Here is a 109,612-nt window from a genome sequence, read left to right as displayed (position 1 = left end):
TTCTTGGCGCGGCCGAGCATGGCGAGCGTGACGTTCTCGAGCTTGATGCCGAGATCTTCCGAGATCGCCTGGCCGCCGGTCAGGATCGCGATGTCCTGCAGCATGGCCTTGCGGCGATCGCCGAAGCCCGGTGCCTTGACGGCAGCGACCTTGAGGCCGCCACGCAGGCGGTTGACGACGAGGGTGGCGAGAGCTTCGCCTTCGACGTCTTCTGCGACGATGACGAGCGGCTTGCCGGTCTGCACGACGGCTTCGAGCAGCGGCAGCATCTCGTTCAGCGAGGAGAGCTTCTTCTCGTTGATCAGGATGTAGGCGTCGTCGAATTCAACGCGCATCTTGTCGGCGTTGGTGACGAAGTAGGGCGAGATGTAGCCGCGGTCGAACTGCATGCCTTCGACGACGTCGAGTTCGGTTTCGAGCGACTTGGCTTCTTCAACCGTGATGACGCCCTCGTTGCCGACCTTCTTCATCGCGTCTGCGAGGAACTTGCCGATTTCCGCGTCGCCGTTCGCCGAGATCGTGCCGACCTGGGCGATTTCGTCGTTCGAGGTGACCTTCTTGGAGTTCTTGACGAGGTCAGCAACCACGGCTTCCACAGCCAGGTCGATGCCGCGCTTCAGATCCATCGGGTTCATGCCGGCAGCAACCGACTTGGCGCCTTCACGGACGATCGCCTGAGCGAGCACGGTGGCGGTGGTGGTGCCGTCGCCGGCCGCGTCGGCCGACTTCGAGGCCACTTCGCGCACCATCTGGGCGCCCATGTTCTCGAACTTGTCGTCGAGCTCGATTTCCTTGGCGACGGTGACGCCGTCCTTGGTGATGCGGGGCGCGCCGAACGACTTGTCGATGACGACGTTGCGGCCCTTCGGACCGAGCGTCACCTTCACGGCGTTGGCGAGAATGTCGACGCCGCGCAGCATCTTGTCGCGGGCATCAACGCCGAATTTCACTTCTTTAGCTGACATGTTTTGCTTCCTTGAAAATCAGGATGGGTGGGAAAGGCGCTTAAGCGGCCTTCTTCTTGGCGGGAGCGGCACCTTCGAGGACGCCCATGATGTCGCTTTCCTTCATGATCAGCAGGTCCTGACCATCGATCTTGACCTCGGTGCCCGACCACTTGCCGAACAGCACGCGCTCGCCGACCTTCAGATCGATCGGGATCAGCTTGCCGGCTTCGTCGCGGCCGCCCGGGCCGACGGAGACGATCTCGCCCTGGGAGGGCTTCTCTTTGGCGCTATCCGGAATGATGATGCCGCCAGCGGACTTCTCTTCGGCGTCGATACGCTTGACCACAACGCGATCGTGAAGCGGACGGAATTTCATGCAGTCCTCCTAAGTTTCTGTAGATGCTTGAGAAATTTAAATTGGCAGTCTGAGCCAACAAGTGCCAGCGCAGCTGGTCCGGACATAGGCCGAACGTTCCCCACCGGCAAGGGTCTTTACCAAATATTTTGGCACTCAAATATGACGGGTGCCAGAATGGTTAAGACCCTCCGATACCGGTTCTCGAATCCGTTAGCATCCACGGTAAGTGGCTGCTAACATTCGGCTTTCAACCCATTATTAAACTTTTAAGCTTGTGATGAGGACGTTGCTTGCGTCACATTTCATGCATCGTGTTGTCATGGGCGAAGTGGAAGCCGGTTCGCTGCAGTCAGCACGGTCACAGGAGAGCAGAGCGAAGTTCGACGTCAACCGGAATCCACTTAGCCGAATGCGCTCTGTCCATGGAGGTTGAACATGGTCTCGAGAAATGCAGTTTCTGACGATTTCAGGAAGCAGGTGCTTGGCTACGGACTGACGACGGCGCAGATCCTCTACCGCATGCCCGATCACCCCTCGCTGCTGCAGACCTATGTCTGGCAGAACTATGATTTGTTTCCGAAGTTTCCCGCGCTGAAGGATTTCCTGGATTTCTGGCAAGAGAAGCTCGATGGCCCGCTCTTTGCGGTAACCGTCGCGCATTCGAAACTGATCAAGCCGGCCGAGCTTCGTGCCGTGGATGGCGTCTTCCGGTTGCACTAGTCCGCGCCTCTCAACGCGCCGGATGAATTGCCGCTGTGCTGAACTACAGCTAGGTTCCCGGACGCGCTGGCCGTTTGTTCGGCATTGCGCCGGGTGGGAAACACGACATGGCGAAGCTGAAGCGAACTTCAAAGAGCGCAGCGAAAGCGGCTGCGACGAAGAAGCCTGCGACACAGGCGGTAGCGAAAGCAGCAAAGAAGCTCTCTGTTGGCAAGCCAGCCAAGGCGAGTGCAAAAGCTGTCGCGAAACCCGGCCCGCGCCGCAAGCAGCGCGTCGCGATCAGTCATTATCAGGAAGAAGCATTTCTCGGCGACGGCCTGCGTGCCTACGCGAAGTATCGCGATCTCGGCGTTGCCGCTGCGACCGGCGGTTTGGCGCACGCGCATGTCATCCGGCTGATCGGACCTTGCGATCCGAAAGAGGTCTCCAAGCTTCACTATCACGATGCCGAGTTTCAGCTGGTCTATGTGCTGAACGGCTGGGTGAAGGCCTATATGGAAGGCGAGGGCGAGATGACCATGCGTCAGGGGTCATGCTGGACCCAGCCGCCGCGCATCAGGCACCTCATCCGCGATTACTCCGACAATTGCGAACTGCTGGAAGTGATCCTTCCGGCGGAATTCAAGACGGTGGAAGTCCGGTAGTTCGCGTGCGGAAATGCGACGCGTGCCTTGTTCGCGCGTCGCAGTGGCGTTGAATCAGCTATGCTGAGCCCGTCGCTGCCCTGACCCTCAACGAGTATCTCATGACTGCATCCGTTCCGGTTTTCGACGGTCACAACGATGTGCTGCTGCGGCTGTACAAATCGCAATCGCACGATCCGGTATCCGACTTCCTGACCGGGGAAGTCGCCGGTCACATCGACCTGCCGAAGGCGAAGGCCGGTGCGTTCGTCGGCGGGCTGTTCGCGCTGTATTCGCCGGCGGCTCAGGCGTCATCGGGATTCATGGCGCAGATGACGGGCGGACGCTACGCCGTGCCGCTTTCCGAGCCGCTGACGATGGACGAGGCGCGCAATTCCGTCGTCGCCGAACTGGCCATCCTGCTGCAGCTCGAACGCGCTTCCGCAGGCGCGGTGGCGATCTGCACCACCACCGCCGAAATCCGGTCCGCCATTGAGCGCAAGGCGCTGGCCGTGGTGGTCCATCTGGAAGGCGCGGAGGCCATCGACGCCGAGCTCAGATTCCTCGACGTTCTCTATGCGGCGGGGTTGCGGTCGATCGGGCCGGTGTGGAGCCGGACCAACATCTTCGGCCATGGCGTGCCGTTTCACTTCCCGTCCGGGCCCGATCTCGGCGACGGTCTCACCGCGGCCGGCGAGCGGTTGATCGGCGCCTGCAATGACCTGAAGATTCTGGTCGACCTGTCGCACATCACCGAGAAGGGTTTTTGGGATGTGGCGCGGCTGTCGAAGGCGCCGCTGGTGGCGACCCATTCCAATGCCCACGCGCTGTGCCCGTCGCCGCGCAATCTCACCGACAAGCAGCTCGCCGCGATCCGCGACACCGGCGGCATGGTCGGCCTGAATTTCGCGACCTGCTTCCTGCGCCCCGACGGCAGCATGCGGCCCGACACCGGCATCGAGCTGATGGTGCAGCAGATCGACTATCTGCTGGAGAAGCTGGGCGAGGATCACGTCGGGCTGGGATCGGATTTCGACGGCGCAGTGGTGCCCGAGGCCATCGAATCCGCCGCGGGCCTGCAGGCGCTGTTCGTGGCCTTGCGCGACAAGGGCTATTCCGAGACGCTGCTCGGCAAGCTCGGCGCGCGCAACTGGTTCGATCTGCTGCAGCGGACGATCGGCTGACCGGCGCTGGCGGCGTGTCTCAGGTGAGCATGCCGACGATCGCGCCCATCAGGCAGGTCGTCAGCGTCCCCGAGACGATCGACTTCACACCGAGCGCGTTGATTTCGTTACGACGTTCCGGCGCCATGGTGCCCAGGCCTCCGATCATAATTCCGAGGCTGGCAAAATTTGCAAATCCGCACAGCGCATAAAGCATGATGAGGCGCGAGCGTGCATCCAGCGCATCGGGACCGAGCTTCGCCAATTGAACATAGGCGATCAACTCGTTGAGGATCGTCTTGACGCCCATCAGCGAGCCCGCGGTCAGTGCCTGGTCCCACGGCAGGCCCATCAGCCAGCACACCGGTGCCATCACGTAACCCAGTAGGCGCTGCACGGACAGCGTGTTGCCTCCCACGGTCGGCATCATCATGAGGATCGCGTTCATGAGATACATCAGCGCCACGAAGACCAGCAGCAGGGCGATGATGTTGACGAGCAGTTCGATGCCTGCACTCGTGCCCTTGACGATCGCATCTATCGTGCTCGTGGCCGATGCGTCCGGATTGGCCAGCAATCCACCGGTGCGACGATCCTCCGTCTCAGGCACCATGATCAGGCTGACAAGGATCGCAGCTGGCGCCGAAAGCACGGAAGCAATCACGAAATGCGCCGATGCATCGGGGATCAGCGGCGCCATGAAAGTGGCGTAGAGCACCAGCACGGTACCGGCGATCCCCGCCATGCCGCCCGTCATCACCAGAAACAGTTCGCTGCGCGTGAGCTGCGCGAGGTAAGGGCGAATAAACAACGGGGCTTCGACCATGCCCAGAAAGATGTTCGCGGCCGTTGACAGCCCGACCGCGCCGCCGATGCCGAGTGTGCGTTCAAGCAGCCACGCCATGCCGCGCACGATCGGCGGCAGGATACGCCAGTAGAAGAGCAGGCTGGTCAGCACGCTGATGACCAGCACCACGGGGAGTGCCTGCAGTGCGAGCACGAAATCCGCGCCGGGATTCTTGAGATCGAACGGTAGTGCGCCGCCGCCGAGATAACCGAACACGAAGGAGGTGCCGGCGCGCGACGCTGCGGCGATGGTGCTGACAGCATCGTTGATGCTGCTGAAGGCGCGCGTCACGACGGGAAGCTTCAGCAGGATCACGGCAGCGACGATCGTCAATGCGAGACCGATCGCGGCCTGTCTCAGCGACACCTTGCTGCGGTTTTCACCGAGCGCCCAGGCGATCCCCAAAAGTGCGATGACGCCGAACGCCGATTGTAGCTGAAGCATAAATCCCCCGAAACCGCGGCGATGATGCCGCGGCTTCCCATGTCATGCAATCGCAATGCCGCTGAGGCGGATTACGTTTTAGCCGCGTCCGACGAACGGCATCTTCGTCGCCATGACCGTCATGGTCAGCACATTGGCGTCGAGCGGCAGGCCGGCCATATAGGCGACGGCGTCGCCGACGGCTTTGGCGTCCATGCGTGGCTCCTGCTTCGAGGTGCCGTCGGGCTGCAGCACGCCAGGGCCGTTGACCATGCGGTCGGTCATCGGGGTGGCGGCGTTGCCGATATCGACCTGGCCGACGGCGATGTCATAGGCGCGGCCGTCGAGATTGCTGGCCTTGGTCAAGCCGGTGATGGCGTGTTTGGTCGACGTGTAGGCGGCGGAGAACGGGCGCGGCGCATGCGCTGAGATCGAGCCGTTATTGATGATGCGGCCGCCGCGGGGCGTCTGATCCTTCATGATGCGGAAGGCGTGCTGCGTGCACAGGAACGGTGCGGTGAGATTGGTGTTCACCACAGCCTGCCACTGTTCGAGGCCGAGGTCTTCGAACGGAATCGCGGGCGCGCCCATGCCGGCATTGTTGAACAGCACGTCGAGCCGGCCGAATTCCTGCATGATCCTGGCGAACAGCGCGGCGATGGAGGCGGGGTCGGCCATGTCGGCGCTCACAGGGAGGCTCTTGCCGCCATTGGCCGCGCCGAGCTTCTGGGTCTCTTGCAGTAGTTCGAGCCGGCGACCGGCGAGCACGACGGTGAAACCGGCATTCATCAGCGCAAGCGATGCGGCACGGCCGACGCCGGTGCCAGCTCCGGTCACAAGTGCGATCTTGTTGGTCATCTGTTTCGTCCCTGTTTTCTTTTTACGAGAGGTCTTTTTGAGTGAGGTCCCGGACCATGAAACGTGCGTTGTCGCCGTAGCTTTGCAGTTTCTGATCCAATTCGGAATCGCGCATGATGGTGAAATCGTGCCGCTGCCAAAAATGAACTGAATTGTTGACGGCAACAAGCGTCATGTTGGGCAGTTGCATGAGCCTGGCGCGTGCCGCCATCATATCGACGGCCACGGTCGCCGCGCCGGATCTGCGGGTTTCGGGCAGCAATGCGAGATCGTGAATGTAGAAGGTCGAGGGCGCTGCGGGCATTGTCAGCAGGCTGTTCAGTGACGGCGGCTCCCTGAATTGCCAGGGATGGCTGACGAGATAACCCTTGATCCCGTCCTGGGCCTCGAGCACGGCGCAACCGTTTGGATCGAGCGCCAGGCGGTTCGCGAACACGACCTCATCTTCGGGAAAATCGGGATGAACGGCATCGGCGATGGCGAGGACGGACGGCAGGTCTGCCTCCGTCATGATGCGCCATTTCATCGGAACTGCGGTCATTGCGGCCGCGCTCAATTGTCTTTCTTGTAGGGCGGGCGCGGAATGTTTTGATGGGCCGCGCGCAGTGCTGCCGACCAGCGCGAGCGCAGGTCGTGGAAATAGGGCTCGCCGGCTTCGATACGGTGATTGAGATCGGCGTCGCAGACATCGGTGCGCACCACCAGCACATCGATCGGCAGGCCGACGCCGATATTCGAGCGCATGGTCGAGTCCATCGAGATCAGGCCGGTCTTGAGCGCCTCATAGAGTTCGACGTCGTAATGCATCGCGCGGTCGAGCACCGGCTTGCCGTATTTGTGCTCTCCGATCTGCAGATAGGGCGTGTCCACCGTGCATTCGATGAAGTTGCCGGCCGGGTAGATCATGAACAGCCGCATCTTGGCGCCCTTGATCTGGCCGCCGAACAGGAACGAGACGTCGAAATTGATATCCTCGGCCTCCAGCGCCTTGCCCTCGGTGGCGTTGACGTGCCGGATGGCGCGGCCGATGCGCTGCGCAGCCTGAAACATCGTGGGCGCGTTCAGCAGGGTCTCCAGCTCGCCGGTAGTCGGGTTCTCCAGCCCCTCGCTCAGGGTGGAGAGCACCGATTGGCTGATCGCCAGATTGCCGGCGGAGGCCACCGCCATGATGCGGTCGCCGGGCTGGTTGAAGATGTGCAGCTTGCGGAAGGTCGAGATGTTGTCGAGCCCGGCATTGGTGCGCGTGTCCGCGATCATCACCAGGCCGTCCTTGACGAGAATTCCGCAGCAATAGGTCATCGTCGGTCCCTTGGTCAGGGAAGCGTCTTACGCGGTGGGTATCGACCGGGCAACCTCGGAAAACCAGTTTGAGGTTGTTCAGGACTGGCTCTGCGATTGGGACTGACCGCGGCCGTTGGCCTGATCGACCTTGACGGCGACGGTCAGGGTTTCCGTGCCGCCGCCATAGCGGGTGCCGCGGACGGGGGCTGCGCCGAGGTAATCCAGGCCGATGGCAACGCGGGCATGGGCGTCGGTGGTGCAGATGGCATTGGCGGGGTCGAAGCCGACCCAGCCGAGATCCGGCACATAGGCCTCGGCCCAGGCATGGCCAGCCTGCTGGTTGGTCTCGCCATCGGCACGCCAGAAATGGCCGGAGACGAAGCGGGCAGGGACGCCGGCCGAGCGGGCACAGGCGATGAAGATATGCGCGTAATCCTGGCAGACGCCACGCCTGCCGATGAAGGCCTCGCTCGCCGAAGTACCGGTGCTGGTTGGATCGACGTCGAAGGTCATGTGCTCGTTGATGGCCATCATCAACGCGTGCAGGAAGCCAAGTACGTCGGTCTCCGCGCTTGGTGACAGATCCTTGGCAAAGGTCTGCATCGCTGCGCTGAGGTCGGTGAGATCGGTCTGACGTAGGAAGAAGCTCGGCGGAAAGCGCTCGTCGGTGCCCTTGAGCACGCCACCGGTATCCTGGGTGTCGATCAGGCCTTCGACGGTCACGGTGAGGTCGGCGATCGGCCCATGGGTCAGCACATGGGTGACGTTGCCGAACGCGTCCTCATGCAAATCCAGGCGCGAATCCGTGGAGACATCGATCTGCCACTCGGCGACATACTGGCCGTCATGGCTGCCCGGCGTCATCCGCAAAATCTGGATCACGCCCGAAGCCGGCGGCTCGTAGCGATAGGTGGTCGAATGGGCGATACGCAGGCGCATGGCAACGTGTCCGAATCTGCAGATGAGCCGGGACGCTAGCTCAAATCAGGTATTGTTTGGCAATGATGTCGCCCAGACGGCTGTTATCTGCAATGAATTCCTGGATGAATTCATGCAACCCATGCTGGAAAATATCCTGCATGTTGCTGTGTTCTAGGCGGTTTCGGACGCCGCGGGCGTGGCGCTGCGCGGCGCCCTGACGGCCATAGGACACGCCGATCTGGTCGAGGTTGCGCACCAGATTGCCGTAGCAGCTCGCCAGCGAGCGCGGCAGCGTGTCGTTGAGGATCAAAAGGTCGGCGATCAGCCAGGGCTTCAGTGTCTCGCGATAGACCCAGTGATAGGCCGTCAGCGCCGAAACCGAACGCAGGATCGAGGTCCATTGATAGTAGTCGAGCGGGCCGCCGACATGTTCGTCTTCGGGCAGCAGCAGATGATATTTGACGTCGAGAATGCGCGCGGTGTTGTCGGCGCGTTCCAGATGCAGGCCGAGCCGCGAGAACCAATAGGCATCGTTGCGCAGCATGGTGCGGTAGGCCGAGCCATCGAAGCGCAGCGATGTCTCCTGCACGAAGCGCAAGAAATTCGCCAGTTGCTCGCGTGTCTTGGCGCCGCCGCTCCAGGCGGATTGCAGTTCCAGCCAAGCGCTGTTGATCGTGTCCCACATCTCGCCAGTCAGCGCGGTGCGGACCGAGCGCGAGTTCAGCCGCGCCGCCTCGATGCAGTTGCGGATCGAGGAGGGATTGGCCGTCGAGAACGAGAGATATTCGACGACATTGGTCTCGTTGGCTTCCTCGTAGATCTCGTAGAAGGCTGCGCTGACGCCTGCGGTCAGGAGCGCCGAATCCCATTCGTTGGTCTGGCCGATATAGGTATTCGGCAGCGCGGTGACGCGCAGTGTCGCCTCGATCGTGCGCGCGAGATACTCGGCGCGTTCGACATAGCGGGCTAGCCAGTAAAGGTTCTCGGCGGTGCGCGACAGCATGCTCAGCTCTTCTCCCTCCCCCCTTGCGGGGGAGGGTTGGGGAGGGGGGTAACAACACGGGACGACGTCAATTGTGGACCCCCACCCCCGACCCCTCCCCGCAAGGGGGAGGGGAGCGCACCGGCGGCGGTGGTCAGTAATGCTATCAAACCTAAATTACTCATCCAGTATCCACGTATCCTTGGTGCCGCCGCCCTGGCTGGAATTCACCACCAGCGAGCCTTCCTTCAGCGCGACGCGGGTCAGACCGCCTGCGACGATGGAGACGTTCTTGCTGCCGGTGAGCACGAAGGGGCGAAGATCGACATGCCGCGGCGCGAGGCCTGACTCGGTGCAGGTCGGGCAAGTCGACAGCGCCAGCGTCGGCTGCGCGATGAAGCCTTCCGGCTCGCGCTTCAGCTTGTCGCGGAACGCCTCGATGGTCGCCTTGGTCGCGGCAGGGCCGATCAGCATGCCGTAACCGCCGGAGCCGTGGACTTCCTTGACGACGAGTTCGCCGAGGTGATCGAGCACGTAAGCGAGATCGCCAGGTTCGCGGCAGCGCCAAGTCGGCACATTCTTCAGGATCGGCTCTTCGCCGAGATAGAACTTCACCACTTCCGGCATGTAGCTGTAGATCGCCTTGTCGTCGGCGATGCCGGTGCCGACTGCATTGGCCAGCGTGACATTGCCGGCCATATAGGCGGACATCAGGCCGGGGACGCCGAGCGCTGAATCCGGGCGGAAGGTGAGGGGATCGAGGAAATCGTCATCGACGCGGCGATAGATCACGTCGACGCGTTTGAGGCCTTCGGTGGTGCGCATGAAGACTTCATCGTTCTTGACGATGAGGTCGCGGCCCTCGACCAGTTCGACGCCGAGCTTGTCGGCCAGGAACGAGTGTTCGTAATAGGCCGAGTTGTAGACGCCGGGTGTCATCAGTGCGACGGTGGGCTCCGTCGAGGCCGAGCGCGGTGCGACGGAGCGTAGGCAGGACAGCAGCTCGTCTGGATATTTCTCGACCGGCGCGACGCGATGTCGCGCGAACAGGTCGGGGAAAAGCCGCATCATGATCTCGCGGTTCTCCAGCATGTAGGAGACGCCTGAGGGCGTGCGGGCATTGTCTTCGAGAACGAAGAATTCGTCCGGATTGGTGCGGACAATGTCGATGCCGGCGATGTGCACATAGACATCGTGCGGGACGTCCTGGCCGTTCATCTCCGGGCGGAACACCGGGTTCTGGAAGATCAGGTCATCGGGGATCAGGCCGGCGCGGAGAATTTCGCGGCCGTGATAGATGTCCTTGAGGAACATGTTGATGGCGCGGGTGCGCTGCTTCAGGCCCTTTTCCAGCAGGGTCCATTCCTTGCCGGAAATGATCCGCGGAATGACGTCAAAGGGGATCAGCCGTTCGGTGGATTCGGAGTCGCCGTAAACCGCGAAGGTGATGCCGATCCGGCGGAACAGCAGCTCCGCTTCCTGGCGGCGATGCTCCAAAGCGTCCGGAGGCGTCTCCTTGAGCCAGCGGGAGAGTTCTTCATAGGCCGGGCGGAGTTCGCCTTGGGGCCCGTTCATTTCGTCGAACGCGACTGCCATGTACCCTGACTGTTGTTTCGAGGCCGTACGGAGATTGCACGACTGAAAGGGATGGTAGCAAGGGGCGGGCCAGCACGATATGCATTCAACAAGAGCAATTCGTATGAGATGCGTGTAGAGCTGCCTGAAAAAACGGCTGGACGCTGCTCGTTTCGGCAGCAAAACCCCGTGACATCAGGACTTTGCCTGCGCATGGTCCCGGGAATGGTGAGGAACGACAAATGACCGAGATTGTGACCGCGGGCATCCTGGTGATTGGCGACGAGATTCTGTCAGGTCGGACCAAGGACAAGAACATTGGATTCATCGCCGAGTACCTCACCAATATCGGCATCGATCTCAAGGAAGTCCGTGTCGTCTCCGATGATGAGCCGGATATCATCGCGGCCCTCGATGCGCTGCGCAAACGCTACACCTACGTTTTTACCACTGGCGGCATCGGCCCCACTCACGATGACATTACAGCGGATGCGGTCGCCAAGGCGTTCGGCGTCAAGATCGATCACCATCCCGAGGTGGTCGCGCGCTTCCAGGAGCGCTTCGGCGCCGACCTGAACGAAGCCCGGCTGCGGATGGCCCGTATTCCCGACGGCGCCGACCTGATCCAGAGCGCGACCATCCTGGCGCCCGGCTTCAAGATCGATAATGTGATCGTGATGGCCGGCGTGCCGACGATCATGCAGGCGATGATGGACATCGTGTCGCCGAAGCTGAAATCTGGTTTGCGGATGCTATCCGATACGGTGAAGGCCAATGCGCGTGAAGGTGATGTCGGCGGTCCGCTACGCGATATCGCGAAGGCGCATCCCGACACGATCATCGGCAGCTATCCGTTCATGGACGAACAGGGCAAGCCGAACACCAATCTGGTGGTGCGTTCGCGCGATCAGGATAAGCTCAATGCGGCAATGGAGGCCGTCAAGGCGATGTTGGCGACAATCAACGCGCCCAAGTGAAATTAAGAGTGAACTAACGAGTGGATCAACATAAGTCCGGCCGCCTGAGGGCGACCGATGTGAGGAGACGAACATGGCCGATCATCCGGAATTGAGTGCTGAGGAGCGCGCCGGCAAGGCATTCCCGGTGTCCTGGGATCAGTTCCATCGCGATTGCCGCGCGCTGACCTGGCGGCTGAACAGCGCTGGTCCATTTCACGCGATCATCGCCATCACCCGCGGCGGGCTTGTGCCGGCAGCGATCGTGGCGCGCGAGCTCGGCGTCCGCGTCATCGATACGGTGTGCATCGCCAGCTATGAGCACAACAAGCGCGGCGAGTTGCAGGTACTGAAGGGGCTGTCGGCCGATGCGTTGAAACTCGGTGGCGGCGACGGCAAGGGCCTCTTGATCATTGACGACCTCGTCGATACCGGCAAGACGGCGCGTATCGTCCGCGACATGCTGCCCAAAGCGCACTTTGCGACTGTCTATGCCAAGCCCATGGGCCGGCCGCTGGTGGATACGTACATCACCGAAGTGTCGCAGGACACATGGATCTTTTTTCCGTGGGATCTCGGCCTGTCGTTCCAGCCGCCGATGCGCGAAGGCGCAGGCTAGGGCACCAGCTCTTCAGCCGTCATTGCGAGGAGCACTTGCGACGAAGCAATCCAGTCTTCGCTTGTTGCTTCTGGATTGCTTCGCCGCGCTCGCAATGACGTGGAGAGGACAGGGATATGCCGCTGCAAAATCGTGTCACGCCGGCAGGCGATATTGTAGCGACACCGGAACGCGGAACGTTCACCGGCAATCGTGGCATCATCCATGATCCTTCGACCAAAACGCTCCTGAACAGGCGCTGGTCGAATCCGGCCTGGATCACTTGCGTCTGCGAGTTTCGCGGGCGTCGCCGCGATGTCATGGCGACACGCAGCTGGACCGAGCTGTTCTTCCTCGACGAGGCCACATCCTTCGCCGCCGGTCACCGCCCATGCTTCTATTGCCGCCGCGACGATGCCAACCGCTTCCGCGCGGCGTGGGAGGAGGGCAACGGCGTCACGTGTGTGCGGGCAACGGAGATCGATGGGGTGCTGCATCGTGAGCGGCTGGATAACAGGAAGAAGCGATTGCATCCGGTGGATGGGCCTATCGAGGCATTGCCGGATGGGACGATGGTGCAGGCGGCTGGTGAGAGCTTTCTGATCGCGCAGGGGCGGGCGTTGCGGTGGTCGTTTGCGGGCTATCGCGCGGCGGATGTCGAGCTCGTCGACCCGCAGCTGCTGACGCCACCATCGACGCTGAATGCATTTCGCGCCGGTTATCGTCCGGTGCTGCATGTGAGTGCTGCCGCGGGAAACTAGAATTCGTCATGGTCGGGCTTGTGCCGGCCATCCACGTCTTTCCTTGCTTGGTGCTAAGACGTGGATGCCCGGCACAAGGCCGGGCATGACGGCGTTTGTTGCGGGGAACGTCTTATCCCAGCTTCTGCCTTGCGAGCTTCGCACCCGCACCCAGTGCGCGCAGCTTTGCTTCCGCGATATCCCGCTGCATCGGAGCCATGCCGCAATTGGTCGTCGGCACGATCTTGTCCTTCGGCACGTGTTTCATCACGGCCTCGATGGTGGCGACCACATCTTCCGGCGTTTCGACAGTGTCGCTGGCGACGTCGATCACACCGGCCTGCACGATCTTGTTCTTCAGCAGTCCCAGCAATTCCAGCGGTACGCGCGAATTGCGGCATTCGATGGCGACCTGCTGGATCGGGCTGGCGTCGATGGCCGGGAAGATCTCTTCATATTGCCGCCACTCGCTGCCGAGGGTTTCCTTCCAGTCGGTATTGGCCTTGATGCCGTAGCCATAGCAGATGTGAACGGCTGTCGCGCAAGTGAGTCCCTGTGCGGCGCGCTCCAGCGCCTTGACGCCCCAGTCGGCGGCTTCGTCCATGAAGACGTTGAAGGCCGGCTCGTCGAACTGGATCATGTCGACACCGTCGGCCTGTAGTGCGAGCGCTTCCTGGTTCAGCAATTCGGCGAAAGCAAAGGCCATCTTGACGCGGTCGCCGTAATAGCTGTCCGACAGGGTATCGATAATGGTCATCGGGCCGGGCAGCGTGAACTTGAACTTGTTCGTCGTATGCGCGCGGGCAGCCTGCGCTTCGAAGGCGTGCACGCGGCCCCTGAGCTGCAGCGGCGCGGTCACCTGCGGCACCATCGCTTTGTAGCGATCCTTGCGGATGCCCATCTCGACCTTGTGGGCGAAGTCGATGCCGTCGACCTTTTCCAGAAAGCCATGGACGAAGTGCTGCCGCGCCTGTTCGCCTTCGGTGACGATGTCGACGCCGGCATCTTCCTGAACCTTCACCGCCAGCAGCGTCGCATCGCGCTTGGCGCGCGCGAGTTCGTCGCCGGACGAGCGCCAGGTCGGCCACAGCTTGTTCGGCTCGGCGAGCCATTCGGGCTTCGGCAGCGAGCCGGCGATGGTGGTTGGAAACAGCATTTGTTCGCTCCCCGGAAATTGTGTTTTGCGGAGGCCTATCTGCCACGTTCCTGACCCTCCGTATATGGGATTGGCGCATCCATAAGGGAGGGCTAGGATCGGCCAAAACGTATCGAGGACGCCGGGAAAATTACATGATCGACCTGCACTATGCGCCGACGCCGAACGGCTGGAAAATCTCGATCATGCTGGAAGAATGCGGGCTGCCCTATACGGTCGTCCCGATGCAGCTCGGTCGCGGCGACCAGCACCAGCCAGAATTTTTGAAACTCAGCCCCAACGGCCGCATGCCGGCCATTGTCGATCATGCGCCCGCTGATGGCGGCGCACCGGTCTCGATTTTCGAGAGCGGCGCAATCCTGATCTATCTCGCGGAGAAGTCCGGCCGTTTCATGCCGGCCGAGATGCGAAAGCGTTTCGACGTCGTGCAATGGCTGATGTGGCAGATGGGCGGCCTCGGCCCGATGCTCGGCCAGAACGGACATTTCCTGCTCTATGCGCCCGAGAAGATTCCCTATGCGATGGATCGCTATACCCGCGAAGCCAAGCGCCTGTACGGCGTACTCGATGCGCATCTCGGGGAAGGCCGCGATTACATCGCCGGCGACTACTCCATCGCCGATATGGCGTGCTTTCCGTGGATCATGACCCATAAGGCGCAGGGCCTGACGCTGGATGATTTCCCGAACGTGAAGCGCTGGTTTGCGCTGGTCCGCGCACGGTCGCAGGTACAGGCGGGGCTTGCCGTCGGTAAGCAGGAGAAGAAGCCGATGGATGAGCAGGCGAGGAAGATCATGTTCGGTGTCGATGCGCCGGCGCATGCGCAGGCGCAGCAATAGAGCTCGTCATTTCGGAACGCGCGCATGACGAAGAAAATAATAACAAAACGAGGAAACACCCATGATCGAATTCTTCTTCGACTGTTCCAGCCCCTGGACCTATCTCGCCTTCCACAACATCCAGCCACTGGCGAAGGAGTTTGGCGAAGAGATCTCATGGCGACCCATTCTGGTGGGCGGCATCTTCAATTCGATCAATCCCAGCGTCTATGCTTCGCGCGAAACCCCGGTGCCGGCGAAGGCTCGCTACATGAAGAAGGACCTTGGCGACTGGGCGCGCTCGGCAGGCCTCGCCATCAAGATGCCGCCGACGGTGTTTCCGGTGAACAGCGTCAAGGCGATGCGCGGCTGCATCTGGCTTGGAAGCGATGCGATGGTGCCGTTCGCGCGCGCGGTGTTCGAAGCCTATTGGGGCGACGACAAGGATATCTCGAAAGATGATGTTCTCACCGAGATCTGTACGCGCACCGGCATCGATCCCGCGAAATTCTTCGCGGGCATCGGCGATCAGGCGATCAAGGACCAGCTCAAGGTCAATACGGATGACGTGATCGCACGGGGCGGCTTCGGCTCGCCGACCATCTATCTCGACAAGACCGACATGTATTTCGGCAATGATCGCCTGCCACTGATCCGCGAGGCGCTGCAGCGTCGCCGCGTTGGCGCTGGAAGCGCCGAGAGCGCCGCCTGATGCCGAAAGCAATCGTTTGCCGCGAGCTCGGGTCACCTGAAAGCCTGCGCCTCGAACAATTTGCATCAGTGCCGCTAAAACCCGGGCAGGTCCGCGTTGCCGTGCGCGCCGCCGGAATCAATTTTCCGGACATCCTAATGGCGGCCGGTGAGTATCAACTCAAGCCCGAACTGCCGTTCACGCCGGGTATGGAAGCGGCGGGCGACGTCAGCGAAATCGCCAGCGATGTGCCCGGCATCGCGGTCTGGGATCGCGTCATCGTCAAGCTGCGTCATGGCGGCTATGCGGACGAAGTCGTGGTGACGCCGACACAACTTACTCCACTGCCGTCGACATTCGACTACGCGGAGGGCGCGACGTTTCTCGCCGCCCACGGCACCGCGCATCATGCGCTGGTCGATCGCGGGCAGATCGGGGCGGGCGAAGTGCTGCTGGTGCATGGCGCCGGCGGCGGCGTGGGGTTGGCAGCGGTGGAGATCGGCAAGCTGCTTGGGGCTACCGTGATTGCGGCGGCGTCATCTGAAGACAAGCTCGGCGTCGCGCGTGCGCGCGGCGCGGATCATGGCGTGCTGTATGGCGCGGAGCCGTTCCGCGATGCCGTGAAACGCATCACCGATGGCAAGGGCGCCGATGTGGTGTTCGACCCGGTCGGCGGCGATATCTTCGAGCAGAGCCTGCGTTGCATCAACTGGGGCGCAAGGCTGCTGGTGATCGGCTTCACCGGTGGTATCGGCGTGGCGAAAACCAATCTCGTGCTCATCAAAGGCGCTAGCGTGCTCGGCGTGCGTGCCGGCGAGGCTGCGCGGCGAGATCCAAAGATCGGCGAAGCCCGCATCGCTCAGCTCCTCGCATGGGCAGAAGCGGGAAAGATTAGGCCAAATGTTTCGCATCGCCTGCCGCTGGCGGATGTCGCGGCTGCCATGCGGCTGCTGACAGAGCGCAAGGCGATCGGGCGTGTGGCGCTGACCATGGGCTGAGCGCTCAGCGCCGAAACTGGCCGTTCTTCAGGAAGGCGATGGTGTGCATGATTGCTTCCCGATTCCGGATCATCATCGCATGTGACGCGTGGATGACGAGGTGGTCGGTCATGCCTTCAAGTTTTGTGCGCGCGACGGTGACACGACCATCATTCGGGCCACGCAACATCAAGCGCGAAGCGATCGGATCGAGCGTACGATCGCCGGCGATGATGCCGACCGGATAGTCAACTGGGGGAAGCATCGCCTCAGTTAGGTCATCCCGCATCGTAACGAGTTGTTGCCCCGCCGGGCCGAAATACTGGCGATAGGGCAGCCAGTTCTTGAACAGATCGGCGATTTCGCTGCCGCCATTCGGCGTACCCAGCATCACCACGCGGCCCAGACGTGATGGACGGTGGCGCGCCAGATAGACACGCGCCAGCAGGCCCCCCATCGAATGGCAGACGAAATGCGTGCAGCCTTCGTTGGCTTCGGCAAACGGCGCGATGGCGGGATGGATGTCATCGGCCAGTGCAGACAGCGTCTTGCGCCGGCTGGGATAGCCAATGTTCCGCGTGGCGAATCCTGCAGCTTCGACCGCCTGCTGCATCTTGATGAAAGATCGGAACGACCGGCTGATGCCGTGCAGGAAAATGACGCCCTCGCGTGGACGACAGGAGGGCGTCGAATTCATTCGTGATCCTACTTGTAGCCGCGCTCGTCCCACCACGGGAAATAGCTCGGCATATCCGTGCTGACCTTGTTCTTGAACTCGGCCGGGCGCTTTTCGAGAAAGGCCACGACGCCTTCCTTGACGTCCTCGGAGCGACCGCGCGCATAGATGCCGCGGCTGTCGATCTTGTGCGCTTCCATCGGATCGTCCGCGCCCATCATGCGCCACATCATCTGGCGGATCAGCGCGACGGAGACCGGCGCCGTCTTGTCGATGAAGGTCCTGGCCAGCGCGCGTGCGGTTGGCAGCAGATCGTCGGGCGGCACGACCTTGCTGACGAGGCGGCCGGCGAGGGCCTCCTGTGCCGGGAACACGCGACCGGAGTAGCACCATTCCAGCGCCTGCGAGATGCCGACGAGGCGCGGCAGGAACCAGCTCGACGCGGCTTCCGGCACGATGCCGCGTTGGGAGAACACGAAGCCGAAGCGTGCGGCTTCCGACGCGATGCGGATGTCCATCGCGAGCTGCATGGTGGCACCGATGCCAACGGCCGGGCCGTTCACCGCGGCGATGACCGGCTTGAGGCATTTGAAGATGCGCAGTGTCACCTGACCGCCGCCGTCGCGCACCATAGGATCGCTGTAATCGACATCGCCGCTGGCGAGACGCCTCACCGGGCCGCGCCGCGCGTCGCGATCGAAGGTGTCGGCGCCCGAGGAGAGATCCGCACCCGCGCAGAAGCCACGTCCGGCACCGGTCACGATGATCGCGCGCACATTGTCGTCCGCATCGGCTTTGTCGAAGGCGTCGATCAGCTCGGCCTGCATGGTGGCGTTATAGGCGTTGAGCTTTTCAGGGCGGTTCAGCGTGATGGTGAGAATCTGCTCGTCGACGCTGTAGAGGATGGTCTCATAGGCCATGATGGTTTCTTCCCTGTTTTTATTTTGGTTCACTGGTCATTCCGGGGTGCGCCACTTGGCGCGAACCCGGAATCCCGACGTGTTTTCATTACTACTGGATTCCGGGTTCGCGCGCGAAGACGCGCGCGCCCCGGAATGACGTGCTAGGTGCAGGATTGTAGGATGGGTAGGGCCCTTGCGAAACCCATCCTTCGCACACAAGCGTGACGGGTTTCGCTGCTCTCAACCCATCCTGCGGAATTATGCCGACAGCGTTGGCTGCCGCTTCTTACGCCGGCAGCCGGGTTTCGACGATGCGGGCGAACATGCTGGCGCCGATGGGCAGGATCTTGTCGTCGAGATAGTAGCCGGGATTGTGCACCGGCACCGAGCCTTCTTGGCCGACCCAGAAATAGGCGCCGGGCACGGCATGCAGCATGTCGGCGAAATCTTCGGAGCCCATTTTCGGCTTCGCGCGGGTGATCACATTGGCGTCGCCGACGATCGTGCGTGCAACGTCCTCGACGGCCTTGGAATGCTCTTCCTGATTGACCAGCACGCTGAAGCCGTCGCGGATATCGACCTTGATCTCGCAATCGAATGCCGTCGCCATGCCGGCAGCGAGCGCATGCATCCGCTCGCGGATCTGCATCCGGACCTTCTCGGAGAAACAGCGCACGGTGCCGCAGAGCTTCGCATCATCCGGGATGACGTTATAGGCCGAGCCGGAATGGATCTGGGTGATCGACAGCACCGCGGATTCGAACGGATTGACGTTGCGGCTGACGATCGACTGCATCGCCTGACCGAGCGACATCGCGATCACGACAGGATCCTTGGAGCGCTCCGGCATCGCGCCATGCGCGCCGTAGCCCCGGATGGTGATGTCGAAGAAATCAGCGGCGGCCATTGCAGGGCCCGGGAAGATGCCGACTTCGCCGTGATTCATGTCCGGTGCATTGTGCAGACCATAGATTTCATCGCAGGGAAACTGCTTGAACAGACCGTCCTTGATCATCGCGCGCGCACCGCCGAGGCCTTCTTCGGCGGGCTGGAAGATGAAATGCACGGTGCCGTCGAAATTGCGGGTCTCGGCGAGATAGCGAGCGGTGCCGAGCAGCATGGTGGTGTGGCCATCATGACCGCAGCCGTGAAAACGGCCCGGAATGGTGGAGCGCCAGGCGAGATTGGTGTTTTCTTCCATCGGCAGCGCGTCCATGTCGGCGCGCAGGCCGATGCGCTTGGTGCCCGAGCCTTTGCCCTTCAGCACGCCGACGACGCCGGTACCCCCTAAGCCGCGATGCACTTCGACACCCCAGGAGGTCAGCTTGTCGGCGACGATGCCGGAGGTGCGGACTTCCTCGAAGCCGATTTCCGGATGCGCGTGCAGGTCGCGGCGGATGGCGGTGAGTTCGTCGGCGAAGGCGTCGATACGTTCGAGTGTGGGCATGGGTCTATCCGTTCACGGCACGAGGGCAGGTGATGAGGTCTGGGGCGTAAATGGTTCGCCATTCGGCTTCAGCCGGATGCCCGGGCGCAAATGCTTCCAGGGCAGCACGGACGTATCCGCCGGCATCGCGCCGGGCGCGGCGCAGATCAGCAGCTTGCCGGCGATCGGCTCGAAGTCGGCGCGGAAATGCACCGAGCTCTTGTTGACGAGAATGTTCTGCTCAGTCGGCTCGATACCGACATAGCGATACATCGACTGGTCGGCGAGCTGGGCCTTGTGCGAGGAGATGACGACGCGGACGTCGTCGATACGCAGACAGGCCGAGAGGCCCATATCCATGTCGCGACCGCCATAATAGGGGCCGTTGGCGACGAACTTGCCGTCCGACAGTTTCTCGACCACGAACGTGTTCTCGTAAGGCGCATCGCCGGGGATGCCCGACTTGCCGCCGATGGAGAGTTTGACCGTAGCGCCTTCGCCGGCCTGATGGGCAGCCTTCGCTGCAGCGGGATCGTAGATCACGCCATGGGCGGCCTTGATCGCCTTGTTCTTCACCAGCGCGCGCAGCATGCCGGTGGTGTCGCTGTCGCCGCCGGCGCCGGGATTGTCCTGGGTGTCGGCGATAACGACCGGCTTGGTGAGGGTCTTCGCCAGCTCCATGGCATGCAGCACGCCTTCGTCCGGCCTGTAGATCTTGCCGTCGAAATCATCCTCGTGGCCCATCACCAGCTTGACGATGGTGTCCGCTGCAGCGTCGGCATCAGCCTGCGTCACGCCATAGGCGAACACGCTCGGGCAGCAATGCGGGAAATCGGCGGCAGGAAAGCCCGGGCAGAACGACAGCGTCGGCACCTGGTCATGTTCCAGCGCGGCCAGCTTCAGATAGATGCTCTTGGTCGGCTCGTCATTGGTGCATTGCCAGCTGATCGGAATCAGGAACGGCAATTGCCGGAATGCCTTGGCGAAGCGGTTGCCGGCGAGCAGCAAGTCCATGTGGCGTGCACAGGCGCGGCCGGTGTCGGCCATGTCCACATGGGGATAGGTGCGATAGGCGATCAGCGCGTCGGTGTATTCGACCGTCTCCGGCGAGATGTTGCCATGCAGGTCGAGGCTGACCACGAACGGAATGTCCGGCCCGATCACCTCGCGCACGCGCCGCGCGATTTCGCCTTCGCCGTCGTCGAGATGTTCGGTGACCATGGCGCCATGCAGATCGAGATAGATCGCATCGAGGGGCAGCGCTGCCCTGATGCCGTCAATCATCTCGCCGACGATGCGCTCGAACGCGTCCCTGGTGACATGGGCCGAAGGGCTTGCGCCGCAGGCGATGGTCGGGATCAGCTCCCAGCCGCGTGTCTCGGCTTCCTCGATAAAGCCGGCGAGGCCGACATTGATGCCACGCATCACCTTGAGGACGTCGGCTCCATGCGTCATCGACGGCCAGCCGCCGCCATGTACAAAGGCCTCATAGGTCGCCTTGGTCGGCGCAAACGTGTTCGTCTCGTGCAGAAAGCCGCCGACAGCGATACGGGTCATTCAGAATCCAGGGTCAGTTTCGGTATGGGCTCAGGCCGCCGGCACGGTGGTGCTGCCATCGACCGCGCGGAAGTTGGCGAAATCCCATCCTCGTCCGGGCGCCGCGTCAAGCAGCTGGCGCGTATAGGGCTGTTGCGGATTTGCGAGGACTTCCGCTGCCGGGCCCTGCTCCACCACCCGGCCATGCTGCATTACGGCAACGTCGTCGCAAATCTGGGCGGCGACGCGCAGATCGTGGGTGATGAACAGGATGGCGATGCCGAGCCGGGTCTGGATGTCGTCGAGCAGCCGCAGCACCTGGGCCTGCACCGAGACGTCGAGGGCCGAGACGGCCTCGTCGGCCACCAGAACTTCCGGATCGAGGGCAAGCGCGCGCGCAATGGCGATGCGCTGGCGCTGGCCGCCGGAGAACTGGTGCGGATAGCGCGAGACTGCGTCAGGTGGAAGACCGACCAGTTCGAGCAGTTCACGCGCCCTGGCCATTGCCACCGAATGCTTGGTGCCGAAATTGATCGGACCTTCACAAATGGACTCGCCGATGGTGATGCGCGGATTGAGCGAACGATAGGGGTCCTGGAAGACGATCTGTATCTTCTTGCGGTGCGGCTGCAACGCGTGACGTGACAGGTCGGAGATTTCGCGTCCGGCGAGACGGATGCCGCCCGAGGTGGGATCGATCAGTCGGACGATACAGCGCGCCACGGTCGATTTGCCGGAGCCGCTTTCGCCGACGATGCCGAGCGTGCGGCCCTTGCGCAGTGTCAGCGTGACGTCCTGGGCTGCGTGGACTTCGCGTGGTTTCCCGAACATGGAACGTTCGCGATAGACCTTGCCGAGCTCATTGGCCTCGAGCACGACTGGATTGAAGCCTGCTTCCTCGCGGGCCGCGCGGGGAATGAGGCTCGGCACCGACGACAGCAGGTTACGAGTATAGTCCTGCGTGGGCGCGCTCAGAATATCCTTCAATGCTCCGGTTTCCACCAGGCGTCCATTACGCATCACGGCGACGCGGTCGGCGATGTCGGCCACCACGCCCATGTCGTGAGTGATGAACAGCACGGCGGTGCCGTGATCCTTCTGAAGGTCGCGCATCAGCTTGAGGATCTGCGCCTGGGTGGTGACGTCGAGCGCTGTCGTTGGCTCATCGGCGATCAGCAGTTTCGGCTCCAGCACGAGCGCCATGGCGATCATGATGCGCTGGCGCTGGCCGCCCGACAGGCGGTGCGGATAGGACGCGAAGATGCGCTTCACATCGGGAAGCCGCACTTGCTCCATCATGTCGAGAATGCGCGCACGGCGGGCGCTGGCGCCGAGACTGGTGTGGGTGCGTAGTACTTCGTCGATCTGCTTGCCAACGGGGACGACTGGATTGAGCGCCGTCATCGGTTCCTGGAAGATCATCGCCATGGTGGTGGCGCGGAGCTCGCGCAGCCGCCGGTCGCTGGCTTGCAGCACATCTTCGCCGACCAACTTAATGCTGCCGCCGATGGCTTTGAGTGAATCTCGCGGCAGCAGGCCCATGGTGGAGAGCGAGGTAACCGACTTGCCGGAACCACTTTCGCCGACCACACAGAGCGTTTCGCCCTGGCGCACCTGGAGAGAAATGCCGTCGATGATCTTCTTGCCGGTGCCGCTCTTGCCGACGCCGACGACGAGGTTTTCAATTTCCAGTGCGATGGGGCGGGTATTCACGGTGGGGTTCACGAGTTCACTCACTTGCCGGCCTCACGCTGTTTCATGCGGGGATCGAGCGCATCGCGGGCAGCGTCGCCGATCAGATTGACGGAGAGGATGGCAATCGAGAGCAGTAATCCCGGCCAGAAGATCAGCGATGGCTTGACCTGGAAGAAGGCGCGACCCTCGGCCATGATATTCCCCCAGGTGGGGGTTTCCGGGCTGATGCCGGCGCCGAGGAACGACAGGATCGCCTCGGTGAGAATGGCGGATGCGGCGATGAAGGTGCCCTGGACGATCAGCGGCGCCACCGTGTTGGGCATCAGATGCTTCAACATGATCTTCGGCATGCTGGAGCCGAGCGAGATCGCCGCCTCCACATAGGGCTCCTCACGTGCCGACAGCACCACGGAACGCACCAGTCGCGCGACACGGGGGATTTCCGGAATAGTGATCGCAATCAGCACCGTCGTCAGGGTGGCGCCTGACAGCGACACGACGGCGATGGCCAGCAGCACGCCGGGCATTGCCATCAGGCCGTCCATGACACGCATCATCACAGCGTCGGCCAATTTGAAAAAGCCCGAGAACAGGCCGATGAAGAGGCCGATGACAATACTGGTGACGGCGGCGCCGAGGCCGATCAGGAGCGAGATGCGACCGCCATAGAGGATGCGCGCCAGCACGTCGCGGCCGTAAGCGTCGGTGCCGAGCAGATATTCCGAACTGGCCGGCTTCAGCCGCAAGGCGGGTGCCAGCAATTGCGGATCGTGCGACGTCAGCCACGGTGCGAAAATCGCCGACAGGATCACCAGCGTCAGGCAAATCGTCGCCAAGGCGATAATCGGCGTCGCGGTGAGAAAGCCGAGCGACGGACCGCTGCGGGAGGGGAGGGCCGGGTTGGGAAGGGATTCGATCGCCATCAGATACAGATTCCTAGTAACGAATTCTGGGATCGAGCAGTGCGTAGGCAAGGTCGATAAGCAAATTGACCCCGACATAAACGCCCGAGGTCAAAAGGATCATGGCCTGGATCACGGGAAAATCCCGCGCCAGCACGGCGTCGACCGTCAAGCGACCGATGCCGGGCAGGTTGAACACGCTTTCGGTGACGACGACGCCGGAGATCAGCAGTGCGAAGCCGGTACCGATCACCGTGATGACCGGCACGGCGGCGTTACGCAGCGCGTGGCGGAACAGCACACCGCTCTCGTTGATGCCCTTGGCGCGCGCGGTGCGGACATAGTCTTCGCCGAGCACTCCGAGCATTGCCGCGCGGGTCATGCGCGCGATTAGCGCGACATAGACAAAGGACAGCGCGATGGTCGGCAGCGTGATGCGCTCAAAGAACGGCCCGAAGCCACGCGAGATGCTGCGGAAACCCTGCACCGGAAACCAGCGCAGTTCGATCGCGAACACCTGGACCAGCACGTAACCGATCACGAACACCGGCACGGAGAAGCCGATCACCGACAGCGCCATCACGAAACGATCGATCCATGTGCCGTGTTTCCATGCGGCGATGACGCCGAGCGGGATCGCAACAAGGATCGAAACCAGCATCACGCTTAATGCAATGCTCAAAGAGGGCTCGATGCGCTGGTTGACCATCTGCAGCACAGGCACGTTGGAGATCAGCGAGGTGCCGAAGTCACCGTGCAGCAGCCGCCAGACCCAGCTGAAAAACTGCGTGTAGAGCGGTTCGTTGAGGCCGAGCTGCGTCCGGATGCGGTCGAGCTGCTCGGCCGTCGCGTTATCGCCGGCGATGATCGCGGCAGGATCGCCGGGCGTCAGCCGAAGCAGCAGGAAGACAAACAGGGCCACCACGCCCATAACGGGTATGGCCGCTAGAATTCGGCGAATGAGGTATCCGAGCATGGCGCTTTCCTATTGGTGGTGTTGATCGAACGTAACTGGACCGCGTCGGTCAACCGGAAACGTCACGGGCTCGCTGCTCTTGGTCGTCATTGTCCGCGAGAAACACAGATTTTTCGAGAAACGCTGATTCACCGTCGCAACTTGCCTCAACCCGAAGTTCGCTAAACTTAAACGTAAAGGTAGCAAGTCCTGTGCCACCGCCCGATTTGCGCCATGCGATGCATGTGCAAACCGGGCGACGTTGCATCAATCGAGGGTTGCCAGCAATCCCGCCATCAGGCGGCCACGATCAACAAGGCTCTGCGCGACGATATATTCGTTGAGCGTGTGCATATCGGCGCCATGAACGCCGAGCCCGTCGAGGGTCGGGATGCCCATCGCGCCGGTAAAATTACCATCCGAACCGCCACCCTTGCTGCCATGGGTCAGTTCGGGCAGGCCGAGGCGACCATTGATGGCCTTGGCTTTCTCGAACAGCGCCATGGTCGCCGCGTTCGGTTCCCACACCGGGCGGGTGACGCCGCGGGTGACGTTGAAGGTCACGTCATTCTCGGTACCTGAGAGAGCGAGCATGCGCTGGACGCCGGCATCGAGATCTTCCTGACGCTTGGCCATGCTCAGCGCTTCGCCGGTGCATGACGAGGCAACGCAGTTGACCCATTGTCCGCCATGCACGATGCCGACGCTGAACGTGCAGTCCGGTCCGGTCATCTCGTCGATCTGCACGATCTTCTTCGCCATTTCGCGAATCGCGGAGCGGCCGTTCGACAGCGTCGCGCCCGAATGGCTGGGCCGGCCGATGGTTTCGAGATTGAAGCGGGCGATCGCATAGCGGCCAGTGGTGACACCGTTGCCCGCACTACCGGGCTCCGGCACCAGCACGTATTTGTTCCGCGCGGCTTCAGCTTCGATGATGTCGCGGGTCGATGGCGTGCCGACTTCCTCGTCGGGCGTGAACAGCACGGTGATCGGTAGCGGCGTCGTATAGGAGATACGTGCGAGCTGGCGGATGGCTTCCAGCGACAGATAATTGCCGCCCTTCATGTCGCAGATCGCCGGGCCGTAGCAGCGCTCGCCATCGCGGCGCCACTTCAGCTTTTCGATGGTGCCAACCGGGTGAACGGTATCCATGTGGCCCGCGATCAGGATGCCGGGTTCGCCGAATTTCGGATGTGGAAAACGGGCGCGGATGCAGCCGCCGAATCCCTGACGTCCCGCGATGCGCTCGATGGTCGCACCCATGATTGCCATGTCGCGTGCAGCGAGGTCGAGCATGCCGTTGACCGCATTTGCGTCCCATGTGGGGCTCTCGCATTCGACCCAGATGCGCAGGCCCTGCAACATGTTCTCGAGATCAAACGGGAGTTCGGCGGGGTTCATCAAGTCATTCCTCTTGGATGAGAATTTCGTCACGGATGATCAAGGCGCTCCGTGCCTGCGCACATTGCGAGAGTTTGTCGGCGAGAGTTCGCGCATGACTTAGCAGCAGCGCAATCGCCTTTGCAAATCGACAATGTGCATTGCAATGCATTCTACACCGTGTGGATGTATCGCGTGGAAAACGCGATTGACGCGCATCACGCTTGATGCCAAGTCCTTGAAGCCTAAATGATAAAGGCAATACGCGAAGGCGCCTAAAATTCTATCGCGTTGCATAATCGATCATCGATCGATGGTCAGATTCCAGTCAGGAGAGATTGAGTGTCCTACATGTCACGTTGGCAGCATTCTGCGGCCTTCACGAAATTTGCGCTGCCCGGTCTGGCGGTCGTCGTTGCGCTCGCGCTGCCGGTGCTGTCGTCGCCCGCGCATGCTGCAGGTAAGACCATCACTGCAGTGATGCATTCCGATCTGCGTGTGATCGATCCCGGTATCACCACCGGTTATATCGTCCGCGACCACGGCTACATGGTTTACGACACGCTGCTCGGCATGAACTCGAAATACGAGATCAAGCCGCAGATGGCCGACTGGAAGGTCTCCGACGACAAGCTTGTCTATACATTTACCCTGCGCGACGGCCTGCTGTGGCATGACGGCAAGCCGGTCACCGCCGAAGACTGCGCCGCGTCGCTGCAGCGCTGGGGCCGCAATGACGGCATGGGCCAGAAGCTCATGGATTTCACCAAGAGCATCGAGGCGCCCGACGCCAAGACCATCGTGCTGACGCTAAAGGAGCCCTACGGCCTCGTTCTGGATTCGATCGCCAAGCCATCGTCGCTGGTGCCGTTCATGATGCCAAAGCGTCTGGCTGAGACGCCCGCCGGCAAGGCGATCGCCGAGCAGGTCGGTTCGGGTCCGTTCAAATTCGTGCAGTCGGAATTCCAGCCCGGCGTGAAGGCCGTCTACGAGAAGTTCAAGGAGTACAAGCCGCGCTCCGAGCCGACCGACTGGCAGGCCGGCGGCAAGGTGGTAAAGGTCGATCGCGTCGAATGGATCACCATGCCCGATGCACAGACCGCGGTGAATGCGCTGCAGTCGGGTGACATCGACTTCATGGAAAATGGTCCCTACGACCTGCTGCCGGTCCTGGCGAAGGATCCGGAGCTTAAGATCGAAGTGCTCAACCCTCTGGGCTTCCAGACCTTCGGCCGCATGAACTTCCTTAACCCGCCCTTCGACAATCCGAAGATTCGCCGTGCCGCGTTTTTGGCAATGAGCCAGAAGCCGGTGCTGGATGCGCTGGTCGGCGATCCCAAATATTACAAGGTCTGCGGCGCGGTGTTCGGTTGCGACACGCCGAATGCGACGGATGTCGGTTCGGAAAGCCTTGTGAAGGGCAATGGCGTCGAGGAGGCCAAGAAGCTGCTCGCCGAGGCCGGTTATGACGGCACGCCGGTGGTGATCATGGCGCCAACCGACGTGACCACGTTGAAGGCGCAGCCGATCGTTGCGGCGCAACTGCTCCGCAATGCCGGCTTCAAGGTCGAAGTGCAGGCCACCGATTGGCAGACGGTGCTCAGCCGTCGTCCGAGCCAGAAGCCCATCAAGGAAGGCGGCTGGAACATGTTCTTTTCGAACTGGGTCGGTGCCGACATTCTCAATCCCATCAGCAATGTCGCGACCTCCGGCCGCGGCAAGAGCAATGGCGGCTGGTTCGGCTGGAGCGAAGATGCCGAGCTGGAAATGCTGCGCGACAAATATGCGCGTGCGACCACGCCGGAAGAGCAGAAGAAGCTCGCCGCCGAGATCCAGCAGGAGATCTATGACAAGGTCATCTACATCCCGCTCGGCGAATACAAGGTGCCGAGCATCTGGCGCACCTCGCTGACCGGCGTCACCCAGGGCGCTGCCATTCCGATGTTCTGGAACATCGACAAGAAGGACTAACCGGCGCCGCTGTCGCGGTTCGTGTGAAGTAGCAGAACGCCGGCCTGAGTGATCAGGCCGGCGTTCTTGTTTTTGCGAATGACCTCTCCACGAGCGATGCGTTCGATGGTCGCACCCATGATTGCCATGTCGCGTGCAGCGGGGTCGAGCATGCCGTTGACTGCGTGCGTGACTTGGCAGCAGCAGGCAATCTCCTTTGCAAATTGACGATGTGCATTGGAATGCATTCTGCAGCATGTGGATGTAGCGCGTGGAAAACGCGATTGACGCGCATCACGCTTGATGCAAGTCTTTGATGTCTAAAAGATAAAGGCAACGCGTGGTCGCGCCTAAATTTCTATCGCGTTGCACAAGCAATCATCGACCGATGGTCAGTTTCAAGTCAGGAGAGATCGAATGTCCTACATGTCACGTTGGCAGCGTTCTGCGGCCTTCACGAAATTGACGCTACCAGGTCTGGCGGTAGCCGTTGCGCTCGCGCTGCCGGTGCTGTCGTCGCCCGCGCATGCTGCCGGCAAGACCATCACCGCAGTGATGCACTCGGATCTGCGCGTGCTCGATCCGGGTATTACCACGGCCTATATCGTGCGCGATCACGGTTACATGGTTTACGACACGTTGCTGGCGATGGACGCAAACTTCAAAGTCCAGCCGCAGATGGCGGAATACAAAGTCTCCGATGACAAGATGGTCTATACTTTCACGCTGCGCGACGGCCTGAAGTGGCACGACGGCAAGCCTGTCACTGCGGAAGATTGCGCTGCTTCGTTGCAGCGCTGGGGCCGCAATGACGGCATGGGCCAGAAGCTCATGGACTTCACCAAGAGCATCGAAGCCCCCGACGCCAAGACCATCGTGCTGACGCTCAAGGAGCCCTATGGCCTCGTGCTCGACTCGATTGCCAAGCCGTCCTCGCTGGTGCCGTTCATGATGCCGAAGCGTCTCGCCGAGACGCCCGCCGGCAAGGCTATTCCAGAGCAGATCGGTTCGGGTCCGTTCAAGTTCGTGCAGGCTGAATTCCAGCCGGGCGTGAAGGCGGTCTATGAGAAGAACAAGGACTACGTGCCGCGCTCCGAGCCTGCGAGCTGGGCGGCCGGTGGCAAGGTCGTCAAGGTCGACCGCGTCGAATGGGTCACGATGCCCGATGCGCAGACGGCGGTGAACGCGCTGCAGTCCGGCGACATCGATTTCATGGAGAACGGTCCCTACGACCTGCTGCCGATTCTCGTCAAGGACAAGGACCTCAAGATCGAGGTTCTGAACGAGCTCGGTTACCAGACGTTGGGGCGTATGAACTTCCTGTTGCCTCCCTTCGACAACGTCAAGGTGCGCCGCGCGGCATTCCTCGCGATGAACCAGAAGCCGGTGCTCGATGCGCTGGTCGGTAATCCCGACTACATGAAGATCTGCGGTGCCATGTTCGGCTGCGGCACGCCGAATGACACCGATGTCGGTTCGGAAACCATGGTCAAGGGCAGCGGCATGGCGGAAGCCAAGAAGGCGCTGGCCGATTCCGGTTACGATGGCACGCCCGTGGTCATCATGGCGCCGACCGACGTGTCGTCGCTAAAGGCGCAGCCGATCGTTGCAGCGCAGCTTCTGCGCGATGCCGGCTTCAAGGTCGAAGTGCAAGCCACCGACTGGCAAACCGTGGTGACGCGCCGCGCCAGCCAGAAGCCCGTCAAGGAGGGTGGCTGGAACATGTTCTTCACCAATTGGGTCGCTGCTGACATTCTCAACCCGGTTTCCAACGTCTCGACGTCGGGCCGCGGCAAGAATGGCGGCTGGTTCGGATGGTTCGAGGACGCCAAGATCGAAGAACTGCGCGACAAGTATGCGCGCGCAGCGACGCCTGCGGAACAGAAGGCTGCCGCTGCGGAAGTCCAGGCCCGTGCGCTCGAGCAGGTCGCGTATCTGCCGCTTGGCGAATACCGGATCCCCAGCATATGGCGGAAGTCGCTGACCGGCGTGCTGCCGGGCGCCGCCACTCCGGTGTTCTGGAACATCGACAAGAAGGAGTAACCGGCGCCGCTGCGGCGGGCAGGTTTGAATAAGAGAGCGCCGGCCCGAGTGATCAGGCCGGCGCTTTTGTTTTGAGGCAGGCTTTGCCCGTCCTGCGGTGTTGGTATAAACAGATTTAAAGTTGCTCTCGCCCACGCCCAATCTGTTCGACATGCCTGTGGGAACGAAGCGCAAAGCCCAGCCAGCAGCCGCTAGCAAGAAGAGATGGCCACATGACGTATGACGAGCGCGTTGAGCAGGCGATCATGGCCCATGACGTCGATGCGTTGATTGAATTTGCTTATGGTTATCCCTGCAAATGCACCACGCGCAGGGGCGAGCCGATGTGCGTCTGCAAAATGCAGGCACAGGCCTTGCGCAAGAAGGTCGCGCCGCGCGCGCTTTTCAGCGGAAGAATTGAACGCGTCTAGGAAACTCAGCGCTAGGGCGAGGCGGCGGACACGACCAGCAGCACGTCGGCCTTGGGCTTGCCGATGCTGCGCACCCAGTGCGGGGTCTCGCCGGAAAAGTACAGGCAGTCGCCTTTCTTCAGGACGATCTCTTCGTCCTCGATCTTGATCGCCATCTTGCCTGATATGACGAACAGGAATTCCTCGCCCGCGTGCGATGCGCGCGGCGCGAATTTCAGCGGCGGCCGGATCAGGAACGGCTCCATCATCTTGCGTGTGCGTCCCGCAGCCAGCGCCAGCAGATCGACGCCGTCGTCCTGCATGGGCGTTTGCTGTTCGTCCTGCCGGAACAGCGTGTAGCGCGGGGCCGGCGTTGGGTTGGGGTCGAACAGATAGGTGACGTTGACATCGAGCGCTGCGGCGAGGCGCAGCAGCGCATTGACCGACGGCGTTTTCAGGCCGCGCTCGACGAGGGAGATATAGCCGCGCGTCAGTTCGCTCTGGGTGGCGAGCTGATCCAGCGTCAGTCCCTTGGTGGTGCGTAGCTGGCGCAGGTTGAAGCCAACCGCATTCTTGCTGACGTCGAGCAACGTCGATCTCCTGATGAGGTGCTTATTCTTTTAGAGTGCGCGCGGCGATGGTGGAAGGGCCGTCTCGCTGATCTCTTTGAAAGAGCTCCAGAGCGATGCCGGAGTGTTTCTACAGGAAAACATTGCTGCAGATATTTCCAGCACGGGCAAGGATAATTTAGGCAAAAGTGTCGGGAAATGGCGATTTTACGCCTGTGTTATGTGCATCTGCTGCCTTTTGCCGATTTAGGCATCAGATGCCGATTTTCATGACGTTGATTTCTGTCAGTAAACCTGTTGGATTTTGATGACGGGAATATGTCCTCAGAAAACGACACGAAGGCAGATAGATGATCAAGCGTTTGAAGCCCGGCAAGCGGCTCAGCATGGCCACGGTGCATGGTGGTCTCGTTTATCTCGCAGGGCAAGTGCCGGACGATCTGTCTGTCGGTGTCGAAGCGCAGGCCGCCGAAGTGCTCGCCAAGATCGATGCACTGCTCGGCGAAGCCGGCACCGACAAGTCATCGATCCTGAGCGCGACGGTGTGGTTGCCCAACATCGCGGATTTCGCGGCTTTCAATACGGTCTGGGATGAGTGGGTGCCGGCAGGCGCATCGCCTGCACGCGCCTGTGTCGAAGCGCGGCTCGCCAATCCCTCGATCAGAGTCGAGATCGCAGCCATTGCTGCGATTCTCTAGGGAATCGCTGCCATTCCTTAGGCATCACCACCGCCTGCGCTGGGGCGACTGAAGCAACAGCGAAAGTTCACGAGAAGACCCGGACTGCGCCGCGAGATGTCGCGGCACAGAACGAGCCCGCGCGCCTGAAACTGAACATGTCTTTTGAAGGAGTGAACATGACCGTCGCAGAAGAATTCAATACAGTCACCGCCACGGCGGAGAATCCCGACGATGCGGCCATGCGCAAGATCGTCTGGTCCAGTGTGATCGGCACCGCCGTCGAGTGGTATGACTTCCTGATCTACGGCGCGGCAACCGCGCTGGTGTTCAACAAGGTGTTCTTCGCTGCCGGCGATCCGGCACTCGCAACTATCGCAGCCTTCGGTACCTATGCGGTCGGCTTCCTTGCGCGTCCGCTCGGTGCGGCGATCTTCGGTCACTATGGCGACCGCGTCGGCCGCAAGGCGATGCTGGCGATTACAATCATGGTGATGGGTCTCGGCACATTCGCCATCGGTCTGCTGCCGACCTATGCACAAATTGGAATCGCGGCACCGATCCTACTCATCGCGCTGCGCTTCCTGCAGGGCATCGGCCTTGGCGGCGAATGGGGTGGCGCGGTTCTGATGGTGGTCGAGAATTGTCCCACGCATAAACGCGGCTTCCTGGGCAGCATGGTGCAGGTCGGCAATCCCGTCGGCAATCTCGCGGCCATCGGCATGTTCGCGCTGGTCTCGCAACTGCCCGAAGAAGACTTCATGAGCTATGGCTGGCGCATTCCGTTCCTGATCTCGATCCTTCTGGTTGGCGTTGGCCTCTGGATCCGCATGAGCATGGAAGAGACCCCCGCGTTCCGCGCGCTGAAGGCCAAGAATGAAGTTGCCAAGATGCCGATCGTTGAAATCTTCAAGTATCACCGCCGTCCGTTCTTCACGGCCGTCGGTCTGAAGATCTCGGAGATCGCTTATGCCTCGATCGCCGGCGTGTTCATCATGTCCTATGCGACGTCGAAGCTCGGCCTGTCGCGCGGGCTGGTGCTGAACGGCGCCTTCATCGCATCCTTCGTTGCACTGTTCTCGATCCCGTTCTTCGGCTGGCTGTCGGACAAGGTCGGGCGCAAGGCGATGTTCTATGCGAGCTGCCTCTTTTGCGCGGCTTTCGCATTCCCGATGTTCTGGCTGCTGGATACGCGCGATCCGACCATCGTGATCCTCACCATCGTTGTCGCGATCTCGTTCGGCCAGATGGTGATGTTCGGCATCGGCGCGCCCTGGTACTCGGAGCTGTTCACCGCGAAGCTGCGCTATAGCGGTGCGTCGCTCGGCTTCCAGGTCGGTGCGGCCATCTCGGGCGGTCTCAGCCCACTCATCGCGGCGTCGCTCATGACGTGGGCCGGTGCGACCTGGCCGGTGTCGGTGTTCCTGATCTTCTGCGCCTGCATCACCGCCATCGCGACGTCCTTTGCGCCGGAAATGGCGAACAAGGAACTGACCTGACGGCAACGGGGCGGCAGTACGGCTGCCGCCCCATATGCCTGCCTATCAATGACTGCGATGATGATTTCCGCAGAAGGGATATGAGCGATGCTCGATACGTTGACTGCCAAACCTGCACCCGGCTCCGTGGTCCCGTCATGGACCGGCGTGGTGCGCTATCTCCACATCACGCCGCGCGCATTCCTGCCGATGCGCGAAATGCCTGAGCTCACGCTGGTCGCCGGCAAGGGCATCGAGGGCGATCGCTACATGATCGGCCGCGAGGGGGGCTTCTATTCGCACAAGCCTGAAGAAGGGCGCCAGGTCACGCTGTTCGAATATGAGACGCTGGTAGCGCTCAAGCGCGATCACAATATCGATCTGGGTCCCGAGGAACATCGGCGCAATGTCACCGTATCCGGCGTGCCGCTGACGCATCTGGTCGGTCGCCAGTTCTGGCTCGGCGAAACGCTGCTGGAATCGACGCGTTTGTCGATCCCGTGCCGGCATATCGAGGAGATCACCGGCAAGGCGATCTTCGATCCGCTGATCAACCGCTCTGGCCTCAACTGCAAGATCCTGCAGGGTGGCACCGTGCGCGTCGGCGATGCCGTGCGGAATGTGCAATGACCGCGGTGCCGATCACCAAAGTCAGGACGATCGTCGAGCAGATCGAGGACGGGGGCCCGGGCATCAAACTGTTCTCGCTGGTCGATCCCGATCACTGGGAGCTGCCGCCATTTCGGCCGGGTGCGCATATCGATCTGCATCTGCCCGGTGGATTGGTGCGGACTTATTCGCTCTGCAACGATCCCGCCGACGACAAGCGCTATGTCGTGGCAGTGAAGCGCGAGGCCGAAGGGCGGGGCGGTTCGATCGTGCTGCATGACGCGGTCAAGGTCGGCGACACCATCGGCGTGACGCTGCCGCGCGGCGGGCTCGATCTATCTGCGGATGTGACGCGCTTCACCTTCATCGGTGGCGGCATAGGCGTGACGCCGTTCTTGTCGGCGGCGGCCTGGCTCAAGCGCATGGGCCGTTCGAAATTCATGCTGCACATGATTGCGCGCGGTGAGCCGCCACTCGCCGATCTGCTCGCGCCGCTGCGCAAGTCCGGTCATGTGGTGATTCACGACACGTCGAGCGGGCAACGCCCGGATATCGCGGCACTGGTCGGCCGGCCGCTGTCGGATGTCGCGCTTGCCTGCTGCGGCCCCGACGGCATGATCGACGACTTCGAACAGGCATCACGCGACTGGCCCGCCGATCGCGTTCATATCGAGCGCTTCGTGCCGCCGCCGCTGCCGGTCGATCCCGACGCCAAGCCCTATGTGCTCGCGCTCGCAAAATCGAACCGGGAAATCACCGTGGCTGCAGGACAGACCATGCTGTCGGCGCTGACAGATATCGGCATCGACGTGCCGGCATCCTGCTGCGGCGGCATCTGCGGCTCCTGCAAGGTGGACTGGCTGGAAGGGCAGCCGGTGCATCGCGACCGCGTGCTGTCGCCGGCGGAACGCGAACGCAGCCTGCTGGTCTGCGTGGCGGGTTCCGCTGGGGATCGTCTGGTTCTCGATCTCTGACGTCCGATCTGACGGCCAAACAGGCGGCAACGGATGCACCGTTGCCGCCTGTTTGCGTTTCATGCAGCACATCGCAACGCCCGACGTTCCGGTCAGCGAACCGCCCGCTTTGGATGGCCTACAAACATACCTTGACCGCTTAACTAATTTTTAGAAATTGCGCAAAGTGCGCAAAAAGTGTTTGATGTCTGCGTAATTTGCGCATATCGGGCGGTGTGCGCAGGGGCTCCTGAGGAAAATTGCGCAGAATAATCAGTGATGCGCACGGCGCGGGAAGGAAATAGACCATGCAGATTCCAATTAAGCGGGCGATTGAGAAGGTGCCGGGCGGCATGATGACCGTGCCGCTGCTGATCGGCGCGCTGTTCGCGACCTTTGCCCCCAACACCCCGAAATTCTTCGGCTCCTTCACCGGCGCGCTGTTCTCCGGCGGCGCTCTCAGCATTCTCGCCGTGTTCTATGTGTGCATGGGTGCGAGCATCGACTTCAAGGCGACCCCCTATATCGTCAAGAAGGGCGGCGCCCTGATGATCGTGAAGGTTGGCACCGCCATCATCCTCGGCCTGATCTTCGGCCGCTTCCTCGGTGAAGCGCCGGTCACCGCCGGCATCTTCGCAGGCGTGTCGACGCTGGCGATCGTCGCCGCCATGAACGACACCAATGGCGGTCTCTACATGGCGCTGATGGGCCAGTATGGCCGTCCGCGCGACGTCGGTGCCTACAGCATCATGACGCTGGAAAGCGGTCCGTTCCTCACCATGGTGACGCTTGGCGTTGCCGGTCTGTCGTCGTTCCAGTGGCCCGCGCTCGTCGGCGCGATCCTGCCGCTGGTGGCCGGCATGATCCTTGGTAATCTCGATCGCGAGCTGCGCGACTTCCTCAGCAAGGCCGTGCCTGTGATGATCCCGTTCTTCGCCTTCGCGCTCGGCACCGGCCTGAACCTGACGCAGGTCTGGCAGGCGGGTCTGCTTGGCGTCGGCATGGGCGTTGCCGTCGTGATCGTGACCGGCATCCCGCTGTTCTTCGTTGACCGTCTCACCGGCGGCAACGGCGTTGCGGGTGTCGCAGCGGCATCGACCGCCGGCAATGCGGCGGCCGTGCCTGCGATCGTCGCTGCGGCCAATCCGGCCTATGCGGCTGCTGCCGGCCCGGCGACCATCCTCATCGCGGCCTGCGTGGTCGTGACGGCGATCCTGACGCCGATCCTGACCTCGTGGGTTGCCGGCATCGTCGGCCGTGATGTCGAGCCGGAAGCGGAGGCGACGACGCCTGCCGCGCCGAGCGTCGCATCACCCGCACCAGTGGCTGGGCGCTAAGATGGCGGGTCGCTGGCTGATCCTCGCCGATGATCTCACCGGTGCAGCGGACTGCGCCATCGCCTTCGGTCGCCGGGGCCTTGCGGCTGCCGTGACTTGGGGCGACGTCGCAAGCGCCGGGGATCGCCAGCATCCGGTTATCTCCTATGATGCAGCGAGCCGCGGCCTCACGGCCGAGGCCGCTGCGCGTCGGCACGCCGACGTGTTGCAACAGTTGATGGAGCCGGATCGGCTCCTGTTCAAGAAGATCGACTCCACGCTGCGCGGTCAGCCAGCTTCCGAGACGGCGGCTGCGCTGGCGCATCTCAAAGCGCAGTCGGGTTCGGCCTTCGGCATCTTCGCGCCGGCCTTTCCCGCGACGAACCGCACCACGATCAATGGCCGCGTCGTCGTCAATGGTCGTCCGCTTGAGGAAGCCGAGGTCTGGAAGCGCGATCACACCTACGATAATGCCGACATCGCTGATGTATTGGCATCGGCTGGTATTCGCAGCGAGAAGGTGTTGCTCGAAATCATCCGCGGTGGGCATCTCGAGACTCACCTTGCGCGTATCGCGTCCGGCGACAGCGTCGTTGCGATCTGCGATGCGGAGACCGAGCACGATCTGCATCTGATCGCCGAAGCCAGCCTGAAGATTTCACCGGCGACAGTGTTCATCGGCAGCGCGGGCCTTGCGCACGCGCTGGCTGCGCTTGATGACACCAGTGCTGCCGAGAAGCTGGAAATTCCACCCAGCACATATGGCACATTGATCGTTGTCGGCTCGCTCGCCGGTGCGTCGCGCTCCGCAGCGCGCAAGCTGGTCGCCAGCGGCACCGTCACGCATCTGCCTGTCACACCTGAAGTCTTGCTTGGCGACAAGGCAGGGCAGGCGGCGTTGGCCGCGCGCGTGACCGAAGGCTTGATCGCAGGCGGCGATGTCCTGGTCGAGATCGTGATGGATGACAATCCGAAAATGTCGCTCGGCCCGCAGCTCGCGCAGAATCTTGCCGATGCGCTGATGCCCGTGGCGTCCAGCATCGGCGCCTTTGCGGCCACCGGTGGCGAGACTGCCGCGGCGCTGCTGTCGCGGTTCGGTGTCAACGGAATCCGTCTGGCCGACGAGATCGAGCCCGGCGTTTCGCTCGGGCTTACGCTCGGCGCATTGTCCGTGCCGATCGCCACCAAGGCCGGCGCCTTTGGCGACGAGAACAGCCTGATCAAAATTCGCGAACGTCTTCACACCGTCCGAACTCAAGGAAGCTTCACATGACCCGTCCGACCATTGCGATCACCATGGGCGATCCCGCAGGCATCGGCCCCGAAGTGATCATGAAAGCCTTCGCGCATCCGGAAATGCTCGCGATGTGCAATCCGCTAGTGATCGGCGATGCCAATCGCCTGCGCAAGGCCGGCGAGATCGTCGGCGCCAGGATCGGCGTCGACTCGCTCAGCGATGCAAAGGCTGCGAATTTCGCCTCCGGCGCGGTGCAGTGCGTGGATTTGAAGATCGTGCCCGAAGACCTGCCGTTCGGGCAGAACTCCCCGATCGCAGGCGAGGCGGCCTACCGCTTCATCGAGAAGGCCGTCGAGATCGTTCAGGCCGGCATCGCCCAAGGTATCTGCACCGCACCGCTCTCCAAGGAAGCGCTGCATGCGGCTGGCCACAAATATCCTGGACATACCGAACTGCTCGCGCATCTGACGGGCACGCCTGAAGTGTCGATGATGCTGGTGTCGCCAAAGCTGCGCGTGATTCATGTCACGACGCATATCGGCCTGATCGATGCCATCAAGAAGATCGAGCCCGGCCTGGTCGAGCGCGTCATCACGCGTGGCCATGAAGTGCTGGTCAAGGCCGGCATCAAGAATCCGAAGATCGGCGTTTGCGCGATCAATCCGCATGCCGGCGAGAACGGCCTGTTTGGCTACGGCGAGGAAGCCGAGAAGATCACGCCGGCCGTCGAAGTCTGCCAGAAGAAGGGCTGGGACGTGCGCGGTCCGCTGCCGGCCGACACGCTGTTCTTCCTCGCAGGGCGCGGCGACTACGACATGGTGGTCGCGATGTATCACGATCAGGGCCATGGCCCGATCAAGGTGCTGGGCCTGGAATCCGGCGTGAACATCACGGTCGGCCTTCCTGTCATCCGTACCTCGGTCGATCACGGCACCGCCTTCGACATCGCCGGCAAGGGTATCGCCGACGAGCGCAGCCTTCTCGAGGCCTTGCGGCAGGCGGTGGATCTCGCACCGGGATCCAGGGCGGCCTGACAATCTCCGTCATGCCCGGCCTTGTGCCGGGCATCCACGTCTTGTTACTTCGAAGACGTGGACGGCCGGGACGTCAAGCGAAGCTCGCTTCGCGCTGCCCGGCCATGACGAAACGCTGGTAAATACCAGCTTGATTGGCTGAGGTTCGATGTCGATGCGCAATAAGGAACGTCGCTCACGCCTGTTGGACGCCCTGAACGCCGGCGAGATCGATGTCGACGATCTCGCACGGCGCTTTGGTGTGTCCGGGTCCACCGTGCGGCGCGACCTGCAGCATCTCTCGAAGAACAACGCGGTGCGCCGCACTTACGGTGGCGCGATTCTCACCGGCCATGTCGCAGAGACCACACTCGACCAGCGCTTCTCGGTCCAGGGCAAGGAGAAGCAGGCCATCGCGCGGGCCGCGATCGACCTGATCGAGGACGGCGACACGCTGATCCTCGATGCGGGATCGACGGTCGCCGCTTTCGGCAAGCTGCTGCTGCAGCGCCGCCTGCGCATCATCACCAACAATATCGCGCTGCTGCCGTTTCTCGCCAAGGCGCCTTCCATCGAACTCGTGGTGCTGGGCGGCGCGCTGCGCTCGACCAGCATGAGCACCATGGGACCTCTGGCCAGTGAGGGACTGCGGCGTCTCACCGCCGACCGCGCCATCATGAGCGCCGACGGTGTCGTGAGCGGTCGCGGGTTGTGCGAGGCCGACCTCGATCAGGTCGCCTTGAAGTCCCTGATGATGCAGCAGGCCAAGGAGGTCATCGTGCTCGCCGACGCCGGCAAGCTCGGCCGCGCCGAACAGGACGCCTGGGCGCCGTTCCCGCCGCGCTGGACGCTGGTGACGGGCGCTGGCGCCTCGGCGGAGCAGCGCAAGCTGATGGAGCATGCAGGGGCGCATATCGTCGTGGCGGGGGCGTAGCGGGACTTTATGCGTGTTCTGGCGCCAGGCGGATATGGGATCGACTTGCGGCGAAAACCGGCTAAGTAGGTGCCAGCGCGGACGTGGCGGAACTGGTAGACGCAAGGGACTTAAAATCCCTCGATGGCAACGTCGTGCGGGTTCGATTCCCGCCGTCCGCACCAGCCTTCAGGGGAACTTCAGCCTCAATCCGGCCACCGGCGGCTGCTTTACGCAACGTCAATCCTGCCCGGCTAGAAAGTCCCGATGATCGTTTGTCCTTCCCGTTCCCGCCTGCCGATGCGCGCTGCTGCGATGGCGTCATTGCTCGTTCTGGCCGGCTATCTCGGCGGCTGCGCCAGCATGGGCGATGGCATGGTGTCGGGCGCTTTCGTCGATCCTGCGAAATATGACCTTTATGATTGCCCGCAGCTTGAGACCGAGCGCAAGACGCTTGCGACGCGGACGGCCGAATTGCAGGGGCTGATCGACAAGGCGCAGACCGGCACGGGTGGAGCGGTGGTCAGCGAACTCGCTTATCGCAACGATTACATCTCCACGCGGGCGCAGGCCAAGCTGGCGGAAGAGAACTGGCAGAAGAGCAAGTGTGTGGCCAGTCCGCCGAAAGCGCCGGCAGCGTCAGAACCCATTACGCCGCGCAAGCGCGCTGGCGCCCGCTCCTGAGCCTGTCAGGATCAGAGTTTCCAGTCATAGATCCAATCCTGCCGCGCCTGTAGACGCTCTGCACCGAGCGCGCGCATGGCGAGGTCGCGCGCCAGCGCCATGGGGCCACGCAGATGATAAATCTGGCCGGATTGCCGGGCGGTGCGCTGTATCAGGCCGACGCGTGGCTGGCGTAGCGCGGCGTAGCGCGCCAATGCGGGCGCGATCGCTGCGGCATCGTGGCCAGCGGCGGCAAGGCACTCCGCCAGCACCGCCGCATCCTCGATGGCCATGCCCGCGCCTTGCGCGGCGAAAGGCAGCATCGCATGGGCGGCATCGCCGAGCAGCGCCACGGATCCCTCGTGCCACATGCCGCCGTCCGGCATCGTGAACAGCGGCCAGCGCCGCCAGTTATCGACGCTCTCGATCATGGCGCGTGCATTGGCGGGCCAGCGCGACGCTGCAAAATGTTGGCGGATCTCGCTGGCGTCGCCGATGTCGCTGCTGCCCAGCTGCATCGCGGCGCCGGGCATGATGGCGACCATGTTGATCCGCTCGCCCGATGACACCGGATAGACAACGAGATGGCCTTTCGGCCCCATCCAGAGCTGGACGCCATGGGGGACCAGGTCGCTTTTCAGCCGGCTCGTTTCCAGCGTCCCACGCCAGGCGATGAGACCGGAGAAGTGCGGCTGCGTTTCGGGAAACAGTTGCCGTCGCACGAAAGACCACGCGCCATCGGCGCCGATCAAGGCCAGCACCGACTCGCCGTTGACGATGATACCGGCGGGCGTGGCGCGGAGGTTGTCCACGGGACAACTGAGGCGCAGTTCAATGTCGGGATGCGCGATGACCGCGCCGAGCAATGCCGATTGCAGATCGGCGCGATGCACCAGCCAGTAGGGTGCGTCATCGCGGGCGCTGCCGAGTGGCAGGCGGATCACTTCGCCGCCGCTGCGCGCGGTCATGATGCTCACACTGGCCGGCGTCGTGACATGGGGCGCAAGGCGTGGTTGCAGGCCAAGGCCGATTAGTATGCGGGTCGCATTGGGCGAGAGCTGCAGCCCGGCGCCGGCTTCTTCAAGCCGTCCGGTCTTCTCAAGGATGAGGACACGAAACCCTTTAGTGGCCAGCGCCAGCGCGGCCATCAGTCCGCCGATGCCCGCACCAGCGATGACGATGGTGCGCGGCGCCGTCACGGCCGGAAATCAGGCAACCTTGTCTTTCACCACGCATTCCGGCGGACGTGACTGGCCGGCGCCGAGATCGGCGGCAAAGCGATACAGGGTCGAGCAATACGGGCAGATGATCTCGTTGTCGTTGCCGAGGTCGAGGAAGACATGCGGATGATCGAACGGCGGATTTGCACCCACGCACATGAATTCCTGCGAGCCGATCTCGATGATCGGAACGCCGGCGTCATTGTGAAAGTGCGGAACCACGTGGTCGGACATCTTCTCTACCTTTGCTCGCAACAGCCGCGGGCGTATGAACCGGCGCGCCATTCAGTGCGTCGCACCATACTGGTCCGGAACCATGATTCCTAGACCGCGCAGGGGTCATTCATTCGTACAAATTCGACACAATTCGGGTGTCTCCGAATAGCCCTTCTTTCGTCGGGGCAGTTGTGTCCACGGTGTGACGCACCATTTCTAAAGAGGTGCAAGGATAGGGTTTCCCGCCATGTGGTTCCGGCTCGACACAGCTTTGACGGGGGTAGCGGTCTGCGCGACCGCCGGCCTGCTGTTGCTGCCGCATGCGCGCGACGCCGGTGCCGTGCTCGCCGCGCAGGACGACCCCGTCGCTCTGGCCGATGCGCAACTCAGCTCTGCATTGCGGAATGATCCCGCGGTGCTCGCCCGCAATATCGAAGACGCGCTCGCGGCCAGGGATGCGGACCTCGCCAAGAGTTTTGCCGACGTTGCGGCTGCCAGAAATGTTCAACTGCCGGACGATCTTTCCAAGCGTGTGACGGATGCGGTTGCGGACGAGAATTCCGCCTCCCATTTCGCCAGCCGCTTTGCGACTGGCTTTGTCACCGGCACTGCCGACGATGTCGGCAGCCTGTCGGGTACCGTTGCCGGCGATCTCTTTGTGTTCGGCGATATTCGCGACGTGGTGCGCGAGGGCAAGCACATGGCGATGGGTGAGGACACCGATCACCTTATTCTCGGCCTTGCTGCCGCAGGCCTCGCTGTTACCGCCGCGACCTATGTCAGCGTTGGCGGTGTGGCTCCCGTGCGTGCCGGCCTCACGCTGGTGAAGGATGCGCGTAAGGTCGGGCGGATCGGCGAGGGACTCACCACCTGGGCGGCGCGCTCGGCGCGCGGCGTGGTGGATGGGCCAATGCTGCGCGCTGCCGTGGCCGATGCCTCGCTGCTGCGCCCGGGCCAGACCATCACTGCGGTGAAGGCGGCGTTCCGCACCGAGAAGGCCGGCGGCATCGTGCGTCTCGCCGGAGATGTCGGCCGTGTCGGCGAGAAGGCCGGCACGCGGGGCGCGCTCGATACGCTGCGTATCGCCCAGAGCCCGAAAGATGTCACGCGCGCGGCGCGTCTGGCCACGGCCAAGGGCGGCCAGACCCGCGCGATCATGAAGATGTTCGGCCGCGGCGCGCTGCTGCTGGCGGCTGGCGCGTTCAATCTTTCGATGTGGGTGTTCTGGGCATTGTTCGCGCTGCTTGGATTTGTCGTGTCGATCAAGGCAACCACCGAGCGCATCACCTGGTCGTGGCTGCAGCGCTCCAAGGCGAGGCGCGCGCGCCGCGACCTGGCGGTACGACAGGATGCTCTGCTGCAGGACATCTCACGCAAGGACGCATTACTCAGGGACATGGCTCTCCGCCATCCCGCGCCGGCTCACTCACTGGCGCCGGTGCTCGTCCACGGGTAAACTGCGCGCTTCCCACCACCATCATTCTCTCAATCACCCATCTCTCAATCGTAACGGAATTCTGGATGCCGAGCTTTCACAACGGCGCTGTCGAAATTGCTTATCTCGATGAAGGCGAGGGCGATCCGATCGTTCTCGTGCACGGCTTTGCATCGAGCAAGAACGTCAACTGGGTCTATCCGACCTGGGTGTCGGAATTGAAGAAGCACAATCGCCGCGTCATCGCGCTCGACAATCGCGGCCATGGCGATTCCAGCAAGCTCTACGATTCCGAACAATACAGCATCGGCGCGATGGCCGCCGACGTGCGCGCGCTGCTCGCGCATCTCGGCATTTCCCGCACCGACATGATGGGTTATTCGATGGGCGCGCGCATCACTGCCTATATCGCCTATAGCCATCCCGAATTGATCCGCAGCGCGATCTTCGGCGGTCTCGGCATTGGCCTCATCAAGGGCGGCGGTCCAGGCGAGAATGTCGCCCTCGCGCTCGAGGCGGACTCGCTCGACGACGTCACCGATCCCGTCGGCCGCACCTTCCGCGCTTTCGCCGATCAGACCCGCTCTGATCGCCGCGCGCTCGCAGCCTGTCTGCGCGGCTCGCGCCGGCTGATGACGAATGAGGAAGCCGCCGCCATCAAGGTGCCGCTGCTGATCGCGGTTGGAACGACGGACGAGATCAGCGGCTCCGCGCAGGAGTTGCAGAAGGTCATCGCCGGCTCAGAAGTGCTGGATATCCCGAACCGCGATCATATGCGGGCGGTCGGCGATCGCGTTTACAAGGAAGGCGTGCTGGATTTCCTGTCCCGCCGCCCGTGATGACAATTGGCGAGGGGCGCACCTTGTTTTGATCACACGAGCGCCCACTTCTGATGCACGCCCGGTTTGTGGGCGGGGGGGGTCGTCCCGGGAATGTCTGCGCTTTCAATGTGTTAGCGGGATATTTCCGGGTAAGCCACCGTTCACGATGGCAGGAGCCGTGTCACGACAGCGACGCGTCTTGTGCTATAACCGATGCACTATTCAGGAAATTGCGAGTCCGCCATGGCCGTGCAGAGCATCAATCCGCAGAATTCAAAACTCGCAACGCTGGATCCGATCTGGGATCGCATCCGTTCCGAGGCGGAAGACATCGTCCATCGCGAGCCTGAACTCGCATCCTTCATCTATTCGACCGTGCTGCATCACAACCGTCTGGAAGATTCGGTGGTGCACCGCGTTGCCGAACGTCTCGATCATGCAGCGCTCTCGGGCGACCTGATCCGCCAGACCTTCGACGAAGCGCTGCGCGACGAGCCGGATCTGGGCAATGCGTTCCGCGCCGACCTCGTCGCCGTGTTCGACCGCGATCCTGCCACCACGCGCTTCATCGATCCGCTGCTGTACTTCAAGGGCTTCCACGCCATCCAGGCGCATCGTCTCGCGCATTGGCTCCACAAAAAGGGCCGCAAGGACTTTGCGTGGTATCTGCAGAGCCGCTCGTCGGCGGCCTTCCAGACCGATATCAATCCCGCCGCCAGGATCGGCCGCGGAATCTTTCTCGATCACGCGACCGGCTTTGTCGTTGGCGAGACCGCTGTGATCGAAGACGACGTGTCGATCCTGCACGGCGTGACGCTCGGCGGCACCGGCAAGGAAAACGAGGACCGCCATCCGAAGATTCGCCACGGCGTGCTGATCGGCGCCGGCGCCAAGATTCTCGGCAATATCGAGGTCGGCCATTGCGCGCGCATTGCCGCGGGTTCCGTTGTCGTCAAGCCTGTGCCGCACAACGTCACCGTGGCCGGCGTGCCAGCGAAGATCGTTGGCGAAGCCGGCTGTTCGGAGCCGTCGCGCACCATGAACCAGATGCTGAACGCGATCGGGCTCTGATTTTCAGGGGCTGAGACTTCTGGGCTTGCGATTTGCAAGCGCTGATATTGCACGCGTTTTCGTTCACTTGTGGGATGGCGTGATTTTTCGAGAAACGGCCTAGCCGTGGCCGTCATCTCGCATTAAAGCTTCTCTCCATCAGCTCAACAGACATCAACTGCATTGGAGACACCTGTGGACGTTCAGGAAGTCAGAAAGCTCGACGCCTATCTCAAGCGCGTGTTCGGCAACCAGAAGCTCCGCGTGGTGCCGCGCCCGAAGAAGGACGACTCCGCCGAAGTCTATATCGGCGAAGAATTTATCGGCGTGCTGTTCGTCGATGACGAAGACGATGATCGCTCGTTCCAGTTCCAGATGGCGATCCTGGAAGAAGACCTCGTCGATAACGGCTGAGGAGGCACCTTGCCCCCGCTTGGCGGCGGCGAGATCAGCGCAAGCGCGGGGCCTCGCGCTCTGCATATCACACGCTAGGCCGCGTTGTCCGGCGCGACCAGGCCGGCGGCGGTGGCAAGCCAGACCAGGTGCGCGTCGGTGCGCGCGCCGATCTTCGATTTGATCTGGTAGTGATAATTCTGCACGGTCTTGGTGCTCAGATTGAGCGATGTCGCGATCTGCTCCGTGGTCCAGCCTGACGCCACCAGCCGCAGGATTTCCGTTTCGCGCGGCCCGAGATCTTCCACCAGCGACCGTTCGTTGCCGAGCCGCTCGCTGGCGATTTCCCGCGCGATGTCTTCGCTCAATGCGCGTCCGCCGCGGGCGACGGTGGCGATGGCACGCACCAGTTCGTGCGGCGCGCTGCTCTTTGTGATGTAGCCGCAGGCGCCAGCCTCGAACGCTTTCAGAGCGAATGCAGCGCTCGCATGCATGGTGAATACCAGCAGGCGCGCAGTGCGATCCCATTGCCGGATATGCCGGATCGCTTCCAGCCCGCCGGGGCCGGGCAGCGACAGATCCATGACCACCACGTCCGGGCGCTCTGCCTGATAGGCGCGATAGGCCGCAGCGGCATCCTCGGCCTCGGCGCTCACGCGAAAACCGGCCTGCCGCTCCAGTAGCCGGCGATAGCCTTCGCGCACCACCGGATGGTCGTCGACCAGCAGGATGCTGACGGCGGTCATGCCGCGGCTTGTCTTGGCAGCAGCGGAATCACCGCGGCCACGCGGATACCGTGTGCCGCCGGGCCGATCGACAGGCTGCCGCCAAGCGCTGCGATGCGTTCGCGGATGCCGAGAATGCCGTGACCGGAGGCGGTGTGGGTCTGTGCGGCGTCGCCGCCGCCGTCATCCTCGACACTGACGGCGACGGCGTCGCGGACCTCTTCCCCATGGCTGACGCGGAGATGAACGTGCTGCGGCCGGCCGTGGCGTGCGGCGTTGGTGAGGCACTCCTGCGCGATGCGGTAGATGTTGACGGCGGCTTCTGCGGGGACGGCGGTGAGATCGCCGGTTACGTCGAGGTGAAACACGGCGCGCCGCGTCGTGCTTGCATTCCACTGCGCCACCAGTTGCACAAGGCTGGCCTGCAATCCCAGTTCCTCGAGATCCTGCGAGCGCAGCCGCGCCAGCGCGCTGCGCAGCGTCGTCATCATCTGGCCGATGATGCGGGCGACGGCGCGGGCATCGTCGGCCAGATCGGGACGGGACGGCGTGGCGCCGGCCTCAATGGCTGCGGCGAGCGCCGCGGTGGCGGTGAGGCACTGACCGAACTCGTCGTGCAGATCGCGCGCCAGTGCGCGGCGTTCTTCTTCCTGTACCTGAAACAGTCGTTTGGTCAGTGCGACGCGTTCGGCGGTGGTGGCCGCGAGACGGCCGGCGAGATCGTTGACGGCGCGGGCGATATGGCTGAATTCGGTGGCGCCGAAAGCGGGCAGGCGATGGCGGTGGTCACCATGTTCGAGGCGGCGCAGGCCGCGTACGATGCTCCGGGCCGGCATCAGCGCATGGCCGATCAGGAGGATCGCGAGCAGACTGATGCCCAACGCCATCGCCGCGGCGATGCTGACCATCACGGTCACCTGCCGCCATGCCTGACGCACGGCGGTGGCGGGGTCGACACGGGCTTGCACGGTGCCTGCATCGCGCTGCCGCACGGTAAGCGGCCGCGTCTCCGTGGCATGTGGCCCGAACAGCGCGCCGTAGAGACTGACGAACCATGATGGCGCCGGGCTGCCGATGTCTTCGGTCTGGCTGCACAGGTCGAAGGGCGGCGCGCTGCCGAGCCGGAAGTCAATGCACACGCCTGGCGCGATCACCTTCATGGTAGCAATGGATTTCCAGTCCGGCAGCGGCAGCAGTGCATCGCGGTAAGTGCCGTCGCGCCACAGCAATTCGCGCCAGTACAGGTTCTGCAGGGTTGTCGCGACGCGGTCGGCGGAGGCGGCGGTGTCGGCCTCGATGGTGCGGTGCGCATCGACCAAAATCCATCCGATCGTACAGGCCAGACAGAGCAGCACCACGGCGACGAGACGAAGAACGAGATGTATCAGCAGGCGCATGATCGCATTCCCCGCGGTGAGACATTGATATTAAAGCGGCACGCACCGCGGTCTGGCAAGCGGTTCTGCATCGTTTGGGCAATTTGCCCGGTATGTGGCGGGTGCGATGCCCTTGGAGGCTCAGTCGTACAGGCGGCAGATTGAAGCCAACCGCCGATCGTGATCGGTGAAACAACCAGCAGGAGGGACATGTGGTGAGCCGGCATCATCTCGATCCGGCGGATCGCGCGCCGCTGCTGCACTGGTTGATCTTTACCGGGCTCTGCCTGTTCGCCGCGGTTCTGCTTTGGCACTATGGCCTGGTGCGGCAGATGCTTGCTGTCGATCGCACCTATATCTCGTCAGTGATCGTACTGCTCTATTTCGGTGCGTCGCTGCATTGCCTGTGGCGCCTGATCGCAGTGTCGCGCGAAGCCGACGCGGCGCGGGGTGCAGCGGAGCTATTCGCGGAGGGCGGCCAACGCATCGTCGTGGCCGGCGACGGTGTCGCGATCGACGGCGTCGGTGCGTTACCGAAAGGCCTGATGGCGTCGCATATCCGCGACCTGGCCGTGAAGTCCGCACTGCAAAGCGGGCGACGGCTCGACCAGACGCTGCTGCTGCGTCGTCTCGCCGGAAATTTGCGTGGCTCGAACGGCTTCGGCGGCTTTGCCGGCGACACGCTGATGAAACTCGGCCTGATCGGCACGATAGTTGGCTTCATCATGATGCTGGCGCCGATCGCCGGCCTCGACACCGGCAATCAGGGCGCCATCAAGGCCTCCATGAACCTGATGAGCGAGGGCATGGCGGTGGCGATGTATACCACGCTGGCAGGGCTGATCGGTTCGATCCTGATCCGCATCCAGTATTACATGCTGGAGGACGCGACCGCCAAACTGTTCGCCTTTGCCGTCGGCGTCATCGACGTTCACGCCGTGTCGCTGCTCGAACGTGAAGCGGAGCATGCGAGGTGATCGACGAGTTCGAATTCGCTGACAAGGAAGCGCCGTTCGATCCGCTTGGCGTCATGCTGTTCAAGGCGCTGCAGGTGATCGCGTTCCTGTTCTTCATCGCGCTGCTGGCGATCAAGACCAAGGACGACGAAGGCAAGGTCGATCCCAAGCTGGAGTTTTTGATCACGGTGAGTTGGCCCGACAAGCACCCGGACGACATCGACATGTTCGTGCAGGACCCGATCGGCAATATCGTGTGGTACCGGCGGCGTGAGACCGGCTTCATGGTGCTCGACCGCGATGATCGCGGCGGGCTCAACGATTTCATCATGGTCAATGGCCAGAAGGTGCTCTCGCCGATCCGCCAGGAGATCGTCAGCCTGCGCGGCATCGTGGCCGGCGAATACATCGTCAACATCTACCATTTCGCCGCGCTGACCGGACAGCCAGTGCCAGTGACGGTCAAGGTCGAGAAGTTGAATCCGAAAGTACAGGTGGTGCACTACGACACCGTCAATGTCGATCATGGCGGCGCCGAGACAACCGCGGTGCGCTTCATCATGGACAAGGCCGGCAACGTGACGGAGGTCAATCACGACCAGACATCGCTCGTGCGGATGCTGAACAAGCGGTACAGGGAGCGCAAGGCCGGATGAAGCGATGAGCCTGCAAGCCAGCATTCTCGGTCTGTCATTCGGCTACGTGCTGCTCGGCCTGTTGCTGTTGCTGGCGGTGGTGCGGACGCGGCTGCCGTGGCCGGTGAAGGCCGGCGCGGTGGCGGTGACTTCGGCGTTTTACGTGCTGGTGTTCTTCCGCACCCAGGGCCTGCTCGGCTGGTCGGCGGACGATCCGCTGCCGCCGAACTTCCAGTTGTTGTGGGTGCGCAGCGTCGAGCCCAACATCGCCCAGGGCGAGCCCGGTGCCATCCACATGTGGGTCGAGGCCCTCGACGACGACAATCTCCCGAGCGGGGCGCCGCGGGCCTATCGGCGGCCTTACTCTACCGCGCTCGCGCGCAAGGCCGAGCGCGCACGCACCGAGATCGCCGCGGGTCATCCGCAAGGTGGCCGCGCCGCGCAGTTCGGATCCGGCGAGGGCGAGTTGCCACCAGGGGGACCGCCAGGTGCGTTGTTCGCCAGCGGCGAGCCCGGCGGCGATCCATCCGGCGGTGGCCTGCTGGACCCCGCTTTCATGCGCGGCGACTCCCAGTCCATCACATTCGCCCCGCTGCCCGTGCCCGTCCTGCCAGCCAAAGATGTGCCGTAGCGGCGATGGCCGGCGCGAAGGTTAGCTCCGCGCAGCTCCGCTTGGGGTGGCGGGGAATCCTGATCCAAGCTCGTCATTCCGGGGCGTGCGTCGCCGGCGAAGCCGCTGTAGTGCGAACCCGGAATCCCGGAATGTTTGGCTCTACGGAGGCTCCCATGTCGGGATTCCGGGCTCGGTCCCGTCGCCTGCGGCGCCGGTCCCGCCCCGGAATGACAGTTTGGGGCGCTCCGAACATATTTTCCTATCTCCCGTTGACAACATCCCCGTCAGGTTTATATTCCCCTCCGTCCTGCCCCACCGAGAGGGGCGATCGCGATCGTCACGTTCGCGGGGTGGGATGCGGTGGACGTCGGAGATGCGGCGTCACGCGGTTTGGGGGTGACGTCTGTCTTCGGGCAGGACGGATCTGCGCCAGCACTGCCACTGGCAAGGAGACGGCCCACCTTCGGATGGAAAGACTCTCTGGACAGTGTGACGGACGACCAAGTCAAAACGCGTTCGGCCAAGTGCTTTGCGGCTACCCTGTCCCTCCGCCCTGGGACATTAATTTTGGTGATGGGACCGTTCGCCATGGCAGATGTGCAAGCAACTGAAAAAACACCGCAGGCGGAACGTCGGGCACTTGCTCGGCGCCTCCGAAAGTCCTGATGCACTCTCAATTGCGCATCGCATCAGGCCCAAGGGTGCAACGGGCACCCGGCGTTCCGCACGCCCTCTCACAGGGGGCAGGAATGCAAGCGACGACGGCGCCCCCGCGCCGCAAACAATGGGGGCGATGACGCATGTCTGAAGAACAGTGGCTGTTTGATAGTTGAATCTGAACTAGCGTGACGCGCGCACGCTCAAACCAAACGCCGTCATGCCCGGCGAATGCCGGGTATCCACGCCTTGGCCGCGGAGAAAGGCGTGGATGGCCGGAACATCTAGCGAAGCTCACTTCGCGCTATCCGGCCATGACGACGGAGAGGGTTAAGCAAGATCGTGGGATGGAGTGAGCGCAGGCGCATCGCGCAGACGCTCACCCCACATCCTACGATCAACGCAATCACGACGAGGGCGTTTACCGCAGCCCGCTGAGCTGCGTCGTCAGTCGATCCATCGCATTGCCGACATCGCGCCATTGCGCGAGCCAGCTACGCGGAAAGCGGAAGATGAGATCGGCGCCGCCGATGCGGCGTTCGCTCATGCACATGCCTTCCGTGGCACCGTCGCGCGTGCAGCGCGCCACCAGCGCCGGCGTTGTGCCGAGAAACAGATCTTCATTGCTGTAGGGCGAGTTGTCGCGGAATGGCTGCGTGGTCAAGCCGTCTTCGCTTGATGTCGCACGGTCGATATAGCGCGGATAGATCGTGCGCAGGCGGGTGTCCGGCGAGGTTGCATCGTGATGCGCCGAGATCGAGACGAAGATGCGATCGATCGGCTGTGCGTTCTCATCGAAATTCTCGACGCTGACATGCCTCGGCAGGTTGCTCGCTTCGAGCGAGGGATAGACATAGCTCAGATCGACGCGTTCCTGCGGCCCTGAATGTTTCTGCACCTTACGGCGAAACGCATGGGTCGGGACGTTGAACAGTGTGGCGCCCACGCTCACCGGAATGCGGTCGGGATCGCCGGGCTTCTGGCTCTGCCAGGTTGGCCACAACAGATACGCCACCACTGCGATAGCGGGGGCTGCAAGCGCTGCACCGATCAGCATCGGTACGACGTGGTTGCGGCGGTGGCGGCGCCGCGGCCGCGTCGTCGGGTGGGTCGGAAACAGAAGAGACATGCGCACGCTAAATTGGAACTGGGACGGTGTACCGGGTGGGCGAATCAACCGCGAATATGCCAGCCGATGGTTAACGGCCTCGCGCGCCTCGCCGCAGGCGGTATCCGGGAGCCATGCACCGCACGCGGTTCCCGACCGTGCCGTTAACCCTTTATTAACGTTGTGCTGGCGGGGAGCTTCGCATTTTGCGATGCAGGGCGGTGTTTGTATGTGCCGTGAAAGAGCTTCGATGTCCCCCGATGCGTTGAATTCATTCTTCCAGCTATGCATTGGCTTCGCGCTCGCAGGCGCCATTGCAAGCGCCTATCAGGCCTTTGCCAAACGTCCCCCGAGCTTCAGCCTGCTCCAGCAGGGGCCGTCCCCTGAAGCCTTCGCAGCCGTGCCGCTGCTGGTCTTCACGGCGCCCTTCATCATCATGCGCAACACCCTGCGCAACGGCGCGGCCGAGCAGCATCGCATTCAGTTCGTGATGATCGCGACGGTGCTGTCGGGCATCTGGAGCCTGATGTCGGGCACCTTGATCGTGATGACCCTGGAAGCGCTGGGCATACTGGCCTAAGCGCAAGAATCCGTGGCAGTGTCTCCCGCAAAGGGAGACCACTCAATCATGGCAATCTACGAACTCGACGGGCAGGGACCGGATCTTCCGGCTAGCGGAAATTACTTTATCGCCGACACGGCCGATGTGATCGGCAAGATTCGTTTGCTGGAGCAGGCGAGTGTCTGGTTCGGCGCGGTGCTGCGCGGCGACAACGAATGGATCGAGATCGGTGAAGGCTCCAATGTGCAGGACAACTGCACGTGCCACACCGACAAGGGCTTTCCCCTGACCATCGGCAAGAACTGCACCGTCGGCCACAACGTCATCCTGCACGGCTGCACGATTGAAGACGGCGCGCTGATCGGCATGGGCTCGATCGTGATGAACGGCGCAAAAATTGGCAAGAACAGCATCGTGGGCGCCGGCTCGGTGATCACCGAGGGCAAGGAATTTCCGGAGAATTCGCTGATCATCGGATCGCCGGCGCGCGTCATTCGCACGCTGTCGCCGGAGCAGGTGACGGCGATGGGCAGCGCCGCGCGATTCTATGCGGCGAACGGCCCGCGCTTCCAGAAAGGTCTCAAGAAGATCGGCTAGAGCGTTGTCGAGCGAAGCGGGTACCGGTTCGCATCAAGAAAACGCGTCTCAACAAAAAGCCAGAGCCTCCGTTCTCATTCTATCAGAACCGAGGCTCTCGTTGTGATTACGCGCGCGATCACGTTCCTTCGGACTCATTGGCTTCTGTTTCGCCGGCCACGCGCTCGTGGCCGGCGCTCCATAGCGAATGCTCCTCGGTGCCGTCCTGATAGGGATTGGCCTCGGCAGGAATGCCCTCGCTGGCGGCAAGCTCGCCTTCCTCAAATGGATCTTTTTGCGGATCGTTTGGCATGGGCCTTCTTCCTTGCTGGACGTGATGGGGCGGGGCGCATCGCAGTGTTGCGGCTTGATGCGGATGATGGACCGGCCGCTTTCACGCTCTTGCGGAGCGCATCCTTGAGATCGATCGGAACGCCGTGCTTTTTCAGGAGGTCGGCGAAGGCTTCATCCGCGAGTTCTTGCGTCGTCGCCATGCGGTCGCGACCGAGCTGGATGAGCTTGTCGAGGGTCTCGTCGTCGAAGTCGATCAGCTTGCGCATGACATCTGCTAACTGAGGCCCGGCTTGCGCCAGCGCGATCGCTTGCGCGTCGGGTCGAATACTTTCTCCTGATGGCGATGCAGTGCCTGTGCAACGCCGAGCCGCGCGAAACTGATGGGGCCGCCGTAGTCGGCCGCCTCGATCAGGCAATGCATTGCGGTCTGCCACTCCTTTGCATCGTGTTCAGATGGTGACAGCTGTGTGATGTAAGCGCCGGCGTCGCGCAGCGACACCAGCGTGTTGCCGTCGGGCAATTCGATCGGTTCGCGAAACGGCTTGTCCCAGGACACGCAGGCTTCTCCTCGGCAATGTCAGGGATTCAAGCCGCCGGCGCCAAATTCGTTCCCGCAACGGAACCCGTTTCCGCTGGTCTCGTTGAACGCCAAAGGAGATTTCCAATGGCGCATTCCTCGAAACTCATCGCGACTGTAACGGCTACCGTCCTGTTGTCTGCAGTCGCGGCGTTCGCCCAATCCGGCAGTCCAGGTGGCGGCGCGACGGGCGGCGCTGCGGGCACCAATAGTGCAGGCACGGCGAATGCGAGTGGTGGACGCGCCGCGACCGGGATCACGGCGGGCGCGAGCGGGACCGGACAGGCGTCGCCGGATGGCAAGCCGGCGACAGGCGATGCAGCAGTCGACGCGCAGGATCGTGCCGTCGATCGCAAGGTGAAGAGCATCTGCAAGGGGTGCTAGCGCAACGTTGCGCGACAGGCGTTCAGCAACACACCGTAACCGACAGTCGCGAACAAGTGACGGCTATTGATCGTCACACCGTGGCGGTTCACGAACGAAAGAGCTACATATCTGACAGGGGCGCGCTGTTAGTGACCCGTGACGGAGTGTAGTTGATGTTACGCAAATTGGTGTTTGGTCTGTTGACCCTTGCCGCAGTCGCGCTGGTCGCGCCGACAGCCGCATCGGCACGCGGTGGCGGCGGATTCCACGGCGGTGGATTCCATGGTGGCGGTGGCTGGCATGGCGGCGGCTTCGGCCGTGGATTTCGCGGTGCTGGAATAGGATTGGGATTTGGCCTCGCCGGCGCCGGTCTTTATGGCGGCTACTACGGCTACGGCCCCTATGCGTATTACGGTGGGTACCCCTACGCTTATGGCGGTTATGATGACGAAGGCGGATGTTACATAACGCGTAAGCGCGTACGGACACCGGCTGGATATCGGGTGCGTCGTGTCGAGGTTTGTGACTGATCGGCCTTGAGCGACGCCACCTGATTACCTCGTCGGCTCCAGCATAGCTGTGCTGGAGCCACATCATGGCTGGTCAGATTGTCTGGTACGCGTTTTGCAAAATCGAAACGATGACCATGACCCTCGACATTGCCAATCTCACGCTGCTGTTTGTCACCACCGTCTTTGCGCTGGTGATGGCTTTCGTCTGGATGTTCTGTGAGTTCGAACGCCGGTTCGGGAAGCGGTTGACGGCGATTGCACTCGTGCGCTTCGGCTATCGGCCCGACGGCACTATCGACCGAAACGCAAATCGCCGCGACTAGCGCGGCGATTTCCTTGTCTGTTCGTGTTCCTCGGACGTCAGTCCGGGATCAGTCAGGTACGTTGTACTTCGTCAGCCAAGCCTGCATCTGCTTCCAGGCGTCGTCGGCCGCTTCCTGCCGCAAGCTGCGCGAGCATCACCCCCAAAAAGTTGCGGCCAGCTCTTGGGGGAGAGCTGGCCGCGCGCGATCCGGTCTGGGACGGGGAGGGGTGGGGATGTGACCGGGTCGCGTGTCTCGAATTCGTGTTGTTTAGCGATCCCGCGCGCTGGCCGTAGCCACTGCAGGACGGTTGTCGCCGAGCGAGACCCACACATTCGGATCGCTCTGTGACTGGCGTTTGACGAAGCGGTAGCCGGTCTCGGTCCAGGCGAGGACGTTCTCATTCTGGTTGTCCAGAACGTATTCGCCCTTGTCCGTCTTCACCGTGAGCACCGCGTGGCCTTCGCCCTTCTTGTCACGCACCACGGTGATCAGCAGCGCCTCACGTGGCCAGCCTGCTTCGATCAGCATCTTGCGCTTCAGGAGTACATAGTCTTCGCAGTCACCGTAACCGTCTGATGGCAGCGACCACTTTTCGATCACGCCCCAATGATCCATGTCGGTCATTGGCTTGATGGTCTCGTTGACCCAGCGATTGACCCGCACCAGATCCTTCCACGCAGTCTGCGTGATGACGATATCACGTGCTTGCGTCGCACCGCCGCGGCAGTCGGTCGGATTGTCTGAACAGAATTCGACCCAGCCGATCGGTGCGCGTGTGCTGTCGCCCAGGCTTGCGTAGAGTTTTTCGTTGCCGGCACGTGCCGACGAAGTCACTCCAAGAAGGACTGCTAAAACGGCCAGTCCGAAGTATCGCCCCTTGTTACCAAACATTGTGGCCCCCGTTTTCTTGTTGGGACCATGTTTCGCACAAAGGATTTTCGTCGCCGCTAAATCGCTCAAGTACAATTGAAGCGATTACAAGTAAAAGGCGCGGCGAATTCGAACTATACTTGAATCGAATGCGATTCAAATTTTAGCTAATTGTATTTGATTCAAATTTTACGCGTTAATGGCTTGAATGCTGCAATTCAGGAACTTGCGTGCGCAAAGCGGCGTGAAATTAACCCCTCGCGATCGCGTGCAGATGACGCGCAACGGTATCCGCTGATGCGGATAGCGCCTTCAGGACATTGAAAAACGAGGATCGGGGGCGTTCGGCCGTTTACCGGGCGTTGACGCTGTCTTCGAGCGTCTCTGCCAACTGCTCGTGGAAGAACTCCAGAGCGAAGCCTTCTTCGAGATGGCGGACCACACGGGACTGGATTCGGCCGAGCATGACAATCGAGTTCAGCGGCGGACGTTTCTCTGCCGCGATGGCGGCGCCGGACAGCGACAGGTCGATAATGCGGCCGTTCATCTGGACGCCATCCTCGAGGGTGAGGAGCACCATCGGGTTGCGCGGCACGATGCGGTCGTGGCGGCGGTCTTCCGGCAGATTGAGAATGTCGCGGTTGGCCAGCCAGGTCAGCTGGGCTGCCAGCTTGTCGCGTTTGCGCGGTGTCGCACCCACGGTCATGGCGAAGCCGTTGTCGATGATCCGGGTGATTTTACCTTCGACACGGCCGATATGGTCGAGATAGGCGATGACGCGGTCGCCCACATTGCCGATGCCGGGACCGAGCAGCGCGAGGCCGCCGGGCGACATATTGATGACCTGGCACGGAAATTCGCGGCGATCCGGCAGCATATAGCGGCCAAGCAGGTGCACTTTCACCCGCTGAAAGCGACGGCGTTCTTCTGCAGACGGAAGAATCGATTTTGTTTGCGCGAACGCCATCAGTGTCGTGCCGGTCATGCTGGTCGAGTTTCGACCGACCCTACGGCCCGTAGGGTTAACGCCGCGTTAGCAAATACCGAACTGGCGCAACCAGTTGGCGTGATTGTTCTGCGCGACACTTATAATGAGCAGCGTCCGTAGAAGGCTGCTCAGCGCAGCCCTTCATAGACCATAAGGCCGCGGGCAACCTGCAGTTTGCGCAGGGCGCGCGGCGCAAAGCGCTGCGGCTGGTGGGCGAGATAGCGAAACGACGTCAGCTGGAATGCGCCGAGCCGGCCGCGGACTTCGTACATGGGCGCCAGCAGGCCGGTCAGGCTGATAGGGGAATGCGCGCGCGTCGCGAATGGCAGCAACAGTAGTTCCAGATGCGCCTTTAGACCGAATTCGGTCATTGCGGTCACGCCAGCGACGGCGACGAGCTGCTCCTCGGATACGACGGTGATCATGTCCCGAATCTCGTCGCGACACTCGGGCGCGAACAGCAACGGAAACGGCTGGTTCTTCAGGTCGCGGCCGAGTAGGGCACAAACTCTTGTGCCGGCCACACGGAACGGGAATTCGACGGGCTGGTCATAGGACAGCACGAAGATGTCGCCCAGCAACTCGCGAACGGGGCCGGGTTCCAGCTCACTCCGATCGGGGGCGCGCGCAAAACCGCGTTTGTCGTCCCAATAGGCGAAGAACGCGCGGCTGGATGGATGTTTCATTCGCCTGATCCTGACCCGGCTTGCAGTGGATCGGGGACATTTCTGTCCCGAATCCATCCATCGCTCGCCGCTACATGTTGTGCAGATCAGTCATTGCAGCGTCCATGCCGAAGGCGTGTTTTCCACCGCGTTCGGGCGGGTATCCGCCGTTAAGGTTAAGTTTACTATGATTGTTAGGATCTCATTAACCGTCCGGTTTCGGAGCGGGTGGACCAGTTCGCCGTTAACTCTAAGTTAAGCATGCGCTTGGCAACGCGGGGATTGCCGGTAGTCTCCTGCTCACTCCAGAGCGGAGCGGACTGTCTCCAGCAGTTCGTGACGCGCTTAGATAAACAGGTGGCTGAAAACAGAATTGGTCGTCACGCGGGGAGGGGTGGGGATGTCGGCTCGTCCGGCACACCGGGACATCCATCCGCGGGAAAAGATCAAGACGGACCCGGGAGAGCCTTTCTCAGAGGCTCTCCCTTTTTCTTTTCAAGCGGGTTTGCTGTCCTGCGGTGATCCTGAGCTTGCGCGGTACCGGCAAAGCCGACTATCTGGGGCATCGCTCGCCAGAGCCGCTGACAGGCCGTTATCCCCTTGGACACCTTGGATTCCCCCGCTCCCCCGCGCGAACCGATCCTGACCCTGCCGGGGGCGCTGACGGCCTATGTCGGGTTGCTTGCCGTGATCCACATTATCCGCATGTTGCTGCCGGTGGATCTGGAATACTGGACCATTGAGGTCTTCGGTTTCATTCCGAAGCGCTACGACCAGACGCTGCTGTCGATGCCTTTTCCCGGCGGCAATGGCGCAAAGGTATGGAGTTTCGTCACTTACTCCCTGTTGCACGCCAATCTCAGCCATATCGGCTTCAATGTGTTGTGGCTGCTGCCGTTCGGCAGCGCGCTGGCGCGGCGCTTCGGCGCGGTCCGCTTCTTCATCTTCATGGCGGTGACGGCTGTGGCTGGCGCCGCCGCGCATCTGGTTACCCATGAACACGCACTCGCACCGATGATCGGCGCCTCGGCTTCGGTCTCCGGCGCCATGGCCGCGGCCATCCGTTTTGCCTTCGTGCGCGGCAGCTTCCTGTCGTTCAACCGCGGCGATGCCGATGAGGCGGCACGTGTGCCGGCGCTTCCTTTGTTGCGTTCGTTGCGCGATCCGCGCGTGATCGGATTTCTGGCGGTCTGGTTCGGCGTCAATATCATCTTCGGTGTCGGCTCGATTGCGATCGGCGCGGAAGGGGCGAGCGTTGCGTGGCAGGCGCATATCGGCGGCTTCTTCGCCGGGCTGCTGCTGTTCTCGCTGTTCGATCCTATTCCGAGGTTGCAACGCACGGGTTCGCAAACATCGTCTCCGGACATCTCCGACCTGCATTAAGCGCGTACCGGCTTCTTGCGAGGCCGACGCATTTGATCCATCTTATGTATTCGACAGGTGACTCACGTTGGCAGGTTCGGCCCTTGAGGCCGATCCCGTTCCCGGCGCGAACGGTGTTTCAGTGCGATCACCACATCTGAACGACTGTTGAACTGCGCTGTTACACTGCATCTGTCTGACGACCCTAGAATGAAAGACCGCGCCCGACAAAGGGCATGGTCGACTTAGGAGGCGACAATGACGGTACGTGCAATTCTCGATTCCAAAGGCCACCAGATCATCAGCGTCTCGCCGAACGATAAGGTCTCGTCGGTGGTGCAGATGCTGTCACAGCGAAGAATAGGTGCCGTGCTGGTGATGAGCCATCACCACATCGATGGTATCCTGTCTGAGCGTGATATCGTGCGGGTGATCGGAGAACGCGGCGCCTCGGCGCTGGATGAAGACGTGAGCGCCGTGATGACGCGCAAGGTCATTGGCTGCAAACCGGCCGATACGGTCGGTGCAATCATGGAAAAGATGACGACCGGAAAATTCAGGCATCTGCCCGTTATCGAGGACGAGAAGGTCGTTGGTCTGATCTCGATCGGTGACGTCGTCAAATTTCGCTTGCGCGAATTCGAGCGCGAACAGGAAGCGCTGCGCGAATATATTGCGACGGCCTGAGCCCGCCGCGCTCAACTCTGCGAAGTGGTCGGCTTCTGCGCAACGACGGGTGCAGGCGAGTTTGCCACTTCAGGGGCGAGGATTTCGATCGCTTCTTGAATGGACTCGACAGCGCGTTCTGCGGCACGCGCGCCGAGCGTGATCATTTCTTCGGCGCGGTGGAAATCGAACCAGCCGATGCGGCCAACGCGGGGGGCGATCAGGAGATCCGGCGGATCGCCGGCAAGTCGCGCGCGGGTGATGCGATCCTGCATGATGTTGAAGGCATCGACCATTACGGTAGAGATGCCCGGTCGACCGCCGCCGCCGAAGAATTCGCGCTTCATGGTGCGCTCGGCCGAGAAGAACTTGCTGAAACCGCGCTTCGGCTCTTCGACTTCGATGATGGGCTCGGCCATTTCAGGTCCCGTGCCATGGTCGAAAATCGTGGTCGAATGGCCAAACACGTCATTGCTGAGATTGGCTGCGATGACAATCTCAGCGCCCAGCGCGCGCGCCGCCGATACCGGCACCGGATTGACCAGCGCGCCGTCGACCAGCCAGCGATCGCCGACCAGAACCGGAGAGAAGATGCCCGGCAGCGCATAGGACGCGCGCATTGCATCGACCAGGCGACCATGAGTCAGCCAGATTTCATGGCCGGTGCGCACCTCGGTGGCGACGCTGGCGAATTTCAGCGGGAGATCTTCGATCAGCGTATGGCCCAGCGACGCTTCGAGCTGTGCGGCCAGCTTGTTGCCGCCGATCAGGCCTGAGCCGTTCAGGCGAATGTCGAGATAGCTGAGAATATTGCGGGGCTGCAGACTGCGCGCCCATTCCTCGAGCGTATCGAGGTGGCCGGCGGCGTAGGATCCGCCAACTACGGCACCGATCGAGGTGCCCACCACGACGTTCGGGACGATGCCATGGGCGAGCAAAGTGCGGAGGATCCCGATATGGGCGAAACCGCGCGCCGCACCCCCGCCCAGCGCCAGACCGATGATCGGACGTCGAACGCTTCCCAAACCAGGTTTGTCGCGACCGTTCGCGCCATTCTGGCCGCGCCCCATCAAAATCTCCAGCACACTAAGCTCCTCGACGCCGCCGATATTAAATGCAGCTGCGCCATCATTCCAGACGGTAGCTAATTCATGATTTATGTCGCGTTTGCGAGGTTTAGGCACCAAATGTGACTGCAGAGCGACCCGTTACCGCCCGGTGCGCTGGTTCATGGGGAACCTCACGCGATTGTGGGTCTGGCGGCGGGACAGCCGCGTCAAGGCTTGAATTTGTCGCGTTTTGGGTGAAAAGCATGACCATGACTGCATGGGGCCATGATTTGCGAACATCCGGCCGGAGCGGACGGCTGGCTATGGTGCTGGGCCTCGCTCTGCTGCAGGCTGTTGCCTTGCCCCAAACCGCATCTGCGCAGTTCTTTTCGGACCGTCCGGCACCGGTTCCGCCGGGCTCGATCCCGGATGTCCCGTCGGGTCCGGCCATCAGCCTCGCGCCGCCGTCCGGTCCTGCTTCCACCCCCTTGTTGCCGGCGCCGCTGACGCAACCGCCGGTTGCCAATGTCGCCCCGCCTGTGCCGTCGCCGGTCCAGGCTGCTCCAACGGGCCCCGCACAGGGCGTGCTGGCGCTGACGGCGCGCTATGGCAAGGATATGCCGGTCATCAATAGCGGTCTGGTCTGGCGGGTTTATTCCGACAGGCCGGACGAGACTGGTGCCTTCAAGTTGATCCGCGAGGATCGCGGCGCCACGCCGAACATCGTGCTGCCACCGGGCAGCTATGTGGTGCATGTGGCGCTGGGCCTTGTGAGCGCTGTTCGTCCGGTGACCATCAAGTCCGAGACCGATCGTGAAGCGTTTGTGCTGCCGGCCGGCGGATTGCGGATCGAGGGCCGCGTCGGCACCACGAAGATCCCGCAGAACCAGATCTCGTTCTCGATCTACAAAGGCAGCCAGTTCGAAGGCGGCGAGCGCACGCCGCTACTGCCGAGTGTTCCTGCCGGCGATGTCGTGTTGCTGCAGGAAGGCACCTACTACATCATCTCGAATTACGGTGACGCCAATTCGGTGGTGCGCTCCGACATCCGCGTGCAGGCGAGCAAGCTCACCGACGTGACCATCACGCATCGTGCGGCTGTCATCACCATGAAGCTGGTGAGCGACAAGGGCGGCGAGGCTCTGGCCAACACCGCATGGTCGGTGATCACGCCGGCCGGCGACGTCATCAAGGAATCCATCGGCGCATTCCCGCGCGTCACTTTGGCAGAAGGCGAATATCGCGCCATCGCCAAGAACGAAGGCAAGGTGTTCGAGCGCCCCTTCAACGTCGTGAACGGCGTCGACGGCGAGATCGAAGTCATCGCGCGCTAACTGCTGCTCGCAAGCTACTCAACAATCTTCCAGAACAAAGATCTCGTTGCAGACAACACGCTTCAAACGCGAATGAATTGTCATGCGCGTGTCATGATCCTGAATCGCCAACTAACCATCGTGCCAGTTTGTCGCGTTATAGCAGGTCGTTGCCCTCCGCGGTCGCGGAACGTTTACATGACGTTAATCCCCATAGTCCGAATAGCACGTATCGCTACAAGTGTTCCGAAGGGGATGTCGTGATCGCGGCCAGACAGTTATCCGGAAGCCCGGACGTCAAGTTGTTCGACGACATTCCCGCCTTGCAACGCAAATGGCGGGCGGCCGTTCGTCCCGGCCAGATTCTGCCCGGCTATGAAGAAGTGATGCTCGGCAGTCTTGGGCGGATGGCCGATCACATCGTCCTGCTGAAAGTCGAAGGTGAGACGCTCGAAGTGTCACGCAGCGGCCGCTATGTGCAACAGTGGTTGGGTGACGATCGCTGGGGCATTCCGCTCGACGTGCTGGCACCTGATTGCGTGCGTGCGCTAACGGAAGCCGCAAACTGCGCGTTGCAGGCCAACAGGCCGCATCTGATGGTGGCGCATTGCGTGCGTGACGGTCTCGTCCACACCTATGACATTCTGGCGCTGCCGACAGCGTCACGCTGGGGTGGCCGGTTGGTCGGCGTCTATGTCAATGAGCAGGGCACCCGTTACAATCTGGTCGATGCGATCTTCTCGTCGACGGACGAAGGCATCGTGTCGCTTGCGGCAATCCGGGATTCCGCAAGCCAGGCATTCGACTTCCAGATCGTGCATCATAATCAGGGCGCTTCGCGCCTGCTGAAAGTATCACCCACCGACCTTCAGTGGCGCAAGCTGAGCGCGGGCGGTCACGCATTGTCGCTGCCGAGCGTGACGAAATGGCTGCTGTCCATGATCGCCAATGGCCAGAGCGGTCAGCTCGAAATCGACAGCGATGATCGCAACCTTCGGCTCAGCGCCACCGCTTTTGGCGACTTGGTGTCGCTGACTGTGTCTGACGTCACCGACATTAAGCGCCGCGAGGCCTCGTTCCGGCTGCTGTTCGACAGCAATCCGATGCCGATGTGGGTGTTCGATGCCGAGACGATGGATTTTCTCAGCGTCAATGACGCGGCTGTCGCGCATTACGGATACGATCGCGCCACTTTCCTCCGGATGCAGCTCAAGGAAATCTGGCCGCGTGACGAGTGGGAGCTTCATACGCGCGCGTTAATGCAACTCGGAGATATCTATCAGTCGGATCGCAACTGGCGCCACCTGAAGGCCGATGGAAGCGAAATCGAGGTGCTGACCTATGGCCGCCGCGTGATGTTCGAAGGTCGCGACGGCTTCCTCGTGGCTGTCGTCGACATCACCGAGCGTCGCAAGGCCGAGGCGCGCGTGGCGCATATGGCGCATCACGATGCGCTGACGGATTTGCCAAATCGTGTTTTTTATCAGGAGCGTCTGGCCCAGGCGCTCGATCACGACGATCAGAGCAAGCATGTCGCGGTGCTGTGCATCGATCTCGACCTGTTCAAGAATGTAAATGATTCCTTCGGCCATCCCATGGGTGACCGGCTGTTGAAGATGGTCGCCACACGAATGCGCACCGAGGTGCGTGGCAACAATCTCGCGGCGCGGCTCGGCGGCGACGAATTTGCCGTGGTGCTGGCAGCCGATATCACGCCGAACGAAGCCAACGATTTTGCCGCGCGGCTGATCGAGATCATCAGCGCGCCCTATGACATGAACGGCGTCGAGGTCGTGATCGGCGCCAGCATCGGTATCGCCATGTCACCGGGCGATGGCGATACCAGCGAAGAGCTGATGCGCAATGCCGATATGGCATTGTACCGCGCGAAGTCCGAAGGTGGCGGCGTGCATCGCTTCTTCGAGCGCGAGATGGATCGCCAGGCGCAGAAGCGCCGCGACATGGAGCTCGATCTGCGCAGCGCTTTCGCCGATGGCGACTTCGAACTGCATTACCAGCCGCTGGTCGATCTGACCGCCGATCGCATCACCGGATTCGAGGCGCTGCTGCGCTGGAAACATCCCGAAAAGGGCATGATCTCGCCGGCCGATTTTATCCCGGTCGCGGAGGATATCGGCCTCATCGTCACGCTCGGCGAGTGGGTGCTGCGCAAGGCCTGCGCCGAAGCTGCCAAGTGGCCGGACGATATCAAGGTCGCGGTCAATCTCTCGCCGGTGCAGTTCCGCAGCCGCAACCTGGTGCAGGTCGTGGTTGCCGCGCTAGCTTATTCCGGCCTGTCGCCGCATCGTCTTGAGCTGGAAATCACCGAGTCGGTGTTTCTTGCGGAAACCGAGGCCAATCTTGCGATCCTGCATCAACTGCGCGCGCTGGGCGTCCGCATCTCGATGGATGATTTCGGCACCGGCTATTCCAGCCTGAGCTATCTGCGGAGTTTTCCGTTCGACAAGATCAAGATCGACCGGTCTTTCGTGAAAGATCTGATCGAGCGGCCGGATTGCGTTGCCATCGTACGCGCGATCTCAGGACTCGGTCGCAGCATGAACATCACCACGACCGCCGAGGGGGTCGAAACGATCGATCAACTGGACTGGCTGCGCGCGGAAGGCTGCAACGAGGTGCAGGGTTTTCTGTTCAGCCCTGCCAAACCGGCGTCGGAAATCGAAAATCTGTTGCGCCGGTTTGGTAGCCAGGCGTCGCAGGCTGCGTAAATCCGGTTCAGAACCGGGTCACGACGTCCTTGAGTTCTGGCCGCGGTCGGTCCTCGATCACCTTGTCGGGCTTGCCGCCGACATGGATGAAGCCGGCCAGTCTTTCATTGGCGGCGAGGCCGAGGCCTTCGAGCACGTCGCGGTCATAGACCATCCAGCCGGTCAGCCAGTTGGCGCCATAACCCATGGCTGTAGCGGCCGATACAATATTCATGCAGCTCGCGCCTGCGGACAGTTCCTGCTCCCATGACGGAATCTTCGGATGCGGCTTGATGATGCTCACCACGCCGATCACCAGCGGCGCCTCCGTCAGTTTGTGTTTCTGCGCCTCGATCTCCTCGACCGGTGCATCGGGATTCTTCCGTGCGAACACGGTGGCGATGACGTTGCCCGCGCGTTTGCGGGCGTCACCCTCGAAAATGATGAAGCGCCATGGCGCCAGCTTGCCGTGGTCCGGCACGCGTGCCCCAATGGTCAGGATGGTTTCGAGTTCGGCGGATGAGGGGCCGGAGCCGGTCATTTCGCGCGGCTTGACGGAGCGGCGGGTCTTCAGGAAGTCGATGATGTCGGGCACGGGCAGTTCTCACAGATGAGGATGCGCAGAATTTGCAGGAATTGAATGACCGCTTACCACGCGAAAAGGCCCGCCACGAGGCGGGCCTTGCTGATTTAGACGGATTGTGACCGCGCGCATCCGCTTAGCTGACCTTTTTGTGCTCCGGCATCTTGGAGGCACGGTCCAGCAGATCACGGCCCAGATCCTCCAGCACGGCCCGCGAGGCCAGATAGAGGCTATGGCCACGCTCAGTCTCGAATGCCAGCGCGACCACGTCCGGCCTGTTGGGATCGGCGATCACCTGATAGGATCGGAGCGGATAGGCCTCGATCTCGATCTCTTCATCGTCGCTCATCGGCTCAGCCCTCTGCCAGTGCGCGCTTCACGTCGGGCGGTGTCGCCTCGTCGACCAGTGCGGCAAGGGCTTCTTCGAGCGAACTCACCTTTTGGCCATCGCTGCCGAGACGGCGCACCGAGACCTGGCCGGTTTCGGCTTCCTTCTTGCCGACCACGAGCAGAGCAGGGATCTTGGCCAGCGAGTGTTCGCGGACCTTGTAGTTGATCTTCTCGTTGCGCAGATCGATCTCGACGCGGAGGCCGGCCTTGCGCGCGGCTGCGGCGACGACCTTGGCGTATTCATCGCCTTCCGAGGTGATCGTTGTGACCACCACCTGCACCGGTGACAGCCAGAGCGGGAAGTTGCCGGCAAAGTGTTCGATCAGGATGCCAATGAAACGCTCCATCGAGCCGCAGATCGCGCGATGCACCATCACCGGCGCCTTCTTCGAGCCGTCGGCGTCGATGTAGAACGCACCGAAGCGCTCCGGCAGGTTGAAGTCGACCTGCGTGGTGCCGCACTGCCAGTCGCGGCCGATGGCGTCGCGCAGCACATATTCGAACTTCGGTCCGTAGAATGCGCCTTCGCCGGGGCTGATCTCGGTCTTGATGCGACCGCCGGACTGGCTCTCGATCACCGACAGCACGGTGGCCATCACGCGCTCGGCGTGATCCCACATCTCGTCGGTGCCGACGCGCTTTTCCGGCCGCGTCGACAGTTTGACCACGATGTCGCCGAAGCCGAAGTCGGAATAGGTCGACAGGATCAGATCGTTGATCTTGAGGCATTCGTCGGCGAGCTGTTGCTCGGTACAGAACACATGGGCGTCGTCCTGGGTGAAGCCGCGCACGCGCATCAAGCCGTGCATGGCGCCCGACGGCTCATAGCGATGCACGACGCCAAATTCGGCGAGGCGCAATGGCAGGTCGCGGTAGCTCTTCAATCCATGCTTGAAGATCTGCACATGGCCGGGGCAGTTCATCGGCTTCAGCGCAAACCAGCGCTTGTCCTCGGCTTCGTCGCCGGCGGACTGCGCCGCGAACATGTTCTCGCGGTACCATTCCCAGTGGCCTGAGGTCTCCCACAACACCTTGTCGAGGATCTGCGGCGCATTGACTTCGCTGTAATCGCCATTGAGGCGGCGGCGCATATAGGCGATTAGCGCTTGGAAGATAGTCCAGCCCTTGGGGTGCCAGAACACGACGCCCGGACCTTCTTCCTGGAAGTGGAAGAGATCGAGTTCGCGACCCAGTTTACGGTGGTCGCGCTTCTCCGCTTCCTCGATCTGTTTCAGATACGCGTCGAGGTCGTCCTGCTTGGCGAAGGCCGTGCCGTAGATGCGCGTGAGCATCGGATTGTTGCTATCGCCGCGCCAATAGGCGCCGGCCACCTTCATCAGTTTGAAGGCGTTGCCGACCTTGCCGACCGACGTCATATGCGGGCCGCGGCAGAGGTCGAACCAGTCGCCCTGGTAGTAGATCTTGATCGGCTCGTTGCCGGGAATGGCGTCGACCAGCTCGACCTTGAAGGCTTCGCCCTTGTCGCGGAATACCTGCTTGGTCTTCTCGCGATCCCAGACGTCCTTGGTGAACGGTTTGTCGCGCGCGATGATCTCGCGCATCTTCTTCTCAATCGCGCCGAAGTCCTCGGGCGTGAATGGCTCGTTGCGGAAGAAGTCGTAATAGAAACCGTTCTCGATCACCGGACCGATGGTCACCTGGGTGCCGGGCCACAGCGTCTGCACGGCTTCGGCGAGCACGTGCGCCGCGTCATGCCGGATCAGCTCCAGCGCGCGGGGGTCGTCGCGGTTGATGAAATCGATCTTGGCGTCGGCGTCGATCGGATCGGAGAGATCCGAGACGGTGCCGTCCAGCGCCATAGCAACGGTGCGCTTGGCCAGCGACGGCGAGATGCCCTTGGCAATCTCGAAACCGGTCGTGCCCTTGGCGAATTCGCGCTTGGCGCCGTCCGGGAAAGTAACGGTGATGTTGTTGGTTTCGGCGGGGGTGAGGTTGGCGAGGCCGAACTTGAATCCCGAGCCTTCATTCTCTGTCATGTCTTCTCTCCTGTGGCTCACTCCTGCACACGGGCGCAGGTAAGCGGACGAGCGGTATAGCAGCCGATTCGGGCGTTGCAACACCAGTCTGGCTGACCTGATTTGCACGCTTGGCTTGCAGGTTTGACTTGCATGCAGTTGCATCCATAAGATGCGATATCTTGACAGTCTCCCGCCCTTACGCGCCCACCGCACTCATGATCGGCAATTTCGTCACCGGCATCGGCCTGCTGGGGCCGACGGCGATGCTTGGCGAGCTGTCGGCGGGGCTGGGTGTCACGATCCGCGAGGCGGGGCTTTTGATCACCTTCGGCGCAGTGATGCTGTGCATCTGCTCGCCCCTGATGTCGTGGCTGACCAGCCGGATCGAGCGACGGCACATGTTGATCGGCGTCATCGCGGTCGTGGCCGTGTGCAATCTCGCTTCGGCCCTTGCGCCCAACTATGCGGTGCTGCTCGCTATCCGCCTGGTGATGTGCATCGCTGCGGCACCGTATACTCCGCAGGCGGCAGGCGTGGTCGGCATGCTGGTGCCGCCGGAGAAGCGGGGTAGCAGCGTCGCTTACGTCTTTCTCGGCTGGACCCTCGCCGCTGCGGTCGGTCTGCCGCTGGTGACGTTCATCGCCAGCCGCTTCGGCTGGCGCGAGGTCTATGGCTGCGTCGGCGTAATGAGTTGCATCAGTCTCGTGTTGCTGGTGTGGCGGATACCGCGCGGGCTGTTCGGCGCGCCTGTGGATCTCAGCACTTGGTCGTCGCTGGCGCGCAACCGGCTCGTGCTGTTGTTGCTGTCGATCACCATGCTGCAGATCGCCGGGCAGTTCTCGATTTTCACCTTCATGGCGCCGCTGCTCGAACGTCTCGCGGGCGCAGGGCACGACGCAGCGGCATCCGTCTTCGCGATCTACGGCGTCTGCGGTTTTCTCGGCATCATGACGGCGACGCGGATCGTCGATAGCTGGGGGCCGCTGAGGACCTCCATTCTATCGACATCGCTGGTGTTGGCTGGCATGACGGTCTGGACGCTCGGCGCAGGCCATCTGCCCGCGATGGCGCTCGGCGTCGCGATCTGGGGGCTCGGCTTCGGCGCCATCACCTCGATGCAGCAGGTCCGCTTGATCATGGCGGCACCGTCGGCCGGAGCGGCGTCGGTCTCGCTCAATACATCGATGCTCTATGTCGGCCAGGCGATTGGATCGGGCATCGGTGGCGCGCTGTTCGCCGGCGGATACTTCCACGCGTCGGGGTTTGTCGCGATGGGTTTCCTGACGACGGCACTGGTGGCCATCGCGTTCAGCCGTAAAATGTCGGGACGTGTCGCTTAGTCGCAGATGCGGGTCAGTTGCGCCTTGAACGGCACGCCGGGCAATTGTAGCGCACTGCCTTCGAAATCGAGCAGGTCGCCATTGACGCGACCGGTCAAAGCCAGTGTGACACCTTCAAAGCCGAACACCGACTTGAAGCTCTGATCCGGGTTGTAGCGTTTCGATGACACCTTGACAGAGATAGTCTCGCCTCTGTTTTGATAGTTGCCCATGAAGGCGAAAGCGGAGTTGCCGCCGCGCAGCTTTCCGCCGATGGCATAGACGACGCCGGTCCCGGTGCCATGAATAGTATGAAAATGTACTTCGTATAGGCCGTCTTCCACCTGAGTGCCCCGGGCAGTGATGTTAAGTGAAGATGAATTTGGCGAGATGAAGTGGCGGCACCCTATGGTATCAAATGTTATTCAACAATCCCACCAGTAGGCATTTTGTAAAAATAGCTTTGATAATTTGAGGTTTGGTGTGCCGCGACATATCCGCCAATTGTTCTCCGCATGCATTGCTACATTAACAGTCAGTGTGCTGATGAGCGGCTGTGCATGGCTGCCGCCGCAAGCCTGTCTGCCGCCGTCGCGCATCATGGTGTCTGCGGAGATGATCTTCGGCCGCAACATTGGCGATCGGCCTGGTATCAGCGAATCTGCATTTGCAAATTTCGTCGCAAGGGAAATCACGCCCCGCTTTCCCGATGGTCTCACCGTCATCGATGGAGACGGGCAGTGGCGCGACGGCGTGCGTCATGTTGATGTCCGCGAAAGGGCAAAGGTCGTTCTGATCACTTTCGCCGACGACGCTCAGAAACGTGCCGACCTAGTTGCCATCGCGGACAGCTATAAGCGGCAGTTCAGTCAGCAGTCCGTGCTCACGAAGGTCGGCAATGCCTGCGTAAACTTCTAGTTTGCGCCGTCATTGACACCGCGCCAGCGCGCGTAGCGCCACGGTGTGTACCAACGGGCATCGGGCGACAGCTTGACCGGCACGTTGTCGATACCCGACGTGCCCCATGGCTGGCAGCGGAGCAGCCGGGCCAGTGTCATCCAGCCGCCGGCCCACAATCCGTAGCGCTCGATCGCTTCGTCGCCATAGACCGAGCAGGTCGGGAGATGACGGCAATTGTATCCGACCAGCGGAGACAGCGTGTGGCGGTATATCCAGATCATGCCGCGACCGGCATTGCGCGGCAGCCGTTGAATAGTACCGACGCAGTTCGGGCACATGGATGAATGTTTCATGGTCGGATTGCTATCAGATCAGCCGGGTTTTGCCCGGTTCCTTTGCATGGAACCCATCTACTTATGCATTGGAGACACACCTGCCAATTTATTGCATGCAGTGCAGCAAAAGTAACTGGACGCTGCGGCGAAGCTCGTTAGGTTTTCACGTAACGCCCGTGTGACAGAATCATGAGCGTTGTTTGGGGCCGTTGCCATTGCTCATGAGAGTGCGGGGAAGGAACCGACTTGGGACGTATGAGGTCGCTTCGATCAGGTAGTTCGGCGCTGTTTCGCGCCGCGGCCTTTTGCATCGTTCTTCCCGGACTCGCGGCGGGCCTGCTGGCTTCGGCCGTGTCCTCTGCCCAAGCTGCAGCCGTTCTCGAAGAACGCAAACTCCCGATGCGCTTCACCTGGGTGGCCTGCGAGCCGAATTGCCGTGGCTGGATCGGCGCGGTGGGGATTGTCACCGGCGACACCGTCAGGGATTTCGACGAATTTTCCAAAGGCCGCGATCTGACTGACGCGACAGTGGTGCTGGATTCCAGCGGCGGCTCGGTCAATGACGCCATCACCATGGGCCGGCGCTGGCGCAAGCTTGGTCTGCGCACCACAGTCGGTATCACGGTCGACCTGCAATCGTCCTCGGGCGTCATGAAGCCGGCGGTCGTGCCGCAGGCTTATTGCGAATCTATGTGCGTTTTTCTGCTGCTGGCGGGCAAGACCCGCTATGTGGCCGAGGAATCCCTGGTGCGCGTCCATCAGATCTGGATGGGCGACCGCGCCGACGACCCGAAGGCTGCGAGCTATACGGCAAATGATCTGATGATCGTCGAGCGGGATATCGGCCGTCTCGCCAAATACACTTTCGACATGGGAGGCACGGGTGATCTCTTGTCATTGTCGCTCAGCGTGCCGCCGTGGGACGATCTGCATCGGCTTACGGAAGCCGAGCTGAAGCTGACCAATCTGGTCACCAGCCATAGTGTCGGTGATGTGTTGCCCGAGCCTCGCGAGCAAGAGGCGCCGGTTGCATCACTGGTGCCGAAGTCGGTACAGGATCGTTTCGTGAGCGGGCCGGAGAATGAAAACACCCCGGTCGCTTCGGCGCCGGTCGTGTCTTCGACGAAGTCGACCAAGACGGCCGAGGCCTCGGTGCCGACTGGCGGCGTCGCATCGGCACCGTCAGGGAAATAGCCCCGCTGGCGTTACGCCGGCGTCGGCTGGCTGGCCTTGGCGTTTGACTTGGCTTCAATCTGCCCGATGGCGTCCACGACCGCATCGAATGTGAGAAGCGTCGAGGCGTGGCGCGCCTTGTAGTCGCGGACCGGTTCGAGCAGGGCGATATCTGCCCACTTTCCATCCGATGGCGGTGCGCCGTTTTCCTTCAGCATCTTGCGCACGGTCTCGCGCAGCGCACGCAATTCTTCGGCGGTCGAGCCCACCACATGACGCGCCATAATCGACGACGAGGCCTGGCCGAGGGCGCAGGCCTTCACGTCATGGGCGAAGTCGGTGACCACATCGGCATCCATCGTGAGGTCGATCTTGACGGTCGATCCGCAGAGCTTGGAATGGGCGGTGGCTGACGCATCGGGGGCAGGGAGACGGCCCAGCCGGGGAATGTTACCGGCGAGCTCGATGATGCGCTTGTTATAGATGTCGTTCAGCATCTGGTTCGGACCTTAACTGTGCCATCGGTCACCGGGATCACGTCTTGGGCGCGCGAGGAATCTGGACTCTATATAGCGTCCATTCCATGAAATAAAAGATCAGCAGTTTCAATGGTCTGTGAGCAGTTATGTTTTTGGCGACGCACGGATTTTGCACGTCGCAGCCGTCCCCGTTATGTAGGGACACTCTAGCGACCGCCCAACATCTTCAGAAAGAAGGCACGCCGATCGGATCACATGCGATCCGTGATGGGAACAGATCCAAAGGCTCGATGCCTTCGATCAGCCGGCGCTCGTCCTTGGGACAGACAGAAAGAATCTCGGATCCTCCGCGCTGCTCATTCGCTTCCGCGGCTGACGTCGCGCCGAGCCTGCGCGCGCTTGTTCGCCTGCGACACCCTCCCAATCCGTGAAGGAGGAATCTTGATATTCCGGCGCCGGCTCGGGATGGAGCGCATTCCTTCACCAGGGCGAAGATCATTTTGGGGTCGAGAGAATTGCTGTGCCCGTCGCAGGGCCAATGCGCGTCTGGCGGCCTCTCCGAGTTCCTTTTTTGCTTCGAAGTTCTGCAGGCGCTTCAGCTCCTTGCTAACGCGTTTTATAGCAGCGACGAAGACTTGCTTGCGCTGAGTTGCATGCTCGGCTGTTCCGGAAAAGCTGCTGCCCCTCGGTTCGGCTTTTCCTCTTGCTTCGCGCTGTCGATGCCGCGCTAGGGTGTGCTCCTTGCCATGAAAATCCCGTAGCCTCGAACGAAGGCTCTCCAGCTTGTCGCGCGTTAATTCGCCGATGGCGGGATGATGAGTAGCAAGAACGATTTCTTGCTCGTCGTGTTTCAGAATGCTGATTTCATACTTGCAGGATGCCGCCATCGCCTTTTCCTCCAACCAATGCCTGGGTTACGGATCGTTCGCGCTGTTTCTGGCACCTCCCTCCGAACCTGCGTCCTCCATAAGAGTCGCGCGGGGAGCTGTTTGACGCGATGCGCGCTGCCAAGATTGTTCCTCCGTGCCGTTCTGAAGTATCGGGTCATCACCCTAGGCTCACATGGGAACTGCCCGCATTGCCCTTGAATGGCGTGCTGGGAATAATAGGAAAAAGACCAACGATTTAAATGTGATGAGTGGGTAGCCTGATGGCTGGCAACAGCCGTAATGGTCCACTATATAGGGCGGAGCCCGGCCAACAGAGCGCCGGGCGTTCTCCAGATCGCCGGAATTTGAGAATTCAGTTCGGCGGTCTCGGTGTTATTGTCGCAAGACGATGTTTTATTGACGGACTCAGGCGTCCGGCGGCCTTGCCGCCCCGTCTGCCCGGTGACACTCCGGCCTCCCGTGGGGCCGGTCGAACGGAGTAAAGATGGACGCTGTGATCAAGCCGCTTCGCGGCAAATCCCCGGATGGTAAATCTTCTGAAGTCAGATCTGCCGAGAGCAAAGTGCAGGAATTCCGGCCGGCGGAGCTCGATCCCGCCGAATTTCTGGCTGCGGCGGTTAATCCCGACCAGCTGCGGCCCTCGCGCGCCGAGGCAGAGCAGGCGGTGCAGACGTTGCTCGCCTATATCGGCGAGAATCCGCAGCGCGAAGGCCTCATGGACACCCCGCGACGCGTGGTCGAGGCCTATGACGAGCTGTTCCAGGGCTATCATCAGTGCCCGGCCGAGGTTCTGAATCGGACCTTCGGCGAGACCGCGGGCTATGATGATTTCGTGCTGATCCGCGACATGGCCTTCGTCTCCCATTGCGAGCATCACATGATGCCGTTCTACGGCAAGGCGCATATTGCCTATACGCCGGTGGAGCGCGTCGTGGGTCTTTCCAAGCTGGCGCGTCTGGTGGATATCTTCGGCCATCGGCTGCAGACCCAGGAGCATCTGACCGCGCAGCTGGCTGCCGCGGTCGATGAAGTGCTGAAGCCGCGCGGCGTTGCGGTGATGGTCGAGGCCGAGCACACCTGCATGTCGGCCCGCGGTATCCGCAAGGAAGGCTCACGCACTTTCACCACGCGTTTCACCGGCAATTTCCGCGACAATCCTGCCGAGCAGGCGCGGTTCATGTCGATGATCCAGTCCATGTCGCGCTAAACCCACGTCGCGCTGATCGCGCGACGATCGTGATTTGCTGCTAGAGTATCGGGCGCATCAAGCGCCCGATTTTCGTTTGACGACCACAGCGAGAGATTTTCCCGTGTCCAATACATCGCACGCGCACAGCCATGATCTCGAAGAAGGCCTCGTGCTCACGCCGAAATTCGACGCTGCCGGTCTCGTTACCGTCGTGACGACCGACGTGGCGAATGGCGACGTGTTGATGGTGGCGCATATGAATGAAGAGGCGCTGCGCAACACTATCGAAACCGGCGATGCCTGGTATTACAGCCGTTCGCGCAAGGCGCTATGGCGCAAGGGCGAGAGCTCGGGCAGGACCCAGCGCGTGGTGGAGATGCGGATGGATTGCGACCAGGATGCGATTTGGATCAAGGTCGAGCAGATCGGCGGAGCCGCCTGCCACACCGGCCGTCGCTCATGTTTCTACCGCGCGATCACCAAGGGCGAGGCTGGGGCAGCGAAGGTCTCGTTCATCGATGCGGACAAGGTGTTCGATCCGGCGTCGGTCTACGGAAGCTGAGCTGGCTCTGATCTCAGGTCACGCCAGCCGGCTGGCGAAATCCTGCCGGGATTCGGCGGCGTTGATGCCGGTTGGATCGGCGATCATGTTCATGTAATCGACCGCCGCCGACCGGAGCTTGCCGTCCTTCATGGTCATGACGCCAGACAGGGTCTGGATGTTCATCGAACGGATATTGTAGTTCTTCCAGGCTTCCGCCTGTTTCACTTCGCTATTGGTCGATTTCTTCTGCTCGTTATAGAGATCGAGCGAAGCTTGCGCCGCCTTCAGGGCATTCAGGCCCGAGACTTCCTTCATCTCCTTGGCAAGCGCCGGATCGTCGCTGAACATCTTCTCGATCTTGGCTTTCCAGGGGCCTTCGGCAGTCACGTTGCCGAATTTGTCGACCTTCATGTGGGTCGCATATTCCGGCGGGATGTTCATTTTCTCGAATGCTTTGGAAAGGCGGTCGGCCAGGGCGTCGGTCCGCTTTGTCAGCATTTCGTCGAATGTATAGGTGAGCCCTTCGGTCGCGGCCTGATCGGCTTTGGCCTTTTCGATAATCGCCTTGGCGCGGTCTGACAGCGATACGAAGGCGGCAGGGGCTGCCGGCGCAGATGCGGGCTTGTCGGATGAGACGGATGGCTTGGCGGGCGCAACGGCGGCGGGGGCCGCTTTGTCCCACGGTTGGGTCGACGTCGAATTCGCGTTTGCGACCGCAACCATCGTGAGCTCCATTTCCGCCGCCGACGGGAGCGAATCTCCGTCAGACACATACGGAAACACCCTCGCGTTAATGCTCTGTAAAATATGCAACCACGGATGGAGGTGTTGGGCGCCAAAACCGCCTTAGCGTTTCGTTAACCATGAATGTCCCACTGTGTCCGCGGCTTCCGCACGGCTGGCAGGGCGCGATTCCCGGTAGTCATTTCGCGGCAGCGGGGCACCACACTATGGCGGTCGACGCGACCAACCTCGCATCAGCACTCTCGTCAACGCGCAGTCAGGTGACCGGCGCGATCAAGAATGCTGCCGGCACCACGGGCACGAGCTTCGAATATCTGCTCGCCACCGCCAAGATGGAATCCAATTTCAATCCCTCGGCCACGGCTTCGACATCCTCGGCCAAGGGCCTGTTCCAGTTCATCGAGCAGACCTGGCTCGGCACCGTGAAGGAAGCCGGCACGCAGCTCGGCTACGGCAAATATGCCGACGCCATCACCAAGTCGCCGTCGGGAAGTTATTCGGTGAGCGATCCGGCTGCGAAGGCCGAGATCCTGAAACTGCGTGACGATCCCGTCGCGAGTTCAGCGATGGCCGGCGTGCTGACACAGTCCAACAGTTTCAAGCTCACTGGCGAGATCGGGCGCCGTCCCAGCGACTCCGAACTATACATGGCGCATTTCATGGGCGTCAGCGGCGCCTCCAAGCTGATCAACAATGCGGCGAACAATCCGAGCGCATCGGGCGCTGCACTGTTTCCGAATGCCGCCGCAGCGAATCGGCCAATCTTCTACGATCAGAGCGGCAGCGCGCGCAGCGTGTCGCAGGTCTATTCGGTGCTGTCGGCGCGTTATGACAGTGCTGCGAATTCCACGGCGACGCGGACGGCGATGGCATCCGCGGGTGTGGTGACGGCGCAGGCGGTCTCGCCATTGACGCCTACCAGCAATGCGACATTCCTGTCGCGCTTCCCGGATTTGAGCACGGCGCAGGTCGCAAGCTTTGCATCCGATCGGTCATCGGCGGCCGTGCAGGAACAGCCGATTTTCCGGTCGCTGTTCCAGGGGGGCGATCGTGCGCAACCTGTGTCGCCGGCCGTTCAGGAATTGTGGGGCAACCGCACGTCACTGACGTCCACGTCGCTGCCGAAGGCACCTGAAGTCGGCGTGCCCAAGCCGCTCGATCTGTTCAGCGATCGCGCCGGGACTTTTAGTAGTTGAACAACATGTCATTCCGGGGCGCGTGCGTCTTCGCACGCGAACCCGGAATCCCGGCGTGAGAGTCTCCGAAGGCGCCTAGCCATTTCGGGATTCCGGGTTCGCGCAAGTGCGCGCCCCGGAATGACGAGCAACATGCTCATCCATTTCCCCGCGTGTCCGATCCCTTAATAAAACCTCAACAAACCCATAAGCTTATGGTGAACCGTTTGTTAAGTGGGATGGTTTATTTTCTCTGACAGTGGCATCGCGTTTCGGTGTTGATCTTGTTGCGTAGGCTGGCAGAACCATGATTGTTCGGCAGTTCATCAGTTGGGTACGGACCGCTCCAGCCAGCGAGCGGGCAGAGGCAACGCGCTCTTTGGCGCGGGCCTGGATTTTTTCTGATCTTTCAGACGACGATCGTGCCGCCGCCGAAGGCGCGCTGCTGATGCTGCTCGATGACGCATCGCCGCTGGTGCGCCAGGCCATGGCGCAGGTTTTTGCCCGCGCGCCGTCGGCGCCCCCGGCCATCGTGCAGGCGCTGTCGGTGGATCAGCCCTGTGTGTCGCTTCCAGTGCTCGAACATTCGCCGCTGCTGATCGATGCCGATCTGGTCGACATCGTCGCGACGGGGAACAGCGAACTGCAATGCGCGGTCGCGCGCCGCATCAATCTGCCGATTTCGATCTGCGCCGCCATTGCCGAAGTCGGCTCTGCCGCTGCGGCGCTCGAACTCATTGAAAATCCGTATGCCGAACTGGCGCAATTCTCCTGGGACCGTATCGTCGAGCGTCACGGTCATCTCGCCGCCATCCGCGAAGCGATGCTGGCCCTTGGCGACCTGCCGGCCACGACGCGTCTCGCGCTGGTGGCCAAGCTCTCCGAAACACTGACCCGCTTCGTGGTTGCGCGCAACTGGCTGTCGCCGGATCGTGCCGAGCGCATTGCCGACGAGGCGATGGCGCGCTCCACGGTCAATATTGCGTCGCGTTCGCGCGGCGACGAGATGCGTGATCTCGTGCATCACCTGCGCGAAGCCGGGCAGTTGACCGTCGGACTGATCCTCCGTGCCCTGCTGTCCGGTAATCTCGACCTGTTCGATCAGGCGCTGGTGGAGCTGTCCGGCCTGCCGCAGAGCCGCGTGGCCGCGCTGGTCTATGACGGCGTCGGTGCCGGGCTGAACGCATTGCTTGCCCGCGCAGGCCTGCCGGAGTCGACATTCCCTGCCTTCCGCGCCGCGCTGGCTGCGCGCAATGAAATCGGTTTCATCGGCTCTGTCGGCGGCGCCGTGCGGCTGCGTCGTCGCATGGTCGAGCGTGTGCTGACGGTTTGCGAAACCGACGAGGCGGCGTCCGAGCCGCTGTTGATCCTGCTGCGGCGTTTCGCAACGGAATCGGCTCGCGAGGAAGCGCGGGTGTTCTGCGATGAACTGGCCGAACAGGCGAATGCGCGCGACGAGTATCAGCTGATCGCGGCGTAGGCTCACAGAGCGAGTCATTCCGGGGCGCGAGAAGACGCCGAAGGCGTCGGAACGCGAACCCGGAATCCCGATATGTCTGGCGCTGTCGGAGACTCTCATGCTGGGATTCCGGGTTCAGCTCAATCCGCTGCGCGGCTCGCGCTGCCCCGGAATGACGACTGAGAACGGCTATTCCTTCGGCACGATGCTCGGCGCCGAGATCATCTCGAGATGATCCGGCCGATCCCGATTGACGACCGTCAGATAATCATCAGCAACAGCACGCAGGCGGGCGCTGAGTTCGTTGGCCACGCCGGCCTTCTCGATGGTGTTGTGCTCGCGCACGATGGCCTGGATCGCATCGATATGGTGCTGGATCAGATCCGCCGGCACCGCATCGAGATCGGGGGCGTGTTCGAGAATCCGGCACAGGCTTTCGGCGGCGACGCCAGCGGCAGGAAAGCCGAAGGTCGAGGCGTCGCCCTTGATGTCGTGAGCGGCGCGAAACAGCTCACCGCGGGTGTGCGTATCGAAGCCCTTCTTCAGGATCGCGGCATGGGCTGCGGCGAGGCGGTCGCATTCGCTGCGCATCCAGGTCTTGAACTCGCCGGAGAGATTGGCCAGCGCCTGTTCGGCGCGCGCCACGGGATCGTCGAGCTCGCGATCGATGACACGGCGGATCGCGTGCTTCAGCGTGTTCGGCGGCGTGATGACCTGGTGATCGGCGAAAGCCTGCACCTTCGGCGGCGCCGGCGCTTTGTTCTTGGCCATGGTCGTTTCTCCGAACATTGCGCTAGCCAGTGACACGGGCTTTATCCAGCAGCGACGGCTGCTGCAGAACCTCGGCTTCACCGCCATTGCGGCGTTCCGGTCCGATATAGGCGACGGTTGTGTTGCGGCGGCGGTCGGGCCCGAAATAGTTCTTCGTCTTGATGAAGGGGCGGGGATGCGCGACCACGCTCATGATGCGCAGATAAAGGCCCTTGGCCGAGATCGGCTTGGCCAGAAATTCGGTGACGCCGGCATCGCGCGCCATGGTGATGCGTCGTTTTTCGGAATGGCCGGTCAGCATGATGATCGGCGCGTAGGGATTGCCCTTGGAATCCGGCTGCCGGATCATCTGCGCCAGTTCCAGCCCGTCGAAAATCGGCATCGCCCAGTCGGCGATCACGATGTCAGGGACGTAGTGGCTGTACATTTCCAGCGCCGTGGCGCCGTCCTCGGCTTCGTAGACTTCGCGGGCGCCGAACGAATGCAGCAGCGTGCGCAGGATGCGCCGCATGTGCGGATTGTCGTCGCAGACCAGAAAACGCAGCTTGTTGAAGTCGATACGGAACATGATGCGGCTCGAACCGGGCTGGGACCGTTACCCGATGTTAACCATACCGCGGCGCGTCTTAACGAATGGTTGAGGCGGGCAGGCGCCTCAATATCCGAACTGTTCGCTCAGGATGCGTTCTTCCAGGCTGTGGCCGGGGTCGAACATCATGCGCATCGAAATCGACTTGTCGGAGATGATTTCGACCCGCCGGACGTCGCGGGCTTCCTCGTTGTCGGCGACGGCGGCCACCGGGCGCTTTTCGCCTTCCAGCACCTCGATTGCGACGATCGCCGTATTGGGAAGCAGCGCGCCGCGCCAGCGCCGCGGGCGGAACGCGCTGATCGGCGTCAGTGCCAGCAGCGCGGCATTGATCGGCAGGATCGGCCCCTGCGCGGACAGGTTATAGGCGGTTGAGCCGGCCGGCGTCGCCACGAGGATGCCATCGGCGGCAAGTTCGGCCATCCGTTCGCGTTCATCGATGAGGATGCGCAGGCGCGCCAGTTGATGCGTCTGGCGAAACAGCGAGACCTCGTTGATGGCGTGATGGATGTGCACGCCGCCATGGACGTCCGTGGCGCGCATCAGCAGCGGGTTGATCAGCGTCTCGCGCGCCGCGGTGAGGCGCGCATGCAGATCAAGCGTTGAGAACTCGTTCATCAGGAAACCGACGGTGCCGCGATGCATGCCGTAGATCGGTTTGCCCGTGCGCATGAAGTCGTGCAGCGTCTTCAGCATCAATCCGTCGCCGCCGAGGGCTACGATGATATCGGCGGTTTCCGGATCGGCATTGCCATAGAGCTGCGTCAGCTGGTCGAGCGCTGCCTGCGCTTCCGCACTGGTGCTGGCCACGAAGGCGATCCGGTCATAGCGCTTGGACGGGTTCATCAGGGGATCGCCGGCTCATGCTGCGTGATTGCGCGGGGTCGTCTAGCCGACCTCGCTGGGGCTTGTCGAGCGAAAGGATAGCAGGTCTTTGAGACGGCCGGGCTGCAGGGAGCGCCGCATCGTTAACGGGGCGAGCGGCGCCGGGTTGCTCCATATTTGCGGGTCAGCTCCTCCGCGACCGCCTTTTCGGGCCTTAATTTGCTGCCGGCGAGCCAAACCTCGGTCACTTTCCCGGTCTTGCCACGGACCCTCCGGACTGCTTCCCCATAACTGGAATAACCCGCGGCCGCGGCGATCGTGCCCTTGTCCTTGCCGGTCACCTCGATCTCGGCGACGTCCATGAAGGGATTGATCGCCTGAGGCGTGGCGACCAGCACCCGGTCTCCGATGGGCACCAGATCAAACGCGCTCCATGAGGTCCACATGCGTCCCGTCCAGTCGCGGACGCGCTTCTGCGGCGCGCCGCGCTGGGCGAATGCGCGCAGGATATGCATGGCGCCATCAACCCAGATGGGCGCCCAGCCGTCGGTGGCATTGGTGAAAACCGAGATCGTCAGCTCGCAGGCCGGGATCACGGCGGTGCGCGAGATATAGCCATGAAGTCCGCCATTGTGGCCGAACCAGTCCCAGCCGGCGGTGGTGCCGTTCATGGTGCCGAGGCCGTAATAGCTCTCGATAGTTGCGTGCGGATTGCGCCAGTGCCGCCGCGTCATCTCACGCCGGCCCGCCGCAGACAGCACGCTGTGCTTTGCATTGGGTGCAAGCTGCGCGAAGAAGCGCGCGATGTCGGCTGCGGTGCTGACGAAGCCCGCAGCAGGCGTGATGGCGTGGCACGGCGTGTCGCCGGGAATGACCAGACGGCGGTCGAGCGGAAGCCGCGGCGTATGACCTTGCGCGAGGAGCGCGCCCTTTGTCAGCGGCATGTCGGGCTGGGTCTCGCGCAGGCCGACCGCATCAATGATCTCGCGCCTGATCCAGTCGCGATAGGGCTCGCCGGTGACAGCTTCGATGACGAGGCCGAGCAGGCCAAAGCCATGGTTGGAATATTTCAGCCGCGTGCCGGGCGCAATCGCGGGCGGTTGCTGCAGCTCGGACAATAGCTCCTTCTTGTCGAGATAGGGGCGGCTGTCGATGAACTGCCCGGCGTCGACGCCGTCGCGCGTGATGCCGGCGCTATGCGACATTAATTGTCCGATAGTCGTTGCAGCGACCTGCGGATGCAGGCCTTTCACATGGTCGCCAACGGGATCGTCGAGGCGCAATTTGCGTTGCTCGCGGAGCTTCATCAGTCCGGCAGATGTGAAGCTTTTCGAATGCGAGGCGATCCGGAAGCGATGCCGCGGCGTCAGCTTCTCGCCGGTCGCGAGGTCGGCGTGACCGAAGGCATATTCGGCGACGATCTTGCCGCGATGCGCGATGGCGACGAGGCAGCCGGGTTGCTGCGTCGTTGCCATCTGGAATGAGAGCCAGTCGTGGATGTAGTCGAGCGCGGGCTTCAGCCAGGGATCCATCAGAGGTCTCAATGTGAGGAGAGCGTCGCAGCCGCGAATATGAGCTGATCTCTCAGCCATAACAAAGCCGGCACAATCCGAAGGATTGCACCGGCTGACTGATCCGCGAATGGGATCAGTAGGTGGGACCGGAGCCGGGCGCCTTTTCAAGCGCAGCAGCGAGCGATTTATATTCGGCGGAGTCCTTGCCGCTCAGCATCGCGATCTTGTTGAGATGATATTGCGCCTGATCGCGGTTGCCCTGTTCGACCTGCCACAATCCGTAATACTGCCAGGTGCGGACATGGGCGGGGTCGGCCTTCAGCGCGCGCTCGTACCAGATCTGCGAGACCTTGTAGTCGCCGAGCTTGCGATAGGAGTAACCGATCAGGTTGGCGACATCGGCGCGGTCGTCCTGGCCGAGCGCCTTGAGCTGCGCGATGGCGGCCGTGTAGTCCTGCTTGTCATAGACCGTGGCATAGGCCGCGCGATAATTGGCGAGGAACGCGGTATTCTCGCTGTTCGGATTCCTGGTCTCGGTTTTCTTCTTCTTGTCCTTGGTGCCCTTGGTGTCGGACGCCGGCGGTGCGGAAGGCGTATCGCCGCCTGCGGCATAGGCCGAGGTCATGAAGGGCGTGGCGGCAACGGCCACGGAAAACATTGCCAGCGTCGTCAGCCTGATCGCGAGGTGGGTCATGCAGCGCTCCTGTTTGCAACAGCAATAATCTGACACGGAAGTCTCAGGTTGTGAACACCGGGCGTGGGTGTTCATTCCCGCTTGTGCCGACGTGGGGAGCAGACTTGTGGCAGCAGACTTGGGGCAGGACGCCTGACCCAGCCGATCGTGACGAGGATGTCACCGAGATGAACGAAGCCTGTCCGGCTTCCTCAGAGTGGGTTCAGCACAGCGTCGCTAGTTTGACTGCATTGATCGACAAGCCCGGCCAACCGACCGGTCAACTTCGTGATCGAGACCGACAGGAGACGACCATGTTGAAGAAAATTTCCACCGCGTTGATCGTAGTTTCCATGCTTGCCGCTCCCGCGATGGCTGCCGGTATCGCCAAGACCACGCCGGCGCCGATCACCAAGCCGGTGACGTCGGCCGATAACAAGGTGCAGGCCAAGCCCGGCGTGCTGAACGCAAATGCGAAAATGGTCCGCCATCATCACCGCCATGCCCGTCCTCATCATCGCTTCCATAAGAAGATGAGCGTTCACAAAGTTCACAAGCACACCGCCATCCAGACCACAGTCGCGCACAAGCGCGGCTGAGGGGGCTCCGCGGTCGCGGCCTCATATTGCCCAGCCGCGATCGCGGAGTTTCAACGGCCGGCCTGCTGCGCCTATCCCCTGGGATGCATAACATCCCTGAGGTGCAGCAGGCTGGTTCGTGTCCGTCACCGAGATGCGAATTCCAATTCCCGGGCGAACCGTCTAGGACAGGCATGACGGGGACACGCCTGCGTAATTGAGACGGCACGACGGATGAGACGGCATTTGGGGATATCGGCGAAACAGGCAGCAGCGGTACTGCTGCCGCTGTGGCTTGCAGCATGCGGAGGCGGCGGCGCCGGTGGCATCAGCTTCACGGATGACCAGGGCGTTGCCGCGCAGCCATTTCCGACCAATTATCGCGTGGACCTTCTGGCGTTCTTCAAGACCTATCTGAACAATCCGGTCGGCGTTCGTGACGCCATGATGGCGGAGCCGGTGCAACGCACCGTGGGCGGCCGGCTGCGCTATGTCAGTTGCGTGCGCTACACGGCGAAGGATTTCGATGGCAGATACACCGCGCCGCAGGAGCGGGCGGTATCCTATGTTGACAAGCGCCTCGATCGCATTGTCGACAATGTCACTGAGGCCTGTGCCGGCGCCACCTACGCGCCGTTCCCCGAAATGGAAAAGATGACGCGGTAGCGCGTTGTTGGCAGCTCTTTAGATCTGTTGTCGGTGCTCGATGCGATCACGATCAATGCCGACGTTGGCGCCCTCAACTGACCGCAACGTCGCCACGAGATTGCCGCAGCCCGGCGTGGGTATCTGGACACTGAAAAACCCGATCAAGTTCGTGTGAGCATTGAACCAAAAGCCATTTCGCGCCGCCTAAAAATGAATAAATCCAAAAGTGTTGCTGCTTTGTCGCAGTCGGCAAACATCGATGTGGCAACGCCTGCCGTGAAGCAACCAAACTGCCGCCACGTTGTTTTTCGAGGGTCATTACGCAACACAGGGGAACAACCATGAAGAAGCTTCTGCTCAGCGCGTCGGCCATCGTTGCCGTGGCCGCGATCTCGTCTTCAGCCTTCGCTGCCGACCTTCCGGCGCGGACCTATACCAAGGCCCCGGCCTATACGGCGCCGGCTTTGGTCTACAACTGGACCGGTTTCTACATCGGCGGTCATCTCGGCGGCGCCTTCGGTGACGGCAACAGCCTCGTCGGCGATAGCGGCCGGTTCATGGGCGGTGTGCAGGGCGGCTTCGACTATCAGTTCGCCACCAACTGGGTGGTGGGTGTCGAAGCCCAGTACAGCTGGCTGGCGAGCAGCAATACCAGCCTCGTCTTCCCGAATGGCACGACCATCACGGGCGGCGGTAACGATCAGCTCGGCTCGGTCACCGGTCGTCTCGGTTACACTTGGGGTCCGGCACTGCTCTACGCCAAGGGCGGTTACGCCTGGAAGGATAACAACAACCTGACCATCGCCGCTGTGGCTCCCGCGGTTGCTGTGATCGATGGCAACAAGAAGGACGGCTACACGGTCGGTGGCGGTCTCGAATACATGTTCTCGCCGAACTGGTCGGGCAAGGTCGAATATCAGTACTATAACTTCGGCAACACCACGATCACCTCGACGGCCATTCCCGGCGGCTCGACCAGCTTCAACAACGACGAGCACACCATCAAGGCCGGTCTGAACTATCGCTTCGGCTGGGGTGGCCCGGTGGTCGCCAAGTACTGAGCAAGTACGAAACCGCTTCAATCTTCGACGGAAAGGCCGGCATCACGCCGGCCTTTTTGTTTGTGGGGATTCGTCATGTGCCGCTGCGCGTCGCTGATCATCGCTTCAATGCGACCGTCATCCTCTCCACGTCATGGCCGGGCTTGACCCGGCCATCCATCTTTCTTGTGCGACGGTGTGCGGGCGAAGCTGGATCCCCGGGTCAAGCCCGGGGATGACACCTGTGGTGCGGCGCCTGCGCGTCATTCACGGATTCAACTGTCAAACAGCCACTGCTCTCCAGACATGCGTCATCACCCCCATTATTTGCGGCGCGGGGGCGCCGTCGTTGCTTGCATTCCCGCCCCCTAGTGAGAGGGCGTGCGGAACGCCAGGTGCCCGTTGCACCCTTGGGCCTGATGCGATGCGGTCTTCCGCAATTTAGAGTGCATCAGGACTTTCGGAGGCGCCGAGCAAGTGCCCGACGTTCCGCCTGCGGTGTTTTTTCGGTTGCCTGCACATCTGCCATGGCGAACGGTCCCATCACCAAAATTAATGTCCCAGGGCGGGGGGACAGGGTAGCCGCAAAGCACTTGGCCGAACGCGTTTCGATTTGGTCGTCCGTCACACTGTCCAGGGGTTTGTCCATCTCAAGGTCGGCCGTGTCCTTGCCAGTGGCAGTGCTGGCGCAGATCCGTCCTGCCCGAAGACAGACGTCCCCCCCATGAACCGCGTAACGCCGCATCTCCGGCGTCCACCGCATCCCACCCCGCGAACGTGACGATCGCGATCGCCCCTCTCGGTGGGGCAGGATGAATGGGGATATAAACCTGATGGGGATGGTGTCAACGGGAGATAGGAAAATATGTTCGGGTGCGCTCAGCCCGAGTCCACCTCACACTCGTCATTCCGGGGCGCGGCCGGCACTTGCCGGACGCGAACCCGGAATCTCAGCATGGGAGTCTCTAGTCAGTGCTAAACACTTCGAGATTCCGGGTTCGCGCTCTGCCGGCTTCGCCGGCGACGCACGCCCCGGAATGACGAGCGCGGGGCAGTAGACAGTCGAGCTCTCCGCTGCCCCCGCACCAGGAATCGAAAGTAAACGAGTCCTGAATCCCGGGAAAAATAAGGTTCGAGACTCCCTTGCCAGAATCGCTTGATGGTTGTCGGGCGATGAGAATGATCGACAATATCCGCAGCGACGGGGTGCAGGTGGCACTCACGGTCGCCCTGCTGGCCGCCTGCGCGGTCAATCTGCTGCTGCTTTACGCGTGGCTGTAAACGCGTGCGCCGGTTTGGCGCGCGCGGGAGTAGCCCTTGCCGGACAACTCTGATATCTGACTGCGCGACGCGGGCAGGCGTCTGATCCTGACGTCCTGTTTCGATCTCGGGTAATCAATTAACCCATTGATCTTGTTGCCGGTTTAGCTCAGCGGTAGAGCAGCGGTTTTGTAAACCGAAGGTCGGGAGTTCAATCCTCTCAACCGGCACCATTTCGCATTTTCACCGAAAGTTTCTGCCAAGTACCTGAAAGGGAGCGAAAATTCGGGAGTTCGATACACCCCGTTTTTGCCGTATCTTAGAGGTGTTTGAAAGGCCAGTCTCAGTACGGTCTGACGCATCACGTAGTCGCCGTTTTCGTAGATGTACCAAGGGTTTGCCAGAAATCTCAGGGCCAGTTCGATACAATCCTCCAGCCGCCCCTTGGGCGGTACCGTTCTGGCAACCCGTTCGGCGAGAACGATCTTTTCGCGTTCGAGCTTTTCGATCCGGGTCTCGTAAGCGCTCACAACCGATGGGCTGGAGGCATCGACGACGCGATCCAAGAGATTTCCGATCTGCCGTTCGACATCCGTAAATTGCTTTTGAAGCGCACTCTTCTCGTTTTTGGCAGCGGCCAGCCGCATGTCCCAAGCATCACATAGCATTGCCTTGGCCAGATCGAAGAGCCCTTCCGCGGGCTGCAAGGTCTTGATGATCTCTGCAAAGCCGTCTTCGAGCTTCGCGCGCGGCACTGACTTGCTTTTAGCCTCACAGCCCCGAGTCATGCATAAATAATAAGGGTAGTGACGGTAGCGCCCCTTCGACCATGCGGCGGTCATCGGGTTACTGTCGATTAACTGGTGACTTCTCCAGCGGTGTCTCGCCGTCGAGCCAGTCCCCTTCCTCGGCCAACGCGAGCCATGCAGCTTCCATGCGCTTGAAACGATTCCTGGCTGGCTCGCTATCGGATGCAGCAGCCATCTCCGCGCAGTTCTCTGCATTCGCCCGGTAAGTGTCGGACTGTTTCATTGTCGGATCCTACGCTGTCCGGAGGGAGCGTGGAAGCGTGGAACAACTTCCCGCGTTGCGGTATAACATCGGCATGAAACCAACGAAGTCGCTGAGGAAGCAGGCCGAGAAAGCCGAGGCCGTAGCTCATCGCTCGGAAGACACCGAGCATGCTGAACGGATGCGGAATCTGGCTGAAGCGTTCCGCGCGCAAGCCGATGCCCTGAAGGCTGCAAGGAAGAAGGGGAAAGTGAAGAAATAGCCTTCGCCTTATTGGCTACTGCCTTTCAGCCGGTCAAATATTCATCCAATAAACCGACTGACGCATCAGCGAACGTTAGCGTAGCTATCAAGAAGCCGAACCCCAACCCTACGCTTGGTCGTGCGTCGCCAGCCAATCCCTCATGATCAAAAGTGAGCTTTTAGCCTGTTTTTCGGGCGCTAGGCGCTGAAAACAGCAGCTTGACACTCTGCATCCTCTAGCCGAGATTATTGACTAACTGGTTAGTAATGACGAGGTGAGCGATCGTGGTTGTGGCGTCAGGCGGAAAAATCCGGGTTGCGGTCGATATCGGTGGGACATTCACCGACATTGCATTGTTCCTTGAAACCGGTCTGATCCATCAGAGCAAGGTGTCGTCGACGCCTGCCGATCCGAGTCGGGCGGTTGTTGACGGCGTCGGAAGCCTGCTGGCGGAGCTATCGATTGCGCCTTCGGCTGTGGCCGAAGTGCTGCACGGCACCACCGTCGGATCGAATACCATCCTGCAACGGTCGGGCGCCAAGACTGGACTGATCACGACGCGCGGCTTCCGGGACGTGCTGGAGATCGGGCGCATCCGGATGCCCGACATGTTCGACCTGACATGGGTGAAGCCGCAGCCATTGGTGCCGCGCCGGTATCGTATGGAAGTGACCGAACGCATGGCGGCGGACGGAACGACGGTCGAGCCGCTCTCCGAAGCAAGCGTCATCGCGGCCGGAGAGGCGCTACTCGCCGAGGATATCGAGGCCGTCGCTATCGCATTCATCAACAGCTATCGTAATCCGGCGCATGAATTGCAGGCCGAAGCGATTTTGCGGGCCAATTTCCCGCAATTGCTGGTGACGACATCCTGCGCGGTGCTGCCCGAGATGAAGGAATATGAGCGGACCAGCACGACGGTGGTGAATGCATATCTGTTGTCGGCCATGCGCACTTATCTGCAGAAGCTTGAATCGGGTCTGCGCTCGATCGGCGTGGCTGCGCCCATTCTGGTCATGACCTCGAATGGCGGCATGCTGGCTGCCAATGTGACCTGCGAGAAGCCGGTGCTGGTGGTGGCGTCCGGTCCTGCGGGCGGTGTCATCGGCGCGGCACGGCTCGGCATCGCGCGTGACGATCGCGACGTCATCGTGTTCGACATGGGCGGCACCACGGCCAAGGCGGTCATTATCGAGGACGGCCGCCCGACCATGACGTCGGAATACGAATTCCGCGATGGAATTTCGACGTCGAGCCGGTTCATCAAGGCCGGCGGCTATATGCTCAAGGTGCCGGCTATCGATATCGCCGAGGTTGGCGCCGGCGGCGGCTCCATTGCCGGCATCGACAAAGGTGGCCTGCTGGTCGTCGGCCCGCAATCCGCAGGTGCCGTTCCGGGCCCGGCCTGCTATGGGCTCGGCAACACAAAGCCGACAGTGACAGATGCCAATGTTGTGCTCGGTTTCATCAACGCCACGTCGCTGGCTGGCGGCAATCTCAATATCGATCGCAAGCTAAGCGAGACTGCCATCCGTACCCATGTCGGCGACCCGCTCGACCTCACTCTACTGGACGCCGCACATGGCATTCGTGCCGTCGCCAATGCGGCGATGGCGCGTGCCGTGCGCGCCGTCACCGTCGAGCGTGGTCGCGATCCGCGCGATCTCACGTTGACGGCATTTGGCGGCAACGGGGGCGTGCATGCGCCGGATCTCGCGCGTCAGTTGGGCATTCCTCGCGTCGTGGTGCCGCCGATGTCGGGAGTTTTCAGCGCACTGGGCATGCTGGCTTCCGATATTGAGCATACCGCACTGAAAACCGTCAGCCTATATCTCGACGGGATGCAGGTCTGCGACCTCAAGGCGATCAAGTCCGAGCTGCAACAGCAAGTGGCCGGGCAACTCGCCGGCGATGGCTATCAGGCCGAACGCACGATGTTTCTGTGGGAAGCCGATTTGCGCCATGAAGGTCAGGCCACCGAACTCACGGTGCCGTTCGAGGGCGAAGATTTCGATCAGATCCGTGAGCGGTTCATCGCCGAGTATTTCAAGACCTATGGCTATCGTGACGCCACGCCGATCGAACTGATGAAAGTGCGCGTGGCCGGGCGCGGCCTGCGCGAGAACCGCCTGGATTTTGCGGCCATGAAGATCGCCGCGCGGCAGGGCGCATCGCGTTCCGGAACCCGCGACGTTTCCTTCGCGCGTGGCGAGGCCGCTGTCGCGGTCGAGATCGTCGATCGCGGCGCGGTCGGAATGTCGCCACGGCAGGGACCTCTGATCATCGAGGAATTCGACGCCACCATCATCGTGCCGCCCGATGCTCGGGTGCACAAGGATGCGATCGGCTGCATTGTGCTGGAGTTCGAGGTATGAAAGTCGATCCGATCACCTTCGCGGTCATCAAGAGCGGCCTGGATTCCATCGCCGACGACATGGCCTATACGGTCGTGCGCATAGCGCGTTCGGAAATCGTCAAGGACGTGATGGATTTTTCCGCGGCAATCTGTGCCGGCGACGGCCAGATGGTGGCGCAGGCCAAGACCATCGCCCAGCATCTCGGCGCGATTCCAGAAGCCATGGCCTCCGTGCTCGGCAAATACGAAGGCGATCTGCACGACGGCGACGTCGTCATCATGAACGATCCCTATCACGGCGGCATGCATCTGCCTGATATCTTCATGTTCGTGCCGATTTTCCACAGCGGCAAACGGCGCGCCTTCGCCGTGGTGATCTGCCATCACACCGATGTCGGCGGCCGCGTGCCCGGCTCCAACGCGTCGGATTCGACCGAGATCTATCAGGAAGGGCTGCGGATTCCGCCGCTCAAGCTCTATGACCGCGGTGTGCTGAACACGACGCTAGAGGCGCTGATCAAGATCAACGTTCGGGTTCCGGATCGGGTCTGGGGCGATCTTTCGGCGCAATTTGCGGCGGCTCAGGTCGGTAAGCGCGGCTTGGAGAAGCTGATGCAGCGTTACGGCGTGGACGATGTCGACGCCTATATGCAGGAACTGCTCGACTACGCGGAACGATTGACCCGGCAGGAGATCAAGACCTGGCCGAAGGGTACGTACAGTTTCATCGACTATATCGATGATGACGGATTTTCCGATACGCCGATCCCTATCAAGGTTGCAATCACCGTCAACGGCGACGGTACGCTGCTGGTCGATTACACGGGCTCTTCGCCACAGGTGAAAGGAGCGTTGAATTCGACGCTCAGTTTCACACATTCGCTGACTTATCTCAGCATACGCTGCGTGCTGGCTAAGGACGTGCCGAACAATGTCGGCCTTTTTCGTTGCATTACAGTGAAAGCGCCGGAAGCTTCCGTGCTCAACCCGATCATGCCTGGGCCGTGCGCGGCACGTGCGCTGACGGGGTATCGCGTGTTCGATACGATGCTCGGAGCACTTGCGCAGATCGTGCCGGACAAGGTGCCAGCCGCAGGTGAGGGCGGCAACAGCGTCATTTGTATCAGCGGCCTGCGACCTAACCGCCAGCCTTTCATCATCGTCGACATGATCTGCGGCGCCTGGGGTGGTCGTCCCGACAAAGACGGGCTTGAAGCGGTTACCAATGCCTCGCAAAATCTCTCGAACATGCCGGTCGAAGTGATGGAGGCTGAGCATCCGGTGCGAATCGAGGATTACTCGTTCGTGCCGGACAGCTGTGGTGCTGGACAATATCGCGGCGGTGTCGGCATTCGCCGTAGTTATCGTATCCTCGCGCCGGAAGCGCTGCTGCAATTGCGCACCGACCGCGTCAAATTTCATCCCTATGGTCTCAATGGGGGCGAGCCCGGCGGCTTGTCGAAGAACTACATCGAGATCGGCAATGAGCGTAGTGCCATTCCTGGCAAGATCACGCGGAATGTCACTGAGGGCGCGCTCCTGATCCACGAGCAGGCCGGTGCAGGCGGCTTCGGCAATCCGCTGCTGCGTGATCCCTCCGATGTGCGCGAGGATTTCCTAGACGGCAAGATCACGGCCGAGTTCGCGCGAAAGCATTATGCTGTGACATTCGGCCCGCGTGGCGTGCTGGACGTCGAGGGAACTGCGGCACTACGATCCTCACGGGACGCCCCGCCATTACCGGAAGGGCGCCATGGAGCTTAGTGTGGCCGCGCCCAGCAAGATCACCCGCAATCCGGAAGCGAGCCGTGCCAAGATCCTGGACGCGGCACGGATCGAATTCGTCTCCAACGGGCTTAACGGCGCGCGCGTCGATCGCATCGCCGAACAATCCGGTGTCAACAAGAACCTGATCTACCATTATTTCGGCTCCAAGGACGAGCTCTATCTGGCAGTGCTCGAGCGCATCTATACGGACTTGCGTACTAAGCAGCAGGACGAAGACCTGCGCGGTCTGCCGCCGGTCGAAGGCATGAAGCGACTGGTCAGCAGCACGTTCGATCATTTCGTTGCGACGCCGGATCTAATCCGGTTGATGAGCATCGAGAACATCCATTATGCGCAGCACCTCAAAAGTTCGAGCACCATCAAGCCGCTCTATCGCGGGTTGCTCGACACGATCCAGATCCTGCTGAAACGCGGCCAGACCGAGGGTGTGTTTCGCGCCAATGTCGATGCGGTCGATCTCTATATGTCGATCTCCGGCCTCGCTTACTTCTTTCTGTCCAATCAGCACACATTGTCCTGGCTGCTCGACCGCGATCTCGCGGCGCGCCGACGTGTGCTCAAGAGACGCCAGCACGTCGTCGAGATGGTGCTGAGCTATTTGACGCAGAATTCGCCGGCAGAAGCGGATGGCGCCGACACAGAGTAATCAAACCGGAGATTGGGATATGAGAAGGCTTTTTCTATCGACCCTGATGCTTCTAGGTGCTGCGGCCGGCGCGGGTGTTTCGCCTGCTCTGGCTCAGGATAAATTGTCGGTGCGGCTGGATTTCTCGCCATGGGGCGTGCAGGCGGCCATGCATCTGGCTCAGAACCGCGGTTGGTTCAAGGAAGCCAAGCTCGATGTTGATATTCAGGATGGTCGCGGCTCTGGCAATACGATTCAGTTGGTCAATGCCGGGCAGGCGGATGTCGGTCAGGTTCAGGTGGGGTTGGTTGGCTCAGCGCGAGCCAAGGGCGCCACTATTCGCTCGATCGCGACGTTCCAGCGCAAGACCGATCTCTGCATTCTGGTCGACAAGACGTCGCCGATGGAGAAGGTCGCCGATTTGCGCGGTAAGAGCGTCGTCGTCTTTGCGGCAAGCCCATGGGCGCCCTTCATAGACGTCTATCTGAAATCCGGCGGACTGACGCGTGACGATCTCAAGGTTGAAGTTGTCGATCCGGCCGCATTGTGGGGCACCTATATTGCCAAGCGATCCGATGGTCTGATGTCGACCGTCGGTTCTGCGCTCCCGCTCGCGGAAGCGACCCGCCCGTCGAAGTGTCTGTTGGCATCTGATGCGGGCATTGCGTTCCCGAGCTACGGCCTGGTCGCACGCGACGAAGTGATCGCCAGCAAGGGACCGGCGTTGAAGCGTCTGATCGAGGTGCAGCAACGCGCTTGGCAGCATCTGCGTACGAATCCCAACGACGGCGTGAAGGCGATGATCGCCGAGCGTCCGGACGCCAAGCTGGACCCCGTGGTGCTGCTCGGACAGATCAAGCTGACGCTGGATTACTTCAATACGTCGGCGTCGCAGGGCAAGCCGATCGGCTGGCAGGCACAGGCGGACTGGGAAGCGGCGGGCAAGTCGATGGAGGCCGCGGGCGTATTGCCGGCCGGCTGGAAAGCGACGGACTACTACACCAACAGCCTCGTTGAGTAACATGGCGCCTCCTGCTTCATCAGAAACAGTGGCCTATGTTGCGCTCGGCCGCGTGGGGAAGACTTATGCCTCCCCGCGCGGGCCGGTCGCGGCGCTGGTCGATATCGATCTCGATATCCGGCCGCAGGAATTCGTCAGCGTGGTTGGCCCATCCGGCTGCGGCAAGAGCACCTTGCTGAAGCTGGTGGCCGGCCTCGAAGGGACGACCTTCGGAACGATCGACATTGGCGGCAAACCGCTCGACGGCACGCCGGATCGGCTTGGCGTCGTGTTCCAGCGCGATGTCCTGCTGGACTGGCGCACCATTCTCGACAATGTCCTGCTGTCGATCGAATTCACCCGCAAACCGACCGCCGATGAACGCGCGCGGGCGGTGGCTTTGCTGAACCGGTTTGGCCTCGGTGGCTTCGAGCATCGGTTTCCGTGGGAACTGTCGGGTGGTATGCGACAACGCGCATCGATCTGCCGGGCACTGCTGGCCGATCCCGACCTGCTGCTGATGGATGAACCATTTGGCGCGCTCGATGCCATGACCCGCGATGATCTCAACATCGAGCTCGCGCAGATCTGGCAGGATACGCGCAAGACGCTCTTGTTCATCACGCATTCGATTGCGGAAGCCGTTTTCCTGTCAGATCGCGTCGTCATGATGAGCAAGGCGCCGGGCATGGTGGTCGATGTCATCACCATCGACCTCCCGCGGCCACGCCTGCTTGCAGTGCGCGACACGCCGGAATTCGCCGCCTATGTGCACCGGATCCGTCACCACTTCGCCGAGTTGGGGATCGTCAAGGAATGATGCGTTTCGCAAGGCGTCTGTTTCTGGGCGATAACGAAACACGCGATGTCGTCGTCGTGCTGGCCGCAGCTCTTGTTCTGTGGGAGATCGGGGTTTACGTCTTCCAGCCGTCGCCGCTGATCCTGCCGGCGCCGTCGGCGATCTTTGCCGCGTTTCTGGAGACGCCTGGGTTGTTCCTGCGTCATCTCGGCTTTACGCTCTGGATGACATGCCTCGGCTTTGTACTGGCGGTCGTCATCGGCGTCGCGCTGGCGGTTGGGATTGTCTATTCGAAATTCCTCGAGCGGACTATTTATACGCTGCTCGTGGCGCTCAACTCGATCCCGAAAGTGGCGCTGGCGCCGCTGTTCGTTATCTGGATGGGCACCGGTCCTGAGCCCAAGGTGGCGATTGCGTTAATGCTGGCGATCTTTCCGATCGTCATCGATATGGTTCTAGGCCTGCGGTCGGTGGATCCCGACATGCTGGCGCTGGCCAAGGTATCAAAGGCATCGCCTTGGGCCGTATTGATAAAAATCCGCTTTCCCTGCGCTTTGCCGAGTCTGTTCGCGGGCATGAAAGTGGCGATCTCGTTCGCGCTGGTGGGCGCCATCGTCGGAGAGTTCGTGGCCGGCAGCCGGGGGATCGGTTTTCAGATACTTGTTGCACAAGGGCAGTTCGATACGGTGCGTGTGTTCGTGTCGTTGCTGTTGTTGGGCGTGGTCGGAACAATCCTCTTCTTTCTCGTCGACTATACTGAGCGGCTATCCCTGCCATGGCACGTCTCGCAACGCGGGCGTCATCAGTCATCCGCCGATCGGGCATGAACGGCGGCTCGCGATCACTCGGTACGCTTGCGCTGATAGTGACTGCGGCACTCTGGGGCAGCAACCATGTGGTCGCGCGGGCCGCGCGTGACGCGGCGCCTTTGCCGGCGCTGGTGTTCTGGCGCTGGCTGCCCGCTCTCGTCATTCTCACGGTCATTGCGTGGCCGTCCCTGCGGCGCGCCTGGCCTGAGATCCGGCCGCGGCTGGGCGAATTGACGATCGGTGGCGTTGTCGGCGTCGGCCTGTTTTCGTTTCTTCTGATCGGCGGAGCCTATCAAAGCCCAGCCATCGAAGTGGGCTTCATCAATGCCACGACGCCGGTATGGGTCGTGTTGATCGGCTGGATCATGGGGCAGGGGCAGATCGCCCGAATGGGCCAAGGTGGGCTCGCTCTGGCTTTTGTCGGCACGCTCCTGATCATCAGCAAGGGCGATCTGCTGCGACTGACCGGGCTGCAACTGAATCTTGGAAATCTCTGGTCGCTTCTCGCAGCGATCTTCTTTGCGTGGTTCTCGATCCGTGTGCGCGAATGGTCGCGCGTAATCGAAACCTTGCCGCTCACGGTGGTGACTGCCTGGGCAGGTCTCCTGGTCGTGTCGTTGCCGGTCTATGTCACGTGGGTTGCCAGCGGCGGTCCATGGTTCGCCTGGACCGACGCTGACATGGCCATAGCCCTAGGCGCGATCGCTTATACCGGATTGGGTCCTACCATGCTTGGTAACGTGTTCTATATCTACGGCGTAGCCACCAACGGACCGACGCGTGCTGCAGGATTTCTGTATCTCAGCCCGCTGTGTACGGCAGTGTTTTCGATCTGGTGGCTGGGCGAACATCTCGCCTGGTATCACGTCGTCGGGATCGCGGCGATTTTCGCCGGATTGATCCTGTTGGGACGCCTGGGGCGAGAGAGAAAGGCGATTTCGTAGCTACCGGATATTGCTGCGTAGAATGAGGCCAACCTTGAATTTGGAAGCCCGGGTAGGTCTTCAGTGCCGAAGTTTATATCGCCTGCTGCCTTGCCAGCTTCGGCCTCATCCAGATCCCGGCCTACGATGTAGAGCGCCACCTCGACGCGGGCGAACTCGTCGAGGTGATGCCCCATCATCGAGCTGCGCCGATGCCGATGGCACTGCTCTATCCACACCGTCAGCATCTCTCTCTCTCGGAGGTTTCAGGTCTTTGCGGACTGGCTGGGTGGACTGTTGAAACGTGAGCTGCTGTGATGGCGACAGGGCGGGAACTGGTGCTTGAATGGCTGGATCTCATCCCGCGGCGTTACAAGTGTGTTTGAGCATTACCGCGAGCGCGTCGAAAGTTGATTGACCTGCGGCTCCATGGTCGCGCTCAGCGAGCTCCTCTCGCAGATGCCGCTCATCTAGTATCGACGAAGAGCCACGCAACGTCGCAGTGTATGGTCCAAGCGGTCTCCTCGTTGGTGGTCGTCAAATTGCTAGCGTTTTCATTCAACTCGTCTTCGAAGGTCGATATTTTTGTTTGCCGGTTCATAATACATCTGTTGGGTATCACCTGCGATTTAATTCGATAGCTGTGGATGGTAGGTGATGCTCCGCATTGCCGTCTGAATGGATCCTGACGCAATGACTGTCATTGGCGCTCGTGCAACCAGTGTAATTTCCCGGCGCCCTGCATAGTTTTGCTGCAACGAGGGATGAATTGAAGCAACTCTCGCCGTAACAACGTGCTTGACAGTATGGTCGTTCTAAGGGAGCTTAAACTGCAAGCGTTGGGCAGAGCTGCCCGATAACGCTACAAGTTCAAACCATTTCCAACACCGCGCTTCAAATTCAAGCGTGTCCAGTTGGTGGCGAGGGCGCCCACGGCTTCACAGCCGGCGGGCGCTTTTTTTGTTTTGGATCGGCTAATGGCGCGGAAGCACTATCGCATCGGCATAATGTTCTCGACGACAGGGTCCTACAGCGTCGTCGCACGCTCGATGCTGAACGGCGCGTTGCTGGCGTTCCAGGAGAATGCCGAGGCAGACGGTGCGGTGACGTTGGAGCCCGTCGTGGTGAACCCGTCGGGCGATCTTGAACGTTACCGCGCACTTAGCCTCGAGCTGCTTGGCGCCGGCATCCGCCAAGTTTTGGGCTGCTATACGTCTTCGAGTCGCAAGGAGGTCATTCCCTGCTTCGAGAAGTTTGACGGGTTGCTCTGGTATCCGTCGCATTATGAAGGGTTCGAGAGTTCGGACAATGTGATCTACACCGGAGCATCGCCCAACCAGCACGTGCTGCCACTGGTCGAGTATCTCGCCTCGCGGATTGGTACTCGCGCATTCTGCGTCGGCTCCAACTACATCTGGGCCTGGGAGAACAACCGCATCTTCCGTGAGGCGCTGACCGCGCGGGGAGGCGCCGTGGTCGCAGAGCGATACCTGTCCGTGGGCGATACCGAATTTGACCAGGTCATATCGGCGATCCTTGAGCAGCGTCCAGATTTCGTCTTCAACAATCTGATCGGTACGAGCGCCTATGCCTTCTTCCGCGCTTTCCGCGCGGCCTGCCGCGCGCGTGGTATCGATCAGGTCAATGAAATTCCGGTGGCCAGCTGCACGCTGTCAGAGCCGGAGCTTGCGGAGATTGGCGACAAGGCTATCGACGGGCACTTGAGCTCCAGCGTCTATTTCTCCTCGTTGGAATCTCCGGCGAATGCGGCATTCATCGCCGCCTATGCCAAGGCCTTCCCCGGCGGACCAGTATCGTCCGCCGACGCAGAAGCGTCCTACATCGCCGTCAAGCTTCTGGCCGCAGCATTAGAGCAGGCGGGTACCGATGATGCACGCGCCGTGCGCGCCGCGGTCGCCAGCCAGAGCTTGCTGGCGCCGCAGGGCGAGGTGCGCATTGATCCGCAAACCTATCACGCCTGGCTGACACCGCGGATCGCCCGTTCCACCCTCAATGGGCAGTTCGAAGTGCTGCTGGAGGCACGCAGCCCAATCGCGCCAGATCCCTATCTCGTTCAGTCGTCGCCGCGCTTTGCGAGTGCAATGCGCTCTCCCGTGCTCAGAGTGGTGCAATCATGACATCCCGGTTGCTGCAGAATTTCAAAGGCGGTCGCGCTCTTGTCGTCATCGGACGCGGCGGAAAAGAGGGCTCACTCGAGTCCACCCTCGCCAAACTTGGTGTGACGACCGAATATCCCGAGATCGTCGACGGCCGCGCGCAGATCGATGTCGGCAACCTGCAGTCCGAGCGCGATATCCTGTTCATTGACGGCGATCTCGAAGGCGCGGTGGCGATTGAGGTCAATCCCATCTCACGCCTGCCGCCGGTGCCGGTGATCGGTCTGGTCGGCGTCGAGGCGCCGAGCCGTCTGAAGGCGTTGGTCAATCTCGGCGCGACTTCCTTCCTGCGTAAGCCGGTCCACGGCGGCGCCGTCTACACCTCACTGTTCATGGGCGTGAACCAGTTCATGTTGCGTAGCGATATGCATGCCCGCCTTCAGGATCTCGAAGAACGCCGTCGTAGCCGTCGCGCGGTGATCCGCGCGGTGATCTTCTTGATGCAGCAAGACGGTCTCGATGAAGAGAGCGCCTATTCCCAGCTTCGCCGCGAGAGCATGCGCGCGCGGCAGAACTTGGAACTCTACTGCGAGGAATTTCTGAGCAGGCGGGCAAGTGCGCCCGACATTCCCGGCCGCGCGACCAGCATCACGCTGCGAGGCGGCAACAAGCAAGCGATGTAGGAGACACCAACATGACCAAGAATGTGTTGCGGGGGCTGCGCGCCGTAGCCCTCACGGGGACGCTTGTTCTCGCGACAGGTGCGGCGTTTGCGCAAACCCCGATCAAGCTCGGGGTGCTGGAGGACCAGTCCGGCGATTTCGCGGTGGCTACCATCGGAAAAGTGCATGCGATCCAACTCGCGGCCGAAGAGATCAACAAGGCCGGTGGTATCGACGGCCGGCCACTTGAGCTGGTCGCCTACGACACCCAGTCCGACAACACACGCTATCAGGAATTCATGCGGCGTGTGCTCCAGCGCGACAAGGTCGACGTAGTATTCGCTGGCTTCTCGTCCGCTTCGCGCGAGGCCTATCGCCCGATCGTCGATCAGTTCAACGGCTTCGCATTCTACAACAATCAGTACGAAGGCGGCGTTTGCGACGGCCATATGATTGTCACCGGTGCGGTGCCGGAACAGCAGTTCTCCACGCTCATTCCCTACATGATGGAGAAGTACGGCAAGAACGTCTACACGCTCGCCGCGGATTACAATTTCGGCCAGATATCGGCGGAGTGGGTGCGCAACATCGTCAAGGAGAACGGCGGCAAGATGGCCGGTGAAGAGTTCATCCCGCTCGGCGTGTCCCAGTTCTCACAGAGCATCCAGAATATCCAGAAAGCAAAGCCTGATTTTGTGGTGACGCTGCTGGTTGGCACTGCGCAGGCTTCCTATTACGAGCAGGCGGCATCCGCCAACGTCAATCTGCCGATGGCCTCGTCGGTCAACGTCGGGCAGGGCTACGAACACAAACGCTTCAAGCCGCCAAGCCTGAAGGACATGTACGTCACGACCAACTACATCGAGGAAATCGATACCCCGGCCAGCAAGGCATTCTACACCAAGTTCAAGGCCAAGTTCCCTAACGAGCCCTATGTGAACCAGGAAGCCGAGAATTCCTATCTCGCAGTCTATCTCTATAAGCAGATGGTCGAACGGGCGAAGTCGACCAAGCGGGAAGATATCCGCAAGGTAATCGCGGTCGGTGATGTCTGCATGGATGCGCCGGAGGGCAAGGTCTGTATCGACCCGAAGAGCCAGCATATGTCGCACACCATTTATCTCGCCAAGGTCGGGGCCGATCATTCGATCTCGTTTCCGAAAGTGTGGGAGGGCATCAAGCCGTACTGGCTGGGCGATGCCGGTTGCGATCTGACCAAGAAGGATCCTATGGCGCAGTACACGCCCTCGAACCCGCCGCCGAAACCCTGACATCGGCGTCGGCGCCGCCCCGGCAGGTATGTCTGCCTGCCGGGACAGTGTTCTCGAAGAGCTGAAGTTTCCCTCGCATTTCGAATTTGCATCATCCCGGTTGGTTCATGGACATCGCAACGCATATATTCTCGGCGCTCTATCAGTTCGGCGATGCATTCGCTTTTCTCGTGCTGTCGGCATGCGGACTCGCGGTGATCTTCGGCATGATGGGCGTGATCAATCTCGCCCATGGCGAGTTCATCATGTGCGGCGCCTATGTGACGGCTTCCACCGTCCATCTCGGCCTGCCGCTGCCGCTGGCGATCTTGGCCGGGGCCATCGTCGCCGCGTTGGTCGGCGCGCTAGTCGAACTCGTGGTGATCCGCCATCTCTATGACCGGCCGCTCGACACCATCGTGGCAACCTGGGGCCTGAGCCTCATTGCGACCCAGGGGACGCTGATCTTGGTGGGCTCGTCCATGGCCGGCGTCGGAACGCCGTTCGGCAGCTTTCAGGTTGGCGAGTATTCTTATTCCATCTATCGCCTCGTGCTGTTTGCCTCCGCGCTCGGCGTACTCGGCGGCCTCTATATGCTGTTCAACTGGACGCGCTTCGGCGTGCTTGCCCGCGCCACCATCCAGGTGCCGCACATGGCCGCGGCTCTCGGTGTCGATACCCGCCTGATCTACAGTCTCACCTTTGCCTGCGGTGCCGGGCTCGCCGGTCTTGCAGGTGGCCTGTACGCGCCCACCATGACGCTGGTGCCGACGATGGGCGCCACCTTCATCATGGAGGCCTTCGTCACCGTGGTGATTGGTGGGGCCGACGTATTCCTCGGTACCGCGCCGGCCGGCGCGATCCTCGCGGTGGTGAAGTCGGTGATGACCTCCTGGCAGGGACAATTGTTTGGCCAGATCGGTTTGCTGGTCGCCGTGATCATCGTTGTCCGGGTCCTGCCGAAAGGCATCTCCGGCTTCCTGCTGCGCGAACGAACCTGAAGGATCCGCAGCTGTGAACGGTTTGCCTGGTTTCCTCCGCCGCCTCGAAGGCCCGCAGACTGTGGGTCGTGGTCCGGCGTTCTGGATTACGTTCGCCATCGTGTTCGCGATTGCCTGCGCCTATCCGTTGTTCAGCGACGGTTATACGGTCGGCAATACCGTGTATTTCTTCGTCTGGGTGTTCATCGCGCTCAGCCTGTGTGTGATCTGGGGCTATGGCGGTTCGCTCTCGTTCGGGCAGACCGCTTTTTTTGGCATTGCCGGTTATAGCTACGGCATCCTCACGCTCAATTTCGGCTCGGCTTATGGGTTCACCTTGGTCGCGCTGGTGCTGGCGGTCGTGATCGCCGCGCTGTTTGCGTTGCTGCTCGGCTATTTCATGTTCTTCGGCCGTATCGCCGGCGTCTTCCTCGGTATTGTCACGCTGGCGGTGACGCTGATGCTGGAGCGCTTTATGGCCCAGACCGCGGGCCCTGAGTGGCGCATCGGCGCGGCGCGCCTCAACGGCTTTAATGGCATGAGCGCGATGCCGCCGCTAACGATCCCATGGTCCGGTGGCGACATCGTGTTGTTGGCCGATATCGGACTCTATTACGCCGTGCTGGGATTGCTGCTGCTGGTCTATCTCGGCCTGCGCATCCTGATGAACTCCTCGTTTGGCAATGTCATCGTTGCTATCCGCGAGAATCCGGAGCGCGCGGAGATGCTGGGCTACGACGTGCGCAAATATCAGCTCATCACCTTCGTGATCGGAGCGGCGCTCGCGGGCATTTCCGGCGTGCTTTACACGGCGTGGGGACAGTACATCACGCCGTCGAGCATGGGCATGACCGCGGCCGCGCTGCCGTTGATCTGGGTCGCGGTCGGCGGCCGCAGCGATCTCACGTCGACCGTGATCGGCACGCTGGTGGTGCTCGCGGCCTTCCAGGCCCTGACCATTTACGGCAGCCAATACGCGCTGGTGTTCATGGGTGTGCTGCTGGTACTGACCGTGCTGATCGCGCCGAACGGGCTCGTGCTCGGTGCCATGAATCTGATTTCCCGGCTCGTTGCGCGCCGCAGCAAGGGAGACGTCTGATGGCGCTTCTCGAGCTTCGCGGACTCAATAAACATTTCGGCGGCTTGCATGTCACCAATTCGGTCGATCTCGTGCTTGAGGCCGGTGAAATCCATTGCCTGATCGGTCCGAACGGTGCGGGGAAGAGTACGCTGTTCAGGTTGATCCTAGGCGAACACCATCCCGGTAGCGGCGATATTCTGTTCGCCGGCGAGAACATCACTGCGCTGAAACCGTTCGCGCGCATTCACCGCGGGCTGTCGGTCAAATTCCAGGTGCCTGGCGTATTCAAGGGATTGTCTGTCCGACAAAACCTCGAAATCGCCCTGCAGCGGACGCATCGCAGCGTTGAGCTCGCGCGCGGGATCGATCGGTTGCTGACGTTCCTCAACCTTGAAGCCGAGCAGATGCAGACCGCCGGGAATCTGAGCCACGGCCAGAAGCAGTGGCTCGAAATCGGCATGGCGATCAGCCTGAAGCCGCAACTGTTGCTGCTCGACGAGCCGACTGCGGGCATGTCGCCGGAAGAAACGCATCAGACGGGCGAGATGGTGCAGCGATTGAATGCGGACGGCATGACAGTGTTGGCGATCGAGCACGACATGGCCTTCGTGCGCCAGGTCGCGCAGCGCGTCACGGTGCTGCATCTTGGACAGGTCTTCGCGCAAGGCTCGATCGATGAGATCGTCGCCGACGAACGCGTCGCCGCTATCTATCTGGGGCAGGCCCATGCGTAAGGAAGTCATTCTCTCGACGCAGGCCTTGCGCGCCGGTTACGGCGGCAAGCCGGTGTTGCAGGGCCTCGAAATCGAGGTGTGGGAGAGCGAGATCGTCGCTGTGATCGGCCGCAACGGCGTCGGCAAATCGACGCTGATGAAAAGCCTGATTGGCCTCGTGCCGGCGATGAGCGGTTCGATTGTCTATCGCGGCGAGGCCGTCGAACTGTTGCCGCCGCACAAACGGGCGCGGCTTGGCATGGGTTATGTGCCACAGGGGCGCGACGTGTTTCCGCGCCTGACGGTGGCCGAAAACATCGCCGTCGGCGCTGCGATCAAGGGCGATATCCCCGAGGAGGGACGGCGGCGGATCGTGGAAGCCTTTCCGATCCTCGCGGAGCGCTGGAGCCAGCGTGCCGGCACCATGTCCGGTGGCCAGCAGCAGCAACTCGCCATCGGGCGTGTGCTGATTGCCGATCCCCACCTCATTTTGCTCGATGAGCCATCCGAAGGCATTCAGCCGAATATCGTTCAGGACATTGCCCGCAACATGGTCGAACTCAACCGCAGCACCGGCGTCACTATCATCCTGGTCGAGCAGAATCTCGACATGATCCGCGCCATGGCGCAGCGCTGCTACGTGATGGACAAGGGGCGCATCGTCGCAAGCCTCGATCGGGCCGCGCTCGACGATCAGGCAGAAATGCGCCGTCATCTCGCGGTCTGAAACCAACCCACGCCCATAACAACACAGAGACGAAGGAGTGAATCGATGGCCTGGCAGGAAAATTCGATCATGGCGAGCAAGGGCGTCGCCAAGGGAAAACCCGGCACCCATCACATGATCACCGAACAGGATCAGGGCAAGTACCACTATGTCTATGGCCCTTACGTAGGGCCTGTGCTGACGGTCGATCCCGGCGCTGTGGTCTCCGCCGAAACCCATGATGCGTTCGAGGGCGCCATCAAGCACGAGACCGACATCCCCTCGAAGATTCTCAACTTTCCCTTTCTCAACCCGCAGAACGGGCCGATCTGGATCAACGGAGCCGAGAAGGGCGATACGCTCGCGGTCTATATCGAGAGCATCGTGCCGCGTGGGCCGCAACCGCGCGGCACCACTGTCGTCATGCCGGAATTCGGCGGGCTGGTCGGCACCGGCCAGACCGCGTTGCTCAATCCGGCTTTGCCCGAGCGCGTCAAGAAGCTCGAGATCACTCTCGAGAACGGCACCAAATGGAACGACAAGATCACGCTGCCCTATGAGCCGTTCATCGGCACCATCGGCACTTCGCCGGAGATCGAGGCGATTTCGTCGCTGGTGCCGGACTATTACGGCGGCAACATGGACCTGCCCGACGTCGGTGTCGGTGCGGTGATCTATCTGCCGGTCAATACCAAGGGCGCGTTGCTCTATCTCGGTGACTGCCACGCGGCGCAGGGCGACGGCGAACTCTGCGGCGTCGCGATCGAGCATCCGACCGTGACCACGGTCCAGATTGATCTGATCAAGGGCTGGAGCATTGCTTGGCCGCGGCTGGAGACCAAGGACTTCATCATGACGATCGGCTCGGCGCGGCCGATGGAAGATGCTGCGCGCATCGCCTATCGCGAGCTTTGCCGTTGGATGACGGCCGATTACGGCTTTGAGGAGATCGATGCCTACATGCTACTGACCCAGACCGGCCGCGTCCGGCTCGGCAACATGGTGGATCCGAAATATACGCTCGGCGCTTCGATCAAGAAATCATTTTTGGTCTAAAAGGGTAAGCCGATCATGTCGCGCGTGCACAAGGTTGCCACGGTTCAGTTCGAACCGACCATGTTCGAGAAGGAGCGCAATATCGCGCGGCTGCTCGAACTCTGCGAAGCGGCGGCGACAGCGGGCGCCCGGCTCATCGTTACGCCGGAGATGGGCACCACGGGCTATTGCTGGTTCGACCGGGCTGAGGTCGCACCGTTCGTCGAGACGATCCCGGGGCCGACCACGGATCGCTTCGCAGCGCTCGCGCGGAAACATGACTGCTACATTGTTGTCGGCATGCCGGAGGTCGATAGCGACAGCATCTATTTCAACTCTGCGGTGCTGATCGGACCCGAAGGTGTGATTGGCCAGCATCGCAAGACGCATCCCTATATTGCGGAGCCGAAATGGTCGGCGGCAGGCGATCTCGGCCATCAGGTCTTAGACACGCCGATCGGGCGCATCGCGCTGCTGATCTGCATGGACATCCACTTTGTGGAGACCGCGCGTCTCGTCGCCTTGCAGGGCGCCGACGTGATCTGCCATATCTCGAACTGGCTCGCTGAGCGCACACCGGCTCCGTATTGGATCAGCCGGGCGTTCGAGAACGGTTGCTATCTGATCGAAAGCAATCGGTGGGGACTTGAACGCACCGTCCAGTTCAGCGGCGGCAGTTGCGTGATCGCGCCGGACGGAACAATTGCGGCCCTGATCGATGGCGGGGACGGCTTCGCACTAGCTGACATGGATCTGGACGCGTCCCGCGCGCGGCGTGTTGGCGGTGAAGCCGTGTTCTCTCAGCGCCGCCCCGAACTCTATGCGGGGCTGCTGTCCAATACGTTCAGCTGGAATCCTCGCGATTTCTTCAAGTTGTACGGCCACAAGCCCTGGCCGACGGGGCGGACGTCGCGGGTTGCGGTCGCGCAGATGAGTCCCGGTGATGACGTCGAAGCAAATCTCGCGCGCATCACCTCGCTTGCGCGGCAGGCGGAGCTTGAGGGCAAGGCCGACCTCGTCGTGTTTCCGGAACTCGCGCTGAGCGGCCTCAACAATCCCGGCGCGCGAGCGCAGACTGTTCCGGGGCCGGAGACCGATCAGCTCTGCCGTCTGGCCGCCCAGCTCAAGGTGTATCTTGTCGTCGGCATCGCCGAGCGTAACGGCGATGCGATCTACAACAGCGCGTGCCTGATCGGGCCAGAAGGCCTTGTCGCGGTTTACCGCAAGACCCACTTGACGGAATCCGAGCGTGCCTGGGCGCGTCACGGCGATGACTGGGTGGTGGCCGACACGTCGGTCGGGCGCATCGGCCTTCTGATCGGTCACGATGCATCGTTTCCTGAAGCCGGCCGCATCCTTGCGCTGAAGGGGTGTGATCTCATCGTCTGCGCGGCAGCGATTAAGGAACGTTTCAGCACCCCGCATGTGGGATCGCTTGTGTCGCAGAACTATCCGATCCCGACCGGCGCCGATCTCTATCACTGGCATCACTTCCGGGTTCGCGCCGGCGAGAACAACGTGTTTTTTGCGTTCTCGAATGTGTTCGATCCCGGCAACGGATATCCAGGCCTCAGCGGCGTGTTCGGCCCCGACACCTTCGAGTTTCCGCGTCGGGAAGCCATCGCGGCGGATACCGAAGGGACGGCGACGGCGGTGGTGGACACCACGAATCTCGACACCGTCTATCCGACCAACGTTGTGCGCCGGAAAGATCTGGTTGCTATGCGGATGCCGCACAGCTACCGCGGGTTGATCACGAAGGCTGCGGGGTGGTACGCGCGAGAGCACCGATGACAATCGTGCAAGCCGAGCAGTCAGGCATCTCAACCGAGGAGTGAACCATGGATCTGGGATTGAAGGGCACGAACGCTCTGGTGACGGGCGGAAGTAAGGGAATCGGTCGTGCGATTGCGGACATGTTCGCTAGCGAGGGCGCCAACGTCGCCATTTGCGCGCGACAGCAAGTGCAGATCGACAGCGTCGTTGCGGCCTTGCAGGCGAAGAGCGTCAAGGCCTGGGGCAAGTCGACCGATGTCGCCGATCCCGTCGCCCTCAAGCAATGGGTTGACGGCGCGGCCGCCGAGCTCGGCGGCGTCGATATCCTCGTATGCAATGTCAGCGCACTGGCGGTCGGCGATACCGCGGAAACCTGGGAAAAGTCATTCCGCATCGACATGATGCACACGGTCAATGCGGTGGCGGCCGCGCTTCCCTATCTGGAAAAATCGAAGACGCCGTCGATTGTCATCGTCTCCAGCGTCTCCGGGTTCGAGGTCGATTTCGCCGCCGGCTCTTACGGCGCCTTCAAGGCTGCACTGATCCACTATGCCAAGGGATTGAGCAATCAGCTCGCCGGCAAAGGCGTCCGCGTCAACGCGGTGTCGCCCGGCAACACCTATTTCGAAGGCGGCATATGGCAGGGCATCGAACACGGCTCGCCCGAACTTTACAAGACGGCCATGAGCTTGAACCCGACCGGTCGAATGGGAACCGCGGAGGAAGTGGCCGCCGGAGTCGTGTTCGTGGCTAGCCCTATCGCGAGCCGCATCTCGGGTACCAACCTCATCATCGACGGTGCTCTGACGAGGGCCGTGTAGCTCTGAACCCGCTTCGAAACGAGGCGCGATCAGTTCGAGGAGCGGGATAGTTCGACGATCATTGCTGAACTAAGAAACATGAGAATTCATCCACGCTGACGACTGTATAGGAAACTGCAATTTCCTATACAGTCATCGGCGATCAGCTAACTCGGTGTGATCTCGCCATTCTGCAATGAGTGACATCAACCCGGCGCCAACGCCAAACTGCGACCGTGGAAACGAAACGGGCTGGAAGGTGGGGCTCAGTCGGTTGGTGCCCCCATGTGCCTCTAATTGGCGGCTATGGGGCTGGTGATACGACAGCTACGAGCTATCGTGAAGCAGTGGGCTTTTCGGCTCAGCTTGGGCGATTGGCAGCTCCTGGCGCAAAACAAACCTTCGGCAAATTCGGGGGCAGCGAAGTGACAAATGACACCGATTGCGATTGGCCTGAGTGCTGACTGCCAACGGTTGCCAGATGCAAAACAAACGCAGGTGGGCTTCTCGAGCTACTCTTTACCATTATGAATTTCGAGGGTTTTGACTGAGTCTTAAAACGCTTTTCCAAACCTATCATTCCGAGCACAAAATCTAGCGCGCGCCCTTCCAGTTCTTGCCCTCTCTGACAACAACCACGTCAATATCCGTTGGCATCCTGCTGTGGTGTGAAAATGTAGGTGTGATCCGATCTGCCTCGATGCACCTTCAAGTTTGTATGGGAGAAGGCATGAGCCCTGGCTGATATGCGATGAGCAGGGAGCGCTTCGATCTGATCTGTCTCGAGCAAGTATAGAGCCTTCATCCGGACTAAAGGAAACTTGCCATGGGAGCGCTCAATGATTGAGATGACTCCCAATGAGACGGCCCCCATCGCCCCGAGCATCAGTCGCCCTAACCTTCCGCAAGCGACGCTCCCGCCACCAAGGGTAAAATCGAGCACTGCATGTGTTGGCGCTTCAGCCTGGAGCGCATCGTGCGCGCTTCTACAGTCGGAGAGGGCTTCAGTGGTGATGAGCGATGCAGCTCGCAGCAATCGTTGGAAGCCGACGTTTTACGTGCTGATCGAAGACAATGCAGCCGAGGAATGGTGGTCGCCTAGCCAATATCTTGAGGTCGTAGTCACCAAATGTCGTTAAGTGACACAACCGTGGACACTGGACGGGCCAGGTGGCTTTTGCAGCGTGAATGGCCGCTTTGTGCCGAAGATGATGGCGGCTGTTCGAAACGCTGCGGAAAATTCGAGAGGCCGATTTTCCGCTGTCAGTCAGACCTTCATTCGGAACGTCGATCGGGGTCGCTCCGAGCGCTTTCGAAAGTTAAACACGTATTTATTCGGGAAATACATAGGATTTCCTATCTCTTTGGTATGGGACCTGTGCGAAGAAAATCTTGAATTTCCGGCGCACGATGACCTCGGAAACGTAGCCCTTGGCTGCCCATCTTGCAGGCTTTGCAATCGCGATCTCCGATCGATGCGACTGCGCGACCGCGAGCGGCACGCTTTGAGGTTCACAGCAGATGGAGATGGATGATGATTTTCGATCGACAACCCAGATATCTCACCGCGGCCTTTGCCGTTGCCGTCGTGCTCTCGTTCGCAGCGCTGAGCTCGCAACCCGCCGAAGCTACGCCACTGCACCGTGACGCGTCGCCATTCTGTCTGTTGCCAGGCTCATCCAATGGTCCAGGGGGCGCACCGCAGATCTGCGGCTACTATGATTATCAGGAATGTCTGCAGGCCGCGGCCGACATGCACGCCAACTGCGTGGAGAACATCGATTTCCGCGGTAGTTATGAGCGAACGCCCGACGGGTGGCGTGCCCGGTACTGAGCGCCTTCGCGAGCGGCACGGCCCGGTCGATAATAATCTCTTGTGCGGAAAACGAGATCATCTTGAAAAGGGGGACGCCGTGAAACGCGTCTATCGCTTCTCGAGATGGCGGCAGCAGCGCCGCTCGCCCGGGCCGAACTACCGTTCGCGCCCGCCCCATGCGAATGGCACCAGCAGCACGGCAAGCAGCGCCGTTGCTGCCAGCATTGCCCAAGCATCGTTCACACTCCAGACAAAGGCCGTCTTTTCGATCATGGGCCGGACCAGGGCTTCCATGGCAGGAGTGGGTGGGCCGGAGAGACCGCTTGTCAGCAACGCGGGATCGAGGCCAATGGCCGTTGCCGCCGTGGGGTCTCCCGATAACAATCGCATATGCAACGCAGCGGCGTAGATGTGGGTGCGACTGTATAGGATAGTGTCAATCAGCGCGATGCCGATCGCGCCGCCCAGATTGCGCATCAGGTTGAACAGGCCGCTCGCTGCCGGTATCTGCGCTTCCGGCAGCGAGCCCAACGCCAGGCGGGTCGGTGGCAACAGGCAGAACATGATGGCGACGCCGCGAACGATCTGTGGCCAGAACATCTGGTTGAAATCGGTGTCGCGTGTCTGAAACATGCTGAGGGCGAGGCCGATACCAAACACCGCAAAACCTGCGGCGGTCAGCCAGCGCGCCTTGAGTCGCCGTTCCAGCGCGACGGCGATGGGCGACATCGCCAGTTGCGCGGCGCCGGTCACCAGCATCGTCGAACCAATCTGCAGGGCGTCGTGACCCCTGATGTAAGCCAGAAAAACCGGGATGAGATAGACTGAGCCGTACAGGCCCACGCCCAGGCAAAAGCTCAACGCGCATCCGATCGCGAACGAGCGGTTTCGGAACGGGCCAAGCTGCACGACAGGATGGGCAGCGCGCAATGTGCGTCGGACGAACAGGCCGCCGCAGAGCGCGCTGATTGTGAACAGGCCCGTGCAGGTGACCGATACCCAGCCATCATGGGGGGATTGCTTCAGTCCGATCTCCAGAGTGGCCAGCAACATCGCCATCAGAACCAGCGACCGCCAATCGATTTCCGCAACGTCGCCAAAGTTCAGCTGTTGCCGGGGCAGCAGAGGAGGCGCCACAACGCAAGCGATCAGCCCGGGAACGACATTGATCAGGAACAGCCAGTGCCAGGACCAGGTCTGCGTGATCCAGCCGCCGACCACAGGGCCGACCGTCGGCGCCAGCACCGCCACGATGCCGGCGATCGTCGTGGCGATACCTTGGTTGCGCGGCGGGAACAGCAGGAAGACTGCGGCGAACACCGCCGGGATGAGCGTTCCGCCCGCGAATCCCTGCAGCACACGAAACGACACGAGGGCGGCGAAGGTGCCGCTCGCGGCGCAGCCGATCGACGCCAGTGTGAACAGCGCGAGGGCGGCGGCAAACAGCCAGCGCATTGAGAGCACATGCGTCAGCCAGCCCGTCAGGGGAATGGCTATGATCTCGGCAATCAAATAGGAGGTCTGGACCCAGCTCATCGTCTCCGGGGAGATGGCGAGGGCATTCTGAATGGTCGGCAGCGATGTTGCGACGACCTGAATGTCGAGGATCGCCATGAACATCCCAAGACACATCAGGACAAAGCCGAGCCACGTCCGGGTGTCCGCGAGGGGCAGTTCGGTGCGCGGGGTCGTCATGGGCTTACGAGCGGCGGGGCAGGCAGCACGGCAGGGTCAAGGCTATCCATCGCGCGGGTTAATCGGGTGCGGCGGACGATCGAGCTGATCAGGCCCGGGCCGCGCGTGGCCGCGGCGAACATCAGGTTTCGGCTGATGCGATGTTCGGCAAGGCAGGAGACGATGCTCGCCAGCCGGATCGGTCCGGCTGTGAGTTTTCGCGCCGCCGCCAGATACACATCAGGTGAAAGGCCCTCCCGGATATGCGCGACTGCCAGCGCGGCCGATCCAAGGGCGATGGCAAGGCCGTCGCCGGTGAAGGGCGGGATGTGGGCGAGACGGTCGCCGACCCGATAGGCTGCAGTGTTTCGCTCGCGATGAAGATGTCCGCCGCTGGGACAGGCCACGGCCTTCGGCTTGTCCCACAGTGGTTCGGCGTCTGCCAGCCGCTCCGCC

At 61.6% G+C, this 109,612-nt stretch carries 114 protein-coding genes, 2 tRNA genes and 1 pseudogene (2 of these 117 only partly in view); 69 read left to right on the top strand and 48 right to left on the bottom strand.

Translation table 11 applies throughout. The features are described 5' to 3' along the window. Together groL and AB7813_RS09720 are read right to left on the bottom strand one after the other, a co-directional pair. Positions 1-965: the 5' portion of a chaperonin GroEL gene (groL, locus tag AB7813_RS09725; protein WP_093756421.1), read on the bottom strand. The gene continues 679 nt to the left of window position 1, outside the view; the window shows 965 of its 1,644 coding nt (coding positions 1-965); the start codon lies at positions 963-965; the stop codon falls past the left edge of the window. Positions 966-1,005: 40 nt separating this feature from the next. Continuing rightward, complete coding sequence (locus tag AB7813_RS09720; RefSeq protein ID WP_089264960.1) at positions 1,006-1,323, bottom strand: co-chaperone GroES; 318 nt, start codon at positions 1,321-1,323, stop codon at positions 1,006-1,008. Positions 1,324-1,740: 417 nt separating this feature from the next. Here AB7813_RS09720 and AB7813_RS09715 point away from each other — a divergent pair, with 417 nt between their 5' ends. From AB7813_RS09715 to AB7813_RS09705, 3 genes are all read left to right on the top strand, one after another. Continuing rightward, entirely contained in the window at positions 1,741-2,025 is a 285-nt protein-coding gene (locus AB7813_RS09715) for an usg protein (RefSeq protein ID WP_089265658.1), read from the top strand. Between the two features lie 107 nt (positions 2,026-2,132). Then, a complete protein-coding gene (locus tag AB7813_RS09710) occupies positions 2,133-2,669 on the top strand; it encodes a cupin domain-containing protein (protein WP_120292660.1) in 537 nt (178 codons plus the stop codon). 101 nt (positions 2,670-2,770) lie between these two features. After that, positions 2,771-3,832 carry a dipeptidase gene (locus AB7813_RS09705; protein ID WP_439083177.1) on the top strand — a complete coding sequence of 354 codons (1,062 nt, stop codon included), beginning with the start codon at positions 2,771-2,773 and terminating at the stop codon, positions 3,830-3,832. A 19-nt stretch (positions 3,833-3,851) separates the two neighbouring features. On the opposite strand, the gene AB7813_RS09700 is transcribed toward AB7813_RS09705, so the two are convergent. From AB7813_RS09700 to AB7813_RS09670, 7 genes are all read right to left on the bottom strand, one after another. Then, positions 3,852-5,102, bottom strand: coding sequence for a NupC/NupG family nucleoside CNT transporter (locus tag AB7813_RS09700; RefSeq protein ID WP_184518253.1), 1,251 nt, complete (start codon positions 5,100-5,102; stop codon positions 3,852-3,854). A 78-nt stretch (positions 5,103-5,180) separates the two neighbouring features. After that, positions 5,181-5,939 carry an SDR family oxidoreductase gene (locus AB7813_RS09695; protein WP_092146865.1) on the bottom strand — a complete coding sequence of 253 codons (759 nt, stop codon included), beginning with the start codon at positions 5,937-5,939 and terminating at the stop codon, positions 5,181-5,183. A 22-nt stretch (positions 5,940-5,961) separates the two neighbouring features. Next, complete coding sequence (locus AB7813_RS09690; protein WP_439059015.1) at positions 5,962-6,495, bottom strand: GNAT family N-acetyltransferase; 534 nt, start codon at positions 6,493-6,495, stop codon at positions 5,962-5,964. Then, positions 6,492-7,238, bottom strand: a complete 747-nt coding sequence (locus AB7813_RS09685) for a proteasome-type protease (protein ID WP_093756417.1) — start codon at positions 7,236-7,238, stop codon at positions 6,492-6,494. The genes AB7813_RS09690 and AB7813_RS09685 overlap by 4 nt, the downstream gene beginning before the upstream one ends. A 78-nt stretch (positions 7,239-7,316) precedes the next feature. Beyond that, positions 7,317-8,159, bottom strand: coding sequence for a transglutaminase family protein (locus tag AB7813_RS09680; RefSeq protein WP_231080092.1), 843 nt, complete (start codon positions 8,157-8,159; stop codon positions 7,317-7,319). A gap of 40 nt (positions 8,160-8,199) precedes the next feature. Continuing rightward, complete coding sequence (locus AB7813_RS09675; protein ID WP_068736110.1) at positions 8,200-9,144, bottom strand: alpha-E domain-containing protein; 945 nt, start codon at positions 9,142-9,144, stop codon at positions 8,200-8,202. A gap of 156 nt (positions 9,145-9,300) precedes the next feature. After that, positions 9,301-10,719: a circularly permuted type 2 ATP-grasp protein gene (locus AB7813_RS09670; protein WP_175365791.1), complete on the bottom strand. Its 1,419-nt coding sequence runs from the start codon at positions 10,717-10,719 to the stop codon at positions 9,301-9,303. 221 nt (positions 10,720-10,940) lie between these two features. Here AB7813_RS09670 and AB7813_RS09665 point away from each other — a divergent pair, with 221 nt between their 5' ends. From AB7813_RS09665 to AB7813_RS09655, 3 genes are all read left to right on the top strand, one after another. Beyond that, positions 10,941-11,675 carry a competence/damage-inducible protein A gene (locus tag AB7813_RS09665; protein ID WP_309948719.1) on the top strand — a complete coding sequence of 245 codons (735 nt, stop codon included), beginning with the start codon at positions 10,941-10,943 and terminating at the stop codon, positions 11,673-11,675. 73 nt (positions 11,676-11,748) lie between these two features. Further along, entirely contained in the window at positions 11,749-12,273 is a 525-nt protein-coding gene (gene gpt / locus AB7813_RS09660; RefSeq protein ID WP_068736116.1) for a xanthine phosphoribosyltransferase, read from the top strand. A gap of 116 nt (positions 12,274-12,389) precedes the next feature. Beyond that, positions 12,390-13,013, top strand: a complete 624-nt coding sequence (locus AB7813_RS09655) for a hypothetical protein (RefSeq protein WP_439064331.1) — start codon at positions 12,390-12,392, stop codon at positions 13,011-13,013. A 112-nt stretch (positions 13,014-13,125) separates the two neighbouring features. Here AB7813_RS09655 and AB7813_RS09650 read toward each other — a convergent pair whose 3' ends face one another. After that, positions 13,126-14,148 (bottom strand): methionine synthase, encoded by a 1,023-nt coding sequence (locus AB7813_RS09650; protein WP_439064330.1) that lies wholly within the window; start codon positions 14,146-14,148, stop codon positions 13,126-13,128. A 134-nt stretch (positions 14,149-14,282) separates the two neighbouring features. On the opposite strand from AB7813_RS09650, the gene AB7813_RS09645 reads away from it, so the two are divergent. From AB7813_RS09645 to AB7813_RS09635, 3 genes are all read left to right on the top strand, one after another. Beyond that, positions 14,283-14,987, top strand: coding sequence for a glutathione S-transferase N-terminal domain-containing protein (locus tag AB7813_RS09645; protein WP_439064329.1), 705 nt, complete (start codon positions 14,283-14,285; stop codon positions 14,985-14,987). Between the two features lie 61 nt (positions 14,988-15,048). Continuing rightward, a complete protein-coding gene (locus tag AB7813_RS09640; RefSeq protein ID WP_439064328.1) occupies positions 15,049-15,678 on the top strand; it encodes a 2-hydroxychromene-2-carboxylate isomerase in 630 nt (209 codons plus the stop codon). Further along, complete coding sequence (locus AB7813_RS09635) at positions 15,678-16,655, top strand: NADPH:quinone oxidoreductase family protein (RefSeq protein WP_439064327.1); 978 nt, start codon at positions 15,678-15,680, stop codon at positions 16,653-16,655. Before AB7813_RS09640 ends, AB7813_RS09635 begins: the two co-directional genes overlap by 1 nt. Before the next feature lie 4 nt (positions 16,656-16,659). Here AB7813_RS09635 and AB7813_RS09630 read toward each other — a convergent pair whose 3' ends face one another. The 8 genes from AB7813_RS09630 to AB7813_RS09595 form a co-directional block, all read right to left on the bottom strand. Further along, a complete protein-coding gene (locus tag AB7813_RS09630) occupies positions 16,660-17,331 on the bottom strand; it encodes an esterase/lipase family protein (protein ID WP_439064326.1) in 672 nt (223 codons plus the stop codon). A gap of 8 nt (positions 17,332-17,339) precedes the next feature. Then, positions 17,340-18,230 (bottom strand): crotonase/enoyl-CoA hydratase family protein, encoded by an 891-nt coding sequence (locus AB7813_RS09625; RefSeq protein ID WP_439064653.1) that lies wholly within the window; start codon positions 18,228-18,230, stop codon positions 17,340-17,342. 268 nt (positions 18,231-18,498) lie between these two features. Then, positions 18,499-19,659, bottom strand: a complete 1,161-nt coding sequence (locus AB7813_RS09620; RefSeq protein ID WP_089264945.1) for a M20 aminoacylase family protein — start codon at positions 19,657-19,659, stop codon at positions 18,499-18,501. A gap of 12 nt (positions 19,660-19,671) precedes the next feature. Continuing rightward, entirely contained in the window at positions 19,672-21,195 is a 1,524-nt protein-coding gene (locus AB7813_RS09615; RefSeq protein WP_439083178.1) for a M81 family metallopeptidase, read from the bottom strand. 30 nt (positions 21,196-21,225) lie between these two features. Continuing rightward, positions 21,226-22,911, bottom strand: coding sequence for an ABC transporter ATP-binding protein (locus AB7813_RS09610; protein ID WP_420878637.1), 1,686 nt, complete (start codon positions 22,909-22,911; stop codon positions 21,226-21,228). Next, positions 22,908-23,792: an ABC transporter permease gene (locus tag AB7813_RS09605; RefSeq protein ID WP_089264943.1), complete on the bottom strand. Its 885-nt coding sequence runs from the start codon at positions 23,790-23,792 to the stop codon at positions 22,908-22,910. Before AB7813_RS09605 ends, AB7813_RS09610 begins: the two co-directional genes overlap by 4 nt. Before the next feature lie 13 nt (positions 23,793-23,805). Continuing rightward, entirely contained in the window at positions 23,806-24,747 is a 942-nt protein-coding gene (locus tag AB7813_RS09600) for an ABC transporter permease (RefSeq protein ID WP_093756403.1), read from the bottom strand. Between the two features lie 246 nt (positions 24,748-24,993). Beyond that, entirely contained in the window at positions 24,994-26,127 is a 1,134-nt protein-coding gene (locus AB7813_RS09595) for a M20/M25/M40 family metallo-hydrolase (protein WP_439064324.1), read from the bottom strand. A 330-nt stretch (positions 26,128-26,457) separates the two neighbouring features. Between AB7813_RS09595 and AB7813_RS09590 the strand changes: the two genes are divergently transcribed. Continuing rightward, positions 26,458-28,077: an ABC transporter substrate-binding protein gene (locus tag AB7813_RS09590; protein WP_439084218.1), complete on the top strand. Its 1,620-nt coding sequence runs from the start codon at positions 26,458-26,460 to the stop codon at positions 28,075-28,077. Here AB7813_RS09590 and AB7813_RS09585 read toward each other — a convergent pair. Continuing rightward, entirely contained in the window at positions 28,074-28,229 is a 156-nt protein-coding gene (locus AB7813_RS09585) for a hypothetical protein (RefSeq protein WP_176454592.1), read from the bottom strand. The two genes, AB7813_RS09590 and AB7813_RS09585, sit on opposite strands and share 4 nt — an antisense overlap. 244 nt (positions 28,230-28,473) lie before the next feature. Between AB7813_RS09585 and AB7813_RS09580 the strand changes: the two genes are divergently transcribed. Beyond that, positions 28,474-30,099, top strand: coding sequence for an ABC transporter substrate-binding protein (locus AB7813_RS09580; RefSeq protein ID WP_120292628.1), 1,626 nt, complete (start codon positions 28,474-28,476; stop codon positions 30,097-30,099). 212 nt (positions 30,100-30,311) lie between these two features. Then, positions 30,312-30,509, top strand: coding sequence for a hypothetical protein (locus AB7813_RS09575; RefSeq protein ID WP_089264937.1), 198 nt, complete (start codon positions 30,312-30,314; stop codon positions 30,507-30,509). Between the two features lie 11 nt (positions 30,510-30,520). Here AB7813_RS09575 and AB7813_RS09570 read toward each other — a convergent pair whose 3' ends face one another. After that, positions 30,521-31,078 (bottom strand): cupin domain-containing protein, encoded by a 558-nt coding sequence (locus AB7813_RS09570; RefSeq protein ID WP_120292626.1) that lies wholly within the window; start codon positions 31,076-31,078, stop codon positions 30,521-30,523. 329 nt (positions 31,079-31,407) lie between these two features. Between AB7813_RS09570 and AB7813_RS09565 the strand changes: the two genes are divergently transcribed. The 10 genes from AB7813_RS09565 (at position 31,408) to AB7813_RS09520 (ending at position 39,937) form a co-directional block, all read left to right on the top strand. Further along, positions 31,408-31,755 carry a RidA family protein gene (locus AB7813_RS09565; RefSeq protein ID WP_093756398.1) on the top strand — a complete coding sequence of 116 codons (348 nt, stop codon included), beginning with the start codon at positions 31,408-31,410 and terminating at the stop codon, positions 31,753-31,755. A 221-nt stretch (positions 31,756-31,976) separates the two neighbouring features. Continuing rightward, the gene (locus AB7813_RS09560) at positions 31,977-33,233 is read left to right on the top strand and encodes an MFS transporter (protein ID WP_439064651.1); all 1,257 of its coding nucleotides are present in this window, start codon (positions 31,977-31,979) and stop codon (positions 33,231-33,233) included. An 87-nt stretch (positions 33,234-33,320) separates the two neighbouring features. After that, positions 33,321-33,842 (top strand): MOSC domain-containing protein, encoded by a 522-nt coding sequence (locus tag AB7813_RS09555; RefSeq protein WP_439064320.1) that lies wholly within the window; start codon positions 33,321-33,323, stop codon positions 33,840-33,842. Then, positions 33,839-34,795 carry a PDR/VanB family oxidoreductase gene (locus AB7813_RS09550; protein ID WP_439064319.1) on the top strand — a complete coding sequence of 319 codons (957 nt, stop codon included), beginning with the start codon at positions 33,839-33,841 and terminating at the stop codon, positions 34,793-34,795. The genes AB7813_RS09555 and AB7813_RS09550 overlap by 4 nt, the downstream gene beginning before the upstream one ends. A gap of 287 nt (positions 34,796-35,082) precedes the next feature. Continuing rightward, positions 35,083-36,111 (top strand): 2-keto-3-deoxygluconate permease, encoded by a 1,029-nt coding sequence (locus AB7813_RS09545; protein WP_089264931.1) that lies wholly within the window; start codon positions 35,083-35,085, stop codon positions 36,109-36,111. Position 36,112: 1 nt separating this feature from the next. After that, the gene (locus AB7813_RS09540; protein ID WP_439064318.1) at positions 36,113-37,363 is read left to right on the top strand and encodes a four-carbon acid sugar kinase family protein; all 1,251 of its coding nucleotides are present in this window, start codon (positions 36,113-36,115) and stop codon (positions 37,361-37,363) included. Further along, positions 37,360-38,361: a 4-hydroxythreonine-4-phosphate dehydrogenase PdxA gene (pdxA, locus tag AB7813_RS09535; protein ID WP_439064317.1), complete on the top strand. Its 1,002-nt coding sequence runs from the start codon at positions 37,360-37,362 to the stop codon at positions 38,359-38,361. Before AB7813_RS09540 ends, pdxA begins: the two co-directional genes overlap by 4 nt. 148 nt (positions 38,362-38,509) lie before the next feature. After that, the gene (locus AB7813_RS09530; protein WP_439064316.1) at positions 38,510-39,274 is read left to right on the top strand and encodes a DeoR/GlpR family DNA-binding transcription regulator; all 765 of its coding nucleotides are present in this window, start codon (positions 38,510-38,512) and stop codon (positions 39,272-39,274) included. Positions 39,275-39,351: 77 nt separating this feature from the next. Then, positions 39,352-39,438 (top strand) — tRNA-Leu (locus tag AB7813_RS09525). A gap of 82 nt (positions 39,439-39,520) precedes the next feature. Beyond that, the gene (locus AB7813_RS09520; RefSeq protein ID WP_244558362.1) at positions 39,521-39,937 is read left to right on the top strand and encodes a twin-arginine translocation pathway signal; all 417 of its coding nucleotides are present in this window, start codon (positions 39,521-39,523) and stop codon (positions 39,935-39,937) included. An 11-nt stretch (positions 39,938-39,948) separates the two neighbouring features. Here the strand turns inward: AB7813_RS09520 and AB7813_RS09515 are convergent, their stop codons facing one another. Together AB7813_RS09515 and AB7813_RS09510 are read right to left on the bottom strand one after the other, a co-directional pair. Further along, on the bottom strand, positions 39,949-41,115 hold the full coding sequence (locus AB7813_RS09515; RefSeq protein ID WP_439083179.1) for an FAD-dependent monooxygenase: 1,167 nt from the start codon (positions 41,113-41,115) through the stop codon (positions 39,949-39,951). A 9-nt stretch (positions 41,116-41,124) separates the two neighbouring features. Continuing rightward, positions 41,125-41,370 carry a zinc-finger domain-containing protein gene (locus AB7813_RS09510; RefSeq protein ID WP_089265655.1) on the bottom strand — a complete coding sequence of 82 codons (246 nt, stop codon included), beginning with the start codon at positions 41,368-41,370 and terminating at the stop codon, positions 41,125-41,127. Between the two features lie 229 nt (positions 41,371-41,599). Here AB7813_RS09510 and AB7813_RS09505 point away from each other — a divergent pair, with 229 nt between their 5' ends. From AB7813_RS09505 to AB7813_RS09490, 4 genes are all read left to right on the top strand, one after another. Then, positions 41,600-42,808, top strand: coding sequence for a hypothetical protein (locus tag AB7813_RS09505; RefSeq protein ID WP_439083180.1), 1,209 nt, complete (start codon positions 41,600-41,602; stop codon positions 42,806-42,808). Positions 42,809-42,873: 65 nt separating this feature from the next. Beyond that, positions 42,874-43,626 (top strand): alpha/beta fold hydrolase, encoded by a 753-nt coding sequence (locus AB7813_RS09500; protein WP_093756324.1) that lies wholly within the window; start codon positions 42,874-42,876, stop codon positions 43,624-43,626. 225 nt (positions 43,627-43,851) lie between these two features. Further along, positions 43,852-44,679 (top strand): serine O-acetyltransferase, encoded by an 828-nt coding sequence (gene cysE, locus AB7813_RS09495; RefSeq protein ID WP_439083181.1) that lies wholly within the window; start codon positions 43,852-43,854, stop codon positions 44,677-44,679. A gap of 174 nt (positions 44,680-44,853) precedes the next feature. Further along, positions 44,854-45,072 carry a DUF3126 family protein gene (locus tag AB7813_RS09490; protein ID WP_068736180.1) on the top strand — a complete coding sequence of 73 codons (219 nt, stop codon included), beginning with the start codon at positions 44,854-44,856 and terminating at the stop codon, positions 45,070-45,072. 74 nt (positions 45,073-45,146) lie between these two features. On the opposite strand, the gene AB7813_RS09485 is transcribed toward AB7813_RS09490, so the two are convergent. Both AB7813_RS09485 and AB7813_RS09480 read right to left on the bottom strand, forming a co-directional pair. Beyond that, positions 45,147-45,797 (bottom strand): response regulator, encoded by a 651-nt coding sequence (locus AB7813_RS09485; RefSeq protein WP_089264924.1) that lies wholly within the window; start codon positions 45,795-45,797, stop codon positions 45,147-45,149. Further along, positions 45,794-47,173: a histidine kinase gene (locus AB7813_RS09480; protein ID WP_439083182.1), complete on the bottom strand. Its 1,380-nt coding sequence runs from the start codon at positions 47,171-47,173 to the stop codon at positions 45,794-45,796. The genes AB7813_RS09485 and AB7813_RS09480 overlap by 4 nt, the downstream gene beginning before the upstream one ends. Before the next feature lie 194 nt (positions 47,174-47,367). Between AB7813_RS09480 and AB7813_RS09475 the strand changes: the two genes are divergently transcribed. Genes AB7813_RS09475 through AB7813_RS09465 form a run of 3 tightly spaced genes read left to right on the top strand, consistent with a single transcriptional unit; the run spans position 47,368 to position 49,374 of the window. After that, entirely contained in the window at positions 47,368-48,129 is a 762-nt protein-coding gene (locus AB7813_RS09475) for a MotA/TolQ/ExbB proton channel family protein (protein ID WP_439083183.1), read from the top strand. Beyond that, entirely contained in the window at positions 48,126-48,764 is a 639-nt protein-coding gene (locus AB7813_RS09470; RefSeq protein ID WP_175365773.1) for a hypothetical protein, read from the top strand. The genes AB7813_RS09475 and AB7813_RS09470 overlap by 4 nt, the downstream gene beginning before the upstream one ends. A 4-nt stretch (positions 48,765-48,768) precedes the next feature. Then, complete coding sequence (locus AB7813_RS09465) at positions 48,769-49,374, top strand: hypothetical protein (RefSeq protein ID WP_439083184.1); 606 nt, start codon at positions 48,769-48,771, stop codon at positions 49,372-49,374. A 1,060-nt stretch (positions 49,375-50,434) separates the two neighbouring features. Here the strand turns inward: AB7813_RS09465 and AB7813_RS09460 are convergent. Further along, a complete protein-coding gene (locus tag AB7813_RS09460; protein WP_439083185.1) occupies positions 50,435-51,142 on the bottom strand; it encodes a hypothetical protein in 708 nt (235 codons plus the stop codon). A 229-nt stretch (positions 51,143-51,371) separates the two neighbouring features. On the opposite strand from AB7813_RS09460, the gene AB7813_RS09455 reads away from it, so the two are divergent. Together AB7813_RS09455 and AB7813_RS09450 are read left to right on the top strand one after the other, a co-directional pair. Further along, positions 51,372-51,701, top strand: a complete 330-nt coding sequence (locus AB7813_RS09455; protein WP_093762015.1) for a DUF6949 family protein — start codon at positions 51,372-51,374, stop codon at positions 51,699-51,701. 48 nt (positions 51,702-51,749) lie between these two features. Further along, positions 51,750-52,280, top strand: a complete 531-nt coding sequence (locus tag AB7813_RS09450; protein ID WP_089264916.1) for a gamma carbonic anhydrase family protein — start codon at positions 51,750-51,752, stop codon at positions 52,278-52,280. Between the two features lie 118 nt (positions 52,281-52,398). Here AB7813_RS09450 and AB7813_RS09445 read toward each other — a convergent pair whose 3' ends face one another. The 3 genes from AB7813_RS09445 to AB7813_RS09435 are packed head-to-tail and all read right to left on the bottom strand — an operon-like array spanning position 52,399 to position 53,109. Continuing rightward, entirely contained in the window at positions 52,399-52,572 is a 174-nt protein-coding gene (locus AB7813_RS09445) for a hypothetical protein (RefSeq protein ID WP_439083186.1), read from the bottom strand. After that, complete coding sequence (locus tag AB7813_RS09440; protein ID WP_439064309.1) at positions 52,541-52,819, bottom strand: hypothetical protein; 279 nt, start codon at positions 52,817-52,819, stop codon at positions 52,541-52,543. The genes AB7813_RS09445 and AB7813_RS09440 overlap by 32 nt, the downstream gene beginning before the upstream one ends. 8 nt (positions 52,820-52,827) lie before the next feature. Then, on the bottom strand, positions 52,828-53,109 hold the full coding sequence (locus AB7813_RS09435) for a hypothetical protein (protein WP_093762019.1): 282 nt from the start codon (positions 53,107-53,109) through the stop codon (positions 52,828-52,830). A 108-nt stretch (positions 53,110-53,217) separates the two neighbouring features. Here AB7813_RS09435 and AB7813_RS09430 point away from each other — a divergent pair, with 108 nt between their 5' ends. From AB7813_RS09430 to AB7813_RS09420, 3 genes are all read left to right on the top strand, one after another. Further along, entirely contained in the window at positions 53,218-53,514 is a 297-nt protein-coding gene (locus AB7813_RS09430; RefSeq protein ID WP_439083187.1) for a hypothetical protein, read from the top strand. A gap of 155 nt (positions 53,515-53,669) precedes the next feature. Then, positions 53,670-54,026: a hypothetical protein gene (locus AB7813_RS09425; protein WP_439083188.1), complete on the top strand. Its 357-nt coding sequence runs from the start codon at positions 53,670-53,672 to the stop codon at positions 54,024-54,026. Between the two features lie 65 nt (positions 54,027-54,091). Further along, positions 54,092-54,331 (top strand): hypothetical protein, encoded by a 240-nt coding sequence (locus AB7813_RS09420; RefSeq protein ID WP_309944839.1) that lies wholly within the window; start codon positions 54,092-54,094, stop codon positions 54,329-54,331. A gap of 249 nt (positions 54,332-54,580) precedes the next feature. Here AB7813_RS09420 and AB7813_RS09415 read toward each other — a convergent pair whose 3' ends face one another. From AB7813_RS09415 to AB7813_RS09405, 3 genes are all read right to left on the bottom strand, one after another. Then, on the bottom strand, positions 54,581-55,204 hold the full coding sequence (locus AB7813_RS09415) for a transglutaminase-like cysteine peptidase (protein ID WP_093762025.1): 624 nt from the start codon (positions 55,202-55,204) through the stop codon (positions 54,581-54,583). Positions 55,205-55,535: 331 nt separating this feature from the next. Further along, entirely contained in the window at positions 55,536-56,150 is a 615-nt protein-coding gene (locus AB7813_RS09410; RefSeq protein ID WP_093762168.1) for a PilZ domain-containing protein, read from the bottom strand. Between the two features lie 149 nt (positions 56,151-56,299). Further along, complete coding sequence (locus AB7813_RS09405; RefSeq protein ID WP_439064305.1) at positions 56,300-56,857, bottom strand: PAS domain-containing protein; 558 nt, start codon at positions 56,855-56,857, stop codon at positions 56,300-56,302. Positions 56,858-57,445: 588 nt separating this feature from the next. Between AB7813_RS09405 and AB7813_RS09400 the strand changes: the two genes are divergently transcribed. Beyond that, positions 57,446-58,219, top strand: a complete 774-nt coding sequence (locus AB7813_RS09400; protein WP_231080204.1) for a rhomboid family intramembrane serine protease — start codon at positions 57,446-57,448, stop codon at positions 58,217-58,219. Positions 58,220-58,456: 237 nt separating this feature from the next. After that, the gene (locus tag AB7813_RS09395) at positions 58,457-58,885 is read left to right on the top strand and encodes a CBS domain-containing protein (protein ID WP_093762031.1); all 429 of its coding nucleotides are present in this window, start codon (positions 58,457-58,459) and stop codon (positions 58,883-58,885) included. Positions 58,886-58,896: 11 nt separating this feature from the next. On the opposite strand, the gene AB7813_RS09390 is transcribed toward AB7813_RS09395, so the two are convergent. Then, positions 58,897-59,949 (bottom strand): patatin-like phospholipase family protein, encoded by a 1,053-nt coding sequence (locus tag AB7813_RS09390; protein WP_170849844.1) that lies wholly within the window; start codon positions 59,947-59,949, stop codon positions 58,897-58,899. Positions 59,950-60,236: 287 nt separating this feature from the next. On the opposite strand from AB7813_RS09390, the gene AB7813_RS09385 reads away from it, so the two are divergent. Continuing rightward, positions 60,237-61,247, top strand: a complete 1,011-nt coding sequence (locus AB7813_RS09385; RefSeq protein ID WP_439084219.1) for a hypothetical protein — start codon at positions 60,237-60,239, stop codon at positions 61,245-61,247. A gap of 239 nt (positions 61,248-61,486) precedes the next feature. Continuing rightward, the gene (locus tag AB7813_RS09380) at positions 61,487-63,955 is read left to right on the top strand and encodes a putative bifunctional diguanylate cyclase/phosphodiesterase (RefSeq protein ID WP_439064304.1); all 2,469 of its coding nucleotides are present in this window, start codon (positions 61,487-61,489) and stop codon (positions 63,953-63,955) included. A 7-nt stretch (positions 63,956-63,962) separates the two neighbouring features. Here AB7813_RS09380 and AB7813_RS09375 read toward each other — a convergent pair whose 3' ends face one another. The 3 genes from AB7813_RS09375 to thrS form a co-directional block, all read right to left on the bottom strand. Next, a complete protein-coding gene (locus AB7813_RS09375) occupies positions 63,963-64,529 on the bottom strand; it encodes a nitroreductase family protein (RefSeq protein WP_439064303.1) in 567 nt (188 codons plus the stop codon). Between the two features lie 124 nt (positions 64,530-64,653). Beyond that, a complete protein-coding gene (locus AB7813_RS09370; RefSeq protein ID WP_439064302.1) occupies positions 64,654-64,866 on the bottom strand; it encodes a hypothetical protein in 213 nt (70 codons plus the stop codon). A 4-nt stretch (positions 64,867-64,870) separates the two neighbouring features. Then, positions 64,871-66,904: a threonine--tRNA ligase gene (thrS, locus tag AB7813_RS09365; protein ID WP_439064301.1), complete on the bottom strand. Its 2,034-nt coding sequence runs from the start codon at positions 66,902-66,904 to the stop codon at positions 64,871-64,873. Between the two features lie 197 nt (positions 66,905-67,101). Between thrS and AB7813_RS09360 the strand changes: the two genes are divergently transcribed. Next, the gene (locus AB7813_RS09360; RefSeq protein WP_439064649.1) at positions 67,102-68,226 is read left to right on the top strand and encodes an MFS transporter; all 1,125 of its coding nucleotides are present in this window, start codon (positions 67,102-67,104) and stop codon (positions 68,224-68,226) included. Here AB7813_RS09360 and AB7813_RS09355 read toward each other — a convergent pair. Then, positions 68,223-68,549: a GrlR family regulatory protein gene (locus AB7813_RS09355; protein ID WP_093762042.1), complete on the bottom strand. Its 327-nt coding sequence runs from the start codon at positions 68,547-68,549 to the stop codon at positions 68,223-68,225. The genes AB7813_RS09360 and AB7813_RS09355 overlap by 4 nt on opposite strands. A 139-nt stretch (positions 68,550-68,688) precedes the next feature. On the opposite strand from AB7813_RS09355, the gene AB7813_RS09350 reads away from it, so the two are divergent. Then, positions 68,689-69,123: a DUF3574 domain-containing protein gene (locus AB7813_RS09350; protein WP_439083190.1), complete on the top strand. Its 435-nt coding sequence runs from the start codon at positions 68,689-68,691 to the stop codon at positions 69,121-69,123. Here AB7813_RS09350 and yidD read toward each other — a convergent pair. Beyond that, on the bottom strand, positions 69,120-69,458 hold the full coding sequence (gene yidD / locus AB7813_RS09345) for a membrane protein insertion efficiency factor YidD (RefSeq protein ID WP_093762046.1): 339 nt from the start codon (positions 69,456-69,458) through the stop codon (positions 69,120-69,122). The genes AB7813_RS09350 and yidD overlap by 4 nt on opposite strands. A 237-nt stretch (positions 69,459-69,695) precedes the next feature. Here yidD and AB7813_RS09340 point away from each other — a divergent pair, with 237 nt between their 5' ends. Then, positions 69,696-70,634 carry a hypothetical protein gene (locus AB7813_RS09340; protein ID WP_439084220.1) on the top strand — a complete coding sequence of 313 codons (939 nt, stop codon included), beginning with the start codon at positions 69,696-69,698 and terminating at the stop codon, positions 70,632-70,634. Between the two features lie 11 nt (positions 70,635-70,645). Here the strand turns inward: AB7813_RS09340 and AB7813_RS09335 are convergent, their stop codons facing one another. Next, positions 70,646-71,110 carry an iron-sulfur cluster assembly scaffold protein gene (locus tag AB7813_RS09335; protein WP_093762048.1) on the bottom strand — a complete coding sequence of 155 codons (465 nt, stop codon included), beginning with the start codon at positions 71,108-71,110 and terminating at the stop codon, positions 70,646-70,648. A gap of 338 nt (positions 71,111-71,448) precedes the next feature. Beyond that, positions 71,449-71,979 carry a hypothetical protein gene (locus tag AB7813_RS09330; RefSeq protein WP_439083191.1) on the bottom strand — a complete coding sequence of 177 codons (531 nt, stop codon included), beginning with the start codon at positions 71,977-71,979 and terminating at the stop codon, positions 71,449-71,451. A 487-nt stretch (positions 71,980-72,466) separates the two neighbouring features. Here AB7813_RS09330 and folE point away from each other — a divergent pair, with 487 nt between their 5' ends. Further along, the gene (folE, locus tag AB7813_RS09325; RefSeq protein ID WP_089264896.1) at positions 72,467-73,189 is read left to right on the top strand and encodes a GTP cyclohydrolase I FolE; all 723 of its coding nucleotides are present in this window, start codon (positions 72,467-72,469) and stop codon (positions 73,187-73,189) included. 103 nt (positions 73,190-73,292) lie between these two features. Then, entirely contained in the window at positions 73,293-73,733 is a 441-nt protein-coding gene (hisI, locus tag AB7813_RS09320) for a phosphoribosyl-AMP cyclohydrolase (protein ID WP_439083192.1), read from the top strand. A gap of 18 nt (positions 73,734-73,751) precedes the next feature. On the opposite strand, the gene AB7813_RS09315 is transcribed toward hisI, so the two are convergent. Then, positions 73,752-74,438, bottom strand: a complete 687-nt coding sequence (locus AB7813_RS09315) for a hypothetical protein (protein WP_439083193.1) — start codon at positions 74,436-74,438, stop codon at positions 73,752-73,754. A gap of 227 nt (positions 74,439-74,665) precedes the next feature. Between AB7813_RS09315 and AB7813_RS09310 the strand changes: the two genes are divergently transcribed. Together AB7813_RS09310 and AB7813_RS09305 are read left to right on the top strand one after the other, a co-directional pair. Continuing rightward, positions 74,666-75,655, top strand: coding sequence for a transglycosylase SLT domain-containing protein (locus tag AB7813_RS09310; RefSeq protein ID WP_439083194.1), 990 nt, complete (start codon positions 74,666-74,668; stop codon positions 75,653-75,655). A 286-nt stretch (positions 75,656-75,941) separates the two neighbouring features. Continuing rightward, complete coding sequence (locus tag AB7813_RS09305) at positions 75,942-77,114, top strand: DUF2336 domain-containing protein (protein WP_093762054.1); 1,173 nt, start codon at positions 75,942-75,944, stop codon at positions 77,112-77,114. Positions 77,115-77,282: 168 nt separating this feature from the next. Here AB7813_RS09305 and AB7813_RS09300 read toward each other — a convergent pair whose 3' ends face one another. The 5 genes from AB7813_RS09300 to AB7813_RS09280 form a co-directional block, all read right to left on the bottom strand. Beyond that, a complete protein-coding gene (locus AB7813_RS09300; RefSeq protein ID WP_439083195.1) occupies positions 77,283-77,864 on the bottom strand; it encodes an Hpt domain-containing protein in 582 nt (193 codons plus the stop codon). A 22-nt stretch (positions 77,865-77,886) separates the two neighbouring features. Then, a complete protein-coding gene (locus AB7813_RS09295) occupies positions 77,887-78,432 on the bottom strand; it encodes a response regulator (protein ID WP_068731951.1) in 546 nt (181 codons plus the stop codon). Positions 78,433-78,519: 87 nt separating this feature from the next. Further along, positions 78,520-79,299, bottom strand: coding sequence for an NAD kinase (locus AB7813_RS09290; RefSeq protein ID WP_120286903.1), 780 nt, complete (start codon positions 79,297-79,299; stop codon positions 78,520-78,522). A gap of 122 nt (positions 79,300-79,421) precedes the next feature. After that, positions 79,422-80,810, bottom strand: coding sequence for a serine hydrolase domain-containing protein (locus AB7813_RS09285; protein ID WP_439083196.1), 1,389 nt, complete (start codon positions 80,808-80,810; stop codon positions 79,422-79,424). A 115-nt stretch (positions 80,811-80,925) separates the two neighbouring features. Continuing rightward, complete coding sequence (locus AB7813_RS09280) at positions 80,926-81,486, bottom strand: tetratricopeptide repeat protein (protein ID WP_439083197.1); 561 nt, start codon at positions 81,484-81,486, stop codon at positions 80,926-80,928. Between the two features lie 104 nt (positions 81,487-81,590). On the opposite strand from AB7813_RS09280, the gene AB7813_RS09275 reads away from it, so the two are divergent. From AB7813_RS09275 to AB7813_RS09260, 4 genes are all read left to right on the top strand, one after another. After that, positions 81,591-82,064, top strand: a complete 474-nt coding sequence (locus tag AB7813_RS09275) for a His-rich protein BRANT (RefSeq protein WP_244528493.1) — start codon at positions 81,591-81,593, stop codon at positions 82,062-82,064. Positions 82,065-82,277: 213 nt separating this feature from the next. Next, positions 82,278-82,709 carry a hypothetical protein gene (locus tag AB7813_RS09270; RefSeq protein ID WP_439064293.1) on the top strand — a complete coding sequence of 144 codons (432 nt, stop codon included), beginning with the start codon at positions 82,278-82,280 and terminating at the stop codon, positions 82,707-82,709. Between the two features lie 323 nt (positions 82,710-83,032). Continuing rightward, positions 83,033-83,752 (top strand): outer membrane protein, encoded by a 720-nt coding sequence (locus tag AB7813_RS09265; protein ID WP_089264886.1) that lies wholly within the window; start codon positions 83,033-83,035, stop codon positions 83,750-83,752. Between the two features lie 1,397 nt (positions 83,753-85,149). Beyond that, positions 85,150-85,224 (top strand) — tRNA-Thr (locus AB7813_RS09260). Positions 85,225-85,837: 613 nt separating this feature from the next. Here the strand turns inward: AB7813_RS09260 and AB7813_RS09255 are convergent. Continuing rightward, on the bottom strand, positions 85,838-86,023 hold the full coding sequence (locus AB7813_RS09255; protein ID WP_309944882.1) for a hypothetical protein: 186 nt from the start codon (positions 86,021-86,023) through the stop codon (positions 85,838-85,840). Between the two features lie 37 nt (positions 86,024-86,060). Between AB7813_RS09255 and AB7813_RS09250 the strand changes: the two genes are divergently transcribed. The 20 genes and pseudogenes from AB7813_RS09250 (at position 86,061) to AB7813_RS09155 (ending at position 107,500) form a co-directional block, all read left to right on the top strand. Beyond that, positions 86,061-86,264, top strand: a complete 204-nt coding sequence (locus tag AB7813_RS09250) for a hypothetical protein (RefSeq protein WP_175365674.1) — start codon at positions 86,061-86,063, stop codon at positions 86,262-86,264. A gap of 266 nt (positions 86,265-86,530) precedes the next feature. Continuing rightward, positions 86,531-88,621 carry a hydantoinase/oxoprolinase family protein gene (locus AB7813_RS09245; protein ID WP_439083198.1) on the top strand — a complete coding sequence of 697 codons (2,091 nt, stop codon included), beginning with the start codon at positions 86,531-86,533 and terminating at the stop codon, positions 88,619-88,621. Next, entirely contained in the window at positions 88,618-90,366 is a 1,749-nt protein-coding gene (locus AB7813_RS09240; RefSeq protein ID WP_439083199.1) for a hydantoinase B/oxoprolinase family protein, read from the top strand. The genes AB7813_RS09245 and AB7813_RS09240 overlap by 4 nt, the downstream gene beginning before the upstream one ends. A gap of 1 nt (position 90,367) precedes the next feature. Then, positions 90,368-91,036: a TetR/AcrR family transcriptional regulator gene (locus AB7813_RS09235; RefSeq protein ID WP_244558570.1), complete on the top strand. Its 669-nt coding sequence runs from the start codon at positions 90,368-90,370 to the stop codon at positions 91,034-91,036. A 19-nt stretch (positions 91,037-91,055) separates the two neighbouring features. After that, positions 91,056-92,036, top strand: a complete 981-nt coding sequence (locus AB7813_RS09230) for an ABC transporter substrate-binding protein (RefSeq protein ID WP_439083200.1) — start codon at positions 91,056-91,058, stop codon at positions 92,034-92,036. Between the two features lie 28 nt (positions 92,037-92,064). Continuing rightward, a complete protein-coding gene (locus AB7813_RS09225) occupies positions 92,065-92,835 on the top strand; it encodes an ABC transporter ATP-binding protein (RefSeq protein ID WP_439083201.1) in 771 nt (256 codons plus the stop codon). After that, positions 92,832-93,641 carry an ABC transporter permease gene (locus AB7813_RS09220; protein WP_175365723.1) on the top strand — a complete coding sequence of 270 codons (810 nt, stop codon included), beginning with the start codon at positions 92,832-92,834 and terminating at the stop codon, positions 93,639-93,641. Before AB7813_RS09225 ends, AB7813_RS09220 begins: the two co-directional genes overlap by 4 nt. Beyond that, complete coding sequence (locus AB7813_RS09215; RefSeq protein WP_120292925.1) at positions 93,590-94,567, top strand: DMT family transporter; 978 nt, start codon at positions 93,590-93,592, stop codon at positions 94,565-94,567. Before AB7813_RS09220 ends, AB7813_RS09215 begins: the two co-directional genes overlap by 52 nt. Before the next feature lie 56 nt (positions 94,568-94,623). Then, a pseudogene (locus AB7813_RS09210) lies at positions 94,624-94,864 on the top strand (LysR substrate-binding domain-containing protein); the annotation flags it as partial. Positions 94,865-95,523: 659 nt separating this feature from the next. Then, on the top strand, positions 95,524-96,684 hold the full coding sequence (locus AB7813_RS09205) for a transporter substrate-binding domain-containing protein (protein ID WP_439084221.1): 1,161 nt from the start codon (positions 95,524-95,526) through the stop codon (positions 96,682-96,684). Further along, positions 96,681-97,346, top strand: a complete 666-nt coding sequence (locus AB7813_RS09200) for an ANTAR domain-containing response regulator (RefSeq protein ID WP_309944902.1) — start codon at positions 96,681-96,683, stop codon at positions 97,344-97,346. The genes AB7813_RS09205 and AB7813_RS09200 overlap by 4 nt, the downstream gene beginning before the upstream one ends. A gap of 11 nt (positions 97,347-97,357) precedes the next feature. Continuing rightward, positions 97,358-98,596, top strand: coding sequence for an urea ABC transporter substrate-binding protein (locus tag AB7813_RS09195; protein ID WP_120292931.1), 1,239 nt, complete (start codon positions 97,358-97,360; stop codon positions 98,594-98,596). Positions 98,597-98,703: 107 nt separating this feature from the next. After that, on the top strand, positions 98,704-99,576 hold the full coding sequence (locus tag AB7813_RS09190; protein ID WP_089267934.1) for an ABC transporter permease subunit: 873 nt from the start codon (positions 98,704-98,706) through the stop codon (positions 99,574-99,576). 13 nt (positions 99,577-99,589) lie between these two features. Further along, entirely contained in the window at positions 99,590-100,654 is a 1,065-nt protein-coding gene (locus tag AB7813_RS09185; RefSeq protein ID WP_309944904.1) for a branched-chain amino acid ABC transporter permease, read from the top strand. Continuing rightward, a complete protein-coding gene (locus AB7813_RS09180) occupies positions 100,654-101,370 on the top strand; it encodes an ABC transporter ATP-binding protein (RefSeq protein ID WP_120292935.1) in 717 nt (238 codons plus the stop codon). Before AB7813_RS09185 ends, AB7813_RS09180 begins: the two co-directional genes overlap by 1 nt. Beyond that, on the top strand, positions 101,363-102,076 hold the full coding sequence (locus AB7813_RS09175; protein ID WP_175365722.1) for an ABC transporter ATP-binding protein: 714 nt from the start codon (positions 101,363-101,365) through the stop codon (positions 102,074-102,076). Before AB7813_RS09180 ends, AB7813_RS09175 begins: the two co-directional genes overlap by 8 nt. A gap of 45 nt (positions 102,077-102,121) precedes the next feature. Continuing rightward, positions 102,122-103,111 (top strand): acetamidase/formamidase family protein, encoded by a 990-nt coding sequence (locus AB7813_RS09170; protein WP_120292939.1) that lies wholly within the window; start codon positions 102,122-102,124, stop codon positions 103,109-103,111. 15 nt (positions 103,112-103,126) lie between these two features. After that, on the top strand, positions 103,127-104,884 hold the full coding sequence (locus AB7813_RS09165) for a nitrilase-related carbon-nitrogen hydrolase (protein WP_175365720.1): 1,758 nt from the start codon (positions 103,127-103,129) through the stop codon (positions 104,882-104,884). Between the two features lie 47 nt (positions 104,885-104,931). Next, on the top strand, positions 104,932-105,687 hold the full coding sequence (locus AB7813_RS09160; RefSeq protein ID WP_120292943.1) for an SDR family NAD(P)-dependent oxidoreductase: 756 nt from the start codon (positions 104,932-104,934) through the stop codon (positions 105,685-105,687). Between the two features lie 1,513 nt (positions 105,688-107,200). After that, on the top strand, positions 107,201-107,500 hold the full coding sequence (locus AB7813_RS09155) for a DUF3551 domain-containing protein (protein WP_309944913.1): 300 nt from the start codon (positions 107,201-107,203) through the stop codon (positions 107,498-107,500). A gap of 138 nt (positions 107,501-107,638) precedes the next feature. Here AB7813_RS09155 and AB7813_RS09150 read toward each other — a convergent pair whose 3' ends face one another. Beyond that, positions 107,639-109,177 carry a DHA2 family efflux MFS transporter permease subunit gene (locus AB7813_RS09150; protein ID WP_439064285.1) on the bottom strand — a complete coding sequence of 513 codons (1,539 nt, stop codon included), beginning with the start codon at positions 109,175-109,177 and terminating at the stop codon, positions 107,639-107,641. After that, positions 109,174-109,612 carry the 3' portion of an NAD(P)/FAD-dependent oxidoreductase gene (locus tag AB7813_RS09145; protein WP_439083202.1) on the bottom strand. 710 nt of this gene lie beyond the right edge of the window, so only the last 439 of its 1,149 coding nucleotides appear in the window; its start codon lies off the right edge, out of view; it ends in the stop codon at positions 109,174-109,176. Before AB7813_RS09145 ends, AB7813_RS09150 begins: the two co-directional genes overlap by 4 nt.

Origin of the sequence: Tardiphaga sp. 20_F10_N6_6 (assembly GCF_052076045.1) — a bacterium.
GTDB classification, from domain to species: Bacteria; Pseudomonadota; Alphaproteobacteria; order Rhizobiales; family Xanthobacteraceae; genus Tardiphaga; species Tardiphaga robiniae.
Note: the sequence above shows the minus strand (reverse complement) of the source record. Positions and strands in the feature narration are given on the sequence as shown.

What these genes read in the sequence shown, in the direction of transcription:
- AB7813_RS09720 (WP_089264960.1), bottom strand. Translation starts at nt 1,323, where the DNA reads ATGAAATTCCGTCCGCTTCACGATCGCGTTGTGGTCAAGCGTATCGAC.
- AB7813_RS09715 (WP_089265658.1), top strand. Translation starts at nt 1,741, where the DNA reads ATGGTCTCGAGAAATGCAGTTTCTGACGATTTCAGGAAGCAGGTGCTT.
- AB7813_RS09710 (WP_120292660.1), top strand. Translation starts at nt 2,133, where the DNA reads ATGGCGAAGCTGAAGCGAACTTCAAAGAGCGCAGCGAAAGCGGCTGCG.
- AB7813_RS09705 (WP_439083177.1), top strand. Translation starts at nt 2,771, where the DNA reads ATGACTGCATCCGTTCCGGTTTTCGACGGTCACAACGATGTGCTGCTG.
- AB7813_RS09700 (WP_184518253.1), bottom strand. Translation starts at nt 5,102, where the DNA reads ATGCTTCAGCTACAATCGGCGTTCGGCGTCATCGCACTTTTGGGGATC.
- AB7813_RS09695 (WP_092146865.1), bottom strand. Translation starts at nt 5,939, where the DNA reads ATGACCAACAAGATCGCACTTGTGACCGGAGCTGGCACCGGCGTCGGC.
- AB7813_RS09685 (WP_093756417.1), bottom strand. Translation starts at nt 7,238, where the DNA reads ATGACCTATTGCTGCGGAATTCTCGTCAAGGACGGCCTGGTGATGATC.
- AB7813_RS09680 (WP_231080092.1), bottom strand. Translation starts at nt 8,159, where the DNA reads ATGCGCCTGCGTATCGCCCATTCGACCACCTATCGCTACGAGCCGCCG.
- AB7813_RS09675 (WP_068736110.1), bottom strand. Translation starts at nt 9,144, where the DNA reads ATGCTGTCGCGCACCGCCGAGAACCTTTACTGGCTAGCCCGCTATGTC.
- AB7813_RS09670 (WP_175365791.1), bottom strand. Translation starts at nt 10,719, where the DNA reads ATGGCAGTCGCGTTCGACGAAATGAACGGGCCCCAAGGCGAACTCCGC.
- AB7813_RS09665 (WP_309948719.1), top strand. Translation starts at nt 10,941, where the DNA reads ATGACCGAGATTGTGACCGCGGGCATCCTGGTGATTGGCGACGAGATT.
- gpt (WP_068736116.1), top strand. Translation starts at nt 11,749, where the DNA reads ATGGCCGATCATCCGGAATTGAGTGCTGAGGAGCGCGCCGGCAAGGCA.
- AB7813_RS09655 (WP_439064331.1), top strand. Translation starts at nt 12,390, where the DNA reads ATGCCGCTGCAAAATCGTGTCACGCCGGCAGGCGATATTGTAGCGACA.
- AB7813_RS09650 (WP_439064330.1), bottom strand. Translation starts at nt 14,148, where the DNA reads ATGCTGTTTCCAACCACCATCGCCGGCTCGCTGCCGAAGCCCGAATGG.
- AB7813_RS09645 (WP_439064329.1), top strand. Translation starts at nt 14,283, where the DNA reads ATGATCGACCTGCACTATGCGCCGACGCCGAACGGCTGGAAAATCTCG.
- AB7813_RS09640 (WP_439064328.1), top strand. Translation starts at nt 15,049, where the DNA reads ATGATCGAATTCTTCTTCGACTGTTCCAGCCCCTGGACCTATCTCGCC.
- AB7813_RS09635 (WP_439064327.1), top strand. Translation starts at nt 15,678, where the DNA reads ATGCCGAAAGCAATCGTTTGCCGCGAGCTCGGGTCACCTGAAAGCCTG.
- AB7813_RS09630 (WP_439064326.1), bottom strand. Translation starts at nt 17,331, where the DNA reads ATGAATTCGACGCCCTCCTGTCGTCCACGCGAGGGCGTCATTTTCCTG.
- AB7813_RS09625 (WP_439064653.1), bottom strand. Translation starts at nt 18,230, where the DNA reads ATGGCCTATGAGACCATCCTCTACAGCGTCGACGAGCAGATTCTCACC.
- AB7813_RS09620 (WP_089264945.1), bottom strand. Translation starts at nt 19,659, where the DNA reads ATGCCCACACTCGAACGTATCGACGCCTTCGCCGACGAACTCACCGCC.
- AB7813_RS09615 (WP_439083178.1), bottom strand. Translation starts at nt 21,195, where the DNA reads ATGACCCGTATCGCTGTCGGCGGCTTTCTGCACGAGACGAACACGTTT.
- AB7813_RS09605 (WP_089264943.1), bottom strand. Translation starts at nt 23,792, where the DNA reads ATGGCGATCGAATCCCTTCCCAACCCGGCCCTCCCCTCCCGCAGCGGT.
- AB7813_RS09600 (WP_093756403.1), bottom strand. Translation starts at nt 24,747, where the DNA reads ATGCTCGGATACCTCATTCGCCGAATTCTAGCGGCCATACCCGTTATG.
- AB7813_RS09595 (WP_439064324.1), bottom strand. Translation starts at nt 26,127, where the DNA reads ATGAACCCCGCCGAACTCCCGTTTGATCTCGAGAACATGTTGCAGGGC.
- AB7813_RS09590 (WP_439084218.1), top strand. Translation starts at nt 26,458, where the DNA reads ATGTCACGTTGGCAGCATTCTGCGGCCTTCACGAAATTTGCGCTGCCC.
- AB7813_RS09585 (WP_176454592.1), bottom strand. Translation starts at nt 28,229, where the DNA reads ATGCTCGACCCCGCTGCACGCGACATGGCAATCATGGGTGCGACCATC.
- AB7813_RS09580 (WP_120292628.1), top strand. Translation starts at nt 28,474, where the DNA reads ATGTCCTACATGTCACGTTGGCAGCGTTCTGCGGCCTTCACGAAATTG.
- AB7813_RS09575 (WP_089264937.1), top strand. Translation starts at nt 30,312, where the DNA reads ATGACGTATGACGAGCGCGTTGAGCAGGCGATCATGGCCCATGACGTC.
- AB7813_RS09565 (WP_093756398.1), top strand. Translation starts at nt 31,408, where the DNA reads ATGATCAAGCGTTTGAAGCCCGGCAAGCGGCTCAGCATGGCCACGGTG.
- AB7813_RS09560 (WP_439064651.1), top strand. Translation starts at nt 31,977, where the DNA reads ATGCGCAAGATCGTCTGGTCCAGTGTGATCGGCACCGCCGTCGAGTGG.
- AB7813_RS09555 (WP_439064320.1), top strand. Translation starts at nt 33,321, where the DNA reads ATGCTCGATACGTTGACTGCCAAACCTGCACCCGGCTCCGTGGTCCCG.
- AB7813_RS09550 (WP_439064319.1), top strand. Translation starts at nt 33,839, where the DNA reads ATGACCGCGGTGCCGATCACCAAAGTCAGGACGATCGTCGAGCAGATC.
- AB7813_RS09545 (WP_089264931.1), top strand. Translation starts at nt 35,083, where the DNA reads ATGCAGATTCCAATTAAGCGGGCGATTGAGAAGGTGCCGGGCGGCATG.
- AB7813_RS09540 (WP_439064318.1), top strand. Translation starts at nt 36,113, where the DNA reads ATGGCGGGTCGCTGGCTGATCCTCGCCGATGATCTCACCGGTGCAGCG.
- pdxA (WP_439064317.1), top strand. Translation starts at nt 37,360, where the DNA reads ATGACCCGTCCGACCATTGCGATCACCATGGGCGATCCCGCAGGCATC.
- AB7813_RS09530 (WP_439064316.1), top strand. Translation starts at nt 38,510, where the DNA reads ATGTCGATGCGCAATAAGGAACGTCGCTCACGCCTGTTGGACGCCCTG.
- AB7813_RS09520 (WP_244558362.1), top strand. Translation starts at nt 39,521, where the DNA reads ATGATCGTTTGTCCTTCCCGTTCCCGCCTGCCGATGCGCGCTGCTGCG.
- AB7813_RS09510 (WP_089265655.1), bottom strand. Translation starts at nt 41,370, where the DNA reads ATGTCCGACCACGTGGTTCCGCACTTTCACAATGACGCCGGCGTTCCG.
- AB7813_RS09505 (WP_439083180.1), top strand. Translation starts at nt 41,600, where the DNA reads ATGTGGTTCCGGCTCGACACAGCTTTGACGGGGGTAGCGGTCTGCGCG.
- AB7813_RS09500 (WP_093756324.1), top strand. Translation starts at nt 42,874, where the DNA reads ATGCCGAGCTTTCACAACGGCGCTGTCGAAATTGCTTATCTCGATGAA.
- cysE (WP_439083181.1), top strand. Translation starts at nt 43,852, where the DNA reads ATGGCCGTGCAGAGCATCAATCCGCAGAATTCAAAACTCGCAACGCTG.
- AB7813_RS09485 (WP_089264924.1), bottom strand. Translation starts at nt 45,797, where the DNA reads ATGACCGCCGTCAGCATCCTGCTGGTCGACGACCATCCGGTGGTGCGC.
- AB7813_RS09480 (WP_439083182.1), bottom strand. Translation starts at nt 47,173, where the DNA reads ATGCGCCTGCTGATACATCTCGTTCTTCGTCTCGTCGCCGTGGTGCTG.
- AB7813_RS09465 (WP_439083184.1), top strand. Translation starts at nt 48,769, where the DNA reads ATGAGCCTGCAAGCCAGCATTCTCGGTCTGTCATTCGGCTACGTGCTG.
- AB7813_RS09460 (WP_439083185.1), bottom strand. Translation starts at nt 51,142, where the DNA reads ATGTCTCTTCTGTTTCCGACCCACCCGACGACGCGGCCGCGGCGCCGC.
- AB7813_RS09455 (WP_093762015.1), top strand. Translation starts at nt 51,372, where the DNA reads ATGTCCCCCGATGCGTTGAATTCATTCTTCCAGCTATGCATTGGCTTC.
- AB7813_RS09450 (WP_089264916.1), top strand. Translation starts at nt 51,750, where the DNA reads ATGGCAATCTACGAACTCGACGGGCAGGGACCGGATCTTCCGGCTAGC.
- AB7813_RS09445 (WP_439083186.1), bottom strand. Translation starts at nt 52,572, where the DNA reads ATGCCAAACGATCCGCAAAAAGATCCATTTGAGGAAGGCGAGCTTGCC.
- AB7813_RS09440 (WP_439064309.1), bottom strand. Translation starts at nt 52,819, where the DNA reads ATGCGCAAGCTGATCGACTTCGACGACGAGACCCTCGACAAGCTCATC.
- AB7813_RS09430 (WP_439083187.1), top strand. Translation starts at nt 53,218, where the DNA reads ATGGCGCATTCCTCGAAACTCATCGCGACTGTAACGGCTACCGTCCTG.
- AB7813_RS09425 (WP_439083188.1), top strand. Translation starts at nt 53,670, where the DNA reads ATGTTACGCAAATTGGTGTTTGGTCTGTTGACCCTTGCCGCAGTCGCG.
- AB7813_RS09420 (WP_309944839.1), top strand. Translation starts at nt 54,092, where the DNA reads ATGGCTGGTCAGATTGTCTGGTACGCGTTTTGCAAAATCGAAACGATG.
- AB7813_RS09415 (WP_093762025.1), bottom strand. Translation starts at nt 55,204, where the DNA reads ATGTTTGGTAACAAGGGGCGATACTTCGGACTGGCCGTTTTAGCAGTC.
- AB7813_RS09410 (WP_093762168.1), bottom strand. Translation starts at nt 56,150, where the DNA reads ATGGCGTTCGCGCAAACAAAATCGATTCTTCCGTCTGCAGAAGAACGC.
- AB7813_RS09405 (WP_439064305.1), bottom strand. Translation starts at nt 56,857, where the DNA reads ATGAAACATCCATCCAGCCGCGCGTTCTTCGCCTATTGGGACGACAAA.
- AB7813_RS09395 (WP_093762031.1), top strand. Translation starts at nt 58,457, where the DNA reads ATGACGGTACGTGCAATTCTCGATTCCAAAGGCCACCAGATCATCAGC.
- AB7813_RS09385 (WP_439084219.1), top strand. Translation starts at nt 60,237, where the DNA reads ATGGTGCTGGGCCTCGCTCTGCTGCAGGCTGTTGCCTTGCCCCAAACC.
- AB7813_RS09370 (WP_439064302.1), bottom strand. Translation starts at nt 64,866, where the DNA reads ATGAGCGACGATGAAGAGATCGAGATCGAGGCCTATCCGCTCCGATCC.
- thrS (WP_439064301.1), bottom strand. Translation starts at nt 66,904, where the DNA reads ATGACAGAGAATGAAGGCTCGGGATTCAAGTTCGGCCTCGCCAACCTC.
- AB7813_RS09360 (WP_439064649.1), top strand. Translation starts at nt 67,102, where the DNA reads ATGATCGGCAATTTCGTCACCGGCATCGGCCTGCTGGGGCCGACGGCG.
- yidD (WP_093762046.1), bottom strand. Translation starts at nt 69,458, where the DNA reads ATGAAACATTCATCCATGTGCCCGAACTGCGTCGGTACTATTCAACGG.
- AB7813_RS09340 (WP_439084220.1), top strand. Translation starts at nt 69,696, where the DNA reads ATGAGGTCGCTTCGATCAGGTAGTTCGGCGCTGTTTCGCGCCGCGGCC.
- AB7813_RS09335 (WP_093762048.1), bottom strand. Translation starts at nt 71,110, where the DNA reads ATGCTGAACGACATCTATAACAAGCGCATCATCGAGCTCGCCGGTAAC.
- AB7813_RS09330 (WP_439083191.1), bottom strand. Translation starts at nt 71,979, where the DNA reads ATGGCGGCATCCTGCAAGTATGAAATCAGCATTCTGAAACACGACGAG.
- folE (WP_089264896.1), top strand. Translation starts at nt 72,467, where the DNA reads ATGGACGCTGTGATCAAGCCGCTTCGCGGCAAATCCCCGGATGGTAAA.
- AB7813_RS09315 (WP_439083193.1), bottom strand. Translation starts at nt 74,438, where the DNA reads ATGGTTGCGGTCGCAAACGCGAATTCGACGTCGACCCAACCGTGGGAC.
- AB7813_RS09310 (WP_439083194.1), top strand. Translation starts at nt 74,666, where the DNA reads ATGGCGGTCGACGCGACCAACCTCGCATCAGCACTCTCGTCAACGCGC.
- AB7813_RS09305 (WP_093762054.1), top strand. Translation starts at nt 75,942, where the DNA reads ATGATTGTTCGGCAGTTCATCAGTTGGGTACGGACCGCTCCAGCCAGC.
- AB7813_RS09300 (WP_439083195.1), bottom strand. Translation starts at nt 77,864, where the DNA reads ATGGCCAAGAACAAAGCGCCGGCGCCGCCGAAGGTGCAGGCTTTCGCC.
- AB7813_RS09295 (WP_068731951.1), bottom strand. Translation starts at nt 78,432, where the DNA reads ATGTTCCGTATCGACTTCAACAAGCTGCGTTTTCTGGTCTGCGACGAC.
- AB7813_RS09290 (WP_120286903.1), bottom strand. Translation starts at nt 79,299, where the DNA reads ATGAACCCGTCCAAGCGCTATGACCGGATCGCCTTCGTGGCCAGCACC.
- AB7813_RS09285 (WP_439083196.1), bottom strand. Translation starts at nt 80,810, where the DNA reads ATGGATCCCTGGCTGAAGCCCGCGCTCGACTACATCCACGACTGGCTC.
- AB7813_RS09280 (WP_439083197.1), bottom strand. Translation starts at nt 81,486, where the DNA reads ATGACCCACCTCGCGATCAGGCTGACGACGCTGGCAATGTTTTCCGTG.
- AB7813_RS09270 (WP_439064293.1), top strand. Translation starts at nt 82,278, where the DNA reads ATGAGACGGCATTTGGGGATATCGGCGAAACAGGCAGCAGCGGTACTG.
- AB7813_RS09265 (WP_089264886.1), top strand. Translation starts at nt 83,033, where the DNA reads ATGAAGAAGCTTCTGCTCAGCGCGTCGGCCATCGTTGCCGTGGCCGCG.
- AB7813_RS09255 (WP_309944882.1), bottom strand. Translation starts at nt 86,023, where the DNA reads ATGAAACAGTCCGACACTTACCGGGCGAATGCAGAGAACTGCGCGGAG.
- AB7813_RS09240 (WP_439083199.1), top strand. Translation starts at nt 88,618, where the DNA reads ATGAAAGTCGATCCGATCACCTTCGCGGTCATCAAGAGCGGCCTGGAT.
- AB7813_RS09230 (WP_439083200.1), top strand. Translation starts at nt 91,056, where the DNA reads ATGAGAAGGCTTTTTCTATCGACCCTGATGCTTCTAGGTGCTGCGGCC.
- AB7813_RS09220 (WP_175365723.1), top strand. Translation starts at nt 92,832, where the DNA reads ATGATGCGTTTCGCAAGGCGTCTGTTTCTGGGCGATAACGAAACACGC.
- AB7813_RS09215 (WP_120292925.1), top strand. Translation starts at nt 93,590, where the DNA reads ATGGCACGTCTCGCAACGCGGGCGTCATCAGTCATCCGCCGATCGGGC.
- AB7813_RS09205 (WP_439084221.1), top strand. Translation starts at nt 95,524, where the DNA reads ATGGCGCGGAAGCACTATCGCATCGGCATAATGTTCTCGACGACAGGG.
- AB7813_RS09200 (WP_309944902.1), top strand. Translation starts at nt 96,681, where the DNA reads ATGACATCCCGGTTGCTGCAGAATTTCAAAGGCGGTCGCGCTCTTGTC.
- AB7813_RS09195 (WP_120292931.1), top strand. Translation starts at nt 97,358, where the DNA reads ATGACCAAGAATGTGTTGCGGGGGCTGCGCGCCGTAGCCCTCACGGGG.
- AB7813_RS09190 (WP_089267934.1), top strand. Translation starts at nt 98,704, where the DNA reads ATGGACATCGCAACGCATATATTCTCGGCGCTCTATCAGTTCGGCGAT.
- AB7813_RS09180 (WP_120292935.1), top strand. Translation starts at nt 100,654, where the DNA reads ATGGCGCTTCTCGAGCTTCGCGGACTCAATAAACATTTCGGCGGCTTG.
- AB7813_RS09175 (WP_175365722.1), top strand. Translation starts at nt 101,363, where the DNA reads ATGCGTAAGGAAGTCATTCTCTCGACGCAGGCCTTGCGCGCCGGTTAC.
- AB7813_RS09170 (WP_120292939.1), top strand. Translation starts at nt 102,122, where the DNA reads ATGGCCTGGCAGGAAAATTCGATCATGGCGAGCAAGGGCGTCGCCAAG.
- AB7813_RS09165 (WP_175365720.1), top strand. Translation starts at nt 103,127, where the DNA reads ATGTCGCGCGTGCACAAGGTTGCCACGGTTCAGTTCGAACCGACCATG.
- AB7813_RS09160 (WP_120292943.1), top strand. Translation starts at nt 104,932, where the DNA reads ATGGATCTGGGATTGAAGGGCACGAACGCTCTGGTGACGGGCGGAAGT.
- AB7813_RS09155 (WP_309944913.1), top strand. Translation starts at nt 107,201, where the DNA reads ATGATTTTCGATCGACAACCCAGATATCTCACCGCGGCCTTTGCCGTT.
- AB7813_RS09150 (WP_439064285.1), bottom strand. Translation starts at nt 109,177, where the DNA reads ATGACGACCCCGCGCACCGAACTGCCCCTCGCGGACACCCGGACGTGG.